Consider the following 114,788-nt stretch of genomic DNA (forward strand, 5'->3'; position numbering starts at 1 on the left):
CCCCACCCCCCCCCGACCCCCCCCACCCCCCCCCCCCTCCCCCCCCCCCCCCCCCCCCCCCCACCCCCCCCCCCCCCCCCCCCCCCCCCCCCCCGCGCTGGACAGCGTGTCCATCGGCTTTCCGCGCGGGACGTTCACCGCCATCATGGGCCCGTCCGGCTCCGGAAAATCCACGCTGCTGCAGTGTGCGGCCGGCCTGGACCGGCCCACCGAGGGGCGGGTGATGCTGGCCGGCGTCGACATCGGCCAGGAGAGCGAGAAGGAACGCACCAAGCTGCGGCGCGACCACATCGGCTTCGTGTTCCAGGCCTTCAACCTGGTCGAATCACTCACCGCGGCGCAGAACGTGGAGCTTCCGTCCCGCTTCGCCGGGCGCCGGGTCAGTCGTGAGCAGGTCGACTCCGCGCTCGCCGCGGTCGGGCTGGCGGAGCGGGCCAGCCACCGGCCCAGCGAGCTGTCCGGTGGTCAGCAGCAGCGTGTCGCGCTCGCCCGCGCCCTCGTGACGCGGCCGGACGTGCTGTTCGCGGACGAGCCCACCGGTGCCCTGGACACCACCACCTCGCGTGAAGTACTGCAGATGATGCGCCTGCTGGTCGACAAGGAGGGGCAGACCACTCTCATGGTCACCCACGACCCGATGGCCGCCGCCGTCGCCGATGTGGTCGTGTTCCTCAAGGACGGCCGCATCGCGGACCGGATCAGCCTCAGCCGTGACTCCGACGGCCGCAACGCGGCCTCGATCGCGGCGCACATGGCGAGCCTGGAGGCGTGATGCTGGTCTTCGCGAATGTCCGTGAACGCTGGACCAGCTTCCTGGCGGCCTTCGTCGCAGTGCTGGTCGGTGTAGCCCTCATCACCACCACCCTGATCATCTACGACTCCTCCCGCCCCAAGGTCCAGTCCCGGCTGTCGGCCGCTACCGCGCTCGCCATCCCCGACCAGGCGGTCAACCAGGACAAGACCCCGGAAGACCGGGTGCCGTGGAGCGCCGACGAGGCCCAGCCGCTGATCGACAAGCTGGGCGCGGTGCCGGGCGTGGCCTCCGTGGTGGTGGACCGCTCGTTCTACGCGCAGGCCTTCCTCGACGGCAAGCCGGTCGAGGACGAAGGAGCCCTGGTTGCGGGGCACGGCTGGTCGAGCGCACGGCTCGCCCCGTACAGGCTCGTCACGGGACAGGCGCCGGCCGCGGTCGACGAGGTCGTCGTGGACCGGGCGCTCGGCGTGGCCGCAGGCAAGAAGCTCACGGTCAACATCACCGAAGGGCGTACCGAGTTCCGCGTGGTCGGCACCGTCGACGGGCCGGGCTACTACTTCACCGACGACTTCGCCGCGCGGCAGGAGCCGGGCGTCGGTGCCATCGCGCTCCTCGCCGACAAGGGCGTGTCCGCCGGCGACATCAAAGCGGGGGCCAAGAGCGTCGTCGGCGACCGGGGCACCGTGGTCTCCGGCGAGGACCGCTCCGCGCTCCAGCCGGAGTACGTGGAGCACAAGCGGTTCCTCGGCACGCAGCTCATCGGAGCCATGGCGACGCTCGGTCTCTTCACCACCGTGTTCGTGGTCGCGTCCATGCTGGCCCTGGCGACCGGGCTGCGGCGCCGGGAGATCGGCCTGCTGCGCATGATCGGTGCGTCTCCGCGCCAGGTGCGCCGCATGATCCTGGGCGAGGCGGGCCTCATCGGTCTGGCGGGCGCGCTGGCCGGCTGCCTGGTGGGCATCGCTGCCGCGCCACTGCTCCGCACCATCCTGCAGCGCCTCGCCGTGACGCCGCCGGAACTCACCGTGCGGGTGGCGATGTGGCCGCTGTTCACGGCGGCCGCGATCGGTGTCGGCGTCAGTGTCCTGGGGGCCTGGTCGGCCAGCCGGATGGCCGCACGAGTGGCACCGATCGAGGCGCTGCTGGACAGCAGGGCGAACGCCCGGACAATGGGCCGCGCCCGCTGGATCGGCGGCCTGATCGTGCTCGGCCTCGGTGTGGTGCTCGCGATCGGGACGGCCACGGCCGGCGCCGACACCCGGATCAACACGGCAATCTTCGCCACCATGGTGCTCATCGTGGCGGCGGCGCTGCTCGCTCCGGTGTTCGTCGGCCCCGTCGGACGGGCCCTCACCTCGCCGTTCAAGCGGCTCGGTTCGGCCGCTCCGCTTCTGGTGCGGGCGGAGCTCCGCGCCAACTCCCGCCGGGCGGCGTCACTCGCGGCCCCGGTGATCGCGGCGGTCGGTTTCGCCGTCCTGCTCAGCGGCATGGTGGAGACGATGCGTGTGGCGTACCCGGCGGGCGACGCGCTCAAGCTCACGGGACAGGTCGTCGTGACGCCGGACAAGACCCCGGGCAACACCGACGAGGTGGTCGCCGCCAACCCGGTGGGCAAGGCCGTGCTGCCGACCCGGGCCTTCGTCCACGACAAGGACGGCACGCTCACCGTCATTGACGCGCTCGGCTCGCGCGACACGCGCTGGAACAAGCCGGGCCAGGCGGTGCTCGGCGAGAAGATGGCGGACTTCCTCGGTGTGAAGGCCGGTGACGAGCACGCGGTGAGGTTCGCCGACGGTGCCGCGGTGAAGGTGCGCATTGCCCAGGTCCTGCCGGACGACGCCGGCCGAGGCGACTTCCTGTTGTCCCGTCAGCTGGTACGCGAGCACGACCCGGCCGCGCTCACCGACGACATCTTCGTTCCGTTGAAGTCGAAGCCCACCTCGGTGGTACCCGGCACGGCCGTGCACGACGCGGTGCGGTTCGCGCTCGACGACTACGCCACCGACTCGAAGCTGACCGACAGCCTCGCCGTCATGCTGATCGTCATCGCCGTCGGCTACAGCGGGATCGCCGTGGCCAACAGCATGGCCATGACCGCGCACGGCCGGCGCCGCGACTTCGCCGTCATGAAGTCGGCCGGCGGTACGATACGGCAGCTCCTGCTGTTCTCCGTCGCCGAGACGACCCTCGTCGTCGCCGTCGGCTCGGCCCTCGGGGTCCTAGTCACCCTGGGCCCGCTGGCCGGCATGGCATCCGGGCTGTCCCAGGCGACCTCCGCGCAGGTCGGGCTGCACCTGAACCTGTCCACCATCGCCGCGGTGATCCTCGGCTCCCTAGTGCTGGCGATCGCGGCAAGCGTGGTCGTCACCTGGCGGACCATGCGTCGGGAGGCGGCGTAGAACGGCGGCGCGCGGCACACGGGCCGGGGCCCGCGCCCCGGCCTGTCGTCTCCGTACGGGCGCTCGTGGCGCCCGGCTCCTGGAAGTGGGAGCCCGATCAAGCCCGCGAGAGCGCTGTCCGCCGTGCCTGTGCCGGCCTGCTGAAACGGCGACGACACCGTGCTCGGTGGGGCGCTGGTCCGGGAGGGCCCCGGATCCCATGGTTGTGCAAAACGTTTTGGATACCTAGCTTGTGCGCCATGAGCGACAGAACGCCTCCAGCGATCGGCCGCCTCCTGGTGAGGGGCTGCGATGTGCTGAGGGTCCCGCCGGAGGGCGAGTGCGAGATTCTGCGGGCGCAGGACATCGTCGTGACGGACGGCGTCATCGAGGCGGTACGGCCGACCGGCAGCACCGGCAGCACCGGCAGCACCGGCAGCACAGGCCCGCGCGGCACCACAGGCCCGCGCGGCACCACCGGCCCGACCGGCACCACCGGCCCGACCGGCGCCTCCGGCCCGGGCCACGTGGCGGACGTGATCGACGGGCGTGGACTGCTGGCCGTACCCGGCCTGGTCAACGCGCACACGCACAGCCCCATGGTGTTGATGCGCGGCGCGGCCGAGGACGTGACGGTCGAGGGCTGGTTCAACGACCGTGTCTGGCCGATGGAGTCGAACCTCACCGCCGCAGACGTACGGATCGGGGCCCGGCTGGCCTGCGCGGAGATGATCCGCTCCGGTGTCACCACCTTCGCCGACCACTACTTCTTCCCCGAGCAGATCGCCGAGGCGGTCACCGAGACCGGCCTGCGGGCCGACATCGCGCCCACGTACTTCAGCAGCCGCGGCGAGGCAGCCCTTGAGGACACGGTGAAGTTCGCGGAAGCCTGGCACGGCCGTGCCGACGGCCGGGTCACCGTCTCGCTCGGGCCGCACGCCCCGTACACCGTCGACGACGGCGACCTGCGGACCCTCGCCGGGCACGCCCGGCGGCTCGGACTGCGCATGCACATCCACGCCGCCGAGCACCTGGAGCAGACCCGGTCCAGCCTGGAGCGGCGCGGCATCACCCCGATCCGGGTGCTGCACGAGACCGGGGTGCTCGACGCAGGCGCCCTGATCGCGCACGGCTGCGGGATCGTCGAGGACGACCTGCCGCTGCTGGCCGAGTACGCCGGCACGACCGCCGTGGCCTGCTGCCCCAAGGTCTATCTCAAGCACGCCCTGTCCCCGCTCACCCCGGTCCGCGACCTGCTCGACACCGGGGTCACGGTCGCCGTCGGCACGGACGGCGCCGCCGGTCACAACACGCTCGACGTGTGGGAGGCGCTGCGGCTGGTCGCCCTCACCCAGAAGCAGGCGGTACGGGACGCCACCTGGATGACCGTCTCCGACACCCTGCGCCTGGCCATGCGCGGCGGGGCCCGAGCCCTCGGCCTGCAGAGGGAGATCGGGGCGCTGGAGCCGGGGATGCGCGCCGACATCGTCTTGGCCGACCTGTCGGGTCTGCACTGCCGTCCGCTGCATGATCCGCGTGCCGCGCTGGTCTACAGCGCCCGCGCCAGTGACGTACGGACGGTCGTCGTCGACGGCCGCGTCCTGATGCGTGACGGCCGGCTGCTCACCGTGGACGAGCCGGCGCTGCTGGCCGAGGCCGACACCCGGGTGGCCCGGATCCTCGACACCTCCCACGGCAGGGCGGTGCAGCACTATGACCCCTGAGCCGTACGAGCGGGCGGCGGTCCGGCGCCCCGCGTCGATCAAGGACGTGGCCGCCGCGGCAGGCGTCAGCGCCACCACCGTCTCCCATGTCCTCAGCGGCAACCGGCCGGTCAACGAGCACACCGCCGCTCGGGTCCGCAGCGTCGTCAACCGGCTCGGCTACGTCCCGGCGTCGCTGGCCCGCAGCCTGCAGGCCGGCTCCACCTCGGTGATCGGCCTGCTGATACCGGACATCAGCAACACCTTCTTCGCCGAGCTGGCCAAGGGCGCCGAGGACGCCGCCCATGACCTCGGCTACGGCCTGATCCTGTGCAACACGGAGTTCGACGCCGACCGCGAGGACCGCTACCTCGGCATGATCCGCAGCCGGTTCATCGACGGCATGGTGTACGCCTCGGGGTCCCCGCCGTCCCGGCGGAGGCTGGAGGCCCTCATGGGCAAGTTCCCCATCGCGCTCGCCGACGAGGAGGTCGAGGGCCTCGAAGGCGCCCTCATCGCCACCGCCGACCACGAGGCGGGCGGGCGGCTGGTGGGGGAGCACCTCCGGTCGCTCGGCCACCGCCGGGCGCTCATGCTGACCGGTCCGCGCGCTCTGAAGAGCAGCAACGCCCGTGCCGACGGTTTCGTACGGGCCTTCCGGGGCGAGGTCGTGGAACGCGTCGGCGACTTCAAGGAGACCTCCGGATACGGCCTCGTCGCCAAGCTCCTCCAGGAGGGCGGTCTCCCCGAGGGCTGCACGGCCGTCTTCGCGGCCAACGACCTGATGGCCTTCGGCGCCCTCCTGGCGCTGAGGGAGGCGGGGCTGTCGGTGCCGGAGGACGTGTCGGTGGTCGGCTTCGACGACATCCGGGCGGCCTCGCTGGCGCATCCGCCCCTGACCACCGTCCACCAGCCGGCCTACGACGTGGGCCGCACCGCCACCGCGCAGCTCCTCCAGTACGTCACCCGGGGCGAGGTCCCGCCCGCCTCCCGGCACACCCTTCCCGTCGAACTCAAGGTCCGCGGCAGCACGGCACCCGCCGCCAGCTGACCCTCACCTGACCCAACTTCCCACGCACTGCACGGAGTTGCCGTGCCGCGCGGCAATCCCCCCTGCCCCGAAAGGCGGTTCGCCATGCCCAGAGTGCTCGTTGTCGGCGAGTCGTGGTTCACCTACACGGTCCACCAGAAAGGCTTCGACGCCTTCCACACCGCCGAGTACACCGAGGGCGGAGGCGCCTTCCTCGACGCGCTCCGCTCACGCGGCCACGACGTGACCTACGTGCCCTCGCACGAGATCCCGACCCGGGTCCCTGCCACCGCCGCCGGCTTCGACGCGTACGACGTCGTCGTCATCAGTGATGTGGGCGCCAACAGCTTCCAGCTCGCGCCCGAGACCTTCCACCACTCCGTTCCCGCACCCGACCGGTCCGAGCTGGTGCGCGGCTTCGTGGAGCGGGGCGGCGGGGTGCTGATGATCGGCGGGTATCTGACCTTCAGCGGTATCGACGCCCGTGCGCGGTGGGGGCGCTCCCCGCTCGCCGCCGCCCTGCCGGTGACGATGCTGGACCGCGACGACCGGGTGGAGCTCCCGGCCGGTGCCGTCCCCGAAGTGGTGGGCGAACACGCGGTCGTACGAGGGCTGGAGCGGTCCTGGCCCGCGCTGCTCGGCCTCAACGAGGTCGCCGCGCGGCCGGAGGCGTCGCTGCTGGCCGAGTGCGCCGGGCACCCCCTGCTCGTCGTCGGCGGCCACGGCGCGGGCAGATCGGCGGCGTTCACCTCCGACGTGGCACCGCACTGGGCGCCGCCGCCGTTCCTGGCCTGGGAGGGGTACGCCGAGCTGTGGGACCGGCTGGTGCGCTGGCTCGCGGGAGCGGAGCTGTGACGCCGGGACAGGCGACCTCGTCCGTCACCGGCACGCCCCATATCGCGGCCCGGCCGGGCGACTTCGCGCCCCTCGTCCTGATGCCGGGCGACCCGCGCCGCGCCCGGCGGATCGCCGAGACCTTCCTTCAGGACGCGCGGCAGGTCACCGACGTACGTGGCATCCTCGGCTACACCGGCAGCCACCGGGGCGTGCCGATGTCGGTGCTCGCCTCCGGCATGGGCATCCCGTCCGTGACGATCTACGCGACGGAGCTGTTCCGCCACTACGGCGTACGCAGGATCGCCCGGGTCGGCACCGCGGGCGCGATCCCGGCCTCGGTGTCCGTACGGGACGTGGTGGTCGCCTCCGCCGCGCACACCGACTCCAGCCTCAGCCGCGTCCTCGTGGACGCCGTGACCCTCTCCCTCGCCCCCTCCTACAGGCTTTTGCGCGCCGCCGCGGACGCCGCCGAGCGGGAGCTCTCCGGGTCCGAGGCCGTGCACATCGGACCGGTCTTCAGCAGCGACCACTTCTACCTGGACCGCCCCGCCCTCTTCGACGCCCTGGAGCGCCGGGGCACGCTCGCGGTCGAGATGGAGGCGGCGGGACTGTACGCCGTGGCCTGCGCGGAGGGCGGTGAGGCCCTGGCGGTGCTGACCGTGTCGGACCACCTCCGCACGGGTGACGCCCTCACGGCCGAGGAACGCGAGACGGATTTCGATCGGACGCTGCGCATCGCCGCCACCGCGCTGCTCACCGATGACTGAAGTTCCCGCGACGGCAATCAAACAGAAACCGGGTGGCGTAGCCAAAACGTTTTGCACTTTCTACTGTCAACGCAGTCGCTCACTCGGCGGCGAAATGATCAGGAGATCGATGATGAGATACGGAAGAAGCGCCGCCACCGTGGTGACGGTGACAGGGATGCTCGCGCTGGCAGCGTGTGGAGGATCGGTCGGAGATGATTCCGCTGCCGCCTCCTCCGGCAAGCCGCGGATCAAATTGGTGATCAATGGCGGGCTGGGCGACAAGTCGTTCTTCGACTCCTCCTACGCGGGCCTGCAGCGGGCCACGAAGGATCTCGGCTACCAGCTCAAGGTGGTGGAGCTCGGCTCCGACCGCACCAAGTGGGAACCCGGCTTCGAGGACGCCGCGTCGGCCGACGACTACGACATCCTCGCCGCCGGAACCTTCGACGTCACCGACTACGTCGGCAAACTCGCCCCGGAATTCCCGGACAAGAAGTTCTGGGTCTTCGACGCCCCGGTCGACTACAGCGGCAAGGACGGCTCCTGTTCCAACAAGTGCGAGAACGTCTACTCCGTCACCTTCAAGCAGAATGAGGGCGGTTATCTCGCGGGATTCCTGGCCGAGGAGCTGGTGGCCGCGAAAGCCCTCAAGGGAACCGAATCGCTGAAGAAGGTCGGCGTCATGGGCGGAGTGAAGATCCCGCTGATCGAGGACTTCGTCGTCGGCTTCAAGGCGGGGTTCCAGGCCGCCGGCGGTAAGAACTCCGACGTCCTCGTCCAATACGTGGGCGGCGACAAACCGTTCGGCGACCCGGCCAAGGGCAAGGAGATCAGCACCGCCATGTACGGCCAGGGCGCCGTGCTGGTGTGGCCGGTCGCCGGGCTGTCCGGGCTCGGCACCTTCGAGTCGGCCGTCAGCGCCAAGCGGTACGCGTTCGGTGTCGACTCCGACCAGTACCAGACCCTCACCGACCAGGCGCAGAAGAACACCGTCGTCACCTCCATCCTCAAGAACGTCGGCAACGCCCTGTACGAGGCCGCGCAGAAGGACCGGAAGGACACCCTGAAGTACGGCGCCGTCTCCACCGTCGGCCTCGCCCAGGACGCCGTCGGCTACGTGAACGACGACCACTTCAAGGAGTTGGTGCCCGAGACGATCCGTACCGAGGTCCAGGAAGCCGCCGACAAGGTGAAGTCCGGCTCCGTCACGGTGCCCAGCGCCCTCTAACCGAACGGCCGTGATGATGAACCAGCCATGGGGCAAGGACGGACCGGCCGTCGCCGCCCGCCAGGTCACCAAGACCTACGCCAACGGGGTGCGCGCCGTGCGCGCCGTGGACCTGGAGGTCCCGCCGGGCGAGATCCGGGCGGTCGTCGGTGAGAACGGCGCGGGCAAGTCCACGCTGATGAAGATGTTCTACGGCCTGGAACAGCCCAGTGCGGGCGAGATCCTGGTCGGCGGACGCCCGCGCGTACTGCGCGGCCCGGCCTCGGCGATCGCCCTGAGCGTGGGCATGGTGCACCAGAACCTCATGCTGGTGCCGTCCTTCACCGTCGCCCAGAACGTCGTCCTCGGCGTCGAGCCGGGCCGCCGCGGTCTGGTCGACCCCAAGGCGGCCGTGGAGACGACCGCCCGGCTCGCGGAGGAGTCCGGACTCACCGTCGACCCCAGGGCGCGCGTCGACGAGGTGTCGGTCGGGATGCGGCAGCGCACCGAGATCCTCAAGGCGCTCCACCGGCGGGCCCGCGTATTGATCCTCGACGAGCCGACCGCGGTGCTCACCCCGCAGGAGACCGAGGACCTGTTCGCCGCCGTGCGCCGGCTGCGCGACGGCGGGATGACCGTGCTGTTCATCTCGCACAAGCTGCGCGAGGTACGGGAGATCAGCGACCAGGTGAGCGTGATGCGCGCCGGCTTGCTGGTGGGCACGGTCGCCACCGCCGGCGCCACCGAGCGCTCCCTCGCCTCCATGATGGTCGGCCGGGACCTGGCCCTGGACGTGGACCGCACCCCTGCCCGTCCCACAAAGACCACCCTGCGGGTACGGAGCCTCCGGTACGAGGCCCCGACCGCCCAGTCCCTGCACGACCTCGATTTCGACGTCGCCGCCGGAGAGATCGCCGGCGTGGCCGGCATCGAGGGCAACGGCCAGAGCGAACTCGCCGAGATCCTCGCCGGGTTGCGCCGCCCCACCGCGGGCACGGTCCACATCGACGGCACCGACACGGCCGGTCTCGACGTGGCAGGACACCGCAGGGCCGGCATCGGCTACGTACCGGAGGACCGGCTGCACAACGGCGCCGCCCTCGACGCGTCCATCGCCGACAACCTCGTCGTCGACCGCCACGACCGACCGCCCCTCGCCCGCCACGGTGTCCTGCACCCGGGTGCCGTGCGCACCCACGCCGAGCAGCTGATCGACCAGTACGCGATCCGCACGCCCGACCCGTCGGTCCCGGTGAGCGCGCTGTCCGGCGGCAACATGCAGAAGGTGATCGTCGCCCGCGAACTCTCCGCCGGGCCACGCCTGTTGGTCGCCTCCCAGGTCACCCGCGGGGTGGACATCGGCGCCATGCGGTTCATGTACGAGCGCCTGGTCGACGCCCGCGACGCGGGCGCCGCCGTCCTGCTGATCTCCGCAGACCTGACCGAACTCCTCGCCCTCTCCGACCGGTTGCTCGTCCTCAAGGACGGCCGCCTGGTCGCCCGGTTCGACGACACGACCGGCCTCACCGAGAAGCGGGTCGGGCTCCACATGCTCGGCGTCGAGGAGCACGACCGCGACCGGCTCACGGCCGGCCTGGAACACCTCACGACGGGACCGGACGACCTCACGGCCGGTCCGGAAGACCTGGGGGAGACCCCGTGACCACCACTCCCATGACGGCGATCGAGACCGAGGACCGCCGCCAGTACCGAGCCACGCGGCACCGCGACTTCGCCGTCGACCTCAGCATGGCCCTGGCCACCGTCCTGGCCGCCCTGGCCATCGGCTTCCTCGTCATGCTCGCCACCGGCAACGACCCGGTACGGGCCTACGAGGTGATGCTCACCGGCCCACTGGAACGCTCCTTCCGTGTCGGCCGCTGGCTGGAGGACGCCACCACCCTCACCCTGCTCGGGCTGTCGGTCGCGATCCCCTTCCGCGCCCGGCAGATCAGCCTCGGCGCCGAGAGCCAGGTCTACGCCGGTGCGCTGGCGGCCGCGACCGTCGCGGTCTTCGTGCCGCTGCCGCCCGTCGTCGCCGTGATCGTGCCCATGGCCGCGGCCGCCGCCGCGGGCGCCGGAATGGGCCTGGTGCCCGGCGCGATGAAGGCCCGCCTCGGCGCCAACGAGATCGTGGCGACGCTGATGCTCAACGCCATCGTCGTCCGCGTCTACGACTACCTGGTCAACGGCCCGCTGAAGGAGTCCGGCAGCGGCGCCGTGCACTCGAAGTCCATCCAGCCCCATTCCGCCCTCACCCCGCTCAGCGACTGGTTCGGCGTCCCGATGGGCCGGGCCAACACCGGCCTCGGGGTGATGCTGCTGACCGCCGTCGCCCTGTGGCTGCTCATCACCCGCACCCCGCTCGGCTACCGCATCCGGATGACCGGGGCCAACCCCGACTTCGCGGCGTACGGCGGCATCCGCGTGCCGCGGGTCATCGAGTGGAGCTTCGTCATCGGCGGCGCCGTCGCGGGCCTGGCCGGAGCCCACCTCGTCCAGGGCGTGTACGGGCGACTGGAACCCGGGCTCGCCGGAAGCCTCGCCTTCGAAGGGATCGTGGTCGCCCTGCTGGCCAGGAACAACCCGCTGGTCGTCGTGGTCGCCGGACTCTTCTACTCCTACCTGCGCGCCGGGGGCGACATCATGGAACAGCAGACCGACGTCGGCACCGAGATCGTGGTGGTCATCCAGGCGGTCATCGTGCTGCTGGTCACCGCCCAGGCCCTGCCGAACCTGCTCAAGCGGCGGCTCGCGCGGAGGCAGGTGGGCGTCCGATGAGTTCCGTGCTCGACGTCGTCCTCAGCAGCGCCTTCCTGGCGGCCGTGCTGCGGATCGCCACGCCGTACCTGCTCGCCGCGTTCGGCGGGCTGGTCGCCGAACGCGCCGGCATCAGCAACATCGCCCTGGAGGGCCAGATGCTCTCCGCCGCCTGCACCGGTGCGCTCGTCGCCGGCTACAGCGGCTCCGTCGCCCTGGGCGCGCTGTGCGGCGTAGCGATGGCGACACTCCTGGGCCTGTTGCTCGCCGCCCTCCGCCTGGAACTGGGCGCGGACGCCATCATCGCGGGCATCGGCCTCAACCTCCTCGCCTCCGGCGGCACCGCCTACGCCGTCTACAGCCTCCTCGACGACAAGGGCGGCACCTCCGGCCTGAAGAGCGGCAGCCTGCCGGCCGTGACCCTGCCGGGTGTCGAGAACGTGCCGGTGCTCGGCGATGTGGTGAGCGGCCAGAACATGATCACCTGGCTGGCCTTCCTGGTCGCACCGTTCGTCGCCTGGCTGTTCTACCGCACCCGCTTCGGCTTCCACCTGCGCGCGGTCGGCGAGATGCCCGACGCCGCCGAGTCGGTCGGGATCGCGGTACGACGCGTCCAGTACACGGGGCTCGCCCTCAGCGGGGCCCTCGCCGGACTCGCCGGGGTATTCCTCAGCATGGGCTACGTCTCCTTCTTCGTCCGGGACATGACGGCCGGCCGCGGCTTCATCGCCCTCGCCGGGGTGTTCCTCGGCGGCCTGCGGCCCTGGGGTGTCTTCCTCGCCGCGCTAGGTTTCGGAGCGGCGGAGGCACTGGCCGTGCAGCTCGGCACCCTCGATGTACCGCCGCAGCTGGTGTCGACGATCCCGTACGTGATGACGCTGGTCGCGCTCGCCCTGTACGCCTGGAGCCGCAAGCGCCGGGGCCGTGCCGTGCCGACCGCTGCCTCACTCTGACGCCTCGGCAGCGCCCCTCCCCCCGACCACATGGCTTTCCCGCTCGTCCGCGCCTTGCCGAGCGAACGGACCGGCGAGCCATGCCCGCACGCCCGTGCGGGCCCCCTTGGAAGGACACCCATGCGCCACAGATCCCCAGCGCGCCGCAGCCGCGCGCTCCTCGCCTCCCTCGCCGCGGCCGGCCTCCTCGGCAGCCTGCCCCTCACGAACGGCTTCGCGGCGGAACCCGAGGCGGACACCTCCGCCAAGCCGCAGGACGTGCGGCTCCTCGACACGCTCACGGTCCCCGCCGGGACCACGGAGTTCGGCATGCCGTTCGGCGGGTTGTCCGGCATCGACTACGACCGGCGGTCCGGCGAGTACGTCGCCCTCAGCGACGACCGCTCGGAGAACGGCAAGGCCCGCTTCTACACCCTCCGACTGCCACTCGACGGTGCGGCCTTCGCCGGTGACAAGCCCGCCCTCGACGGCCTGACCGTGCTCGCCGACACCACCGGCGAACCCTTCGCCCCCAAGGCGGTCGACCCCGAGGCGATCCGCTGGACCCCGGGCGGCAAGAGCCTGCTGTGGACCAGCGAGGGAGCCTCTTCCGCCGGGCAGCCCGCATTCGTCCGGGAGGCGACCACCTCCGGTGGGTACGAACGCGAACTGCCGCTGCCCCAGGCGTACGCCCCCGTCCGCTCGGCCTCGGGCACACTCACCGCCGGGGTGCGCAACAACCAGGCCCTGGAAGGGCTCACCCTCTCCCCGGACGGGCGCGAGGTGGTCACCATCACCGAGAACGCCCTCGTCCAGGACGGCCCCGCGGCCGGGCTGACCGTCAAGAGCCCGTCCCGCCTGCTGTCGATGGACCGGCAGACAGGGAAGCCGGAGACCGAGCACGTCTACGAGGTCGACCCGATCTCCGACGCGCCCACCGCGCCCCTGCCCGCCCCGGTCGGCACGTACTCGGCGGACCGCGGAGTCTCCGAGATCCTCGCGATCAACGACACCGACTACCTCACCGTCGAACGCTCCTTCGCCTCCGGTGTCGGCTTCTCCATCCGCCTCTACTGGACCAGCACCATCGGAGCGACGGACGTAGGCGGCAAGGACGCCCTGTCCGGCACCGAGAAGCCCATGCCGAAGAAGCTGCTGTACGACTTCACCACCTCGGGCACCGACGCCGACAACGTCGAGGGCATCACCTGGGGGCCGCGGCTGCCCGACGGCTCCCGCTCACTCGTCCTCGTCGCCGACGACAACTTCGGCTTCAACGGCAGTGTCACGAAGTTCCACCTGCTGTCCGTCCGGCCGGATCTCCTCGCCACCCGCACCCCGGACGTCAACGATGACGGTGCTGTGGACGCCAAGGACCTGGCGGCGATCCCGACCGCCGGCGCGGCCGGAGACCTCGACGGCAACGGCCGTACGGACGCCGCCGACATCCGGTTGTGGATCTCGTACACCCGCGCCTTCCCCACGACGCAGAAGCCGCCGTCCACCGTCGACGTCCAGCTGTTGTCCTTCACGACTTCCACGGAAACCTGGAGCCGCCCGCCGGACGCGACGCCTACGGCCTGAACTGCGGCGTTGGGGGATTTCGAATCCGACGTCCTGGAAGATCCTCCGCGACTGCCGCCTGAAAGCGGACGGCATTCACACCGCTGTGCCTCGCCGGCTCGGGGGATGCTCAGTCGAGACAGAACTCGTTGCCCTCGATGTCCTGCATCCCGATGCACGAATCGTTGCCGTCATACAGGAGTCGCACGCGTACCGCGCCGAGCGCGACCAGTCGTGCACACTCAGCTTCGAGCGTGGCGAGGCGCTCTTCACCCACGAGTCCGGTGCCGACCCGCACGTCGAGATGCACCCGATTCTTGGCGACCTTGCCTTCGGGAACGCGCTGGAAGAACAGTCGAGGGCCCACACCTGAGGGATCACTGCAGGCGAACCATGAACCCTGATCCTCAGGAGGCCGGGAGCGGTCGAAATCGTCCCAAGTGGCGAACCCCTCCGGAGGCGGCGATACGACGTACCCCAACACCTCGCACCAAAAGCGAGCGACGCGCTCAGGTTCTGCACAGTCAAAGGTGACTTGGAACTGCTTGATCGATGACACGGGTGCACCTTAACAGGGGCTCTCCCGCTCATCTCCCGGTAGGGATCTGCACATTGACGGGAGGATCCGTTCGTCTGGCTACTTGTCGACCAGCGACATGTGGTGCTCGTTGTAGCGGTCTCCCTGCACCCCGACCCGACCAGCGAGTTCCTTGAGGTCTGACAGTTCGTCGGCGGAGAGCGGCAGCTGGGTGGCGCCGATGTTGTCCTCGATGCGCGGGACGCGCCGCGTTCCGGGAATCGGAACGATCCACGGATGCTGTGCAAGCAGCCCGGCGCGCGCCCCCACCCGGTCGGCCCCGGTGGGCGCGATCGAGTCGATCCGCTGGTTCGCCGAGGCGGCCGACAACGTCTTCGGCCGCGTCGCGCCGAGCGGGCCCGACGCTCTCGGTCTCAGGAGCCGCGAACCGGTCGGGGTCGTCGCGGCGATCCTGCCATGGAACTACCCCCCGAAGTCCGCTGTACGGCCGCTGGCGTCCTGAGCCTGCCTTCCGTGCCTGCATACGGTTTCCATAACCCGCACGGCATTCGACTCGCTGTCCTCGACTGGTCACTCCAGCGCGCACAGGAAATGATGGCGCGACGGCATCATGTCCTTCAATGCTCCAGCCCGGGCGGGGGCCGGGCACCCCCTCTCCAAGATCGGTGCCACCTCACATCCGGTCACACCGGCGCCTGGTCCGGTTCGGGCTCGCCGAGTCCAACAGAATGCCGTCGTGACGCACGTATCCGACCGTGCACCACCGCCTGGACGCGGGGTGCGCGGGCATGGCCCGCCGCCACCCGGTCGGTGCGTGGGAGGGGGAGACCTCGGATGGCGGCGGGGCGGGGGAGCGCGAGGTCAGTCGTCGATCGCTCGCATCGCGTCATCGGTCAGACTGGTGGCCAGCCACTGCTCCACGGCCGTGATGTGGACGGTCGCCGCAGAGGCGGCGAGCAGGGCGTCGCGTGACTGAAGCGCGCTGAGGATCTCCTCGTGGTCGTCGTGGGCGTTGTTCAGGGCGTGACTGGTCTGGCTGCCGCGGACGATGCGGACACGCTGGGTGCGGGTAGAGAGCACTTGCAGCAGCATCGACAGCACGGGGTTGCCGACCGCTTCGACGATCCTGAGGTGGAAGGCGGTGTCGTGGGCGACGAACTCCTCCACGGTGGCGACGGTCCGGGACCGGTTGAGGATGTTGCGCAGTTCCTGGAGGTCCTTCTGCTTCAGCAGCGCGGCGGCCAGCCCTGTCGCCTGCGGTTCGAGCAGTCGTCGTACCTGGAGCAACTGCAGAGCCGTGTGGCCCTGGGAGACGTCGGCGGCGAAGGAGAGGCTTTCCAGCAGGAGATGGGGCTCCAGGCTGGAGACGTACGTGCCGTCGCCCTGCCGGGTGATCAGGATCCGCATGGCCGTCAGCGCCCGGACGGCTTCGCGCAGGGAGTTCCGGGACAGGCCGAGCTGTCCGGCGAGGATCTCCTCCTTGGGCAGCCGGGAGCCGGGCGCGAGTTCACCGGCGACGATCATCGCCTTGATCTTGTCGATCGCCTCGTCCGTCAGTGCCACGAGGGTGCCTCTCTGAGTCGGGGATGTGTCGGCCGACGGCTCCGCCGGGCCCGGCTCGGGGCCGGCGGAGCCGCTTGCGGTACGGGGTTACTCCTGCTTCTCGCCGGAGGCGAACCGGGAGATGATCAAGGCGACGATGATGATGGCTCCATTGAGGAACTGGTTCCACAGCGGTGGTACACCCGCCAATGTCATGACGTTCACGACGAGTTGCAGCGTCAGCACACCGGTGAGCGCGCCGAAGATCGAGCCCTTGCCGCCGTTGAGGCTGACTCCGCCGATGACGGTCGCGGCGAAGACCTGGAAGATCCAGCCGCTGCCCTGGGTGGCGGAGATGGAGCCGTAGTGGCCGCTGTAGAGGATGCCGGCGAACGCGGCGAGGACGCTGCCGAGGATGAGGACGATCCACACGATACGGTCGACGCGGATGCCAGCGGTGCGGGCCGCCTCCGGGTTGCCGCCGATCGCGTAGAGCGCCCGGCCGTGCCGCAGCCAGGCCAGGGCGCTGCCGCCGAGGACGAACAGCACCACGCAGATCCAGATCGCGGCCGGGACACCCAGCCACGACGACTTGCCCAGGTAGGTGAAGGAGGACGGCAGTTCCACGATGGACTGGCCCTCGGAGAGGGCGACCTGGAGTCCGCGCAGCATGGTGAGCATACCGAGGGTGACGATGAAGCCGTTGAGGCGCAGCTTCAGGATCAGGAACCCGTTGACGGCCCCGATCGCCACACCCACCAGCAGACAGAGCGGCACGGCCGTCCACTCGGGCAGCAGCCCCAGGCCCGTGAACCGGGCGCCGCTCGTCGGCAGGACCAGCCACACGGCGATGACGGGCGCCACGCCGATCGTGGACTCCAGGGACAGGTCCATCCGGCCGCAGATCAGGATCAGCGCGGTGGCCAGCACCAGCAAACTCAGCTCGGTGGACTGCTGGGCCACACCGATGAGGTTGTCGGCGGTGAGGAAGGCCGGCGAGACGATGAACCCGATCAGGCCGAGGACGAAAATCGCCGGGACCAGGGACAGGTCACGGAAGCGCCCGAGGTCGACCCTGCGGCGCGTTCCGTCCGCTGCGGCAGCGGGCTCAGCCGTGCTCACTGCGGGCTCGGTGAGATCTGTGGTGGCGGACATGACTACCTTCCGTGCTCGTCTGCGCCGGTTGAGGCGGGTACGGCGGATGCGGGGGACGCGGTGGACGCGACGGCGGGGGCCGTGTCGCCGGTGACGCCCTCGATGGCGGCGACGACGGCCTCGTCCTTCCAGCCGCGGCCGAACTCGGCGACCACGCGCCCGTGGAACATGACGACCACCCGGTCACAGGCCTTCAGGTCGTCCAGTTCGTCGGAGACGATCAGCGCGGCCTTGCCACCGTCCGCTACCTGCCGGATGCGGCCCAGAAGGAACTCCTTGGACTTGACGTCGACCCCGTTGGTGGGGCGGATGGCCACCAGGACCTGCGGATCGGTGGCCAGGGCCCGGGCGACGACGACCTTCTGCTGGTTGCCGCCCGAGAGGGCGGAGACCGGGGTGGCGGCTCCCGGGGTCTTGATGTCCAGGTCCCGGATCATGCGTCCTGCGAAGGCCTTGGTGCGGGCGGGCAGCACCGTGCCGAACGGTCCGAGCTGGTCGGTGACGGTGAGCGTCGCGTTCTCCGCCACACTGCGGTTGTTCACCAGCCCCTGGAGGTGTCGGTCCTCGGGGACCAGACCGACTCCGACGGTGAGCGCGGACGGCACACTGCCGGTGCGCACGGTCCTGCCGCCGACCGTGATCCGGCCGTCCTTGGCCCGGTGCAGACCGGCGATCGCCTCACCTACCTGCACATTGCCGCTGCCAGTGGCGCCGGCGAGCCCGACGACCTCGCCGGAGCGGACCGAGAGGGAGATGTCCTCGCAGACGCCGGGCAGTGTCAGGCCGTCGATCGCCAGCAGTTCCGTGGCATGGGACCGTGAGGCCGAAGGACCGTCGACGGCGGCGGTGACCGTGGAGGCCGACTCGCCGGTCATGGCCTCCACCAGCGCGTGGTGGCCGACTTCGGCGACGGGCGCGGTCAGGATGTGGGCCGCGTCGCGGTAGACGGTGACGGTGGTGCAGAGGTCGTACACCTCTTGCAGGTGGTGGGAGATGAAGAGGAAGGCGACACCCTGACGCTGGAGGTCGCGGAGCTTGTCGAAGAGGCGGTTGATGCCGCGGGCGTCGAGCTTCGCTGTCGGCTCGTCGAGGATGATGAAGCGTGCGCCGAACGACAGGGCCCGTGCGATCTCGACGAACTGCCGCTGCTCGACGGTGAGGTCCTTGGCCCGCGCGCTCGGGTCGACGGCCACGCCGTACTCGCGGAGCAACTGCGCGGCCCGCCCGCGCAGTTGCTTCCAGCGGATGGGCTGCACCACACCGGCGCTCTGCCGGTTCAGGAAGAGGTTCTCGGCGACGGTCAGGTCACCGATGATGGTGGAACGCTGGTAAACGCAGGCCACGCGGGAGCGCCAGGCGTCGATGTCGCCGAAGGCAGGCGCCGGTTCGCCGGAGAAGCGCAGGGTGCCGGTGTCGGGTTGCTGGAGGCCGGTGAGGAGGGACACGAGCGTCGACTTGCCGGCGCCGTTGCGTCCGACCAGGGCGTGCGCCTCGCCGGGGGCAACGGTGATGCGGGCGTCGCGCAGCGCGACGGTCGCGCCGAATCGTTTGCTGATGCCGGTCGCCTCGGCCACCGGGCCCGGAGTGCCGGGGCTGGTCGCCGGGGCGGTCGCGGTGTCCGCCATGGTGTCTACCGTCCTTCGTGTACGGAGGCTGGAGCCGAGGGGTGCGGGCGGTACCCGCGCCGGCGGGGCGGGCGTCGGGGGACGGTGGCTGTGCGTCCCGCGACGCTGCGGGCAGGAAGTGCAGGCCGTCAGCCGACGTTGTTGCCCCACAGGGCCTTGTCGTCCACGTTGTCCTTGGTCACCAGCGGCGCCGACAGCTGGTCTTCCAGCCCGCCCGGGATCTCGATGATGGTGGAGTCGTGGTCGGTCTTGCCGGGCTTGAAGGTCTTGCCCTCGGCCGCGGCCCGGGCGTAGTAGACCGCGTACTTGGCGTACAGGTCGGCGGGCTGGGAGACGGTGGCGTCGATCTGGCCCTTGCGGATCGCCTCGAACTCCTGCGGGATGCCGTCGTTGGAGACGATCGAGATGTGCCCCTCCTGGCCGGCGGGCTTGAGCAGGCCCTTCTGCTCCAGCAGGGCCAGGGTGGGCTGGAGGAAGGCACCGCCGGCCTGCATGTAGATGCCGTTCAGGTCGGGGTGCTGGGCGAGCAGGCTCTGCAGCTTGGCGGAGGCCACGTCGCCCTTCCAGTCGGTGGGCAGCTCGAACACCTTGATCTTTGGGAACTTCTCCTTCATGCAGGCGGCGAAGGCCTCGGAGCGGTCCCGGCCGTTGATCGAGTCCAGGGAGCCCTGGAACTCGGCGACCTTGCCCTTCCCGCCGAGCTGCTTGCCGAGGAACTCGCAGGCCTTGGTGCCGTACGCCCGGTTGTCGGCGCGCACGACCATGTAGACCTCGCCCTTGTCGGGTCTGGTGTCGACGCTGACCACGGGGATCTTCTTCGACGCGAGGGTGTCGAGGGTGGAGGCGATGGCGCCGGTGTCCTGAGGGGCCATGACCACGGCCTTGGCGCCCGTGTTCTGGAAGACCTGTACGTTGGCGACCAGCTTGGTGACGTCGTTCTGTGAGTTGCTGAGCGGCAGCGCGTTGATTCCCTCGGACTTGATGTCCTTCTTCAGGTACTCGGCGTAGGAGTTCCAGAAGTCGGAGTCGGATCGCGGCAGGTCGATCCCGATGGCGGGCTTGTCGCCGCCCGAGGCGACCGAGGCGGTGCTTTCGCGGTTGCATGCGGTGGCGAGGGCCAGTACCGCGAGGACGGCGGTGGCGGCTGCGGCGGTGGAGCGGGTGCGAGCGAGGTTCATGGCCGTGTTCTCTCCTTAGCCAGGGCACTGGGGCCGCAGGGCAACGGTGGGGAGGGCATACCTGCCTGCGGGGGAGGGGCGAGGTCGCCGGACGGGCAGTTGCTGATCCGGCGCGGAAAACGCGCGGATCGTGCCCTGAGGGTGGGTGTGAGGGGCAGCCGAGGACCGAGGATGTGGAGGCGGAGCGACCGCACGGATGTGAGCCGAATCGGTGCGCTGGATGGTGCAACCATTCCTCCGATGTATCTCGGACGTCGAGGACGTTACGACGACGTTGCCGACGTTGACAAGAGTTCGCCGCCAGAGATTTGCCGGACATCACGCCGTAGGGCGCCGAGGTGCCGCCCCGACCTCGCGACTCCGCCCTGACACCTTCTGTGACCTGCAGAGTTTCGTTCTTCGGGCGTGACGGGCGATGCGCTGCGGCAGCTCACAATTCGACAACGGGGCCACTTGGTCCGGTGGGGACGGTGCAGGGGCGGGCCCCCAAGAGGCGTAATCCCCCTCTCGGGGTGGCCGGTGGATGTGCTGCTGGCCCTCTTCTCACCAGGGGAGGCGGTCCTGTGACACACCGTGGATTCATCGGATGGAGGAAGTCGCATATCGCCATCGTTGGCCATGCCTGACCACGACGGATCTCCCTTTTGAGCGCTTGACTGGCAAGGCCGAGCAAATACATCCGAGGAATCCATTGTCAGGTGCGACCCCCGCATCTAAGGTCACTGTGCCGTCATACATCCGATGACTGCGATACGGATGAGCGAAGGCCAGCCGGCAGGTCAGGCCCGGCGCACCACAGGCGGCCCCCTACGGCCGACCGCCACTCAGACGAAACCCCCATGGCAAGGGAGCCCCCAGTGAAACTGCTACGAGTCGGCGCCCCCGGTGAGGAGCGACCCGCAGTCCGTACCGACGACGGCCGGCTGCTGGACCTGTCCTCCGTGACCCGGGACATCGACGGCGCCTTCCTCGCCTCCGGGGGAGTGGACCGGGCCCGCGTGGCCGTCGTGGCGGGCGGACTGCCCGAACTCGACACCGAGGGCCTGCGGATCGGCGCCCCCCTCGCCCGCCCCGGCAAAATCATCTGCGTCGGGCTGAACTACCGTGACCACGCCGCCGAGACCGGCGCCGCGATCCCGCCCCGCCCCGTGGTGTTCATGAAGGACCCGGGCACGGTCGTCGGCCCCTACGACGAGGTGCTGATCCCCCGCGGCTCGGTCAAGACCGACTGGGAGGTCGAGCTGGCGGTCGTCATCGGACGGCGGGCCCGCTACCTCGACGGCCCCGAGGCCGCGCGGGCCGTGATCGCGGGCTATGCGATCAGTCATGACGTCTCGGAGCGCGAGTTCCAGCTTGAGTACTCGCCGCAGTGGGACCTGGGCAAGTCCTGCGAGACCTTCAACCCGCTCGGGCCGTGGCTGGTCTCCGCCGACGAGGTCGGCGACCCGCAGGACCTCGGCCTGCACCTGAGCGTCAACGGGGTGAAGCGGCAGGACGGCCACACCGGCGACATGATCTTCTCCGTCGACCACATCGTGGCGTACCTGAGCCAGTACATGGTCCTGGAGCCGGGTGACGTGATCAACACCGGTACGCCCGCGGGCGTGGCTCTGGGGCTTCCCGGCACTCCTTTCCTGCGCCCCGGCGACACCGTCGAGCTTTCTGTCGACGGCCTCGGCAGCCAGCGCCAGACCTTCGCCCAAGCGTGAAAGGCAGCACCACCTTGACTACCACCTCCGCCCGGATCACCGCCGTCGACACCTACGACGTCCGCTTCCCCACCTCGCGGGAACTGGACGGCTCCGACGCGATGAACCCGGATCCCGACTACTCCGCCGCCTATGTCGTGCTGCGCACGGACGCCGCCGACGGGCACGAGGGCCACGGTTTCACCTTCACCATCGGACGCGGCAATGATGTTCAGGTCGCCGCGATCGGCGCCCTGCGGCCCCACCTCTTGGGCCGTTCCGTGGAGGAGCTGTGCGCCGACCCCGGCTCGGTCAACCGCGACCTGATCGGGGACAGCCAGCTGCGCTGGCTGGGTCCCGAGAAGGGCGTGATGCACATGGCCATCGGCGCGGTCGTCAACGCCGTGTGGGACCTGGCCGCCAAGCGCGCCGGGCAGCCGCTGTGGCGGCTGCTCGCCCACGCCGACCCCGAGTGGCTGGTCTCTCAGGTCGACTTCCGCTACATCGCCGATGCCCTCACCCCTGAGGACGCCCTCCAACTGCTGCGCGAGGGCCGCACCGGGCTCGCGGAGCGCGAGGCCGTCCTGCTGGAGCGCGGCTACCCCGGCTACACCACCTCTCCGGGCTGGCTCGGCTACTCCGACGAGAAGCTCACCCGGCTGGCCAAGCAGGCCGTCGCCGACGGCTTCACCCAGATCAAGCTCAAGGTCGGCGCCGACCTCGCCGACGACGTCCGCCGCATGCGCACCGCCCGCGCCGCCGTCGGCGAGGAGATCCGCATCGCCATCGACGCCAACCAGCGCTGGAACATCGGTGAGGCGGTCGAGTGGACCAAGGCGCTCGCCGAGTTCGACCCGTACTGGATCGAGGAGCCCACCAGCCCCGACGACATCCTCGGCCACGCCGCCGTCCGCCGGGGCGTCGCCCCCGTGAAGGTCGCCACCGGCGAACACGTGCAGAACCGCATCGTCTTCAAGCAGCTCCTCCAGGCCGACGCCATCGACGTGCTCCAGATCGACGCGGCCCGGGTCGGCGGCGTCAACGAGAACCTCGCGATCCTGCTGCTCGCCGCCCAGTTCGGGGTGCCGGTGTGCCCGCACGCCGGCGGAGTGGGCTTGTGCGAGCTGGTGCAGCACCTGTCGATGTTCGACTACCTGGCGCTGACCGGCACCACCGAGAACCGCGTCATCGAGTTCGTCGACCACCTTCATGAGCACTTCACGGCGCCCGTGGTGATGCGCGACGGCCACTACACCGCACCGCTGACCCCGGGCTTCTCCGCCACCATGCACCCCGAGTCCCTCGCTGAATACCGTTACCCGGACGGCACCTTCTGGGTCGCCGACCTCGCTGGACGGGAGGAGGTGGCATGACCGGTCTGCCAGGCCTCAGGGCCGTCGTCACCGGGGGCGCCTCCGGCATCGGGCTGGCCACGGCCCACGCACTCGCGGCGCAGGGCGCGGCAGTCGCCGTGCTCGACCTCGATCCGGCCGGCGTCGGCGAACCGCTGCTCGGCCTCCAGGCCGACGTCAGCGACGACGCCTCCGTGCGCTCCGCCGTGGAACAGGCTGCCGAGCGGCTCGGCGGCCTGGACATCCTCGTGAACAACGCGGGCATCGGCGCGGTGGGCACCATCGAGGACAACCCGGACGAACAGTGGCACCGGGTGATGGACGTCAACGTCCTCGGCATCATGCGCACTACGCGCGCCGCCCTGCCCCACCTGCGCCGTTCCGTGCACGCGGCGGTCGTCAACACGTGCTCGATCGGCGCCACCGCGGGCCTGCCTCAGCGTGCCCTGTACTGCGCCAGCAAGGGTGCGGTCCTCTCACTGACGCTCGCCATGGCCGCCGACCACGTCCGCGAGGGCATCCGCGTAAACTGCGTCAACCCCGGGACCGCCGACACACCATGGGTCTCCCGGCTGCTGGACGCGGCCGACGATCCCGAGGCCGAGCGCGCGGCCCTCAATGCCCGCCAGCCCCTGGGACGCCTGGTCACCGCCGACGAGGTCGCCGCCGCCATCGTCTACCTGGCGAGTCCGGCCGCGGCGTCCGTCACCGGCACCGCGCTCGCGGTGGACGGCGGCATGCAGGGACTGCGGCTGCGCCCGGTGGACCGGTCGTGAGGACCGCCATGCTGGGCGGCAGCACGGTACCGGTCTCGGAACTGGCGCTGGGCTGTGCCGCCCTCGGCAACCTCTTCCACCCGGTCACCGACGAGGCCGCCCACGCCACGGTGGAGGCGGCCTGGGACGCCGGCATCCGCACCTTCGACACCGCGCCCCACTACGGTCTCGGCCTGTCGGAACGGCGGCTCGGCGCCGCGTTGCGCCACCGCCCACGTGACACCTACACCCTCTCCACCAAGGTCGGCCGGCTTCTCGTGCCGAATCCGGAGGGCGGCGCCGGCGACGACCTGGCCCACGGCTTCGCCGTCCCGGCCGCCCATCGCAGGGTCTGGGACTTCAGCGCCGAGGGAGTCCTGCGCTCGCTGGAGGCCAGCCTGGAACGCCTAGGTCTCGACCGCGTCGACGTAGCCCTGCTGCACGACCCCGACGACCACGCCGACCAGGCGTTGCGCGAGGCGTACCCGGCGCTGGAGCGGCTGCGCGCCGAAGGCGTGATCGGAGCGATCGGCGTCGGGATGAACCAGTCCGCCCTGCCCGCCCGGTTCCTGCGCGAGACCGACATCGACGTGGTTCTGCTGGCCGGCCGCTACACGCTCCTGGAACAGGACTCGCTCACCGAACTGCTCCCGGAGGCAGCCGCCCGTGGCCGGAGCGTGGTCATCGGCGGGGTGTTCAACTCCGGGCTGCTGACGGCCCCCCGGCCCGGCGCCACGTACGACTACGCACCTGCTCCGCAGCCGGTCCTCGACCGGGCGCTGCGGCTCCTCGCGGCCTGCGAACGCCACGGCGTGCCGCTGCGGGCCGCCGCACTGCGCTTCCCGTTCGGCCATCCCGCGGTCGCGAGCGTCCTGACCGGTGCGCGCTCCCCCCAGGAGGTGCGCGACACGGTGGAGCAGCTGCGGCGCCCCATCCCGCACGCCCTGTGGGACGAACTGCGTGCCGAGGGACTGCTGAACCCGGACACCCCCGTCCCCGTAGCCACGCCGATCGGGGAAGCCGTGCCGTCGAAGGAGCCGTCATGAGGGTCGCCCTGCACACCAAGGTCCGCGCCGACCGCATCGAGGAGTACGAGGCCGCGCACCGGGAGGTGCCCGAGGAACTCACCGCCGCGATCCGCGCCGCTGGGGTGCGGGAATGGGCGATCTGGCGCAGCGGTACGGACCTGTTCCATGTGCTGGAGGTCGAGGACTACCAGGCGATGATCGCCGAACTCGACAAGATGCCCGTCAACATCGCCTGGCAGGCCCGGATGGCCGACCTGCTCGACGTCGTCCACGACTACTCCGCGCAGGGCGCGGACGCCTCGCTCCCGGTGGTGTGGGAACTGTGACCGGACCGGAGACCGTGCCCGGCATCGTGGACGCCCACCACCATGTGTGGGACCTGTCCGTCCGCGGCCAGGACTTGATCAGCGGAGACGAACTCGCCCCGCTGCGACGCGACTTCACCCTCGCCGACCTGGCGCCGGAGGTCCGCGCGACCGGTGTCACCGCCACCGTGCCGGCGCAGACGATCACCGGGCCGGAGGAGACTCGGGGGTTCCTGCAAACCGCTCTGCGTCCGCAGCGGTAAGGCCCTCGACAACACGACCAAGATCGGCTGAACACCCCGGGGTGGCGCGCCCTGGGCCCGCCACCCCGGCTCACACGGCACCAACGCGATAGTCGTCCCACCCGTCCCAGCTGACCCTGAGGGTGATCGCCACCCCACTGAAGCGGTGACCTGCGCCCGAAGCAGGCTGTGCTCCCGCCTGAGCCTTGGGTGGGAGCACGGCGGCATCTGGCCGGGGTCGCGTCGGCTGAGGCCCCCGTCACTCAAAAAAATCGGCGGCAACCTTTTCGCCACCCGCGGCCACTGAACAGTGCAACACCGACACGCTCTTCCGAACGGATGACAATGCAAGAGACACGCCAGGCCGCGCGGCAGCGCAGGCACAGACGCCGGCTGATGGTGGGCACCACCGCTGGGCTGCTCGTCACCGGTCTTCTCGTCTGCCTGGTCATGACGATGCAATCCGACCGCAAGGAGGATGCCGGGCGGGCCCGGGCCACGACCGTCGCCGCCCTGGAGGAAACTCCCCCGCCGACACCGCCGGGGCAGAAGCCCTCCACACCCTCTCCGTCCCCCTCCTCCCCGACCCCGTCGGCCAGCGCTACGACCCCGAAGGCTTCACCGACCCCGTCGGCGTCGCCGTCATCGGCCTCCCCGCGGACGGCTCCTGCCATGTCATCCCTGGCCGGACGGATCCGGCCCAAGGGCACCTACCAGGGAGTCGCCACCGTCTACGAGGCCGGGGTCGGGGACGGCGCCTGCTCGTACGGCCCGAGCGCCGACATGATGATCGCGGCGATGAACACCACCGACTACGAGACGTCCGCGGCCTGTGGGGCCTACCTGCTCGTCCGTGCGGCGAACGGCAACTCCGTCACGGTCCGGATCACCAACGAATGCCCTCTGCCCTGTGCGCCGGGGCAACTCGACCTCAGCGAACAGGCCTTCGCCAAACTGGCCCCCATCTCGACGGGCCGGATCGCGATCACCTGGAGCCTGCTGAGCCCCGAGACGTCGGGCACGATCTCGATCCGCTACAAGGACGGGTCCAACCCCTACTGGTGCGGCATTCAGGCGATCGGCCACCGCAACCCGCTCGCTAGGCTCGAGGTCCGCACCGGCGGCGGCTGGCGCCAACTGGCGCGCACCGGCTACAACTACTTCCTCTCCCCCGACGGTAGCGGGTGCGGCGCTGCGATCAGGCTCACGGACATCTACGGAGAACGACTGACCATCAACGGGATCGCTTTGCGGCCGGAGGCGGTGCAGCCGACGGGGGTCCAGTTCGCCCGGCACTGACGCCGCCACCCACAGTGAGCCTTCTCCGAATCAGCCCTTGACCGGGGCAGCTCGACGCGGAGGGGGCGAAACACTGTGGAGCCGGGGGCGCTGTGCGGCCTCCGGGGACCCGCAGGTCGGTGTGGAGGGACCACCAGGCGGGGCCCCGGAGGGTGAGCGTGTGTCACACGGTGCTGCAGGCGGTGCCGTTGAGGCTGAAGTCGGAGGGCTTGGCGGAGGTGCCGCTGGAGGTGCCTTGGAACCCGAAGGCCGCCTGGCCGCCGGCCGCCACCTCTCCGTTGTGGGCCACGTTGCTCGCTGTGACCGCCCCTGACGACCCGGACAGGTTCGCGTTCCAGGCATTGGTGATCCGCTGCCCGGAGGGGAGGGTGAACGCGAGCTTCCAGCCGCTGATGGGAGAGGAGCCGGTGTTGGTGATGGTGACGTCGGCGGTGAAGCCGCCCTGCCAGACGTTCGTCGCGTACGCCACCTTGCAGGCCGTGGAGCCGCCGGGGCCGGGGTCACCGGAGGAGCCCGTGTTGACGGTGGAGGAGAACGAGGTCACGGCAAGGCCCGCGCCGTTCTGCCAGGGCTCGAACCCCGCCTGAACGCTCGTCAGGTACCAGTTGTTCTGCGCGAGGCCCCGGGAGACGGCCTGCCGGGCGAAGTCCATGACGTCGAAGGCCCAACTGCTGATCGCCGACCGTGCGACGAACGACAGCACGTCGTTCGAGCCGTTGTTGCCGGACCACACCTGCCACTCGCGCCCGCCTACGCTGGCGTTGCCGACGGGGGAGCCGATGGGCTGGATGGAGCCGACCTTGTTGAACCAGATCATGATCTCGGTCCGGTTCACGCCGTCGGTGCGGGGCGTGGGGTCGAGCCAGATGTCATACGCGGCGTCGTAGATCGCGTCGCTCACATAGCTGTACGAGATGCTGGAAGGTGCGGTGGAGATGGTGCTGAGCCGAGCGGGAAGCTTGGTGCCGGGCGAGCAGTTGGTGTAGTGGCAGCCGTTGTAGACGGACGGGTACGACTTCGGAGCGCCGTTCGTGGGGACGGATCCGTCGGCCTGGGTGATCCTGAACCCCGAGTCGGTGACGGCGATGCACTGGGTGGCATTGGTGCCCCAGCGGTTGTTCTGGACCACGTAGCGGCCCTGGATGGTCGTCGAATCGAAGGGCTGACAGATCGTGGTGTCGGCCTGCGCCACTGACGCTGTGGTCAGAAGCGTGGCGAGCGAGATGAGCGAGGTGAGCAGCGCGCCGAGCAGGCCACGCGCGCTGTGGGCATGGTGCGGTGAAGGACGCATGCGGATCCTCTTCAGGGGGATGGGCATCAGAGGAAGTGCTCCCGCGCCACCTTGTGCATGGGAGCGCTCCCAATCCTGGGTTCGGCAGGGACTGTAGGGATGGTTCAGGTCCATGACAAGGCTGTCGACGAGAACCTGTCGAAACGATTTCGGATACGCAGGTCAGGCACGGGCACCGAGACGCAGAGCGCCGGCACCGGGGGCGCTCCCTGGACAGGTTTGCGCGCGCCGACGCCGGGAGCGCTCCCGGCAGGTTCGCCGACGAAGGTCAGGTCGACTCGCGTACCACCAGCTCCGTACGGAGGATGACGTGACGCCAGGCCACGGCGCCCTCCTCCATCTCCTCCAGGAGCAGTCGGATCATGGCTCGCCCGATCTCCTCGATCGGCTGCCGTACCGTCGTCAGCCGCGGTTCGGTCCGCTGGGCCAGCGTGAAGTCGTCGAAGCCGATCACGGCGACATCCTCGGGCACACGGCGTCCGGCCGCCCGCAGGGCCTCCAGAGCCCCCGCGGCTGTGGTGTCCGACGCGGCGAGGACCCCGTCGATGTCCGGATGCCGTTCGATGAGCTCGGCCATGGCGCGGCGTCCGCTCTCCGCCGTGAAGTCGCTTTCGGCGACACGGGTCTGCTCGCCCTCCAGTCCCGCCTGCGCCAGGGCCTCTTCGTAGCCGCGCAGCCGGCACTGGGCGGCGTACAGGTCGAGCGGCCCGGTGATGGTCGCTATCACTCTGCGGCCCTGTCTCAGCAGGTGGGAGACGGCGCTGCGGGCTCCGCCGATGTTGTCCGCGTCGACGTAGCTGACGTACTCCTCCCCAGAGCGGCGCCCCAGCATCACGGTGGGCAACCGGGCTTCGGCGAGCATGTCCGGAAGCGGATCACCGGCGTGCACGGACATCAGCAGGACGCCGTCGACCCGACCGCCGCGCGCGTACTCGAGGAAGCGCTGCCGCTCGGCGTCCGAGCGGACCAAGGTCAGCAGCAGTTGGATGCCGGTGTCGGTCAGCGCGTCTCCGAGCGAGCGGACGATCTCGGAGAAAAAGGGCTCGGCGAACTGCCGCCAGTCCGGCTCCGTCATGACCAGGGCGACGGCGTCGGCCCGCCGCCCGGCCAGGGAACGGGCCGCGAGATTGGGCACGTAACCCAACTCCTCGATGGCCCGCTGTACGGCCCGACGCGTCGAATCCTTCACGCCTGCCGCGTTGTTGATGACGCGGGAGACCGTGCCCCGTCCCACCCGCGCGTGGGCGGCCACCTCCTCCAGCGTCGGTGTCCCCGGGCGTCGTCTGCCCATGACCACCTCCCCCCAAGAGATCACCGATCTTACCGGCCGGAGGAGATCGAGGGCATGACTTCGCCAGTGGCCTGGTTATAGGCGGTCGCCCTGCGCCCAGAGATTGGGAGCGCTCCCGTCTGCTTGGTCGTGCTGGAATCGCGCGCGAGGGCCGGGCGGCCCCCTGGTGCGGGTGGCGGCCGCCGGGCCGGGTGACCCCGTCGCCCGGTGACGGGTCGCGTACGCGGAGCGCCGGCGTGGGCTGCTCCAGGAGGTCCGCGTACGAGCCCATGGCCAGGGCGATGTCCGCCTGGGCCAGAACCGGTGGTAGGTGAAGACGGGCGCGGCGCCGCCCTTGAGGTAGGCCTCGATCTTCGAAGTGCGGGTCGTTCTTGTAGAAGGACCGTATCGAGGAGAACGTCGAGGACGCGTCGATGCTCTCGCCGTTCGGCATCCTGCCGCTCCAGCCGCTTTACGCGGCCGCCACGCCGACGTCGTTGGTGTAGTCGGCGACGGTGACGTAAGTCCGCTGTGGCACCGGGACTTGACGCGTTCCAGGTGTCGGGCTGGCCCGACCACTGGAGCGTGGAGGGAATCTGGCAGGTGCCGTCCGGGTTGATCGTGGTCTTGGACAGCGCCCACTTGACCCACTTGTCGAGGACCGCCTTCGCGGCGGCGTTCCCCGTCTGCTGGTAGTACTCGGCGACCCGCTCCATCGACCACGCCTGGAAGCCGAACCACTCTTGTGGGAGCGCTCCCATCGTGGAGGTGAAGGCGGGTGAAGGGCCGACCGAGGCTCCGGCCGCCGGCATCGACGCCTACGTGTGGGTCAAGCCGCCGGGGGAGTCGGACGGCAACAGCGCCGCCGTCCCCAACGACGAGGGCAAAGGCTTCGACCGGATGTGTGACCCGACCTACGGCGGCAACCCCCGCAACGGCAACGCCCCACTGCTCCACACGCCGCCCAGGTCGATGGTGATGGACTGCGGCAGCGACAGGCTCCAGGTCGACCAGCAGGTCTCGTAGCCCTTGTCGCTGAGTCCGTCGATGGCGTTGAACGGGCCCTCGCCGGTGTGGAAGCCGGTGGCGTACGCGTTGACCGGTGTGACGGGGTGTTCGGCGCGCAGCATCTGGGTGGGCAGCGGTGGCCTGGCGGTGTCGGGGCTCCAGGCCGCGCTGACCTCGGCGAGCCGGTTGACGATGTTGGTGTCCAGCAGGCCGTTGCGGTTGGGCGGGCAGTCGAGGATGAACGAGATGTACTTCGGTTCCAGGTCGGCCAGGTGCGAGAGGATCGCGTCCTTGCTCATGAGGCCCTCGGTCGGGGTGGTGGGGTGCCAGAACCAGCCGTTGCTGATGGTCTGTCCCTGCATTCCTGCGTAGGTGTTGCCCGTCGGCGCCGTGACGCCCAGCAGCTCCTCGAAGAAGATCGCGTCGCTGAGGAAGGGCTCCGACAGCCCGCCGATGTCGAGCATGACGCAGTCCGGTGCAGCTCCTTCACGAGTGAGCGGATGCTCTGGCAGGAGACGGCCTGCTGCCCCATCTGCCATGCGTAACCATCAGTCATGAACGTGTCGATGGCGCCGTAGTTGGTGAGCAGCTCGCGGATCTGGCCGAGGATGAAGGTCATGTGGCTGGGCTGGATGGCATCGGTGATGTCGAGCCCGGACACCTTGTGCCGGCTCTCCCATGCCTCGACGCCGAAGGTGCGGTCCCAGACCGAGAAGTACGACCCGACCTTCAGCCCTTTCGCCCGGAAGGCGTCGCAGTGCGCCTGGACGACGTCGTGCTTGTAGGAGCTGTTCGCGACGTTCTGGGTGCCGTAGGCGCTCGGCCACAGGGCGAAACCGTCATGGTGCTTGGTGGTCAGGATGCCGTAACCCATCTTGGCGGCAACCGCCGCGTCAGCCCACTGCGCGCAGTTGACGCTCGGGGGAGCGAAGAGAGTGGGGCTCTGGTTCGGTGCCGCCCATTCCTGGTTGGTGAACGTGCCCAGACTGAAGTGGTTGAACATGCCGAACCGCAGGTCGACCATCTTGCTCAGGTTGGTCTGCGTGTCTGCGGCGGCAGCCTGCGACAGCAGGCCGGAGAAGCCGGGGACGATCGGCAGCGCGGTCGCGGCGGTCGCCGCACCCGCGGCACCGAGAAACGTACGGCGAGACAGTCTTGCCGTTGGAGCCCGAGTCCGCGGTGGTGAAGCCGACCGGGCTGGTCAGGGAGTACGTGCCCCCGCGCAGGTTCACGACGATGTCCCCGGACATGCCCGAGTTCACCGCGCGCACCGCGTCGCGAGCCTTTGCGATCGTCTTGAACGCCGCTGATGTACTGGTTCCCGAATTGCTGTCACTGCCGTTGGCGGGGTCCACGTAGAAGTTGGTGTCGGCCGCGTGCGCCGCTTGTGCTGGCAGGATGACGGCTGTTGCCACCAGCAGTGTTTGCAGCAGTCCCACGATGAGCCGTGCGGGTCTCATGCTGTTGTTCTCGTTACCTTGTTGCGCAGCGCGTCGCCGGAGAGCTCCCTACGCCGCCTGCCTCCTAGTACTCCAGTCTCATTTCGCGATCTTGTCGCGGACCCGGCTGGGAACGGGTACGGCCACCGCGTGATCATCGGGGGTTGGGTGGACTCCTGAAGATCGTGCGGTGGCCGCAGGCCAAAGCGTAGACACTGTCCGCTGGTGGGCGATGTTCGAGCAGGTCATGGCCCGGATCGCGGGCCGTTCCTGCGGGTGGAACCCAGGGCTGCGGCCCGCGCCTACCTGCTCGAACAGCCATTCCTCCCCGAAAGGATCAAGAGCTCTCGCGAGTGCCCGACCGGCACGCCCGTCCCCGACATCGCTCGACCTGACACCTGCGCAGATCCGGATCGTCCAGCAGGTCGCGGAGGGCGAGAGCAGCCCTCGAACGTGGTAGCCGGCGGCCAGAGCTGCCCCATCCGGTTCCGGTGCGTGGGCTGCGACCACTTTCGCACGGACGTCTCCTACCTGCCCGACCTCCAGGCATACCTGGCCGACCTGCTGCGAAGCCGGGAGAGGCTGATGTCGACGTTCGCCGCGGACGACTGGGCGCGCAGCGAGGCGATGCCCTCGCAGGAGGAGATCCGCCGGGTGCGCCGACTGATCGACCGCGTCAAGGCCGATCTCGGCGGCCTCACGCCGGAGGAGCAGGCGCAGATCAGCGAGGCCGTCGCTGTCGTCCGCCGCAGCCGGACGACGATGCTCGGCATGCCGCGCATCGGCCTGCCCGTGTCCGACGTCCACAGCGTGGGGTCCGCATGAGCGCGGCCATGGCCGACGGCCGCCGCGCCGACAGTGAGCGTCGCCGCCGGCGGGTAAAGACCGCCCTCCAGAAAGCTGTTGCCGACGGGACAACGGTCAGCGTGAGCGGCATCGCCCGGCATGCTGGCATCGACCGCACCTTCCTCTACCGCACCGCGACCTGCTCGCGCTGATCCACGCGGCCGAACGCGAACCGCACGGATCGCCGTCTTCGGCTGGCCCGCCTGTCAGCCTGGCGTCGCTCCAAGCCGACCTTGCCAACTCCCATGCTCGCAACACCCGGCTCGTCACACAGATCTGGCGCCTGGAGCGGCGCCTGTCGGAGCTCATGGGCGAGCAGACCTGGCGCGAATCGGGACTGGGCGCGCTCGCCGACCATGAAGAACTCCAGCGCCAAGTCGTGCACCTAGTGTCCCGTGACCCGGTTCATGTCAGTTCGCGTTTGACGAGTTTCCTCACCTTCGTCTGGACGAGGCGGACCTTGGCGAGGATCTCGGTGGCGGTGGCGGTCCACGTGAAGGGTTTCGCGTTCACGTTCCAGGAGTCGATGTAGTCGCGGATCTGCTTGATCAGGACATGGACGCTGGAGAACGTCCCGCGGCGGATGGACTGCCGGGTGATGATCCCGAACCAGATCTCGATCTGGTTCAGCCAGGAGGAGCCGACGGGGGTGAAGTGGAAGTGCACGTGGGGATTCTTCGCCAGCCATGCCTTCACCTCCGGAGTGGTGTGCGTGGAGAGATTGTCCAGGACGACGTGGATCTCCTTTCCGGCATGCGGCTTCACCGCCTTCTTCAGAAAAGCCAGGAAGTTCGCCGCGTTCCGGCTCGGCTTGCACTCGCCGATCACTTCGCCGGTGGCGGTGTTCAGGGCGGCGAACAGGTTCGTGGTGCCGTGCCGGATGTAGTCGTGGGTGCGCTTCTCCGTGGCGGCGAAGGTCACCGGCAGGACCGGCTGGGTCCGGTCCAGCGCCTGGATCTGCGTCTTCTCGTCGACCGACAGGACCACCGCGCCACCGGGCGGGTCGAGGTACAGCCCGACGATGTCGGCGACCTTCTCCGCGAACGCCGGATCCTTCGAGAGTTTGAAGGTGCCCGTCCGGAAGGGCTTCAGGTTCTCCTCGCGCCACACGCGGGCGACGTAGTGGAAGGAGATCTTGATGCCCTCGGTCCGCTTCAGATACGCGGCGAGCGTGCGCGTCGACCAGTGCGTCAGGCCCGTTTCCGCGGGCGGTGTCATTCTGGTCAGCGCGATCACCCGGCCACGCGTCCGCGGCGGCACCTGTGCCTTCCCGCCGCCGCGCTCCGCTGCACGATCCCGGAGAAGCGCGACCAGGTCGCCAACCGCAAGAAACGCGGTTCGCACGGTGGCCGGCCGCCGAAGTTCGACAAGACCGAAGTGGAAGGCGCCGCGAATGGCAGCGATCGCGGACCTGGCGCTGAGCGGTTGTTCGCGCTCGTCGTGCCCTTCCTCGGCCGCCCGCTGAGTCGGCCCGCCGGCTGGTCACTGATCCGCACACGCCGGACGCGCGCAGGGAGGGGGCGTCATCCTGGCGCCGGCACCCGTCCTGGGGTGCCGCCAGTGCAGCTCCGCCCGGGGTCCTGCGCGCTCAGCGGGTCAGCGGCGAAGGCCTCGAAGGACGATGTCCTGGGTGATCTCGGACGATCGTCGTCCTTCTTCCCGGTGCACCTTGATGCAAGCGATCGCGAGCTGGAGTACCTGGGTGGCGGTGATGTCGTCCCGCAGCGCGCCCGATCGTGCTGCGCGGATGAGCGTGCGGTCGAGGACGCGTCGGATGTCCGCTGCCCCGATCTGGTGGAGCGCGGCGGTGACCTCCCAGCCACCCAGCCCGTCGAGTGCGTCGCCGAGGCCCCGGTGCGCTGCGGCTGCTTCGACCATCGAGTGGAACACCTCGTGCAGGGCCGCCATGGGCTCGAGCCGGTCGGCCCGGTCGGCCCGCGCGATGACCTCGACGATGGGGTCGGCGAGGGCGGCCTGGATGAGCTCGGTCTTGGTCTCGAAGTGTCGCCCCACGGTCCCCGTCCCCACCCCGGCGGCTCGGGCGACGTCTGCGACCGACACGGACAGCCCGTCAGCGGCGAAGAGTGCGGCTGCTGCGGTCACGATGCGCTGACGGTTCCGGACGGCGTCCGACCGTCGGCTCCGTGGAGCTGGTGCTGGATCGGTGGATGTCACGGGACTCCTTCCTAAACGGGATCGCCATCCCGTATCGTATCGAGAAGCGGGATGAGAATCCCGTTTCATTCGCTGCAAGGAGAGTAAGCGGTGCACGTCGTGGACGTCGACCGGTGTCGACCGCTGACCTCGTCCGACCCTTTTCCCAGGAGAACTGATCATGCTCGCTGCCGTGTACGAGGCCTACGGGCCGCCGGAGGTCGTCCGTGTCGCCGAGGTGCCGAAGCCGTCCCTCGGTTCGAGTGAGGTATTGGTGCGGGTGGTCGCAGCCGCTGTGACGCGTGGCGACACCCTCCAACGTGCGGCCGACTTCCCGCCGGGCACGGGGGCCGGTGGACGCCTCGCGCTCGGCGTCCGCCGCCCCCGTCGCAAGATCCTGGGGTGCGTGTTCGCCGGCGAGGTGGTCGGCGTCGGTGCGCAGGTCACCGACGTCTCCGTCGGTGACAGGGTGTGCGGCGTCAAGGGCATGGAGGCCGGCACCCACGCGCAGTACGTGGTGGCGCGGGCGTCGGCATGCGTGCCCATCCCCTCCGACGTGTCGATGCGGCAGGCTGCGGCGACGCTGTTCGGGGGGACCACCGCCGTCTACTTCCTCGAGCGCGGCGGGATCGCGGCAGGCGCGCGGGTCCTGGTCAACGGAGCCTCGGGGGAGATCGGCTTGATGGCGACCCAGATCGCTCGCGCTCGTGGTGCGTACGTCACCGGCGTCGCGAGTGCCGCGAACGCCGCGCTCGTGCGACGACTCGGTGCCAACGCTGTGGTCGACCACACCCGTGAGCCCCTGAGTGCTCACACGGAGAGGTACGACCTCGTCCTCGACACGGTGGGGAACCTCGGTGCGAGCGACGCGGACCGCTTGCTCACGAGCGGCGGCAAGCTGGTGCTTCTGCGTGCGTCGTTGGGGCAGATGCTCAGCCCCCGCCGTGCCCTGGTGACCGGGTCCTCCTTGGGGCGCAGCGACGGCGCCGCGGACCTCCTCCGTGGAGTGGCCGACGGATCGATCGAGCCGATCATCGACAGCACGATGCCCCTGGAAGACGTCGTCTCCGCCCACCGGCGAGTGGATTCACGGCACAAGGTGGGCAGCGTGCTTCTCGACATGGGCAAGGCCGCGGCCTGACGTCGTCGTGGCGTCACCTCAAGGAGGACGAAGCAGCGTTCATGTACAACGGTTCGCCACGATCTCGACGAATGGCTGACCGCGTAACGGCGACCACATGTGCCGACCAGACAGCCAACGACACGGGCGAACAGACGAGACAGGTGAGGAAGGTGAGTGGGATGACTGAGACCGCAACGGCGCGGCGTAGTTGGATCACACCCGAGCGTGAGGCCGAACTGTACATGGCCGTGCTCGACCTGCTCCGCGAGGTCGGCTACGACGCCCTCACCATGGACGCCGTCGCCGCCCGCACCCGCTCCAGCAAAGCCACGCTCTACCGCCAGTGGGGCGGCAAGGCCGAGCTGGTCGCCAAGGCCGTACGGCACGACAAGCCCGGGGCCGGCCTCGCCGAGATCGACACCGGGTCGCTCAGGGGAGACCTGCACGCCCTCACCCTGTGTTCGGACGACGCCAAGATGGAGCAGAACTCTGCGCTGATGCGGGGCTTGGCCATGGCGATCCACGGCAATCGGGATCTCCTGAAGGCGTTCCGTGAACATCTCATCGAGCCGGAGACGGCGGAGTTCCGCCGCCTGGTGCAGCGGGCGATCGACCGGGGCGAGGTCGCCGCGGACAACCCGGCGATCGAGTTCATGATCCACATGATGATCGGCTGGTTCGCCGCCCGCACGATGATCGACGAGAAGCCGCCGACGCAGGCCTCCCTCCTCTCGTACATCGACGCCCTGGTCCTCCCGGCCCTCGGCGTCCAGTAAATCCCCGTACCCGTCCATCCCCGTAGTCCTCCACGCACCTGACGTCACTGCTCACGCCGTCGGGCCGATCACCCCTGCCACCCACCGGGCTGATCACCCTGCCCAGGGCCTGCGCCGGAGCACAGACCCTCCACCCCACGACCTGACCGGGAGTACGCCAACGTGGCCACTTTCCTGTACAAACTCGGCCGACTCGCCTTCAGGCGACGCCATTTCGTCGCCCTGATATGGGTGGCCCTGCTGACGCTCGCGGGCGTCGCCGCGGCCAACGCGCCCGCTGCCGGATCCTCTTCGTTCTCGATCCCCGGCACCGAGGCGCAGAAAGCTTTCGACCTGCTGGATCAGCGTTTCCCCGGCGGCAGCGCCGACGGCGCGACCGGCCGCATCGTCTTCAAGGCGCCCGAGGGCCAGAAGATGACGGATGCCGCCAACAAGGCGACGGTCGCGAAGACCGTGGCCGCGCTCGGCGACGACTCCGAGGTCGTCTCCGTCACCGACCCCTACACGACCAACGCCGTCAGCAAGGACGGCACGGTCGCCTACACCTCCGTGACCTACGACGCCCCCTCCAGGGAGCTCAAGGACTCCACCCGGGAAGAGCTGGAGGCGGCCGGGGACGAGGCCCGGGACGCGGGGCTGACCGTCGAGGTCGGCGGCGACGCGCTGCAGGCCGAGTCCGAACCGCCGGCGGCCGGTGAGATCGTCGGCCTCGCCATCGCCGCCGTCGTCCTGGTCATGACCCTGGGCTCCCTGATCGCGGCCGGGCTCCCGCTGCTGACCGCGATCATCGGCGTCGGCATCGGCGTCTCCACCATCACCGCCCTCGCCAAGACGCTCGACCTCGGCGACACGACGTCCACCCTCTCCTCGATGATCGGGCTCGCGGTCGGCATCGACTACGCCCTGTTCATCGTCTCCCGCTACCGGAGCGAACTCGCCCAAGGCCGCGACCGCGAGGAAGCGGCCGGCCGGGCCACCGGCACCGCCGGCTCGGCCGTGGTCTTCGCGGGCCTCACGGTCGTCATCGCGCTGGCCGGACTGTCGGTGATCGGCGTGCCGATGCTGACCAAGATGGGCCTCGCGGCCTCCGGCACGGTCCTCATCGCCGTCCTCATCGCGCTGACCATGATCCCGGCGCTGCTCGGATACACGGGGCGGAGGGTCCGGCCAGAGGGGGAGAAGCGCAAGAAGTCCGTGGAGAAGAAGGCGGACAAGCCGAGCCTCGGCACCCGCTGGGCGAGCTTCGTCATCCGCCGTCCCGTCGCCGTCCTCCTCTTCGGCGTCGTCGGCCTGGGCGTCGCCGCCCTTCCGGTGAGCTCCATGGAGCTGGGTCTGCCCGACGACGGCTCGCAGCCGACGTCCACCACCCAGCGGCGCGCCTACGACCTCCTCTCGGAGGGGTTCGGCCCCGGCTTCAACGGTCCGCTGCTGATCGTCGGCGACGCCCAGGGCAGCGCCGACCCGAAGGCCGCGGCCGCCGAGCTGACCGACAAGATCAAGGGCCTGGACGATGTCGCGACGGTGACGCCCGCGACGTTCAACAAGGCCGGGGACACCTTCACCGTCACCGTGATCCCGGCCTCCAAGCCGTCCTCCACACAGACCGAGGACCTGGTGCACGCCATCCGGGACGACATCGCCTCCGAGGCGGACGCGAAGGTCCTGGTCACCGGCACCACCGCGATGAACATCGACTTCTCGCAGAAGCTCACCGACGCCCTGCTCCCCTATCTGGCGCTGGTGGTCGGCCTGGCCTTCCTGCTGCTGATCGCGGTCTTCCGTTCGATCCTGGTCCCGCTGAAGGCGGCCCTCGGCTTCCTGCTCTCCGTCCTCGCCGCGCTCGGCGCCGTCGTCGCGGTCTTCCAGTGGGGCTGGCTCGGCGGCCTGCTCGGCGTCGAGGAGAGCGGCCCGATCATGTCGATGGTGCCGATCATCATGGTCGGCGTGGTCTTCGGCCTCGCGATGGACTACGAGGTGTTCCTCGTGACCCGCATCAGGGAGGCGTACATCCACGGAGAGTCCCCGAACCAGGCCATCGTCAGCGGGTTCAAGCACAGCGCCCGGGTCGTGTCCGCCGCCGCGGTCATCATGATGGCCGTCTTCGGAGGCTTCATCTCCTCCGGCGATACCGTGATCAAGATGTTCGGCGTCGGGCTCACGGTCGCCGTCTTCTTCGACGCGTTCGTCGTCCGCATGGCGATCGTCCCGGCGGTGCTCACGCTGCTCGGCAAGAAGGCCTGGTGGCTCCCGAAGTGGCTCGACCGCGCCCTGCCGAACGTCGACGTCGAGGGCGAGAGCCTGCGCGCGCACGACCGCCCGAAGGACGGCGACGTGGACGAGGACCGGGAGCTCGTAGGGCTCTGATCCCTCCCCCGATACGAGAAGGGCGCCCCGCTGTCCTTGGGCGCCCTTCTCGTACGCCCGGTCGGGCCGGTGCCCGGAATTCGTTCGGGACGCGTGTATCGGACAGCTAGCTCCGTACTTCGCGGGTGGCTGAATCGGCTGGTTCGGGGCCTGTGAGAGTGTCTGTTGGAGTCGTGGCCGCGTTGGTGGGGTGTGACGAAGTCTTCCCGGTCCCCGCAGCCACGGACGGTGCGTCCGCGCATGGAATGCGTGGTCAGCGCCGTGGTTGAGAAGCTGGTGGTCCCGGGTAAGACGCTGCGACTGGTCGCCAAACCGGTTCACCGGGACCAGCGACGACGCGCACGCCACGGTCTCGCGTCAGCGGCGGGAGCTTGCACGGGCAACCTTGGCGGCGGCGGGCGAGGTCACGGCCTGATTGATCGTGGCGACCCGCTCGGCCCGCCGCCGAGGGGCGCCGGTCCGCATCAGCTGGATGAGCGCTCCCCCCGTCGCGCATTCGTGCGATCGCCGGCGCGGCCATGTGGGTTGAGTCCGAAGAGGACGAGGGTGAGCCAGCGGGTGCGTGCCGTCGGCGGACAGTCGGTGGGTACGGAAGAAAAGAGCAGGTAGATGTCCTCGACGCTGATGTCCGGGTGGAGATCGCCGTCGGACTGGGCAGTGCGGATGAGGTTGGCGAGGGCCATGCCGGCACGGTCCTCGTCGGCCTTGTCGTCGGGGACGGCGCCGAGCGTCTGAGTCGCCGTCTTGATGGCATGGTCGGTCGCCGCGTCCTCGATGAGGCGGGCCAGGAAGCCGGTGAGTTCGTCCCACGCACGCCCTCCCGCCGCGGCGCGCCCACAGGCGGCCTCGATGTCGTCGGCGATCCGCGCGACGAACTCCGCCATGACGGCGGCGACCAGGTCGGTCTTGGTCGGGAAGTGGCGGTACAGGGTGCCCACGGCCACCCCCGCCGCTGCGGCGATCTCGTCCATCCCCACGTCCGGGCCGTGCGCGGTCACCTGCTCACGAGCGGCGGCAAGGATCTTCTTGCGGTTGCGCACAGCATCGGCACGCAGCGTCCGACCTCCGGTCACAGCTTCTCCTCACTCAGTTCCACTTCACGCCTTGCCAAAAGATGAACCATGGTTCACGATGAAGTCGAACCATGGTTCATCTTACTTCCTGACTGACGCAAGGGGAGACACATGACCGAGAAGGTCTGGTTCATGACCGGCTGCTCACGCGGCTTCGGCCGGCTGTGGGCGGAGGCCGCGCTGAAGCGGGGTGACCGGGTCGTCGCCACGGCACGCGACGAGAGCCGGCTCAAGCCGCTGGCCGAGGCGTTCCCCGACACCGCGCTGATCCTGCCGCTGGACGTCACCCGGCGCGGCGCCGTGTTCGACGCCGTGGCCGCCGCCCACGACCACTTCGGGCGACTCGACGTGGTCGTCAACAACGCCGGTTACGCCTTGCGCGGCGCTGTCGAAGAAGTCCGGGAGGCCGATGTCCGGCAGTTGCTGGACACCAACCTGCTCGGGGCCCTGTGGGTGACGCAGGCGGCGCTGCCCATACTGCGCGAGCAGGGAAGCGGCCACGTCGTGTCGGTGTCCAGCATGGCCGGACTGGTCGGCGAGCCGACCCTCGGCCTGTACAACGCCTCCAAGTGGGCACTGGAGGGCATGATGGACGCCTTGTCGCGGGAGGCCGCCCACCTCGGCATCAAGGTGACCATCATCGAACCCGGCCCCTACGCCACCGAGTTCGCCAGCGCCGCTTCCGCCAAGGCCTCCCCCGAGATCCCCGCCTACGACGAGGCTCGCCGAGCCCTGCTCGCGGGCTTCGATCCGGCACACGTCGCCGACCCCGCCGCAACCGCGCCCGCCGTGTTCGCGGCGATCGACGCCACCGAGCCACCGCTGCGACTGGCCCTGGGCAAGGCGGTCCTGCCCAGGGTCCGCAGCCAGTACACCGCACGACTGTCCCTCTGGGACGAATGGGCCGACGTGTCCGCACGCGCCCACGGCAACCTGTAACGAGACAGGAGTAAAACGATCATGAAAGCAGCCGTATACCGCGAGAACGGGTCCCGAGGTGCTCAGCTACGAAGAGGTCGCCGACCCCGTACCCGGCGCCGACGAGGTGCTGATCCGTGTCGAGGCCATCAGCATCGAGGGCGGTGACCTGCTCAACCGGCAGAGGATCCCGCTCCCGCACAGCCCCCACATCGTCGGCTACAGCACCGCGGGCACGGTGATCGCCGTCGGCGAGCACATCACCGGTCTGCGGGTCGGCCAGCGCGTGAGTGCCTTCGGAGAGACCGGCTCGCATGCCGAACTCCGGGTGGTGCGCCCGGATCACTGCTGGGTCTGCCCGACGGTATCGACGCGGCGGCGGCGTGCGTGCCGGTCGCGTTCGGCACCGCCTACGAGGCGCTGTTCGAGCAGGCCGCGGTCACCACGGGCAGCACCGTGCTGGTGCAGGGCGTGGCGGGCGGTGTCGGTTTCGCCGCGGTGCAGCTCGCGGCGAAGGCCGGGGCGCGGGTCATCGGGACGGGGTCGAGCCGGCGGCAACTCGACGCGTTGCGCCGGCTCGGCCTGCACGACGGCATCGACTACACCACCGAAGACGTGCGCAAACGCGTCCTGGACCTCACCGACGGCGTCGGTGTCGACCTGGTCGTCGATCCCGTCGGCGGTCCGATGACCCAGGAGCTGATCCTCGCCACGCGCGAGGGCGGCACGATCGCCTTCCTCGGAGCCTCGGCCGGCCAGCCCCTGATCGACCCGGTCACGCCCGCCATGGGCGACCTCACGATGAAGGGCTTCATGCTCAGCAAGATCTTCCACACGCCTCGCGTGCGCGCCTACCTCGCTGACATCTTCCGCCGGGTCGCCGAGGGCGACCTCGAGGTGCTCGTCGACCGGACCTTCCCGCTCGCCGACGCCGCCGACGCGCACCGCTACGCCGAGCAGCGCGGCCGTCTCGGCCGGGTGGTCATGACGCCGTGACGGCCCCGTCACGCGACAACGACCTCCACAACCCGTGATCAGGAAAGAGAAGACAGCCATGACGCTGCCCATGCAGATTGAATCGCTCCGGGTCTGATGAAGGCTCGATTCCCTGAGAGGATCGAGCCATGGCACGTCCGTCCCCCTACCCTGCTGAGCTTCGTGAGCGCGCGGTGCGCATGGTCGCGGAGATCCGTCCGAACTATCCGACCGAGTGGGCCGCGATGAAGGCGGTCGCTGCGAAGCTGGGCATCGGCGCCGCAGAGACGGTGCGGACATGGGTCCGCAAGTCGCAGGTTGACTCCGGGCAGCGGCCCGGCGTCACCTCCGATGAGGCTGCGGAGATCAAGCGGCTCAAGGCCGAGAACGCCGAACTGCGACGGGCCAACGAGATCCTCAAGGCGGCCTCGGCTTTCTTCGCGGCCGAGCTCGACCGGCCGTCGAAGCGCTCGTAGCGTTCATCGACGCACACCGCCAGGTGTTCGGGGTCGAGCCGATCTGCCGAGTCCTGACCAGTCACGGACTCAAGATCGCAACGAGCACCTACTACGCCGCCAAGAACCGTACCCCCAGCGCACGTGCTGTCCGCGACGCCGAGCTGAAGACGCACATCAGCCGTGTCCACACGGACAACTTCAGCGTCTACGGGGTCCGGAAGGTCTGGAGACTCAGCCGGTCGGCTACTGGTGCGGCCTGACCCATGCGACCGTCACCCGGCACCTGCGTGATGCCATGGCCAAGATCGACGTCACGCAGCCGCAGTACTGGGTACTCAACCGCGTGAACGGCGGTCCCACAGCGCCGAGCCGCGAGGAGGTCGTCGCGCAGCTGACGCACCTTGCCGACGGGCCGCACGAAATCGCCAGGGTCGTCGACCAGTTGCTCCACCGCGAATGGCTCCGGATCGACGACGGGCAGCGCCTGCACCTCACGGATGCCGGGGAGGCCGCCAGAGCGCGGCTCCGTGAGCTGGCGACCGAGGTACGGGCCGTGGTCCACCAGGGCATCAGCGACGAAGAATACGTGGCCGCGCTTAAGGTACTGCGCAAGATGGTGGCCAATGTCGAGGGCGTCGGGGGCGCGTAGTCATCCGTTGTCGTTGCGCGCTCTTGTGACCGCCCGGGCGGGAGCGTGTGCGGCCACCCCGTGATCATCGGAGGCTGTGTGGACTCCTGAAGATCGTGCGGTGGCCGCGGGCCATAGCGTAGACCCTGACCGCTGGCGGGCGATGTTCGACCAGATCATGGCCCGGATCGCGGGGCGGTTCGGGCGGGTGGAACCGAGGGGGACCGCCCGTGCCTGTCTGCTCGGGCTGCTATCGGGTGCCGAGCGGAAGAACTGGTGGCAACTGGCAGAACAAGCCGGTCATGTCCGGCCCGGGCCGATGCAGCGCCTGCTTCGGGAAGCCCGCTGGGACGCCAATGCGATCCGCGACGATGTCCGCGCCTACGCTGCCGAACACCTCGGCGCCGACGGCGGTGTCCTGATCGTGGACGAGACCGGCTTCTTGAAGAAGGGTTCCGCCTCGGCGGGCGTGCAGCGGCAGTACACCGGCACTGCCGGACGCATCGAGAACAGCCAGGTTGGTGTATTCCTCGCCTACGCCACCCGCCGGGGACGGGCGTTGATCGACCGTCGGCTCTACCTGCCCGAGCACTCCTGGTGCACCGACCCCGAGCGTCGCCGGGCCGCCGGAATACCCGACGAGGTGACCTTCGCCACCAAGCCCTGCCTGGCCGGCGAGATGATTGCCGCCGCGCTCGACGGTGGCATCACCGCCTCCTGGGTGACCGGCGACGAAGCCTACGGCCAGGACCCGAAGTTGCGAACAGCCCTGGAGAAACGCGGCATCGGCTACGTCCTGGCGGTCGCCTGCTCGATTCGGGTCCGCATCAACAACGGCCGCACTCCCATCCGCGCGGACACCGTCGCAGGCCGCCTGCCCGCCACTGCCTGGCACCGCCAGAGCACCGGCAACGGTGTGAAAGGCCCGCGCTTTTACGACTGGGCCTGGATCCACATCGGCACCGGCAGCCACCGCCACCTCGTCATCCGCCGTAACCGATCCACCGGCGAACTCGCCTTCTACCTGTGCTGGTCACCCGCCAAAGTACCTCTGTCCGAACTAGTCCGCGTCGCCGGTGTCCGCTGGAGCGTCGAAGAATGCTTCCAGGCCGCCAAGGGCCAAGTCGGACTCGACCACTACCAGGTCAGGCACTGGACCTCATGGCACCGGCACATCACCCTCGCCATGCTTGCCCTGGCCTTCCTGACCGCCGTCGCCGCCGACGCGGCCCCGGACAAGCCCGCCGATCCACACCACCACGTCCAAAGCAATGACCCGATCAAGCTGACCGTCCCGGAGATCCGCCACCTGCTTGCCGCCGTCTTTCCCCTGCCAGCCGTGACTGCGGCCAGGCTGGTGCACTGGTCAACCTGGCGCAGACGTCACCAGGCCACAGCCCGACGCAGCCACTACCGACGAAGATCCGCCGACGGACCTGCTGGGTAAATCACGAAACCGCACTGGAGCACTAGGAGGGACCGTCGGGTCCCGGCTCGCCGAGATGCCAGATCTCGAGGAGGTCCGTCCACTGGGCCCCGGTGCCCCGGCCACGGTTCCTGGCATGGATCGGTGAGCTTCCACCACTGCCGCGTCACCGGGTCGGCCGCGATCGCGGTCATGTCGGCATCGAAGCTCGGTGTCCGCGTACGCAGGCCCAGCCGGAGCGTGAGCCGGATGCAGGTGGAGGCGGGCAGCATGACGGTGAGCAGGCTGTCGTCGATCTTCGATGCTTGGGCGAGACCGTCCTTCGTGGTCGTGCCGGTTCCGCCACAGGCTGATACCGCGGTCAGGATCCCGGTCGCCACACAGGCGGCCGGCAGCGCCGACCGCGTCCTGGGGAACGGTCTCCTGCGATCGGTGCACGGCTTCCTTGTGACCACGAGTGCTCCACTGCGTTGTGGGCGACCTGATCAGAGCGGCGGGGAAGGCGGACGAGGGGGGATTCGGCCTGCGGAAAGAAATTAGGCGCCCTATGGTGAGCCTGGTCAAGGGGATGTACGGGCACAATTTTCGGGAGTTGCGTAGCATTATTGGAGAGTTTGTGGTGGTATTCCGGATTATTGAGTACCCCGACAGGGGTGGAAGGTCGGATTCCCTCGATGCTTTCCTGTAATGAGTACGATTTATCGAGAGGATGGAGGTCTGTAGCATGTCGAGTGGCTGCGCAGCGGATCAGGTGTGCTTCAGCCACATCACCAAGGGAGGCCGGGGATGAGTGACACAGCGGCGGCGACGCCTGGCGGCGCGGAGGGGAACAACGAGTACCGCCCTGGGTATGAACTCGTCGCAGAACGGATCCTCGAGTTCATCGCCGAGTCACGCCTGACCCCTGGTGACCGACTGCCCACCGAGACCGAATTGGCCGGCCGGCTGGGCACCAGCAGAGCCGTGGTCCGCGAAGCCGTGAAGATCCTTTCCGCGCTCGGACGAATCAGGGCGCACAAGGGGCGAGGCCTCTTCGTCGCGGACGACGAGGGCATGTTGACCACGAGCCGTTGGGGAGGTTTCTTCCGGCCCACCGATCTCGATCACATCTTCTCGCTGTTCGAGTTCCGCAGGGTCCAGGAGATGGCGGCCAGCAGTCTGGCGGCGACCCGGGCCACGCCCGCCGAACTGCGGGCCATCGAAGTCGCCGTGGAGACGTGCCGCCACGGCTTCGTCCACGGGCAGGTGGAGGTGTTCGACCAGGCGGACGACGACTTCCATGCCGGGGTCGCGGCGGCCTCGCACAACACCTTCCTCGTCGACGCCGTGCGTGACGCGCGCCGGTTGCAGCGACAGTCCAGCGCGATCGGTATGCATGACGTGCTGAGTGACCATGCCGAGGCCGCGGTCGAGGAGCATGCGGCCATCTACGAGGCCATTCGGGACGGTCGGCCGGAAGCGGCGGCCCAGGCGACCGCCGTGCACCTGGACAAGACACTTGAGGACTACCGTCGTGCAATTCAACGGCGGCTGTTCGGATAGCCGGTTGGTTCAGGCCGCGCGCGCCACGACTCGGCCGCAGTCCCGGGCCTCTGCTTCCGCACACCTGATTACAGGCGTTTTCGCGGCCTCGACTGGGGAGCTGCAGCCGGCGGAACAGGTCGAGGCCGGCCTCGCGCTCGTCGGCCCAGGCATGGCGGCCCCGGAGCGTCTCGCGCTGGCAGTCGTGTGAAGGACTCGGCGCGTGCGTCGTCCGCCGAGCTGCCGACGGCGACGCGGATCCGTCTGTCCAACCTGCGCGGCACCACCGCGCTGTCCGTCGGCGCAGTCGACGTGACCGTCGGGTCCAGCGGTGCCGCTGCGGTACCAGACACCCACCGCACCGTGACCTTCGGCGGATCCGGCAAGGATCCGGGTCAAGCCCCGAACGTCCACAGCAGGTTGGTGCTCTGCTGCCACGTCCACTGCTTGGTCACGGCCCCTGCGGCGACCATGCCGCCGCCGTCGAGGACCAGTCCCGTTTCGCGGTTGGCGATCGAGTACTGGCCTTGGCCGCGGTGGGTGATCCGCCACTGTTGGGTGTTACTGCCGTCCCATGGCTTCTGTCGGGCCGCGTCACCGTTGCTGGTATAGCCCCAGCCGTCGGCGACCATGCCGTTGGTGCGGTTGACGAGCCTGTAGTAGCCGTTGCCGAGTTCGATTGCCTGCCACTGGAGATTGGCGTGGTCGATTGACTCCCACTGCTTCAGGTTCGAGCCGCTGGCGACATTGCCGCCGCTGTCCAGCGCCAGGTGATTCGTGACGTTGGTCAGGCGGAAGTACCTGGCGGGGTCGAACATCACCTTCAGCGAGGCGATGACGTCGTTGTTGCCAGTCACCCGAAGGTCGGGGGTGTTCGAGGTGAACGTCCAGGCGGTGCCGGTGAAGTTGTCGCCGGAATAGCCCGTCACCTGGTAGCCGTCGGGTACCAGGATGGAGGAGGCCGCGGCGGGCCCCAGGCCGGCGGCGGACAGCTGGGAGGAGGTGTAGCTGCCCAGCGGCAGGACGGCGCGGGCACCCTGATAGTTGACGTTCTGGAACACCATCGCGGACACCCTCACGGGCATGCCCTGGACCTCGACGCACACCACGGAGTCGTTGGCGTTCGGCGCGGTGGCCGGCACGGTGACGTTGATCTGGTCCGTGACGGTGTAGGGGAGTGAGACCGAGGGGTTGTTCATCAGATAGACGCGGCTGATCGTGTTGTCGATCGCCGGGATCTGGAGCTGGCCGTTCGTGGGCCAGGTGAAGACGTGGGCGAAGAGCTTGCCGTTCTTCTTGGTGACCTTCCCCCATGCGGGTTCGGTGGCGAACGGGCTGCCGCTGGTGCCGTGAATGCTGTCGCTGTGCGTCGACATCCATGAGGCCAGGCCGTTGAGGATCGTCTGGGTACCGGCAGTGACCGAGCCATCGCCCTTGGGGCCGATGTTCAGCAGGAGGTTGCCGTCCCGGGAGACCACCGTGACGAGCTCCTGGACGACATCCTTGACGGATCTGTACGAGTTCTCCCTCGACGCGTTGTAACCCCAGGCGCCGTTCATGGTGGCGCACCGCTCCCACGGCCGGCCCATCGGCTTGCCGGGTATCCCGAACTCCGCGACCGCGTAGTCGCCGAGACCGTGGTCCCGCTTGACCCGTTCGTTGACGATGAGGTCGGGCTTGCGGGCGATCAGCCAGTTGTAGAGGTCGACGCCGTCCGACGTCAGCCACCAGTCCTCCAGGGTGGGGCTGGAAGGCTCGGCGAACCAGTCGCCGTCGAACCACAGCAGTGCCGGGTCGTAGCGGTCCAGCAGTTCCTGAAGGTGCGCCTTCATGTCGGCGATGTAGGCGGTGCGGGCGGCCTGCGAGGACATCGTGGTGAGACCGCTCTCGTGACGGTCGGTCTGGGAGGGGTGGTTCCAGTCGAGTATCGAGTAGTACAGGCAGAACTTGATGCCACGGCTCTCGCACTCGGTCTTGAGTTGCATGAGCGGGTCCGTCTGGATGCCGCCGAAGTCGCACAAGTTGTACTGCTTGGTGCCGGTGGTGTCGGTGAAGCCCGCGACGTTGGAGTCCCACATCGCGTAGCCCTCATGGTGCTTGGAGGTGATCACGAGGTACTTCATGCCGGCGTTCTTGGCCAGTTCGGCGATGGCGGCGGCGTTGAACGCGGTCGGGTTGAAGTTCTTGGTGACCTGGGTCTGGTAGTCGGACTTGCCCCACTGCTCGCTGTCGAACGCCCATTCCCCATGACCGAGGTGCGAGTAGGACCCGAAGTGGATGAACATCCCGAACCTGGCCTGGTACCACCAGTCCATCTTCGAGGGGACGGTATACGCCTCGGCGGTGGCGGGCCACAGGACCTGCGGCAGTCCGAAGGTCGCGATTCCTCCGGCCAGGGCGGCGGCCTTCATCAGGGAGCGTCTGCTGAGGGGAGCTGAGGACATGGTGCGGCTCCATGTGTGAGGGGGAGGGAAGGCAGGGCGCTACAAGCGGAACGCCGGCCTGGGCACTCTGCTCCGCGTCGTACCAAGAGGAGACATCGGATGGATTTATATGAGTGCGGTGGTGGCCGTGTCTAGAGGTGAGACGAGAATCCCTGGCCTGAAGGACTCTGTGGGGGATTCCCCATGAGGTGGGAGGCGTAGAGGTTCGGCTACACTTGACGAGGCCACGCTATACATCGGATCTTTTGAGGGGTGTTGGCACCGGAACCGTGGCCGCGCTGGCCGGGCCGGAGAGGAAGCTCCGGCGGGCCTCGGTCGCCTCCGTCGCGGGCATACCCGGCGGGAGTGCACCGGCCCAGGGATGAGAGCCGGGGCCCCGGCCGCGCTGTGGGGCCACTCTGTGGTGATCACGTGAATTCGGTGGGGAATGGAGACGCGCTGGTGCCGGCATGGGACGAGACGGCGACGTCGCCGGTCGTCAGGCTCGAGGAACTGAAGCGGCTCGGAACGCCGGGCACGCCGCCGCCGACGCGAGCCGACGGCACCGCACCACCCTCACCGTGAAGAGCCCGGAGTCCGGTTCTGTGTGTCTTCCGACGGGCCCGGACCGGGACGGCAGGTCCGGAACGTCAGGGGCTCCTTCGGGCTTCCTTCAGGTGACTGCGTTGGGCCGGTGTCACGGCACGATGCCGCGGGCTCGTTCCGTCGTTCGTCGTCGGTCGCAGGCATTCGATGAGGTAGTCGCCGGTCTCGGGGTCTGTGGTCACGCCGTGGGTCTCGCTGCGGAATCCGGGGAAGTGGCGGTCGAACGATTCCAGGGCGGTGAGGTAGCGCAGCAGGGGGCCGTCGGGGGCGCCGACGCTCTCGCCGGGCATGAGAACGGGGATGCCGGGAGGGGTGACGGTGACCATGGCGGCGGCCACCTGGCCCGGCGCGTCGGTCAGCCGCACGCGGTGCGTGCCGCCGCGGATCAGCCGTTGATAGCACAGCTGCGGCGGGGCGACGGGTTCCGGCAACTGCCGGAAGGCGGTGTCCAGCAGGTCGACGAGGCGGGCCGAGCGCAGGTGGTCGTGCATGTTCTGGCACAGTTCGCGCAGGGTCCGGCCGGCGTAGCGCCCTGGGTGCTCGGCGACCAGCGCGGGTAGCACGCGGTCGAGGGGGGCGTCCTCGTCGTAGAGTGCCTTGAAGTCCATCAGGGCATCGAGGAGCGTGCCCCACTTGCCCTTGGTGATGCCCATGGAGAACAGCACGAGCGTGGTGTAGCTGTCGGTTTTCTCCACGACGATGTGACGGGTGGCCAGGTAGGCGGTGAGCACCCGTGCCGGGATGCCCCACTCGGCCGTCTCACCGGTCGCGTCGATGCCCGGACAGGTCAGGGTGACTTTGATCGGGTCGAGCATGCAGTAGCCGTCCGTCAGCGCGGGGAACCCGTGCCAGGAGGCGCCGGGCTCCAGGTGCCAGCAGGACGGCTCCGTGCGCAGCAGGTCGGCGGGTGCCTCGTCGAACGGCAGTCGCGCGCCGGTGCCCGGATCGGTGACCGTCTCGGGCTGCCACACGCCGAAGAACCATGGCGGCCGGTCGCCGGCCTCCTCGATACGGCGGCGGATGCGCACCACCTCCTGGCGGAACCGGACTGCCTCGGTCACGGCCTCGTCCAGCAGCCAGCGGCCCTGCGGACCGTCCATCATCGCGGTCGCCACGTCCAGCGAAGCGATCATCGGATAGAGCGGGGAGGTGGTGCCGTGCATCATCAACGCCTCGTTGAACCGGTCGTGTTCGACAGGCGCCCTGGGAGCGGGCCTGACGTGGACCATGGCGCTCTGCGAGAGCGCGGCCAGCAGCTTGTGGGTGGACTGCGTCGCGAAGACCGTCGGCCGGTCCGGGCCGGGGAAGGTGTCCGCGTCCACCGACATGCCGTACCGACCCGCGTAGAGCGGGTGAAAGCGGGCGTACGCGAACCACGCCTCGTCGAAGTGCAGCCGGGGAGTGCTGGGGGCGAACGCCCGCGCCGCCACCGAGGCGTCGTAACACAGGCCGTCGTAGGTCGAGTTGGTGAATACGGCGTACTGGGCGTCCGGCGACACGGCCTGCCCGGTCAGCGGGTTCGCCGCGATGCGGGCCGCGACCGAGTCCGCCGCGAGTTCCGCCGGAGGCAGTGGTCCGGCCAGGCCATAGCCGTTGCGAGTGGGGATCAGATAGACCGGGCGCGCGCCGGACACTACCAGCCCGTGCAGCACCGACTTGTGGCAGTTGCGGTCCACCAGCGCGATCTCGTCGCGGGTGACGCTGAAGTGGCCGACCACGCGGTTGCAGGTGGAGTCCCCGTGCAACACGAAGTAGGTGAGATCGGCGCCGAAGACCCGGGCCGCGTTGCGCTCCGCCTCGCCGATCGGGCCGGTGTGCTCGAACAGCGAGCCGAGTTCCTCGACGGAGATCGACAGGTCGCTGCGCAGCAGCCGTTCCCCGAAGTAGTCGTGGAACGCCCGGCCCGCTGGCGACTTCAGCAGGGCGACACCGCCGGAGTGGGCCGGGGTGTGCCAGGAGTACTCGTGCGCGTCGTCGAAACGGCGCAGCGCCCGGAAGAAGGGTGGCAGGACGGCTTCCCGGTACGTACGGGCGGCGGTGGTGATCCGGCCCGCGATGAAGCCGGGAGTGTCCTCCAGCGGCCACACGTACCCCACGATCAGTTCCGACACCCACAGCGGCAGGTCGCGTACGCCGTCGCCCGTCATGACCAGGAAGACCGGCAGGTCCTGGAACCGCCGGCCGATCGAGCGCAGCACCGCGGCACCCCCCGGCTCGCCGTCCTCACCCCCTCGGCCCGGAAGGTCCCAGGCGACCAGCGCGGCGGTCAGCCCCGCCTCTGTCCGTAAGACCGCTTCGGCGTCGGCCACATCGACCGCCCACCGGACGTCGAACCCCCGCGCTTCGGTCGCCTCACCGATTTCGGCCCATTGCTCCGAACCGACCCCCTCGCCCCGAGGATGCTCCCGCACCGCGACCAGAATCCTGCTGTCCGCCATGAGACCTGCCTTCCCGGCGGCCCGTACCGCCGCCCTGGCCCAGTCTCCGAGAGACCCGCCGGTCACGGAGGCGGGCGGCCGTAAACCACCCGCACGACGGAAAGACGTCGGCCCGTGCTGGTGCGGGGGCATGACAGCGACAAGCTGCGGGTGGGGCCGTGCGCCGGCGGTGCTCGCTCCAAGGCCGCCGCACGGTGGACAGGCCCGAGTGGTGCCTACGTGCGAGTCCGTGCTGGTCCGCTGCTTGTGCGGCGGCACATAAGAAGGCTGCCTCACTCCGGGCCGGCGAGGCGCGCATGGGTGTCCGTCACCACGTCGAGGTACGGGGCCGCGAGTCCTGGTTCGTTCTCGGCGATCGCCCGCCACAGGGGAGCCGCTTCCGCGATGGCGTCTCTCGCCCTGTCCCGTTGGGCGTTCGCGAGCAGCCGGGTCCTGGCGTATGCGTAGAGCGCGAAGGCGAAGTGGTCTTGGTGTGCCGCATGGTGGCGGGCGACCAGTTCGCGGCTCAGGGAAACCGACCGAGCGGTGGCGTCCAGGGCCTCTGTGTGCCGCCCGGCCTCGCTCAGCCGCAGGCCATGATGGGCGAGTGCCCAGACCAGGACCGGTTCGTCGGCCGCGGCTCCGCTCGTCGCCACCTGCTCGGACACGGCCAGTGCCTCCGCGGAGACGCCGAAGGCCTCGTCACGCGCCGACGAGCCGAGTGCCAAGAGGCGGCCGAGGTCGACCAGCATATGGGCCAGCGTTCTGGCGTGGGCGGGATCTGCGCCCGCCAGGTCGCGGGCGATGCTGACGGCCTCTCGGGCGTGCGCCAGGCCCTCGGCCGACCGGCCCCCTTCTACGAGGTGCACGCCCAGGCCGGAGCGGGCCAGGCCGCGGACGACGTCGCGTCCACCGGTGGGGGGCATGGCGTCCGCGACAGCGGCGGCCCGTCGCAGGGTCTCCTCGGCTTCTCGCCGGCCGGCGTTGTGCTGGAGGCAGCCGAGGACCCACAGCGAGTGCGCCAGCGGACCCTCGTAGGCGTCGTCCCGCCGCGCGAGGTCGTCGAGCAGTCCGGCCGCCTCCTCGGAGACGGGCAGCGCCTCGGCACGCCGTCCCGCCTCGATCAGGTACGTCGACAGGCAGGACAGGGCCGGGAGCAACTGGGGGGAAGGCCCGGCGGATCCGTCCCCGGACGGCTGTTGGAGCGCGGTGACGGCTCTGCGCATGACGCGCGCCGCGTCGTCCGGGCGGCCTGCCGCGGAGAGCTGGATGCCGAGCACGAACAGTTCGTCGCCGGACGCCGGAGCGGAGCCGGCGTCCTGCTCCCGCTCCAGCAGGCGGCCACTGAGCTGGATGGACTCCTCCAGCGTGGTCAGTGCTTCGGCCGCCTGCCCGGCCTGGGACTGCATGAGCCAGAGACCGGACAGAGCCCTGGAGAACTCGCGTGCGTACCCGTCCGCGTCCTCCTGTGCGAGACCGCGGCACAGTTCCACCGCTTCGGCCGCCGCGGCCACGGCGTCCTGCGTCCGTCCCATGTCGCTCAGACTGTGCATCCTGGCCAGCAGGGCGCTCGCCAGGGCGGACCGCGACCTGCCGGCCGGATCCGCCGTCACCGGACGGCGACGGATGCGGACCGCTTCGTCCAGCGCTGCCAGGGCCTCGTCAGGTCTCCCGAGGGTGTTGAGCCGGCGGGAGAGGTTGTTCAGAGCGCAGGCGAGGTCGTCGAGCGGGGCGTCGGGGCGCTGCCTGGCGAGCTCGCGGTACAGGCCGACCGACTCCTCGCCGGCCCGCAGGGCGTCCTCCGGGTGCTCGGTCTCCTCCAGCTGGGTGGCCAACGTGTCCAGGCTCATGGCGAGATCCGCCCTGAACGCCCCAGGTTCCGCTGCGAACAGGGGCCGGTAGAGGCCGACCGCCTCCCGGGCGGCCTCCATTGCGTCCGCCGGCCGCCCCGCGTCGTTCAGCCGGTGGGCGTAGGTGTTGAGGGAGTTGGCGAGCCGGTGCCCGAACCCGGCGGGTTCCTGCTCGACCAGGCGCCGGTAGAGGCCGACGGCCTCGGCGGCTCGTGCCAGGGCTTCGTCCGGCCGTTCCGTCTCGGCGAGGTCGATGGCGAGGGAGTGCACGCTGAGCGCGAGGTCGGCGAGGTATGCGCCGGGGCGTTCACCGGCCAGTCGGTACCGGATCTCGACGGCCTCCTCGGTCGCCTCCAGCGCGGCTTTCGGCCTGCCCGCGAGGTGCAGGCAGGTGGAGTGTGTGCCCAGGCTGCGGGCGACGCCGTTGCGAAAGGCGTCGGGGCGATGCTCGGCCAGGGACCTGTAGCAGGTGACGGCCTCCCCGCTCACCGACAGCGCCTCCTCGACGCGTCCGCACTCCATCAGCCAGATGGCCCGGTTGTTCAGGGCGGCGGCAAGTTCCGGCAGGGCGTCGGCGCCGCGTTCCGCGGCCAGGTCACGGCGGATGCCGACTTCCCTGTCCATCGCTGCCAGCGCCGCCTCGGGGCGGCCCAGCTCGCCCTCGGCCTGGGCGAGAGCACTCAGGCCGTGGGCCAAGCCGGACTGGAACTCGTGTGCATCCGGCCGCGCGAGACGCAGTTCACCGTAGATCTCCACGGCTGCCCGGGCGCGTACCAGGGCCTCTTCCCGCTTGCCCAGGGCGCGCGCGGTCAGCGACAGGTTGTGCAGGACGGCGGCAAGGTGTGGCCGGTAGGCCGCCGGATCGTCCTGCGCGAGCCGGCGGTAGAGACTGACGGCCTCGCCGGTGGCCTCGTACGCCTCCCGGGTCCGCCCCACATCACCGAGGCGGCCGGTCAGACGCCGCAGCATCAAGGCCAGGCCGGGCAGACAGGCGGCGTCCTCATGAGCCCGCTTGCGATGGACCTCGACGAGCCGCTCGGTCAGCTTCGCAGCCAGTGGGCCCAGTGCGTGTGTCGGTCGTGGCAGGCGGTCGGCCAGTTCCAGCAGGTCCTCCGGTCTGGCATCCGGCTCGTCGGCCAGCCGGTCCAACGCCGACACCAGCGGCTCCGGCCGCTCGACCTGTGTGGCGACGTCGATGGCAGGCTGCGCCAGCACGTCACGACGGCGCATGCACAGCTCTGTGAGAGGTTCGTCGAGGGCGTCGCGGTGGGCGGGGTGAGCGGCCGCCCGGGCGTAGACGGTGAGCAGTTGGGCGATCTGGGCGTCAGTGAGGCCGTGTGGCTCGCGGGCATCAGCCGTCATGCCGCCGAGCAGGTCCTGCGCCAGGCCGTGGTTCTTGATCAGCCGCTCTCCGACGAAGTACTCGGCCAGCCGGTCCGGCCGCAGGGATCCCCACGCCCTGCCGTCGCGGGGCGGGTAGAGCGCGGCGATCCAGCCAGTGAGGGCTCGGTGGCACGCTCGTCCGCGGTCTCTGAGGTAGGAGATACGGCCCAGCAGGGCTTCCGCCTGGTAGAGGGTCTCGGCGTTGCACAGGAAGGCCGCGGCGAGGGCGTCCTTGCGGGTCTCCTCGTCCTGCTCCATCAGTGGGTGCTGCTGGGCGGCGCTCGCCCAGTACTTGGACTCATGGTCGAGCAGTCGTCTTTCCACGCGCACGGCCTTGCGGCCGACAGCACCCACCGGCTTGGCCGCGGCCCCCGACCGGGTCGAGGCGGCGCGGACGGCCTCGTCCAGGAGGTCCGCCAGAGCGGTCATGTGAAGGGTGAGTGCCGTGTCCAGCCCGGGGCCGCCCAGCCGGTCGGGTCGGCGCCGCACCGCACTGGTCACCGTCGCGGCCACCTTCGGCCATGTGTGGTGCTCCTGCCCGCGCACGGTCGACAGGGCCAGGGCCAGATGCTCCACGGCAGCCCGGTAGGCCTCGGCACGGCCTTCGGGATGCGGTTCCAGCGGTGGCAGCGGGGTTTCGATCATGTCGTCGAGGAGGTCCCGGGTGGCGCTGTTCGCCCGCCGCGCGGGCTGCCACCAGTCGTCGTCGGCGGTGCGGGAGAGCAACAACACCTTGAACGTGGGGACCGCGTGGGCCACGATCATGGTGAGCAGGGCGGTCAGCTGCTCGACACGTGTCTCGGCGTAGTCGAGCACCACCAGCAGCGGAACAGCCGTGTCGCCGAGCGCTGCTACGTCCTCGGCCTTCGCGTCGCTCTTCAGCCACAGCACCGTTGAACGCTCGCTCTCCAGCCGGGCCGTCAGTTCAAGGGCCAGACGGGTCTTGCCCTGCCCTCCCGGCCCATGCACGAGACGCACGTCGAGGCCGGGCTCTGTGCACCACTGCTGCAAATCCGCGAGCAGTTCTTCACGACCGCGGAAGGGAACCACAGCGTGCTCGGCCTCCAGCAGCGCCGCAGGCGAGGCCGGTAAAGTCCGCGCTGCGAGGCGGTCCGTGGTCCTGGACGAGAGGCCCGCCCACTCCGCCGGTTCCAGTACGGTCCCCACTTCGTGCTCCGCCAGGATCCGGCGGAAGCCGTCGTGGCTGAGCAGGACGTAGGCCGGCGCCACTTCCAGCCGCGTGTGGGCGAAACCGCCGAAGTCCGTGCTGATCACCCCGGTGAGCAGCGCGTCACAGAACATGGCCGCGCCCGACAGGCCCGCCCAGGGCGAGACCGTCCGCCCGGACGAGTCGGTGCATGGAGCGACCCGTTCCGTAAGGCGCATGAGATACCGGTTGTTGACGGAGCGGTCCGCGCGGTTGACGGTTCCCTCCTCGTGCATGAGCTCCACCGCCTGCTGCTCCCGCTGGACGAGGGCCGGCAGGCCCGAAGTCTCGCAGCCGGTCTTGGGCCGGTGGGTGACGAGCCGCCCCCACCGGACGGGTGCAACCGGCCGCGGTACCCCCTCCGCATCCGGATGCTTGTCGTCGAAACGCAGGAGGGCCGCGTCGTCGCGTCCCCCGGGCGTGCCTCGCCAGACCACCGTCGCGGCGTACTGCCCGTCCTTGCCGGGACGGAAGAAGGTCGCCGCCCCGCCCACCGCCGGCACGACGTGTGCCGAGGTCAGGACGAGGCCCGGGGCGATGACGTACCCCGACCCCAGACCCTCCGGCCCGTCCACCCCGACCACCAGATCATCGTTCACCATGATGTCCCCCGTACGTGAATCGCCCGTGCCCAAGACGGGCCCGGCCCTTTGCACCCTCGTTGCGTCAGTCCTCCAAACGGCCGGACACGTCACCCGGCCCCGCAGCCGTCAGCCGCCGTCTGCGGATCAAGAGGTCCCCGTCGGGCCCCTGCGGCGTCAGCGCCACCTTCACCCGGTGCGTACGGCCCCGGGCCAGTCCCGCCTCGCCGTCACCGGAGACCACCCAGGCCCTGAAGCCCGCCTTCGCCTTGACGTCCTGGCGGAGTTCGACGGTGAATTCCAGTTCGATCGGACCAACCTGGAAAGTGATCTCCTGCCCGCTGCCACGGGCCGCAGCTTCGGTCAGCTCGTCGCGCAACGCCGCCACCGCGGCCGCCAGTTCAATTTCCATGCGCCTGTGTCTCCCCCCAAGCATGGCTGCAGACATGCCCCGGCGGCGCTCCGCCGAAGACCCTACAGACAGTACAGGCGCGGCCACGGAGAGAGAGGTGTAATCCGCTGACAGGGGGCGCGGGGCGGGGCTCGGAGCAGTACGGGGCGAACGGGGTGGTGACCGATGCATCGGGCGAGGCGGTCGACGAGTACGTAGCTGGGTGCCGTCGCAGCGATGAGTCTGCCGGCCCCCGCAGGTCTACCTCCTCAACGAGACAACCAACTCCTCGGGAGTAAGACATGGGCCTCATCCACATCGAGCTGTTCGCAACCCTCGACCTCGTCGGGCAGTCGCCCGGCGGCCCCGACGAGGACCCGGTGGGGTTCCCGTTCGGCGGCTGGCAGGCCCCCCTGCTGGACGAGGCCGCCGGGGCGCAGATCGGTGCCGCGTACGAGGGCACGGACGCCCTCCTGCTCGGCCGGCGGACGTATGACATCTTCGCCGCCTACTGGCCGCACCAGGAGGGCGGCCAGGACAACGAGATCGCCACGCTCTTCAACAGCGTCCCGAAGTACGTGGCCTCCCGCGGCAAGCCCGACCTCTCGTGGGCCGGATCCACGCAGCTCGGCCCGGATCTGGCCGGTGCGGTGCGCGAGATCCGTGACCGGCACGAGCACGTGAAGGTCGTCGGGAGCCTGAACCTGGTGCAGACCCTCCTGCGGGAGAAGCTCTTCGACCGTCTCGACCTCTGGGTGCACCCGATCGTGCTCGGCGTCGGGAAGAAGGTGTTCGACGGTGGCGCGGTGCCCACGAACGTCACACTCCTCGAACCTCCGGTGGCCGGTCCGAAGGGCACCGTGTACCTGCGCTACGGGCTCGCCGACGGCACGCCCGGGACGGGGGACATGAGCGCACCCGATCGCGGTGTCGGGCGCGACGACTGAAGCCGCTCCGCGCCCGTCGCCCTGGTTTTCGACACCTTGGTATGGTGCGCGGGTTGCACCTCTCGAAGAGTTATGGCTGCGCTCAGGGGAGAGGGGCCAGGCGACGATGCAGGCGTCAGTGGTGCCGCGTGCGGTGGCCGCGGCCATGTCGACTGCCTCATCACTCGCCCTGACCGTCGACGACGCGATCGTTCTTCATGACTCGAACAAGCTCACTCTGCGTCTGCTGCCTTGTGACGTCCTGGCCCGGGTGGCACCTGTAGCGCATCAGGTCGCACAGTTCGAAGTCGAGCTTGCTCAGCGGCTCGCCGAACCCGGGTGTCCTGTGGCGGCTCTCGAGCCTCGAGTGGAGCCACGTGTCCATGAGCGTGATGGCTTCGTGGTCACGCTATGGACCTACTACGAACCCGTGACACCTCAAGAGGTCTCACCGGCCTGCTACGCCACAGCGCTCGAGCGGCTGCATGCCGGCATGCGCAACCTCGACGTCCCGACGCCCCACTTCACGGATCGAGTCGAGCAGGCTCAACAACTCGTGGCGAACCGCGACCACACTCCCGCGCTCGCCGACGCGGACCGGGAACTGCTCGGCGACACGTTACGAAGCCTGAGACGCGTGATCGGCGAGCGCGGCGGCACCGAGCAGCTGCTGCACGGCGAGCCGCACCCGGGCAACGTGCTCGCCACGGAGAACGGGCCGCTGTTCATAGACCTTGAGACCTGTTCAAGACTTGCTGCGCGAGTGCCGGATCCTCGTGCTGGCGTTGATCACAACGTGGCGCTGGGATCGAGGCGACCAACTACCGAACGGGCGCCGGCTGGGCACAGAGTGGCTCAGTCAGATCCGAGCAGCACTCGATCGCAACGGCCTGCATACGCAGGGCTGATCGCGCACCGTCGAGGTCGTGGCCGGCTGGCTTTCGATGTCGGGATCTACCGTGACCCTGGCCTTGGCCGGTCGTGGGCGAGATCCAGTCGTAGGCGTACTACCTCCATGACGGAGAGGACCACTTGGTTTTGTCATCGGGATCCGACACCACTTGTCGCTCAGGGCCGACGCCTCGTTTCGCCGGAGGGCGATGTCTGTGAGTTCTGGCAACGCCCGGAGGCTTGCGGTGGGAGTATGGACGTGCTCTGCGGGATGAGGCTGCGATGGCGCCATCGAAGTCCAAGGTCGACTTGTACGCGGCGATCCGCCGTGATGCCCGGGCAGGGATGTCGTACCGGGCCTTGATGCGTGAGCACGGAGTCGGATTCCGTACGGTCAAAGCCGCGTTGGAGTCGGTCTGGCCGGCGCCCCGGAAGAAGCCGAGACCTCGCGGGACCCGCCTGGACCCCTACAAGCCGTTGATCGACCAGATGCTGCGGACGGATCTGGATGCGCCGCGCAAACAGCGACACACCGTCAAGCGAATCTTTGACCGGCTCCTGGACGAACACGGAGCTGATGCGGTGACCTATCCGATGGTCAGGGCCTATGTCGCCGACCGGCGCCCCCAGATCGCCCAAGAGGCGGGCCGTGGGGTGACGCACGCGTTCATTCCGCAGTCCCACCGGCCGGGGGCCGAGGCGGAGGTGGACTTCGGTGACGTGAAGGTGCGCCTGGCCGGAGAGCTGGTCACCTGCTTCGTGTTCGCGATGCGCCTGTCGTATTCGGGCAAGGCCGTGCACCGCGTCTTCGCCTCCTGCGGCCAGGAGGCGTTCCTCGAAGGCCACGTCCACGCTCTCAGCGTGCTGGGTGGCGTGCCGGTGGGCAAGATCCGCTATTGATGAGCTCGGCTATATGGAGCTGGACCGCAGGGGCGCCGAGCTGCTGTTCCAGGTCCTGACGGAGCGTGAGGAGAAGAACAGCGTCGCCATCGCCTCCAACGAATCGTTTGGAGGGTGGACGAAAACATTCACCGATCCGCGGCTCTGCGCGGCCATCGTCGACCGCCTCACCTTCGGCGGGAACATCATCGAGACCGGCACCGAATCGTACCGGCTCGCCAGCACCAGGGCGGCCCAAGCAAGGGGCACCGCCCCGAACTGATCACTTCTGGCGCACCGCCCGTGGCCGGCCTCTCGTGCAGGTTTGAGTGCGTGGTTGTGGACCTGCGAGGACGCTACTGGGGGGTAGCCGTGGGCTGCAGGTACCGGCTAGGGTCGCAGTAAGCGATCGCTTAGCCGCTTCGGTGCAGGACGGTGGGCAGCAAAGAGGCAGGGAGTCTGATGCCGGTCATTGATGCGTGGATGCAGCACCCCACACTCCGTCACTCCAACCACGAGATGTTCGAGTCGTTGCGCCGGTGGACGGGGCGGGGGCTGTTGGAGGAGCCGTTGCCGGTCAAGGCCACGGTGGCCGCGATGGCCGCGGCCGATGTCGAGATCGGGCTGTCGGCAGCCTGGTACGGGCCCGGGGGGCCGCTGATCAGCAACGATGAGGTTGCCGAGTTCGTCACCCAGTCCGACGGGCGGCTGCGCGGGGTGGCCGGCGCAGGTCTCACCCGGCCGGTCCAGGCGGTTAGGGAACTGCGCCGTGCGGTGGAGGAACTCGGTTTCGTGGCCCTGCGGATCGTGCCTTGGCTATGGCAGCTCCCGCCCACCGACCGACTGTATTACCCGCTGTACGCCGCGTGCGTCGACCTCGGCATTCCCTTCTGCACTCAGGTCGGCCACACCGGCCCGCTGCGGCCGTCCGAAACCGGCCGCCCCATCCCCTACATCGACCAGGTCGCGCTCGACTTCCCCGAGCTGACCATCGTGTGCGGGCACATCGGGTACCCGTGGACCACGGAGATGATCGCGGTGGCCGACAAGCACGCGAACGTCTACATCGACACCAGCGCCTACACTGTTCGCCGCTACCCACGCGAGCTGGTCGACTACCTTCGCGGCCGGGGCCGCCGGAAGGTGCTGTTCGGCACCAACTACCCCATGATCACACCCGGTCAGGCGCTGGAGGACCTTGGTGAACTGGGCTTGGACGAGGAGACCACCGAGTTGTTCCTGTCCGGCAACGCCCGACGAGTCTTCAGCCTTTGATCACACCTGGTCAGCTGATCTTTTTCCCGCGTCATGGCACCGGAAGTCCCGGCCGACGGTTCCCCCGAGAGATCAGGAACGCTGGGCCGTCACCATCGAGGTGGTCCGGGAGAAGCCTGACAGGGGAGGTGCCGGCTGATTTGGGCAGCGGGGGAGTTCAGCTGGCAAAGTCGGGCACTGAGTGTGCAGTCAGACGGCTCGCCTGGTTCTACAGGTCGGCTACGAGAAGCCGGTAGCCGACATCGAGTGCCTCTTGGTCGAGCAGGTCGGCATGGCGTTGGTGCCACCGGCCGGAGGACAGGTCGTCGGACAGCAGGGCCAGGCCAGGCTGGATGACTTCGTCGCTGATCTGGGCGAACATCGAGATACCGGCCCGGACCTGCGGATCGAGGTATGCCTCGGGTCGGCGCCAGAAGGCGGCGAGGAATCCGTCGGTGCAGTCGTGAGGGATGGGGACCGTCTCGATGCGGGCGCCTCCCAACAGCGTGACCAGCCGGTCGACCGCGACCGCTCGTGTGTCGTCGAACGCGGCTGCCTCCGGCAGGTACTCGTCCAGCAGCCAGAACCTGTGGTTGATGTCGGGGTCGAAGGTGAAGATGACGATCCGCTGCCGGGCGATGCGGCGGAGTTCCCCGATGCCGGCTTCCAGGTCGCTCCAGTGGTGCACGGTTAGGAGGGCCATCACCGCATCGGCCGAGTCGTCAGCAAGGGGGATCGACTCCGCGGATGCCTCCAGGGCCCGCGCGGATCCGGCCGGCCGTTGGGCGATCATCACTGCGCTGGGTTCAACAGCCAACACGGTCTCTGACGGTTCGTAGGAGCCGGTGCCGGCCCCCACATTGATCACGGTGGCGGCACCACCGAGGGCCTGATGGATCCTGGCGGCGATTCGGGGGTCCGGTCGCCGGGTGTCAGCGTAGGTCGCACCGATGCTGTTGTAAGTCGCCACACCTTGCAGTATGCCCTTCCCGCTGGCACGGAGAGAGCCCGCAGCGTTGTCAGTTCTCATCGATATTTTCGAGTTGTTTGATCGCCAACTGCTACCCGAAACCGTCGACAAACGTTGCCCGCTCCCGCTGACGAAACCAACCACTCGTCGCTTGCGGTCATGGTCGGCTACGCCGGCCAGCGTTTCCTCCATACGGGCGGAAGCCGGGGTGAGCAGGTGCGGGTGCGGCCCTCACTCGGCAATCGTCGCGCGACCGCGCCTGCCTCTCAAGAGCTGCCGTCGTCGGAGAGATCGCGCGCCCGTCCACGTGCTGACGGAGCTCGGGGCGCGTCCGGCGAGGACCCTGTGGTGCAGCTGGTTTCACGGCGACGAAGAACGCGTGCGCCGGACTGCCGCCAGGCCGCCGCGGGGCACTGAGAGATGCCGCTGTTCGGCTCCGGCGCGGCTCACGCGAGGGTCCGCGGAAGTCGCACGGTGAACGTGGTCGACCCCGGTTCGCTGTCCAGACTCACGCCCCCTCCGTGTGCATGTGCCACCGCCGCGACGGACGACAACCACCACCAGGCCGCCGGACGGGCCCAACAGAGCTGGGGCACCGTGTTCGCCGACGACTCGCGGGCTGCCCCCGACCGTGCGGACCGGTGCCTAGCCGGGTGGTGTCGGTGACGAGGACCGGTCGAGGCGTGAGCGGTGCCGTGTGTGCCCCGGGCGGCCCGCGGGCCGCTGGTCGCTCGGGGGCGGCAGATACGGTCCCGGTGCCGGGTCCGCACCGTGCAGCAGGGAGGGCCGGCCCGGCCGGCCGCGGTGCTCCGCGGCGTAACAGCGGATCAGGGGGTGCATGGTGTACGCGTGCGGGCCGTCCTCCTCCAGCAGATGCTCCCGGACGAGTGCGCCCAGAATCCGTTCCGCCTCCGCCGGGGTGCACAGCGCGTGCGCGGCGAAGTCCTCCGCCCGGAACGCGTCGGAGGGGACCGAACCCAGACAGGGGAAGACGAGCTGCGCCTCGACGGGCAGGGACGCGAACGACGTGTCCAGCAGGGCGCGGACGGAGATCGTGTCGGACGGGTCGGTACGCAGCATGTTCAGCGGCGAGCACGCGTCGAGTTGCCGGGCGGCCTCGGCCAGTCGGGCCTCGGGGCGCCGCTCCAGCCGGGCGGCGAGCACCTGGACGGCGTACGGCAGCCCCCCGCAGGCCTCCGTCAGCCGGGTGGCCGCCTCCGGTTCCGCCCGCGTCCGCGCCGGTCCGAGGAGCAGCGTGAGCAGTTCGGCGGCCTCGGGCGCGGGCAGGGCCGGCACGGTCAGCCGGTACGCGTCGTGGCGGACCACCAGACCGTCCAGGCGCCTGCGGCTCGTGACCACGGTGGCGCAGCCGCGTCCGCCGGGCAGCAGTGGCTCGACCTGCTCGGCGCCGGCGGCGTCGTCGAGCAGCAGGAGCAGACGCCGCTGCGCGACGACGGACCGCCACAGCGCGGACAGTTCGTCCCCGTCGCCCTGGGCGGGCGAGACGGAGATGCCGAGGTGGCGCAGACAGCGGGCGAGTGCGGTGGCCGGGGCGAGCGGGGCGCGCTCGGGATCGCTGCCGTGCAGGTCGACGTATAACTCGCCGTCGGGAAACTCCTCGCGGGCCCGGTGTGCCCACTGCAGGGCGAGCGCGCTCTTGCCGACGCCGGCCAGACCCTCCAGAACGACCGTGCCGGGCGGGCCGAAACGTTGCGCCAGCATGCCGTCGAGGAGGTGCAGCTCACGGGTGCGGCCGGTGAACGTGCGGCTGGCCGGGGGCAGCTGAGCCGGACGGGCCGGCCCGGGGATGCTCGGAGCGGGCTCGGCGAACGAGGTCTGACCCGCCGGACCGGCGACGGGCATGCCGGTCGCCCGGAGCAGCTCCTGATACAGCTCCTGCGAGGCCGGGCTGGGATCGAGGCCGAGTTCGTCGGCGAGCAGCCGTCGGGTGCGGTTGTAGCGGGCGACGGCCTCGGCGCCTCTGCCGCAGCGATGCAGGGCCGTCATCAGATGCCGTAACGACACCTCGTCGTAAGGACGTTCGTTGGCTACGGCCTCCAGCTCGGGCAGCAGGGTGACGTGGTGACCGGCGCGCAGTTCGGCCGCGTGGCACTCCGCCAACGCGGCGGACCGCTCGGCCGACAGGGCCTCCCGGACGGCTTCCACCCAGGGGCCGGTGAGACCGAGCAGGGGTTCGCCGTGCCACAGGCCCAGCGCGGCACGGTAGCGCTCGGCGGCGAGCAGGGGATCGGAGGTGCAGACGGCGCGGGCGGAGGCGATGAGACCGCGGAAGCGGTGCACATCGACATGGGGCGGATCCACGCGGGCCATGTAGCCCCCGGACGAGCGGACGATGGCCGGTTCTTCGGCCTCCGCCGGGAGCTTGGGCAGCAGCCGGCGGATCCGGGCGACATAGCTGTACAGGACCGCACGGCCGGTCGGTGGCAGGGCGTCGTGCCAGACGCGGTCGAGCAGCGCGTCCACCGGGATGACCCGGTTGGCGTCGATGAGGAGGACCGCCAGCACGCACTGCTGTTTCGCGGGGCCCAGACTGATCTGCCGAGGTCCCTGACGTGCGGTCATGGCTCCGAGTAGGCGGAAGTCGAGGTCTGCGGCCACAGTCGTCCTTCGTCGTGGGGGTCTGACTGGTCGGGACCACTTCGCGCCATCAGAACATGCGACCGAGCCGTCACGGTAGGTGGCACCCGCCCCAGTGCCGCGCGGAGGGTATGTGATCAGCCATTGCAGATTTGTGCCAGGTTCGTTCAAGACCGGTCGGACAGGATGTGCGGACCTACCGGGCATAGTGCAGGGCTGACGCGGCCCGCTGCCCGAAGGGATGGGGGACACCTGTGGGTACCGATCTGAACGGAACCGGCGTCGAGCCGGCCGGCCTCACCGCGGGCGAGCGCATCATCGTCGACGGAGTCGCCGAGTACTACTGGCAGAACGACGGCATGCCACACGAACGCGGCCGGGTCATCGGCTGGCTCATCATCAGCGACCCGGTCGAGCAGACCACCGCCGAACTCATAGCCCGCCTCGGCACCACCCGTGAGGCCATCGACCGCGTCGCCGACCAGCTCGTCCCCGCCCACGTGATCTTCCGCAAGGACATCCCGGGCACCGACGAGTACGCCCTCTCCATGAACGACGAGTCCTGGCCGAACGCCGTCCTCGAAGTGTTCGCCAACATCCCGGAGTTCGACCGGATTCTGTGCGACGCCCAGGAGACGCTCAAGGACGAGGACCCGGAGCGCCGAGCCCGGCTCGACCGCACCCAGCAGCTCTTCGGTTTCATCGCCCGGGAGATCCCCACCGTGCTCACGACCTATGCGGAACGGGAACAGACCGCCGCCCAGGGCACGTGATCGCGGGCGGAGACACCCGGCCCCGGCCGGTCCGCCGGCAGCCCTCACCCGAACCCGACATCGTCCTGCGCCTCGCCCGGCTCGCCCCGGGAGAGGGTGAGGGGGCCCGCCAGGACCGCGCCCGCGTCCTTTCCGCCCCGGAGCGGCAGCGCGCCGAGAGCTTCCTGCGCCCAGCCGACCGCGACGAGTACGTCCTCGCCCACTGGCTGGTGCGCCACACCCTGTCCGAGGGCACGTCCGTGCCACCCGAGGACTGGGGCTTCACCCAGGGCCGGTACGGCAAACCCCGCATCGCCGAACGCTTCGGCGACGACCGCCAGTTCAGCCTCTCCCACTCGGCAGGCGTCTGCCTCGTCGCCCTCTCCACGGGCCGCCCGGTCGGGGTGGACATCGAACGGCTCGCGGTCGCGACGGCCAACGCACCGCCGCTGCTGCGCAGTTGCCTGTCGGCTGCCGAGCTGACCACGCTGTCCGCCCTTCCGGACGAGGACCAGCATCCCGCCTTCATCCAGCTGTGGGCGCTGAAGGAAGCCCTCGCCAAGGCCATGGGCCTCGGGCTGCGTCTGCCGTTCCGCGACGTCGACTTCACCTGGCGGGACGGGGAGCCCGTACTGCGGCCGACCACCGCCGTACCCGAGCCCGAAACGTGGACGTGCCACCACCTCGACGCCCCCGCGGGTCTGCGGGCCGCGCTCTGTGTGCGCGGTCCACGTCCCGCAGTCGTACCTATCCGAGGAGTACGCGCGAGATGACCACCCTGGACGGGTTCGCACCCGCCGGTGCACCGCAGGTCGCCGCCGAGGCGCTCGGCAGCGCCGCGTTCCGCCGCCGCCACGGTGTACGCCTCGCCTATGTCAGCGGCTCGATGTACAAGGGCATCGCTTCCGCGGCCCTGGTGGCCGGTATGGGCCGGTCCGGACTGCTCGGCTACTTCGGAACCGGCGGCCTGCGCCCGGAACAGATCGACGAGGCGATCACCCGCATCCACGCAGCCGTCGGACCGGATGGACCGTACGGGATGAACCTGCTGGCCAGCCCCGAGCATCCGCGCCGCGAGGAGCGCACCATCGACCTCTTCCTCGCTCGCGGCGTACGGCGCGTGGAGGCCGCCGCCTTCCTCCAGCCCAGCGCGGCCCTCGTCCGCTACCGGCTCACCGGAGCGTACCGGCGCGACGACGGGTCCGTGGCCGTACCCAACCGCGTGCTCGGCAAGATCTCCCGGCCGGAGTCCGCCCGCGCCTTCCTCGCACCGGCCCCGCCCCACCTCGTCTCGGCGCTTGTCGACGCCGGAGCCGTGCGCCCGGCGGAGGCGGCGCTGGCACCGCACGTGCCGATGGCGGACGACCTGTGCGTCGAGGCGGACTCCGGCGGCCACACCGACCAGCGGCAGCTGATCACCCTGCTCCCGGAGATCGTCCGGCTGCGGAACATCACCGGCACCGGGCAGCAGGTGTGCGTCGGTGCCGCGGGCGGCATCGGCACCCCGGAGGCGATCGCCGCCGCCTTTGTGCTGGGCGCCGACTTCGTGCTGACCGGCAGCATCAACCAATGCACGGTGGAGGCCGGCACCGCCGACGACGTCAAGGACCTCCTCCAGACGGCCGGCGTCCAGGACACCACGATGGTCCCGGCCGGCGACATGCTGGAGATCGGCGCTCGCGCCCAGGTGCTCGGCAAGGGTCTGTTCTTCCCGGCCCGCGCGAACAAGCTGTACGAGCTGTATCGGCGCCACGACTCCCTGGACGCCATCGACGCGCCCACCCGCCGCCAGCTGCAAGAACGCTTCTTCCGGCGGAGTTTCGAGGAGATCTGGCAGGAGACCGCCGCCCACTACGCCACCCGGGACCCGGCCGAACTCGCCCGTGCGGAGGCCGACCCCAAGCACCGTATGGCGCTGGTCTTCAAGTGGTACTTCGTGCACGCCACCCGACTGGCCATGTCCGGCAGCAGTGACCGGCGGGTCGACTACCAGGTGGCCTGCGGGCCCGCCATGGGAGCGCTCAACGGCTACCTCGCCGGTAGCGAACTGGAGAACTGGCGCGCCCGCCACCCCGACCGGCTCGCCGACCTGCTGATGACCGAGGCCGCCCGGCTGCTCCGGCGCCGGCTCACCGAACTGGTCCGTGACTGAACCGGTTCTCGCCCCAGCCGCCCGGCCCCGCGCGCGGACGCGCGCCCACCTTTCCCACGGAGTGACCGTCATGACCCTTGTCCACCTCTTCCCCGGCCAGGGCGCCCACCGGCAGGGCATGGGACGCGAGCTCTTCCCCCGCTATCCCCACCTGGTCCGCCGGGCGGACACCCTGCTCGGCTACTCGATCGAGGAACTCTGCCTGAACGCCCCCGCGGACAGGCTGACCGACACCCGCTACACCCAGTGCTCGCTCTACGTCGTCGGTGCCCTCGGCTACCTGGACCTGGTCCGGGAGAGCGGCGAGGTGCCCGACTACGTCGCCGGGCACAGCCTCGGCGAGTTCGTCGCCCTGTTCGCCGCGGGCGCCTACGACTTCCTGACCGGACTGGAACTGGTCCGGCACCGCGCAGAGGCGATGGCCAAGGCCGGGCCCGGCGCGATGGCCGCCGTCATCGGACTGACCGAGGACGCGGTGCGCGACGTGCTCGCCCCCCATCCGGAGGTCGACATCGCCAACCACAACGCCCCCACCCAGATCGTCGTCTCGGGCTCCGAAGAGGCCGTGGAGGCCGCGCGCCGCACCCTCGCCGCGCACGCCGAGGCCGTGATCCCACTCAAGGTCAGCGGGGCGTTCCACTCCCGCCACATGGCGGCGGCCGCCGAGGAGTTCGGCCGGGTTCTGCGCCGCCACCGCCTCGCCCCGCTGCGCATCCCGGTCGTCGCCAACACCACCGCCCGCCCGCACATCGACGCGGCGCTCGCGCACGAACTCCAGCGGCAGCTCACCGCGCCGGTGCGCTGGACCGACACCGTGCGGTTCCTGCTCGACCTGCCGGAACCGGACCTGCGGGAGGTCGGCCCCGGCCAGGTGCTCACCGGGCTGGTCAACAAGATCCGTGACGCGGCGCCGGTCGGCGCGGAGAGGTGACCGAGGTGGCCGCAACCGAGTTCCGCATCACCGAAGAGGCGATCCGGTGCTTCGCCACCGCGAGCGGCGACGCCAACCCCCTGCACGGCGACGCCGATTACGCCGCCAGGACCTCCTTCGGCCGCCCGATCGCGCACGGCGCGCTGGTCATCCTGCACGCGCTCGCGACCCTGCCCGCCCGGCGCACACCCCGCCGGCTGACCCGGATCACCGCCCGCTTCCACGCACCCGCCTATCCCGGCCAGCCCTACCGCCGCACCGCCGAGCGCACCGAGGACGGCTTCCACGTCCGGGTCACCGACGGCAGCCGCCTCCTGCTCGATCTGGCGGTGGCCGTCGCGTCGGGCCGTACCGCCGCCGATGCCCCGGCGGACGTCCCCGGGCCCCGGCGTACGACCGCCGCCGCCACGACCGTCGAACAGGCTGATCCCGGACAGCGGCACCAGGCCGGCTGCCCGGCCGCCGCCGACGCGTGGCGCGAACTGCTCCAGGTGATCGGAGCCGAGGCTGCCGGAATCTCCGTCCGGCACGCCCTCCCGCTCGGCTGGGCCAGCTATCTGGCCGGCATGGAACTACCTGGCCGGGACGCGCTGGTGTCCGGCCTGACCGTCCAGTACGACGACTCGGTCACCGGCGACTTCGGGGCGTGGGAGGTGCGCGCCGTCGACCGGCGCTACGGCCTGGTCGACCTGACCGGCGAGCTGCCCGGACACGGCCGCGTCGACGTACGCGCCCTGGCCCGCCGCGCTGCCCCGCAGTCCGACGTGGCACGGCTGCGCGCACTGATGCCGGCCGGCGAACCCGGGAGCGGCCGCACGGCCCTGGTGGTCGGCGGCAGCCGGGGTCTCGGCGCGAGCCTCACCCAGGCCCTGGCCCTGGCCGGCTACACCGTCTACCTCGGCCACCGCCGCAGCACCGCCGAGGCCGACGGCGTCCGCACCGCCCTCGGCGCACTGGCCGACCGCGTGCACCTGCTGCCCGGTGACGCCGCCGACCCGGCCTGGGCACAGGCCGCCCGCGACCGTGTGCTCGGCGAGCACGGCCGCCTGGACGTGCTGATCCTCAACGCCTTCCCGCCGGTCACCGCACTCACCCTGGAACCGGAGACCGACGAACGCGCCGCCGGCTACCTGCACGACGCCCTGCGCCTCGCCCGCGTGCCGCTCGCCGCGCTGTTGCCCCCGCTCGCCGAGGCCGCCGGCCGGCTCGTCGCCGTCTCGACCGCCTGGGTGGACTCCCCGCCGTCCGGCTGGTCGCACTACGTCACCGCCAAGCTCGCCCTGGAAGGCCTGGTCCGGGCCACCGCCGTGGAACAACCCCGGCTGGCCTGCACCGTCGTACGGCCCGGACGGATGCCCACCGCCTTCTCGGATTCCGTTCTGGACACCGAGCCGGTCCAGGCCACGGAAGAGGTCGCGGCAGCCGTCGTCGCCCACCTCGGTTCCCCGGCCGAAGCCGGCCGGCCCACGATCCTCGACCGCTTCGAGGAACCGGCCGCGGGACAGCACCCCGAGGAGACCACCGGCAGCCTGGTCGTCGCCGCGACCTTCACCACCGACCCGCTGCACGACGACCTCGGCGCCTGGACGGCACGTCTGAACCTGGGACTCAAGCCCGTGTATGCCGACTACGGTCAGGTCTTCCAGCAACTCCTCGACCCGGCGAGCGAGATGGGCCGCAACCGGGCCGGCTGCAACCTCGTGCTGCTCCGCCCACAGGACTGGCTCGCCGACGACGCCTCTCGCACCGCCGACGACTTCGCCCGCGCCGCCGCCGGACTGTGCGGACGGTCCGCGGTACCCCTCCTGGTCCTGCTGTGCCCCGATACACCGGACACCGACCCGACGGCGACGGCACCGCTGCGCGAGCGACTGGCCGCGGCGCTGGCCCCGGTCGCGGGCGCGCACCTGCTCGACGCCGAGGAGTGGCGCGGCGGCGGACCGGCCATCGCCGCCTGCCATGACGCCCGGCGCCTGCGCATGGCGCACATCCCCTACACCACCCCCGGATACGCCGCTCTCGCCACCGCGGCGGCCCGCGCCGCGCGCGCGGCCCTCGTGCCCGCCGCCAAGGTGCTCGTGCTGGACTGCGACAACACCCTGTGGGGCGGCGTCCTCGCCGAGGACGGCCCGCACGGCGTCACCGTCGAGCCCGGCCACCGGCGACTGCAGGAGTGGGCGCTGGAGTTGCGCGCCCGCGGTGTCCTGCTCTGCCTCGCCAGCAAGAACGACCCGCAGGACGTGGCCGAGGTGCTGCAACTGCGCGAGGACATGCCGATTCGCGAGGAACACCTGACGGCACGACGCGTCAACTGGGAGCCGAAGCCCGCCAACCTCGCCGGTCTCGCCCGCGAACTCGACCTCGGGCTCGACTCGTTCGTGATGATCGACGACAACCCGGTCGAGATCGCCGCCCTGCGCGCGGCCTGCCCGCGGCTGCTCGCGCTCACCTGCCCGGCCGACCCCGCCGACCTGCCCGGCTTCGTCGACCGCGTCTGGGCCTTCGACCGGCTCCAGGTCACCGACGAGGACCGCGCCCGCGCCTCCTTCTACGAGACCGCCGGGCGGCGCCGGGAGCTGCGTGCGGCCTCGGCCACGCTGGCCGACTTCCTCCGGGACCTGGACCTGCGCGTCGAGGTCCGCGAAGCGACGGGCGACGCGCTCGCCCGGGTCGCCCAACTCACGCAGCGCACCAATCAGTTCAACATCGCGCCGCTCAGGCGGCAGGAGTCCGAGCTGCGCGCCCTGCTCGCGGACGACCCGTCCCTGCGCTGCCGCACCGTCCGGGTCGCCGACCGGTTCGGCGACTACGGCGTGGTCGGTGCCGCCCTGCTGCGCACCGCGGGCGAGACCGCCGAACTGGAGGCGTTCCTCATGAGCTGCCGGGTGCTCGGCAAGGGCGTCGAGCACGCCTTCCTGGCCCGGCTGGCCGAGGAGGTGCGCGACACGTGCGCGGTGCTGCGGACGACGTACCGCCCCACCGAACGCAACGTACCCGCACGGCGGTTCCTGGACTCGGTGGCGGGCGACCGGGCGAGGGAGCAGGACGACGGGTCGGTCGTGTACGAGATGCCGGTCGAGGCCGCCGCCGCGGTGACGTTCCGGCCGGAGACGATCGCCGAGCAACCGGAGGAGGAGCAGGCTCACCCGGTACGGCAGTCGGCCCTGCCCGGGCACGCCGCTCTGGCCGCCATCGCGGAGGAGCCGCCGGCTTCCGTCCCGGGCGACCGGGATCCGTCCGGCATCGAGCTGCCCGCGGGCGGCCGGGCGACGGCGCTCGCGCGGATCGTCGAGGTACTGTCCCGCACCCTGGGCGTACCCGCCGCCGCGCTCGGCGCCGACACCACCGTGGAGGAACTGCGGCCCTCGTCCCTGGCCGTCGTGGACGCAACGGTCGCCCTGGAGCAGTGGTACGGCGAACTGCCGGCCACCCTGTTGTACGAGCACCGCGTCCTCGGCTCGCTGGCCGACGCGCTGGCGTCCGAGGAGGGGCCCACGACCGTCGCCGCCGAAGCCGCCGAGGACCGGCCCGCGCCCGCCACCGCCGGGGCGGCCCCGGAGGCCGCGCGGGCCGCGCCGGTCGCGGTGCCGGCCGGGCAGACGGGCGAGCACGAACACGCCGTCGCCGTCATCGGTCTGGCGGGACGGTATCCGGGCGCCCGCGACACGGACGAGCTGTGGCAGAACCTGCTCGCCGGCCGGGACTGCGTCGGCGATGTCCCGCGGGAACGCTGGGACCACGAGCTCCTGCACGACCCGGAGGGCGGCCCGGGACGCACGTACTCGCGCTGGGCGGCGCTCATCGACGGCGTGGACGAGTTCGACTCCCTCTTCTTCGGCATCTCACCTGCCGAGGCCGAACTGATGGACCCTCGCCAGCGGCTCTTCCTGGAGACCGCCCACCAGGCCCTCCAGGACGCCGGCTACACCCCGGCGGGCATCGGCCGCGCCACGGGCGTGTACGTGGGCGCGATGGCCAACGACTACGGCCTGTTCAGCGCCCAGGGCGCGCTGACGGGGGAGAGCCCCTACCCGTGGGCGGAGGGCTACCAGATCGCCAACCGGGTCAGCTACCTCTTCGACTTCACCGGGCCCAGCCTGACGGTGGACACCGCCTGCTCGGCCTCCGGCACGGCCCTGGAACTGGCCTGTGGCGCGGTACGGCGCGGCGAGGTCGACGCGGCCGTGGCCGGCGGGATCAACCTGGTGCTGCATCCCGCCCGGCACCTTCAATACGCCCAGATGGGCATGCTCTCCCGCACCGGCCGCTGCCGTGCCTTCGGCGCCGGCGCGGACGGCTTCGTGCTCGGCGAAGGCGTCGGTGCCGTGGTGCTCAAGCGGCTCGACCGGGCGCTGGCCGACGGCGACCACATCCACGGAGTGATCCGCGCGGCCGTCGCCGGCTCCGACGGACGGACCAACGGTTTCACCGTGCCCAGCCCCACGGCCCAGGCCGAGCTGGTGCGCCGCGCCCACCGCGCCGCGGGCGTCGAGCCCGGTTCGATCGGATACGTGGAGGCCCACGGCTCGGGCACCGCGCTCGGCGACCCGATCGAAGTACGCGCCCTCACCGACGCGTTCGGCGGCGCAGCGGACCGCGAGGCCTGGTGCGGCATCGGCAGCATCAAGAGCAACATCGGCCACCTGGAGTCGGCCGCCGCCGTCGCGGGCCTGACCAAGGTGCTGCTCCAGCTGCGCCACCGCACGCTGGCCCCGACCCTGCACGCGGATCCGGCGAACCCGCACATCGACTTCGTCCGCACCCCGTTCCGCGTGCAGCGTACCGCCGAGCCGTGGCAGGCCCGCGGCGGCTCGCTGCGGGCCGGCCTCAGCTCATTCGGTGCCGGAGGCGTCAATGTCCACCTGGTGGTGGAGGAGGCGCCCGCCCTGCCCGCGCGGACAGAGGACCACGAAAACCCCTGCCTGATCGTCCTCTCCGGCCGGGACGAGGAGGACGTACGGGACTACACGGGCCGGTTGCGCACCGCCCTCCTCGACACCCCGGGCCACCGGATCGCCGACATCGCGTTCACCCTCCAGACCGGCCGACAGCCGCAGGACGAACGCCTGGCCTTCCCGGCCGCAGACCGCGCCGACCTGCTCACCGCACTCGAACGCATCGCCTCGGGACGCGCCGCCGAGGTGCCCGGACTGGTCCGCGGGCGGCTCGGCGAACACCAGGGCCTCGGCGACGTGTTCGGCTCCGGCCCCGAAGGCACCGCCTTCCTGCGGGAGCGGCTGCGCGCCGGGGACCCGGCCCCGGCCGCACGGCTGTGGGTGCACGGCGCGGAACTGCCCTGGGCGGAACTCGCCGGGCCCGGGTGCCGCCGGGTCCCGCTTCCGCCGACCCGGTTCGCACCCGTACGGCACTGGCTGCCGTCCCGCCTCACGGCGTCCCTGCTGCCCAGCGGGAACGCGGGCGAGGCGGCACCGGAGGGCGGGGCCCCGTCCGACACGGTGCTCTACCGGTCCACGTGGGTGCCCGCCGCTGCCGCACCGGCCGCCGGGTCCGGTGCCGGGTTGCTCCTGGTGACCGTCGGCGGCGAGCCACGGGTTGCGCCCCACGGGCTGCCGACGGGGGTGCGGGCCGTCCACGGGGCGGACGCGGACTCCGTTCCGGGGCTCCTCGATCCCGGCGCCGACCGGATCGTCGTCCTGGATCTGCGCCCTTACGGAGGACAGTCACCCTCGCTGGAGGCCGCCGCCGCGCTGCCGCTGGCCCTGGCGCGCTGGTCGGCCGAGCACGGGCGTCCCGTCGGCTGCGCGGTCGTGTGCCGGCCCGGTGAGCCGGCCGTCGTGGCGCTGGACGCGCTGGGCCGGTCGCTGGCCCTGGAGGGGGTGCCGCTGCGGCTCGGCCGGATCGAGGTCGCCGACGACGAACTCCCGCGACTGAACGACCTGCTGGCCGAGGCGCTCGGTCCGGACCGCGAGGTGAGGCGGGACGGGGAACGACGCTGGACGCCGCGGCCGGCCCCGGCACGGCAGGCCCCTTCGGAACCGTTGCGCGGTGGTGGGGTGCTGATCACCGGCGGCGCCGGCGGAGTGGGGCGGCTCATCGCCACGCACCTGGCCGAGCGACACCACGTGCCCGCCCTCGTCCTGCTGGGCCGCTCACCTTCCTCCCCGGACACCGAGCGGCTGCTGGCCGAGCTGAGGCGGCAGGGGAGCCGGGCCGACTACCTGCGGGCCGACGTCACCGACGAGGACGCGCTCGCCGCCGCCCTCGCCCGTGCCCGCGAGCTGACCGGAGGCCTGCGCGGCATCGTCCACGCGGCGGGCGTACTGGAGGACGCGCCGCTGTCCGGCAAGACCCCTGCCTCACTGCGCAGGGTCCTGGCGCCGAAGACCGACGGCACCATGCTTGTGGACCGTCTGACCGCCACCGACGAACTGGACTTCCTCCTCCTCACCTCCTCCTTCGTCGGCTGGACGGGCAACGCCGGCCAGTGCGACTACGCGGCGGCCAACCGCTTCCTCGACGCCTTCGCCGAACGGCGCGAGCAGCTGCGCCGGCGGGGCCTGCGGCACGGGCGGACGGTCTCCGCCGCCTGGCCGCTGTGGCGGGACGGAGGCATGCGCATGCCCCGGGCGGTCATCGAACTCACCGCGACCACCACCGGGTTGCGGCCCATCCCCACCACGCAGGCGTTGCGCGCGCTCGACGCGTTGCTGACCGCCGAGTCCGGCGCCTACCTGGTCGGCCACGGCGATCAGGCCCGCATCGCCGCCGCTCTCGGCGGGCGCGAGAGCACGGTCCCGAACGTGGCCGGGGAGGGAGTGCGGGAGCGGGTCGCCGCGGAGGTGCGCACCCTGCTGAAGCTGCCCGCCGACCGGCTGGGCCCGGAGGACCGGTTCGGGGACGTCGGGATGGACTCCGTCCAGACCGTCCGCCTGGTCAACCGTCTCAACGAGGTCTACGGACTCGCCCTGACACCGGTGGCGGTCTACGAACACCCCACGGTAGGAGAACTGAGCCAGTACCTGACGACCCGTGAGCGAGTGGTCGAACCGGCGCCCCCGGCCGGTGCACCGGACCTGCCGACGGCTTCCCTCGCCCCGAGCGGCGAGCCCCGACGTCCGGTGCCCACCGGCGCGGAGCCCATCGCCGTCATCGGCATGGCCGGACGCTTCCCCGGTGCGGGAGACGTCGACGAGTTCTGGGCCAACCTCGTGGCCGGACGGGACTGCGTCGGCTCCGCCGCCGGGGACACGCACGGCGAGCGGGTCGGGGGCCCGGTGCGGTCCTGGGCGGACGGGGCCGGACCGCGGGGCGGCTTCCTCGCCGACGTGGACGCCTTCGACGCGGAGTTCTTCGGCATCTCCCCGCGCGAGGCCGCCCTCATGGACCCCCAGCAGCGACTGTTCCTCCAGACGAGCTGGCACGCCATCGAGGACGCCGCACTCGACCCGCGCACCCTCGCCGGGACCCGCACGGGCGTGTACGTCGGCGTCACCCTCAGCGACTACACCGAGCGGCTCACCCGCAGCGGCGACACCGGGCACCCGCACCTCGCCACCGGAAACGTGCACAGCATCATCGCCAACCGGGTCTCGCACCAGCTCGACCTGCGCGGCCCGAGCGAGGCCGTCGACACCGCCTGCTCCAGCTCCCTGGTGGCACTGCACCACGCGGTCACGGCGCTCCGCTCCGGCGACTGCGACATGGCCCTGGCCGGAGGTGTCAACGTGCTCCTGACGCCCACCTACTTCGCGTCGCTGACGGGCGCGGGAATGCTCTCGGCGACCGGCCGCTGCCACACCTTCGACAAGGCAGCCGACGGATACGTCCGCGGGGAGGGCGGGGCCGCGGTGCTGCTCAAGCCGCTCGCCCGGGCCCTCGCCGACGGCGACCCCGTGCACGCCGTTCTGCGCGGCATCGCCGTGGGCCACGGCGGCCGGGCACACTCCCTCACCGCGCCCCGCCCGTCCGCTCAGGCCGAGGTGGTGACCGCGGCGCTCCGCGACGCCGGGGTGCCGGGCCACTCGCTGGCCTACGTCGAGACGCACGGTACCGGCACGGCCCTGGGTGACCCGATCGAGATCGAGGGACTGCGCACGGCTCTCGGCGGCGCCGGCGAACGGCCGGACGGGTGTGTCCTGGGCGCGGTCAAGGCGTCCGTCGGCCACCTGGAGTCGGCCTCCGGGCTGGCCGGGCTGATCGCCGTCGTGCAGGCGATGCGCCACCGCACACTGCCGGGCACCCCGCACGTGACGGAGGTCAACCCCCACGTCGACCTGTCCGACGGCACGCTGCGGCTCGCCACCCGCCCGGAACCCTGGGAACGACGCGACCCACAAGAGCCCCGGCGGGCCGGCGTCAGCTCCTTCGGCTTCGGCGGCACCAACGCCCACGCCGTCCTGGAAGAAGCGCCGCAGACCCCGGCCGAGCCGGTCACGGAACCCGGGCCGCAGGTCGTCACGCTCTCGGCCATGGATGACGAGCGGTTGCGCGTCTACGCGGAGCGCCTGCACCGTTTTCTCACGGACACCGACACCCCGCTGGCCGACCTCGCCCACACCTCCCGCACCGGGCGCACCCCGCAGCGCCGACGGCTGGCGCTGATCTGCCGGGACACGGCCGAACTGCGCGCGAGACTCGCCGACTTCCTCGCCGGCCGGGAGCCGGACGCACCGCTCTCGAGCCCGGTTCCGGCCGCCCTGGCCGACGCCGTACGCGCGTGGACGGCCGGCGGCACGGTGGACTGGTCGGCGCTCTTCCCGCAGGGCGGACGGCGGGTGCGGTTCCCGGTGTACCCGTTCGACACCGGCAGGCGGTACGGTCCGCCCGGTGCGGCGAGCGGCACCGGCGAGGGAGCGATCGAGCACCGTCACGACGACGCCGGCCGCCCTGGCCCCGCTACCGCCGCTGATGCGGAGGCGGTCCCCCAGGAGGCGCCCCACGGCCCTAGCCCTCAGACTCCTGTCGGTACCGACGCCCACCGGGCGGACGGGGCCGGGCCGCAGAGCGCGGGAAGCGAGGTCCGGTACGAGCCCGCGCTGCTGGTCCGCTCGTGGGAGACCGTGCGGGCGACGCCCGCCGTGCCGGACGGGCGCCGGCCGGTGTGCGTGCTGCTGCTCGGCCGCGACACCACGCTGCCGGTGACCGCCGCGCTGCCTGGCGCCGACGCGGCCGAGTGGATCGTCGTACGGGAGCTGTCGGCGCTGCCCCGGCTCGGCCCTGACGAGTACGATCTCGACCCGGACGACGGCGCGTCGGGACGTGCACTGGGCGAGCGGCTGCGCGCGGCACATCCCCGGCTGGACGCGGTGGCGGACCTGACGGACCTGGCCGGGGCACAGCGCCTGAACGGCCAGCTGGGCCGCGTGGGTCTGCTGCAGTCGCTGGTGTCCGCCGCCGACGGCCGGCCCTTGCGGCTGCTGCACCTCACCTCCGGCGCGGCCGACTCTCCCTGGCCCGCCGCCGCCCGGATGGCATGCCTCGTCCGCTCGCTCGGCGCCGAGTACTCCCACGTGTCCGCCACCACGGTCACCTGCGACACCCCCGCCGGTGACGGCGAGGCGCTGCTGCGCCTGGTCGAGAGCGAACTGGCCCTCGAGGCGGGCGAAGCGGAGGTGCGGCTGGGCGACGGCCGGCGGCTCGCCACCCGGCTCGTCCGCCTGCCGGACACGGAGCAGACGCAGGTGCGCGTCGATCCGTCCCGCACGTATCTGATCACCGGAGGCACCGGCGGGCTGGGTCTCGCGGCAGCCCGGCGACTGGCCGAACGCGGCGCCAGGCGGCTTGCGTTACTCGGCCTGCGTCCGCTGCCGCCGCGCTCCGCGTGGGACACGGACACCTCCGACGAACGCTTGGCCGGACTCCTGGAGCTGGAACGAAGGGGAGTGCGACTTGCCGTACATACAGGTGAGTTGACCGACCTGCGAGCATTCCTCGGCCGGGTGCGGAGTGAACTCGGGCCCATCGGCGGTGTCCTGCACTGCGCGGGATCCGTCGACCACCGCACCCCCGCACTCGTCCACAAGGACCCGGCCGCCGTCCGGGACACCTGGCAGCCCAAGGGAGAGGGGCTCCTGGCGCTGCTGGACGAGCTGCGCGAGGACGCACCGGAGTGGATCGTCCTGTACTCCTCGCTGTCGGCCACTGTGCCGGAGCTGGCCGTGGGGATCGCCGACTACGCCGCCGGCAACGCCGTACTGGACGCCGTGGCCGAACGGAGCGCCGGGCCCACCCGGATCCTCTCCGTCGCCTGGGGCAGCTGGTCCGGAGCCGGCATGGGCGAGGTACGCAGCCCCCGTTACACGGCGCACGGCTTCGCCCCGCACACCGTCGACCAGGGCCTGGACCTCCTGGAAACCGCCCTGGCAACGGGCCGCTCCCACTGCGTGGCGGCCGCGGTCGACCCCACCGTGTGGCCCGCACCGGCCACCCCGCCCGGAGCCGAGGAGGAACCCGTGACCGAGCAGGACCCCGGTGACGTGACACAGCCGGCTGTCGCCGCGGCCGTCGCCCGACTGCTGGCCCGCGCCCTGCTGATGCCGGTCGAGCGGGTCGGCCCGGACACGCACTTCACCCAACTCGGTGTCGACTCCATCCTGGTGGCCAACATCGTGGCCCAACTCGACGATCTCGTGGGGGAGTCGCTGTCGCCGTCCCTGGTGCTGGAGCATCCGACGTCCGCCCGGCTGGCCGCCTACCTCCTCGAACACCACGCGACGGGCACCGCCCGGTGGATCCGGGGCGAGAGCGGCTCCGAGCCTGCCCCGGCCGGCGATCCGGTCGCCACCACCGGACAACGAGGCACGGCTACCGTTCCCACGGCATCGGGTACGTCGGAGACCGGCGACCACCTCGTCGCCGTGATCGGTGCCGCCGGTCGCTATCCGGGCGCACCCGACCTGGAGCGGTTCTGGCAGTTGCTGCGGGACGGCCGGAGCGGCATCGCCGAGGTGCCCGCCTCCCGCTGGGACCACCGCCGGCTGTGGGCACCCGAGCGGGCGCCGGGCCGCAGCGTCAGCAAGTGGGGCGGATTCCTGGACGGCATCGAGGAGTTCGACCCGGAGTTCTTCGGCATCGACCCGGCCGACGCGAGCCACGTCGACCCGCTCGTACGGCTGTCGCTGGAGACGGTGGAGGAGACCCTGCGCGACGCGGGCTACTCCCGGGAGGACCTGGCCGGACGGCGGATCGCGTTCTTCATGGGATCCGGCACCAGCACCTATGGCAGCCGGGTGGCCGTCCCGCACCGCAACTCGGTGACCGGCCTCAACCAGAACTTCATCGCCGCCCACGCCGCCCACGTCTACGACCTGCGTGGACCCCACGTGACCGTCGACAGCGCCTGCTCCTCATCGCTGACCGCGCTCCAACTGGCCCTGCGCGCCCTGACCGCCGGGGACTGTGAGGCCGCGCTGGTCGGCGGCGGCGACCTGCTGCTGGACGAAACGCCCTTCCTGAAGCTCAGCGCCTCCGGGGCGCTCTCACCCGACGGTGCCTGTCATGTCTTCGACGCCACCGCCAACGGCATCGTGCTCGGCGAGGGCGTCGGGGCGGTGCTGCTGAAACCCCTCGCGCGGGCACTCGCCGACGGCGACCGGATCCACGCCGTGATCGAGGCCTGCCTGCTCAACAACGACGGCCGCACGATGGGCCTGACCACCCCCAACCCGCAGGCCCAGGAGGAGCTGGTCGCCGACACACTGGCCGCCGCCGGGGTCACCGCGGACACGGTGACGTACGTCGAGGCGCACGGCACCGGCACCATGATCGGCGACCCGATGGAGCTGCAGGCGCTGACCCGCGCCTTCCGCCGCACCACGGAGGCGGTGGGGCACTGCGCGGTGGGCAGCGTGAAGTCCAACGTCGGCCACCTGCTGATGGCCGCCGGCATGGCCGGGCTGCACAAGGTGATCCTCTCGCTCGTCCACGGGACCATTCCGCCCACCCTGCACTGCGAGCGGCCCAACCCGCGCTTCGCCTTCGACACCTCGCCGTTCCGGCCGGCGCTCTCCGCCCAGCCCTGGAGACCGGCGGGCGGCGCGGTGCGGCGGGCCGGGCTGAGCGCCTTCGGGTTCGGCGGCACCAACGCCCATGTGCTGCTGCGCGAACTGCTCCCCGAGGAACGGCTCGCGTACCGGCCCCGCCGCAACCCGCTGCCGCCCGCCGAATACCGCCGCACCCGCCACTGGCTCGACCGCCCGGGGGCACCGGAGCAGCCGCGCCCGGCACCCCGACCACTGCTCGCACTCGAACCTGAACCGGGCCTGCCCAGGGCGACCGCCTCGCCGCAGCCGGGCCCGACCGTGCCCGCAGCGCCGCCGTACCGAGAGCCGTCCACGGCTGCCGTACCGCCGTACCGAGGGCCGTCCGCGGCCGTCGTACCTCCGTTCCAGGAGCCGGCCGTCGTACCTCCGCCCGGGCCCTCCGGCCCTTCCCTCCCCGAACCCCGTCACCGGCCCGCCGACGTGGTCCGCAGGCCCATGCTGGAACTCCACGAGGAGCTGACCTGACCCATGTCGACCATGGTCGATCCCCGCTTCGAGGCCGATCAGCACCGCCTGGCCGGCCGTCACCTGGTCACCAGCGTCACCGCCCAGGACGAGATCGTGCGCGGCCACCTCGTGCACGGCACCCCCGTCCTGCCGGGCGTCTTCTTCCTGGACCTGGTCCTTCGGCTGCTGCGTCATGCCGGGGTGGACCCGGCCGCGGCCGAACTGCGCCGCTGTCTGTTCATCGCGCCCGTGGTCGCCGCGGGAGACCGGGACCGGCAGCTGCAGATCGCCGTGGACTCCCCGTCCCCGCAGGGGGTGCTGCCCGTGACCGTGCGCAGCAGACCGGTCAGCGGGGGAGTCGTGCTCGATGAGGCCTGGGAGACCAACTTCCAGGCCGAGATCCGGCTGTCCGTGCCCGAACCGGCCGGACGCGTCGACACCGACCGGCTGAAGGCCGCCGCCGACCAGGTCTGCGACGCGGACGCGCTGTACGCCTTCGCCCGCCAGGTCGACATCCACCACCGCGACTTCATGAAGGTGGACGGCACCGTCCACCGCGGCGACGGCTTCTCCCTCGGCGACGTACGGCTCGGCCCCGAGGCCCAGGAGTACCTGGACCACTTCTACATCCACCCGGTCACCCTGGACTTCTCCACCCTGGTGCCCTTCCTGCAGTTCGAGCCCGCGCAGCGGGAGCGGGCCGCGCGGCCCTTCATCCCGATCTACATCGAGTCCTTCCGCGCCCACGGCCCGCTAGGCGCCGCCGCCCAGGTGTACGTGCCGCGCCTGGAGCAGCGGGAGCTGGACGCCGAGACCGTCACCGCCGACCTTCACATCTGCCACCCCGACGGCAGCGTGGTCGCCCGGATCACCGGGTTCCGCGCCAAGCGGGTGCGCACCGCCGACCTCATCACCCGGCTCGCCGCAGGCGCCGCGGCCACCGCGCAGACGCCGCCGGTGCCGCGCCCGCTGCCGCCGGCCGAGCCGACCACCGAGGGGGAGCGCAGCCTGGAGAACGTCATCAGCGACCTGGTGGCGGAGGCGCTGGGCAGCGGCGACGCGCCGGTCGACCAGGACCGCGGGTTCTACGACCTCGGCCTGGACTCGGTGAACCTGCTGACCATTGCCGTGTCCCTGGAGAAACTGCTCGGCACCGAGCTGTATCCGACCCTGCTGTTCGAGTACCCCACCGTGAACAGTCTGGCCGCCCATCTGCGTGGCCAGGGCCACACGCTCGGCGGCACGCCCGCCCCGCAGGAACCCGCCGACCCGGCACCCGCCGTCCAGGCACCCGCCCCCCGGGCCGAGGTCACCGAGGCACACCCGCCCGAGCCCGTACCCGGCGCGGGCGAGGAGCCCATCGCCGTGATCGGTCTCGCCGGACGCTACCCGGGCGCGGCCGGCATCCGCGAGTTCTGGCAGGTGCTGCGGGACGGGCGGGACTGCGTGACCGAGGTGCCCCCCGAACGCTGGGACCACGCACCCTGGTTCGCACCCGGCCGGCACATCAGCGGCAAGACCCACGGCAAGTGGGGCGGATTCCTCGACGGCGTGGAGGACTTCGACCCCTTGTTCTTCAACATCTCACCGCGCCAGGCGGAGTTGATGGACCCGCACGAGCGGCTCTTCCTGGAGACCGCCTGGCAGACCGTCGAGGACGCCGCGTACACCCCCGAGGAACTCGGCCGGCAGACCGGGGGCGCGGTCGGCGTCTTCGCCGGCGTCATGTGGAACGACTACCAGCTCCACGCCCTGGAACAACTCGCGCGCGACAACCCGCAGATCGTCGCCTCCACCTTCTCCCTCATCACCAACCGCGTCTCCTACGCCTTCGACTTCCGCGGCCCCAGCGTCTCCCTCGACACCGCCTGCTCCTCCTCCCTGACCACCATCCACCTGGCCTGCGAGGCGATCCGGCGCGGCGAGTGCCGGGCCGCCCTCGCCGGTGGCGTCAACCTCTCCCTGCACCCGTTCAAGTACCTCCGGCTCGCCGAGAACAACCTGCTGTCCACCGACGGCCGCTGCCGCGTCTTCGGCGCCGGCGCCGACGGTTACGTGCCCGGTGAAGGCGTCGGCGCGGTGCTGCTGCGCCCGCTGGCCGAGGCCGAGGCGGCGGGGGACCACATCTACGGCGTCATCCGCGGCTCGGCCGTCCAGCACTCCGGCCGCACCAGCGGCTTCGCCGTGCCCAGCCCGGACGCGCAGGGCAGGGTGGTGCTGGAGGCGCTGCGCCGCGCCGACGTCGACGTGGAGACCATCACCAGCGTCGAGGCGCACGGCGCCGGCACCACGCTCGGCGACCAGATCGAGATCGCCTCGCTCACCAAGGCCTACCGGCGCTCCACCGACCGACGCGGCTTCTGCGCCGTCGGCTCGCTGAAGTCCAACGTCGGCCACCTCGAAGCCGCCGCGGGCATCGCCGCCCTCACCAAGGTGCTGCTGTCGATGCGGCACCGCACGATCGTGCCCACGCTGCACACCGAGCGCCTCAACCAGGAGATCCGCTTCGACGACAGTCCGTTCTACGTGGCGCGGGAACGGCGAGAGTGGCCGCAGGCCGTCGACCCCCGCACCGGACAGCCCGCTCCGCGCCGCGCCGGGATCAGCGCCTTCGGCTTCGGCGGGGCCAACGTCCACATGGTGGTGGAGGAGTACACCGGCGACCAGGGCGTACGGCCCGACGCGCCCACGGGCCCCCAGGTCGTCCCGCTGTCCGCCCGCACCCCCGAGGCGCTGCGGGCCCAGGCGGAACAGTTGCGCCGTTTCCTCACCGAGGAGCCGGAGCTGCCGTTCGGCGACGTCGCCCACACGCTGCGGACCGGCCGCCGCGCCCTGGAACACCGGCTCGCGGTGGTGGCCCGCGACACGGCCGAGCTGGTGGACCTGCTCACGGCCCACGCCGCCGGACGGGGCGACTCCGGGCGGGTCTTCACGGGCCGGGCCGGACGGGACGGCGGCGGCCGGGCGGACGGCACCGACCCGGCCCGCACCGCCGCGGCCTGGGTCCGTGGCGCTGACGTGGACTGGCCGGCGTACGCCGGACGACGGGTGTCGCTGCCGACGTATCCGTTCGAGCGGAAGCGGTGCTGGATACCGATGGACGCGGGTGTGGGTGCGGGTGCGGGTGTGCGTGCACCCGCGGCTGATCGTGCCGGCGCCGACGGTGCCGTGACGGCTGCTCCGGATTCCGTGGCCGCCGCCCAGGCTGTCGCGCCCGCCCACGCCCCCGGCACCGCGGAGCCGACGGCGCCGACAGCCGCCGACCGCAGCCCGGCCGCGGCGGCCGCGGCACCCACCGCCCCGCGCCCCACCGTGCCCGGCACTGCCCCCGCCGACTCCGGTGCCGCCCCCGCCGTACCGGACGGCCTGCTCGTCTACGAACCGGTGTGGGCACCCGGCCCCCTGGCGGGCGGCGCTCTGCCCGACGGTGTGCTGCTGGTGCTGGACGACGACCCCGGGCGGGTGGCCGAACTGCGCCGAAGGGTGGCCCGGGTGGTCGCCGTGCGCCGCGGGGCCGGCTTCGCCCGCACGGGCGCCGACGAGTTCACCGTCGACCCGGTGGCCGAACACGACCACCGGGCGGTCGCCGACGCGCTGCGCGCCGAAGGCGCCGACCCGGTGGCCGTCCTGGACCTGTGGCCCCTCGCGGCACGGCATGACCCGGCCGAGGCCCGTGACACCGCCTTCGCCCTGTCCCGCGCCTGGCTGACGTCCTGCAAGTCCCCGCTGCCGGTGCTGTACGCCTACGCGGCCGACGGGGAGGACCCCGAGCACGCGGCCGTGGGCGGCCTGGCGCGCGGAGTGCGGCGCGAACAGCCCAAGCTGGCGCTGAAGACGGTGTGGCTGGATCCGGCCCTCGGCATCGAGGATCAGTGCGGCGCGCTGCTCGGCGAGGTCGTGGCCTCGCAGGACATCGAGGTACGGGTGCGCCCCGCGGGACGCGAGGTGCTGGGCTTCCGGCGGGTGGCGGCCGCCGACGGACCGGCCGTCCCGCTCGCCCGGGACGGCGGCACCTACCTGATCACCGGGGGCGCCGGCGGCCTGGGCCGGCTGGTCGCCCGGCACCTGGCCGGACGGGCCCGGGTCAACATCGCCCTCCTCGGGCGGTCCGCGCAGGGCGCGGAGCAGTCCGCGGCGGTCGCCGAACTCGCCGCGCTGGGTGCGCGGGCCCGCTACTACTCCTGCGACGTCACCGACCGCGGCGCCGTCGCGGACACCGTCCGGGCCGTCGTGGCCGACCTCGGCCCGCTCACCGGCGTTCTGCACGCCGCCGGAGTGGTCGAGGACGGACTGCTGCTCAACAAGGACTTCGCCGGGATCCAACGGGTCACCGCGCCCAAGATCCTCGGCACGCGTTTGCTGGACGAGGCCACCCGGGACGCGCGGCTCGACTACTTCCTGCTGTTCTCCTCCACCACCTCGGTGCTCGGCACCGTCGGCACCACCGACTACACCACCGGCAACCGCTACCTCGACGCCTTCGCCCACCACCGGCAGGCGCTGCGCGCCCGCGGCGAACGCCACGGCCGCACCCTGTCTGTCAACTGGCCCCTGTGGGCGGACGGCGGCATGCGGATCAACCCCGCGGTGGAGGGGCCGGTGCTGGAGGTCAACGGCCTGGAACCACTGAGCACGGCGGACGGCCTGGCCGCGCTGGAGTTCGCCCTCCGGCACCGCGCCGCCCAACTGGCCGTGTTCCGGGGAGACGTACGACGGCTGGAGCAACGGCTCACGCTGCACCCCGCCGAGCCGCGTGTACCGCGGCCCGGGACCGACGCCGACGCGCTCTGCCGTGAACTGGCGGACCTCTTCGCGGACGTGCTGAAGGTACCGGTGGAGGATCTCGACCCGGAGGAGGACCTCGCCGACTACGGGGTGGACTCCATCGCCGCGATGCGCGTGCTGGACATCCTCGAACAGCGCTACGGCACCGCTGTCGTCCCGTCCGTCGTCGCCCGCCGCCGCACCCTGCGCGCGCTCGCCGACCACCTGGCCGACGAACTCCCGGCGCCGGCCGGACCACCGACCACCGAACCGGACGCCCTCACTCCGGAGCCGGCTCCCCCTGCTGCCGTACCGACCGCGTACGCCTCCCTCGGAGGACGGCGGTCCGCGTCCGGGCGTATCGCCGTCGTGGCCGCGGCGGTTCGCGTACCCGGTGCCTCTTCCGTCGAGGACTTCTGGCAGAACCTCGTGCGCGGCATCCACTCCGTCTCCCGCACCGCCGCCGACCGCTGGTCCCCGGCCTGGTTCGAGGGAGCCGACCCGGACGTCGTCGACGCGGCCCGCTGGGGTGGATTCATCGACGGCATCGACCGCTTCGACGCCGAGTTCTTCGGCATCAGCGAGCAGGACTCCGCATGGATGGACCCGCAGCAGCGGCTCTGCCTGGAGCTGGCGCAGGAACTGCTCGACCGGGCCGGCTACTCGCGCAAGGAACTCGCTGGTGAACGCGTCGGAGTCTTCCTCGGTGTCGGCGCCAACGACTACGTCCGCCGCAACTGCATCGGCGGCCCGCCCACCACCCCGCAACTGTTGGTCAGCGCCCTGCCCAACATGGTGGCAACCCAGATCAGTCACGTCTTCGACTTCCGCGGCCCGTCCCTGGCCGTGGACACGGCGTGCTCGTCCTCATTGGTCGCCGTGCACCAGGCCGCGCAGAGCCTGCTCGCCGGAGAGTGCGACCAGGCCGTCGCCGGCGGCTGCGAGCTGCTGCTCGACCCGTTCGTCTATCTCGGCCTCGGCCGGGCGGGCGTGCTCTCCCGGGACGGCCACAGCCGGGTGTTCGACCGGGAGGCCACCGGCACGGTACCCGGGGAGGGGCTCGGGATGGTGCTCCTCAAGACCGAGGAACAGGCCCTGCGCGACGGGGACCAGGTGCTCGCCACCCTCCTCGCCTCCGCCGTGAACAACGACGGCCGCACCCTCGGCCTGACCGCGCCCAGCCACGAGGCCCAGACGGACCTGCTGCGCACCGCGCTGCGGGCGGCCGACATCGACTCCTCCAGCATCGGCTACCTGGAGGTCAACGGCTCGGCCAGCCGGTTCGGCGACCCGATCGAGATCCACGCGGCGGCCGAGGTCTACGGCGGCCCGGGCAGTGGCACGCAGCACTGCGCCGTCGGCTCCGTGAAGTCGAATCTGGGCGCGCTCCTGCACGCGGGCGGCATCGCCTCGTTCGTGAAGACGGTGCTCGCCGTGCAGCACGGCTATCTGCCCGCGACCCTGCACTGTGCCGAGCCGCATCCCCGGCTCGGCTTCGAGCGCACCCCCTTCTACCCCGTGACGTCCGGCCGGCCCTGGCCCGCGCGGCCCGGAACGCCGCGCCGCGCGGCGGTGTCCTCCTTCGGGTTCGGCGGCACCAACTGCCATGTGCTGCTGGAGCAGGCGCCCGACGGGCACACCGCGCGCCGTGTCCCGCTCGCGCTCACCCGGTTCGACCGCCGACGCCGGTGGATCACCGCCGGCGCGGGCAGCCCCGGCAGTGATCTGCCCCCGGCCGGCGCCCCGCACCTCGACGCCTACGAGGAGCCTCCGGCGGCCGTCGCGGACCGCGGCACCGGCACCGTCACCGCTGACGAGGCGAACCGCATGGCCACGGGCGATGCCGTCCTCGACGCCGTCACCCACTACCTCGAAGAACTGGTCCGGGAACGGCTGGGCACCCCGGCCGTCCCCGGCCCGGGCGGTTTCCTCGACCTCGGGCTCACCTCCGCCGACCTGATGGCGCTCAACGACCGCATCGAGAGCGACCTCGGCTGTCCCCTCGTACCGACCGTCTTCTTCCGCTTCCCCGACGTGCCACGGCTGGCCGCACACCTGCGCGCGGAGTTCCCCGAGGAGACCACCCGCCTGGCCCCGGCCGGCCCGGCCCGGACGGCGGCGCAACCGGTCGCCGCGCCGCAGCCCGCACCGGCCCCGCCCGATCCCCGCCCGGCCGCCGACAGCGCCGTCGCCGTCATCGGCATGGCCGGACGCTTTCCCGGCGCCCGTCACACCGCCGAACTGTGGCAGCGCCTGCTGAACGGCGACGACCTCGTCACCGACGTACCGGCTGACCGCTGGGACCACCGGGCGGTGTACGACCCGCAGGGCGGCGACGGCCGTACCGACTGCCCGCGGGGCGGCTTCCTCACCGGCGCCGACCGCTTCGACGCCGCACTGTTCGGCATGTCCGCCGACGAGGCGGAGACGATGGACCCGCAGTCCCGGCTGTTGCTGGAGGTGCTGTGGGAGACCGCCGAGGACGCGGCGGTGGCCGGCCGGCTCCAGGGCTCCGACACCGGCGTGTTCGTGGGCCGCTCCTTCCGCGACTACGAGGAGGAGATGGTCCGCGCCGGCCGCGCGGAGGGCCCGTACGCGCCGATCGGCACGGCGGTCTCCATGTCCGCCAACCGGCCCTCGCACTTCTTCGACCTCACCGGCCCCAGCCTCACCGTCGACACCGCGTGCTCCGGTTCGCTCTACGCCGTCCACCTCGCGGTGAGCGCGCTGCGGCGCGGCGAGTGCCGGATGGCGTTCGCCGCCGGCACCAACCTCATCCTCACGCCCCGCCATTACACGCAGCTGTCCGCGATCGGCGCGCTGTCGCCGAGCGGCGCCTGCCACGCCTTCGACGAGCGGGCCGACGGCTATGTGCCCGCGGAAGCCGTCGCGGCCGTCCTGCTCAAGCCGCTCGCGGACGCGCTGCGGGACGGCGACCCCGTGCACGCCGTGATCCGGGGCAGCGCCGCCAACCACGGCGGCCGGGCCGGAGCCGTCACCGCGCCGAACCCGGCCCGGCAGACCGACCTCCTGCGGGCCGCCTGGAGCGACGCGGGCATCAGCCCCGACACGCTCGGCTACCTGGAGGCGCACGGCACGGGGACCAGGCTCGGCGACCCCGTGGAGATCGACGGCCTCACCGCGGCCTTCGCGGAGCACACCTCCGGCACCGGCTTCTGCGTCCTGGGCACCGCCAAGGCCCACCTCGGCCACACCGAGGCGGCAGCGGGCCTGACCGGCCTCGTCAAGGCGGTACTGACGGTCCGGCACGGCGTGCTGCCCGCCATGCCCGGCTACGGCAACGCCAACCCCTACTGCACGCTCGACGGCGGGCCGTTGCGCATCAACCGGACCACCGAGTCGTGGGAGACGGCCGCCGGGCAGCCGCGCCGGGCCGGGGTCAGCTCGTTCGGCTTCGGCGGCGCGTGCGCCCACGTCGTACTGGAGCAGGCCCCGGCGGCCCAGCGGCGCGTGGTGCCAGCCGAGGGACCGCTCGTGTTCCCGTACTCGGCCGCGGACAACGACCGGCTGCGGGAGGTGATCGCCCGTCAGCGGACCTTCGTGGCCGACTCGGAAGCGCCGCTCGCCTCGATCGCCGCGACGTTGCAGTACGGCCGCTTCCCGCTCGCCGCGCGCGCCGCCGTGGTCGCCACCGACCGTCGCTCGCTGCTGCGCGGCCTGGACGAACTGCTCGCCACCGCACTGACCGGAGACCGGGTGCGTCCCGTCGGCGTCGACCCCATGGGCTCCCCCGTACAGGCCGCCCGCCGGTGGACGGACGGCACCATCGACACCTGGCCGGGAGGCCCGGCGACAGCAGCCCCGCGCACGCCTCTCCCGACGTACCCGTTCGCCCGTGAACGCCACTGGGTGGCGGCGGCGCCGGTTTCGTCCAGCACGGCGCCGGTGACCGCCGCGGGCGCCGACGCCGCGGCCCGACCAGCACCCCTCCCCACCGCCGCGGCGTCCCCCGCGCCCGCCGCCGCGGCCGAGCAGGCCGCCGACGCCTGGCTGCGGACGAGTGCCTACGACGGCCGGCAGATCGCCTCCGCGCTGCGGCAACTCGGTGTCACCGCCGGGCGGATGCTCGACGCCGACCTGCGGGCCCGAGTGGGCGGTGATCCGCTGGCGTCGGGTGCTCTGGACGGGCTGGCCGCCGACCCCTCGTACGACCGGCTGACCCGGGTGATCGAGGGCGTGCTGCGCCGCAGCCGCGCCACCGACCCGAGCCCGTACACCGCGGGCGAGCTGGACGCGCTGCTCGCCCGGCATCCCGAACTCGCCGCCCACGTACGTCTGGTGGCCGAGTGCCTGCCGGCGCTGCCCGACGTGCTGGCCGGCCGGACCGACGCGCTGGAGCTGTATTTCTCCGGTGACAACCCGGACGTCCTCGCCGGCATCTACCGGGGCAACGCCATCGCCGACCACTACAACGAACTCGTCGCCCGCGCCGTCCACGGCTTCGTCGCCGCGCGGCTGGCCGCGGAACCCGGGCGGCCGGTGCGGATCGTCGAGGCCGGCGCGGGCACCGGCGGCACGACCGACCGCGTCCTGCAACTCCTCGCGACCCTGGGCCCGGACGCGGCACGCGTCGACTACCGCTACACCGACGTCTCGGCGTCCTTCTTCCGCGCCGCCGAGCGGGAGTTCGGCGCGCGCGGCGTGCCGCTCCGCTTCGACGTGCTGGACCTGGAGGCGGACCCGTCGGCTCAGGGCTTTGCCCCCGGCTGCGCCGACCTGGTGCTCGCGGCGAACGTCGTGCACGCCACCCGGCGGGTCTCCCGCAGCCTCGACCGGCTGCGGGGCCTGCTGGCCGACGGCGGACTGCTGGTGCTCAACGAGGTCACCTGCAACCTCGACTACCTCGCCCTGATGTTCGGCATGATCCCGGGCTGGTGGGCGTTCGAGGAACCGGCGGAACGCCTGCCCGGTGCCCCGCTGCTGGACGTCCGGCGTTGGCGCACGGCCCTGGAGGGGGCCGGATTCACGGGCGTCCGTCCGCTCGGCGCGGCCGACCTGCCCGAGGACGAACTCGACCAGTCCGTCCTGCTCGCGGCGGCCGTGGGCCCGGCACGCGCACCTGCCATCGGCGACAGCGCGGCCGGCACACCGGCGACCGGAGAGACCACGGCCGTGACACCGCACGCGGGGGAGGCCACGGTCGCCCCAGCGGCCGCCGGACACACCACGGCCGCGACCCCTGCCACCGCGCAGACCACGGCCGCCGCCCTCGACGCTCCGCCCGCCCCCGTCCCGGCCGGTTCCGCGCAAGCCGCGCTGATCGACCACCTCGCCGTCATCTTCGCCGACTTCCTCCGTGTGCCCGTCGCCGACATCGACCCCACCGCGACCTTCGACCGCTACGGCCTCGACTCGCTCGGCGCGATCCAGCTGGTGCGCAGGCTGGAGGGAGACTTCGGGCGGCTGCCCAAGGTGCTGCTGTACGAGTGCACCACCCTCGACGCCGTCGCAGGCCACCTGCGCGAGAACGCCCCCGACGCCTGCGCCCGCCTCACCGCCCCCGCACCTGCGGCGCCCACGGTCGTCCCCGCATCTGCGGCGCCCACGGTCGTCCCCGCATCTGCGGCGCCCACGGTCGTCCCCGCATCTGCGGCGCCCACGGTCGTCCCCGCACCTGCGGCGCCCACGGTCACCCACGCACCTGCGGCGCCCACCGTCGCCCCCGCACCTGCCGCGCCCACCGTCGCCCCCGCACCACAGCCGCAGCCGGGGACCGGCGGAGCGGCGGACGACGACCCCGTCGTCATCGTCGGACTGTCCGCCCGCTTCCCCGGCTCACCCGACCTGGACACGCTGTGGCGCAACCTGTACGACGGCGCCGACCTGGTCACCGAGATCCCGGCGGAGCGGTTCGACTGGCGGCGCGTCTACGGCGACCCGGTGCGCACGGCCGGCCGCACCAACAGCAAGTGGGGCGCCTTCATCGACGGCGTCGACGAGTTCGACGCCGGGTTCTTCGGCATCTCCCCGCTGGAAGCGGACCTGATGGACCCCCAGCAGCGGCTCTTCCTGCAGGCGGCCTGGGCCGCGGTGGAGGACGCCGGACACCGTCCCTCGGAACTGCGCGGCACCCGCACGGGCGTCTTCGTCGGCGCCACCTCGCACGATTACGACGGCCACCTCACGGCGGTCGGCCGCGACCGCGAGGCACACTCCAGCAGCGGCCTCGCGCACTGCATCATCGCCAACCGGGTCTCCTACCTGATGGACCTGCACGGGCCGAGCCAGTCCATCGACACCGCCTGCTCCAGCTCGCTGTTCGCCTTCCACGCTGCCGTGCGGGCCATCCGCGACGGCGACTGCGACCAGGCCATCGCCGGCGGGGTGCACCTGCTCCTCACCGAAGCGCTGTACGTGGCGCTCGGCCAGACCGGCATGCTCTCGCCCACCGGACGTTGCCGCACCTTCGACGAGTCCGCGGACGGTTTCGTACGCGGTGAGGGCGTGGCCGCCGTCCTGCTGAAGCCGCTCAGCCGGGCCCTCGCGGACGGCGACACCGTGCACGCGGTGGTCCGGGGCAGCGGCACCGGCCACGGCGGGCACGTGCAATCCCTCACCGTGCCCAGCCCGGCCGCCCAGGCCGGCCTGATCGCCTCGGTGCTGCGTCGCTCCGGCGTCGACCCGCGCACCGTGACCTACGTGGAGGCGCACGGCACCGGCACCGTGGTCGGCGACCCGATCGAGGTACGGGGGCTGCGGCTGGCTTTCGCCGAACTCACCGGCGCACGGAGCGAGGTGGCCGAACCCTGGTGCGGTCTCGGCACGATCAAGTCCAACATGGGCCACCTGGAGGCGGCGGCCGGCATCGCGGGCCTGGTGAAGGTCGTCCTCGCGATGCGGCACGGCACTCTGCCCGCGAGCGTCCACTATCGACGGCCCAACCCGCTGCTGGAGCTGGACGGCAGCCCGTTCCAAGTCGTCGGCGCCACCCGGCCCTGGGAGCGGCTGAAGGACACCACCGGACGGGACGTCCCGCGCCGGGCCGGGATCAGCTCGATGGGCTTCGGCGGCGGCAACGCCCACGTCGTGCTGGAGGAACCGCCCCGGCGCGAGGACGTCCCCCCGACTGCGCGAGGCCCCCAGCTCGTCGTGCTTTCCGCGCGCGACGAGGACCGGCTGCGGGCAGCGGCCCGCCGCCTGCGGGACCACTTGGATCACCATCAGGTTCCTTTGGCGGAGCTGGCGTTCACGCTCCAGGAAGGGCGCGACGCGATGGCGGTACGGCTCGCCCTGGTCGCCGCCGAGCAGGACACGCTGCGCGAGCAGCTGGACGCCTATCTGACCGGCCGGCCCGGTCGGTACGCCACCGGCACCGCGGTGCCGGGCGCACCACAGCCGGCCGGGCCCGTGCCGGCGGACCTGCTCGAGTGGGGCCGGGCCTGGACGGCCGGCGCAGAGATCCGCTGGTCCCTGCTGCGCGAGCCGGGCGCGACCGTGCGCCGGGTGTCCCTGCCCGCCTACCCCTTCGCCCCGGAACGCCACTGGGCCGATCCGGTGGACGGCCGTCCGGCACACCAGGAGTCGGCCCGCACGGCTCCCCCGGCGCCTGACGGAGGGCTGCAGGACGTCCTGGAGGCCCTGCAGCGCGGTGAGTTGACGGTCGACGAGGTCGACCGGCTGATGACCACGAGCGAGAACGGATCCCACGCATGAGTGCCGACTCCGACTCCCCGCACGGGAGTTCCTTCCGCCGGAGCATCCTCGCCCGGGTCGACGCGGGCGACCTCACGCCCGCCGAGGCCGTCGAACTGCTGAAGCCGGGCGGCCACCACCTCGTCCTCTTCCGCCCGCAATGGGAGCACTGTCCCGCGCAGCCAGTTCTCCGGCCCGACGAGCGGGGCCTGGCGGTGGCGGCGACCGACGCACGGTCCCTCGCCGCCGCTCCGGCCGGCGCCCTGCGCATCGCCCTCGGTCCCGCCGATGCGGCGCCCGAGGACGCCGTCCGCATCACCGACCCGGCCCGCACCTCGGCCTGGGCGGATCTGTGGTCCCGCCGCCGCGCCGCGGGAGAGCCCGTGCGCCGGGCCGTGTTCCTGATCGACGTGCCGGAGCAGGAGGCGGAGCACGCGCTGGATCCCGTCTTCGCGGCCGTGCGGGCGGTCATCGCCGACCGGCAGGGCGGCCCGCTGGACCTCGCCTGCGTGGTCGCCGGGCCCGGCCGGGACGCCGTGGCGTCCGCCCTCGGCGGGTTCTGCCAGATCGCCGGCTTCGAGGACCGCCGGGTCCGCGCCGTCGCCGTCGAGGCGCCCGCCCTGCCCGCCGGGCCGGCCGGCGCGCAGGGCGCCGTCCGGCTGGCGCTCACCGAACTGGCCCTGGCCCGGCCCGGAGCGGCCCAGGTGCGCCACGACAGCGCGGGGCGGAGCAGGCGCACGGTCCTGCCCGCCGAGGCACCGCCCGCGGACCGGCCCGTCTTCCGGCAAGGCGGCAGCTATCTGATCACCGGAGGCGCCGGCGGCATCGCCCTGCGCCTCGCCGAGCTGCTCGCCGACCGGTATGGTGCCCGGTTCGTCCTGATGGGCCGGTCCCAGCCGGGCGAGCGGCATCGCGCGGCCTGCGCCCGCATCGCCGAGCTGGGTGGAGCAGCCCGGTACGTGCGCGGCGACGTGCGCGACCTCGCCGACGTCGAGGCCGCCGTCCAGCTCGCCGTACAGGAGTTCGGCGCCCTGCACGGCGTACTGCACTCCGCGGGCATCAACAACGACACCTACGTGGTCAACAAGGACCCCCGCGACATCGACGCCGTGACCGGCCCCAAACTCGCCGGCGCCCGCAACCTCGACCTCGCCACCGCCGGTCTGCCGCTCGACTTCCTGGCGCTGTTCTCCTCCACGGCCGCCTACCTGTGCATGGCCGGGCAGAGCGACTACGCCGCGGCCAACCGGGGCCTGGGCGGGTTCGCCGCGGCCCGCGAGGCGCTGGTCGCGCAGGGCGCCCGCAGCGGCCGTACCGTGTCCGTGTGCTGGCCGCTGTGGAGCGGCGGCGGCATGGACCTGGAGGCGAGCGACAAGCGGGTCCTCCAGGAACTGCAGGGCATGGTGGCGATGCCGCCGGCGGAGGGCCTGGCCGCGCTGGAAGCGGCCGTGCGCGGCGAGGGCCCCGAATGGCTCGTCGTGTACGGCGACCGGGCCCGCGCCGAGGACTTCGTCGCCTCCCGGATGGCGGACCGGACCGACGCCGACGGGGACGGCGCCGACCGCGAACAGCCCACGGACAGCGACGACTTGACGGCCGCCGCCGAGGGATGGCTGCTGCGCCTGGTGTCGGACACGGTCCGGCTGCCCGCCGGACGGCTGCGACGCGACCAGGAGTTCTCCACCATCGGAGTGGACTCCATCCTGATCCGCAAGCTCACCACGGTCCTCGAGGACGAACTGGGCCCGCAGCCCGTCACCCTCTTCTTCGAGTACCGCAACGTCGCCGAGCTGGCTGCCCACTTGATCCGCACGCACCGCGACCGGCTGGCCCGCCTGCTCTGCGCCGCCACCCCCACTCCCGCCGCCGGCCCGGCCGTGGCTGCCGCCACGGACCCGGAACCCGGGCGCGTACCGGCGGGGGAGCCCATCGCCGTCGTCGGCCTGGCCGGGCGCTACCCGGGCGGCGAGGACCTGGAGGAGTTCTGGCGCTCCCTGTCCGAGGGCCGCGACTGCGTCGGCCCGATCCCGGCGGACCGCTGGGACCACGCCGCCTACCACGCCCCCGGACACCGCAGCCCGGGCATGGCCTACGGCGACCACGGCGGATTCCTGCGCGACGTGGCCCGCTTCGACGCCGCCTACTTCAACATCTCCCCGCGCGAGGCCGAGCGCAGCGACCCCAAGGAACGGCTGTTCCTGGAGGTCGCCGCGAGCGCCCTACAGGACGCCGGCTACTCCCGGCGCCTGCTCCACGCGCGCACCCGCGACGCGCGCGGACGCCACGCCATCGGCGTGTTCGTCGGCGTCACCGGCTCCTCGTACGGGCTGCTCGGCGTCGAGGAGTGGGGCCGGGGCAACCGGGTGATCGCGCCCGCGATGGACTTCTCGGCGGCCAACCGGCTGTCGTACTGGCTGGACGCGCACGGCCCCAGCATGGTCGTGGACACCGCCTGCTCCGCCTCGCTCACCGCGCTCCACCTGGCCTGCGAGAGCCTCAGGTCCGGGGAGAGCCGGATCGCCGTCGCCGGCGGTGTCTGCGTCAATGTCCACCCCAGCAAGTGGGTTGTCCTGTCCGAGCTGCGGATGCTCGCCCCCGGCGGGCGCTGCCAGGCCTTCGGCGCGGGCGGCGACGGGTTCGTACCCGGCGAGGGCGTCGGCGCGGTCGTCCTGAAGCCGCTGTCCGCCGCGCTCGCCGACGGCGACCCGATCCGCGGCGTGATCCGCGGCACCGCCGTCAACCACGGCGGCCGCACCAACGGCTACACCGTGCCCAGCCCGCAGGCCCAGGGCTGGGTCGTCGCCGACGCCCTGCGCGCCGCCGGCGTCGACGCCCGCGACGTCGGCTACGTGGAGGCCCACGGCACCGGCACGCCGCTCGGCGATCCCATCGAAGTGGAGGGTCTGCGCCGCGCCTTCGGCGAGTACACCGACGCCACCGGCTTCTGCGCCCTCGGCTCCGTGAAGTCCAACATCGGACACGCGGAGTCGGCGGCCGGCATCGCCGGGCTCACGAAGATCCTGCTGCAGATGGAGCACGGCACCCTCGTGCCCACCCTCCACTGCGCCGACGAGAACCCGGCGCTCGACCTCGCCCGCACCCCGTTCGTGCTGCCCCGCACGGCCCGTCCCTGGCAGCGCCCCGAGGGCGGGTCGCGGCTGGCCGCGCTCAGCTCGTTCGGGGCCGGCGGCGCCAACGCGCACGCGGTCGTGGACGAGTACGTCCCGGCACCGGACCACGAGAGCCCCGCGCCCGGCGGACCCGAACTGATCGTGCTGTCCGCCGGCAGCGAGGAGCAACTGCGGTCCGTGGCGGCGCGCCTGGCCGCCCGGCTCGAACAGCCGGACGCCGCCGCCCTGCCCCTCGCCTCCCTCGCCGTAACCCTGCAGCAGGGCCGCGACCACCTCGCCCACCGGCTCGCCCTCGTCACGCACAGCGTCACCGGCATCACCGCCGCCCTGCGCGACCATCTCGCCGGCCGCGAGGTCCCCGGCCTGCGCACCGGCCGAGCCGACCTCGCCGCCCCGGCCGAAGACAACCCCGACCGCCTGCGCCAACTGGCCCGGCACGGCTCACCCGACGAACTCGCCCGCGCCTACACGGCGGGCGCCGACATCCCCTGGGAACAGTCCGACCGCCCGGGCGTACGACGCGTGGCGCTGCCCACCTACCCGTTCGCGGGGGCACGGCACTGGATCCGGACGACCGCGAACGGGGCCGAGCGCGGGGCCGGGAATACGGCGAACGGGGCTGAGCAGGGGAGCAGGGCGACGGTGAACGGGGCCGAGCGCGGGGCCACGGCGACGGCGAACGGGGCCGAGCACAGGGCCAGGATGACGGCGAACGGGGCCGAGCAAGGGGACCCTGCGACCGTCTCCGTGGACGGAGCCACCATCGTCACCGTCCGTCTCGCTCCCACCGACCCGCTCGTCGCCGACCACCTCGTCGACGGCCGGCGGATCGTCGCGGGAGTCCTCCAGCTCGAACTCGCCCGGGCCGCCACGGCCCCACAGGCCGCCGCGGCCCTTACGGACGTGCGCTGGCGGGTGCCGCTGGAGGTCGCCGAGGACGGCACCGACGTGCGGGTGGCCCTGACCCCGTCCGCGAACGGCACGGCGTACGAAATCACCACCGGCGGCGGCGACACGCGCACCGTCCACAGCACCGGCACGGTGGTGACCGGTGGCCAGGAGCCGGTCGGTCGCCTGCCGTTGGACGCCATCCGCGCGCGCTGCCGTACGAGCGTTCCGGGCCGCGAGCTGTACGAGCGGGCAGCCGCCGCGGGACTCGACTACGGGCCCGCCTACCGCCGGGTCCGTACGCTGCTGCGCGGCGAGGGCGAGGCGCTGGTGGAGCTTGAGCCGGCCGACGCCTCGGCCGCTCCCGGCGCGCTGCCCGCCGGGCTGGTCGACAGCGCCCTGCACTCCGTGCAGGGCATCCTGCCCGAGCCCCTCGCCGCTCGCGCCCCCGTCCCGGCGACCGCCGCGGCCGTACGGCTGCTCGGCGACCCGGCGACCGCCCGGCACGCACACGCCGTGCTGGTGCGGGCGGACGACACCAGCGCACGCTGCCAGGTGGTGGTGGCCGACGACGCCGGCCGGCCGGTGCTCGTCCTGGAGGACTTCACCGTCGCGGCCCGGCCCGCTCAGGACCCGATCACCTATCTCAGCCCACGCTGGACGGCGGTCGGACCGTTGGCGCCCGGGCAGGGCGCGCGCGGGCGCGCCCTCGTGCTGTCCACCCCGGACGACTTCGGGCTGGGCGCGCGGCTCGCCCAGCGGTTCCCGGGCGCGCTGACCGCCGACCTGACGCGGCTCGACCCGGCCACCGAACTGCCGCGCCTGCTCGGCGAGGCGGGCCTCGAACCCGATGTGTACTTCCTCGGCGGGGTCGACGCCGTCCGCTACAGCCACGAAGACCTGGCCCATCTGCACCGCAGCCAGCAGTACGGCGCGATCGCCCTGTTCCATCTGGCCCGTGCCCTCGCCACGGCCCGCCCGCACGGGGCCCGGCTGACCGTGGTCACCAGCGGAGTCCAGCAGATCGACCCGGCCCGCGCGGCCGGCAACCCCTTCGCCGCCTCGCTGATCGGGCTCACCCGGTCCCTGGCCCGGGAACTGCCGTTCCTGCGGACCGGTCTGCTCGACCTCGACCCGGCCGACCTCACCGACCTCACCGGACCCTCCGCCGGCGACGGCACCGAGACGATCCTGGACGCGGTCGCCGCGGCCGCCACCACGGGCCCGGTGGCCGAGCGCGCCCTGCGCGGCGGGGTCCTCCTGGAGTGCGACCTGACCCCGGTGGAGCTGCCCGCCGTCGACGAGGAGGCCCTGCCGCTGCGCAAGGGCGGCCGTTACCTGGTGCTCGGCGGCGCGGGCGGGCTCGGCTCGGTGATCGCCCGGCACCTCGCCGAACGGTACGCGGCCCGCCTGCTGCTGGTCGGCCGCCGGCCCGCCGACGCTCTGCCCGCCGGATATCTCGACGGGCTGCGCCGGGCCGGGGCCGAGGTGCACTACGAACCGGCCGACGTGGCCGACCCGGAGGCGATGCGCCGGGTCGTGCAGACGGCCCGTACCCGCTTCGGAGGGCTCGACGGCGTCATCCACTCGGCGTTCGTCCTCGCGGACCGCACCCTGGAGCGGATGGACGAGCCGACCTTCCGCGCCGTCCTCGACCCCAAGGTGCGCGGCACGGCCGTCCTGGAACACGTCCTGGCCGACCAGGACCTGGACTTCCTCGCCCTGTTCTCCTCCGCGATCTCCCACACCGCCAACCCCGGCCAGGCCAACTACGCCGCCGGATCCACCTTCCAGGATGCCTTCGGCCGCTTCCTGGCCGCCCGGCTGGGACGCCGGGTACGGCTGTTCAACTGGGGGTTCTGGGGCGAGAGCGGCTCGGTGGCCACCGACGAGTACCGGGCGCGGATCAGCCGCTCCGGAGTCGAACCGCTCACCGACGAGCAGGGCCTGGCCGCGTTCCGCCGGGTCATGGCCGCCCCGGTCACCCAGATCACACCGATCCGGCTCGCCGCGCCGCCCACCGCAGCCGTACGGCCCCTCGCCCCGGCAAGGGGCCCGGCCCTCGCCCGCGCGGCAGGCCGGGGCGCAGCCGACGCCCTGGCCATCGACACCGCAGGGACTTTGCCGGGCCGCGCCTACGTCGACCGCGTCGAACGACTGGCACGCCTGCAGATCAGCCACGCGCTGCGCGGCCCGGCCGGGGTGCGGGCGGGGGAGTGGACCGACCCGGACCGGCTCGCCGAACGGCTGCGGGTCGCCCCCGGACAACGCCGGCTGCTGGCCGCCGCGTTGACGGCGCTGCGCCACGGCGGGCACCTCACCGCCGACGGCACCGTGACGGACACCGGCGACGACACAGACGCACTGCGCGCCGAGCTGATCGCCGCATACCCGCACAGCGCGGGCGCGCTGGAACTGATCGGCGACTGTGCCGCCGCCCTGCCCGACGTGCTGGCGGGCCGCCGCAGCGGACTGGAGGTGCTGTTCCCCGGTGGCTCCGACCACCGCGTGGCGCCGCTGTACCACGACGACCCGCGGTCGGCCTACTTCAACACCGCCTGCTCCGGCGCCGTACGGGCGGCCGTGGCCCACGTCCTGGACGCCGACCCCGCCGCCCGCGTGTCGGTACTGGAGATCGGAGCCGGCACCGGCGGCACCAGCCGCCCCGTCCTCCAGGCCCTCACGCCCTACGCCCACCGGCTGAGCTACGACTACACGGACGTCGCCACCGGCCTGGTGCGCCGGGCGGAGCAACGCCTGGGCGCCGGCCATCCGTTCGTCCGCTTCCGGGTGCTGGACATCTCCGCCGCGCCCGAGCCGCAGGGCTTCCCTGCGGGTGGCTGGGACGTGGTGCTCGCCGCGAACGTCCTGCACGCCACCCCCGACCTGCGCACCACCCTCGCCCACGCCCGCCGGCTGCTGCGCCCGGGCGGCGTTCTGGTGCTGAACGAGGCCACCCGGGTGCTCGACTCCGTGAACGTCGTCTTCGGTCTGACCGACGGCTGGTGGGCCTACCAGGACGGCGAACTCCGGCTCCCGCACTCGCCGCTGCTGCGCCCCGCCGCATGGCGGGCCGTGCTGGCCGCGACGGGATTCCGGGAGATCGACGCGTACGGCGTGCCCGGCACGCCCGAGGCGGAGTCGGGCCAGCACATCGTGATCGCCGAGCGCGACGGATGGACGGAGAGCACGATGCCGGCCGCCGCGTCGGTGCCAGGGGCGCGGAAACCCGAGAGCGTCGAGGCACGGGTCACCACGCCTGCGGCACCCGTGCCGGCCCCGGCGGACGGCAGCCACGAGCGGGCGGTCGCCTGGCTCACCGCGGCCTTCGCCGAGGCCCTGCGCATGCCGGTCACGGACCTGGATACCGCCGCACCGCTGGAGGTCTACGGCGCCGACTCGCTGATCACCATGGAGATCGCCGACCGCGTCGAGCGCGAACTCGGCGCGGTCACCGGCCCGTTGCCGTTCATCGGCGGGACCATCGACTCCGTCGCCGAGGTACTCGTGGCGCAGGGGCGGTTCACAGGTGAGGGGGCGGGCGGCGGATCACCGACGACGCCGACGGGAGGGCAGGAGCCCGTGGCCTCTCCGGCACCCAGTGGCCTCGCCGTCACCGCTGACGACCGGCGCACCGCCGTAGGACCTCCGTCGCCGGAACCCGGACACCGGCTCGACATCGCCGTCGTCGGAGTCGCGGGACGCTACCCCGGCGCCGACGACCTGGACGCGTTCTGGGAGAACCTCCGTACCGGCCGCCGCTGCCTGCGAGAGGTGCCCGAGGAGCGCTGGACGGTGTCCGAGCACCAGGACGCCCCCGGTCGGCCCCCGCACCGCTGGGGCGGCTTCGTGGACGGGGTGGACCTGTTCGACCCGCTGCCGTTTCGCATGTCGCCCCGGGAGGCGGAGCGGACGGATCCGCAGGAGCGGCTGTTCCTGCGCTCGGTGTGGGAGGCGCTGGAGGACTCCGGCAGCACCGCGGAGCGGCTGGCCGCCCAGGCAGGCCGGGCGGGCGTCGGCGTGTTCGTCGGTGTGTCCGGATCTCCGTACCAGCAGCTCGCGTTCGAACGCTGGGGACGCGGGCAACGGGAGACGCCGCCCGCCGGATCCTGGTCGGTGGCCAACCGTGTCTCGCACGTGTTCGGCTTCGGCGGGCCCAGCCTGGCCGTGGACACCGCCTGTTCCTCGTCGCTGACCGCGCTGCACCTGGCTTGCCAGGCGCTGCGTGACGGCGACTGCGCGGCGGCCGTGGCCGGCGGGGTCAGCCTGATCCTGCACCCGGCCCACCACCTTGCCCTGTCGGCCGCGACCATGCTGTCCTCCGACGGCCACAGCCGTGCCTTCAGCGCCCGGGCCGACGGATTCACCACCGGTGAGGGCGTCGGCGCGGTGATCCTCAAGCCCCTGCACGCCGCCCTCCGCGACGGCGACCGGGTGCACGGTGTGCTGCTCGCCTCCGGGGTCAACGCCAACGGGCCCGCCGGGGCTTACGCGTCACCGGACGCGACCGCGCAGGCCCGCCTGCTGCGCGGAGTCCTCGACCGGGCCGGGCTCACACCGCGCGACATCCAGTACGTGGAGGCGGCGGCGTCCGGATCCCCGCTGGCCGACCCGCTGGAGGCGGCCGCCCTCGCCGAGGTGTACGGCACGCAGGGCGGCGTCCGCGTCGGTTCCGTCAAGCCCGGCATCGGCCACCTGGAAGCGGCCTCCGGTATGGCCCAGCTGACCAAGGTGCTGCTCCAACTGCGCCACGGGCGGCTGGCCCCGACCCCGGACTGCGACCCGGTGCGTGAGGGCGTCGAGGGTCCGGGTCTGCGCCTGGTGCGCGAGGAGACCGAGTGGGCCCGGCCGGCCCAGGGCCCGCGGCGCGCCACCGTCAGTGCCTTCGGCGTCGGGGGCGCGAACGCGCACCTGATCGTCGAGGAGGCACCGCCCGTACCGACTCGCGCGGCAGACGGCGCCGGGCGGCCCCAGGTGGTCGTGGTGTCGGCGCACCGGGAAGAACGACTCCGCTGTGCCGTACGGCGGTTGCGGGACCGGCTGGCGGCCGACGGCGCCGGGGTGCCGCTGCCCGACGTGGCCCGCACCCTCCAGCTGGGCCGGGCCGCACTGCCGTACCGGCTCGCCTTCGTCGCCGAGGACACGGCGGCCGCCGTCGCCGCGCTGACCGCCCACCTCGATGGTCGTGGCGCGGAGCACGGGGTGGTCACCGGGCGGGCGTCTCGGACGCCCCAGCCCACCCCTCCCACCGATCCCGCCCCTCCCACCGACGATCCCGCCGCGCACGCGGCCGCGTGGGTCTCAGGGGCCGACGTGGACTGGACCGAGTACGACCGCGACCAGGACCGCAGGGTCGTCCCACTGCCGCACTACCCCTTCGCCGAGGAGCGTCACTGGATGCCCGACATACCGGCACCTCGCCCGCCGGCGGACACCGCGTCCGTCGCCGTCCCCGAACTCCTGCTCGACAGGGAGGCCGTCCCGGCCGTCGTCCCGCCGCCCACGGAATCCGGCGCCGCGACCGCCGCGGTCGCCCCGGTCCCGTCACGGTCCGGGCACGCGTCCGGTCCGGTCCCCGGGACCGCCGCACTACGGTCGCCGGCCGAGCCCGCGCTGCCCACCGAGCGGGTCCGCGCCGCCGTGGTGGCCGGGATCGGTGAGGTACTCGGGGTCTCCGCCCGGGACCTGGACTTCGCCGACCGGCTGAGCGACTACGGCTTCGACTCGGTGAGCGTGCTGGCCCTGGCCGCCCGGCTGGAATCGGACCTGGGCGTCCCGGTCAGCCCCACGGCCCTGTACGCGGCCCCGGACCTTGCCGGACTGGTCGACCTCCTGGCCGTCACCCCTGCCGGACCCGCGCGGACGACACCGGAAGCGGTACCGCTGTCACAGGCCGCCGTCGTGGCGGAAGCGGTGCCTCTGTCACCGGCCGCCGAGACGGAAGCCCGGCATCAGCCCCGAAGGGGCTTCGTGCCGATGGCGGGCCCAGTGGAGCCGCGCACCGGACCCGAGCCGGTCGCCATCGTCGGCATGGCCGGCGCCTTCCCCGGCAGCCCGGACCTGGAGTCCTTCTGGGCCAACCTCGTCGCGGGCCGCGATCTCGTCGGCACCGTGCCGACCGGACGGCCGGACGCGAGCACGCCGCGCGGCACCGGCGGCTTCCTCAGCGACATCGACCGGTTCGACCCCGAGTTCTTCCGCATCTCCCCCCGCGAAGCACGACTGATGGACCCCCAGCACCGGCTCTTCCTCCAGGCGGCCTGGCACGCCGTGGAGGACGCGGGCCACGATCCGCACCGGCTCGCCGGGAGCGACACCGGTGTCTTCGTCGGCGTCGCGTCCTCGGAGTACTCCCAGCTGCTGCTGTCGCGCGGGGTTTCGGTGGACGGGCAGATGGCGACCGGCAACGAGCACAGCATGCTCGCCAACCGCCTCTCCTTCCTGCTCGACCTGCACGGCCCCAGCGAGCCCGTCGACACCGCCTGCTCCAGCAGCCTGGTGGCCGTCCACCGAGCCGTCCGGGCCATCCAGGACGGCGACTGCTCGGCGGCCCTCGCCGGCGGGGTCAACCTCATCCTCAACGCCAACGGCTTCGACGCCTTCGGCAGTTCGGGGATGCTCGCCGGCGACGGACGCTGCAAGAGCTTCGACCACCGGGCCGACGGCTACGCGCGCGGCGAGGGCGTCGGCGTGCTGTTCCTGAAACCGCTCAGCCGTGCGGAGGCGGACGGCGACCCGGTCCACGCGGTGATCCTCGGCAGCGCCGTCAACCACGGTGGCCGGGCCACCTCCCTCACCGCGCCGAATCCGGCCGCGCAGTCCGCGGTGATCGGTGCGGCGCTGCGGCGGGCCGGGATCGGTTCCGACACCATCGGCTATGTCGAGGCGCACGGCACGGGAACGGCCCTCGGTGACCCCATCGAAGTGGAGGGCCTCACGCGGGCGTTCCGCGAGAACGGCTGGGACGGCTCCGGCCGCCACTGTGCTCTCGGCACGGTCAAGACCAGCGTCGGCCACCTGGAGACCGCGGCCGGCATCGCGGGCCTGATCAAGACCGTGCTCGCGCTGCGGCACCGTCTGCTCCCGCCGCTGCTGCACCTGGAACGCCCCAACCCCCTGCTGGAACTGGAGCGCAGCCCCTTCCACCTGGTGGACGCCGCCCGGCCCTGGGACCGGCGCACCGTCGACGGCCGCGAGCTGCCACGCCGCGCCGGGATCAGCTCCTTCGGCTTCGGCGGCGCCAACGCCCATGTCGTGCTGGAGGAGTACGCCGACCGCAACCCCGGCCCGGCCGTGCCCGAACCCCAACTGATCGTGCTGAGCGCTGTGGACGAGGAACGGCTCGACGAGTACGCGGCCGGCCTCCTCGCCCACGTCCAACGCGTCCTGATGCGGGGTACCGACGCCGACGTCACGCTGACCGACCTGGCCTGGACCCTCCAGACGGGCCGCCCCGAACTGTCCTGCCGGCTCGCACTGGTAGCGCCCTCCCTCCCCGAACTGGCCGCCACACTGGAGGCCGTGGCCGAGGGCAGGCCCGGCGAGACGGTCTCGCGCGGCCGTTCCGACGGCTCCGCCGACGACCTCTCCCTCGCCGACCTCGACCCGGCCCGACTGCTCGCCACCGGCACCGAAGAGGGCCTGCGCCGCCTCGGCGCCGCCTGGGTCCGTGGCGCCCGCCTGGACTGGTCGGCGCTGCACACCACCCCCCGCCGCCCCGTCCGTCTTCATCTGCCGACCTACCCCTTCGCCCGACAGCGCTACTGGCTGCCGGAGTCGGCCACGCCCGAGGCGACTACGGCCGTGCCCCAGGCGACTACGGCGGTGCCCCAGGCGACCGCGCCCGCGCCCGCGGCGACCATGGCCGCGCCCGCGCCCGCGCCGGCGGTGAGCGAGGCCCGGCGTAAGGCTTCGGCGCCGGAACGGGGCGCGGTTCCGCGGGCGGCGTCGGCGACCCCGGTCCCGGCGCCAATTCCGGATGCGACCCCACAGGGGCCCCGGCCCACTTTGCCCACCGATGGCGTCCAGGACCTGCGCGCCATCATCGCCGAAGGCGTCGGCATGCCCGCCGGCAGCCTCGACGTCGACCGGGACTTCGCCTCGTACGGCATCGACTCCATCGCGGCCCTGCGCATCATGCAGCGCGTCCAGGCCCATTTCGGCGAGGACGTCCCGATGGCCGCCATCTTCGAGTACTCCACGGTTCGCAAGCTCGCCACACATCTCGCACAGGAAGGGCTCACCGCCGGGAGTAGCCAGACACCGCAGAGAAAGCCCGGCAGCACCGCGCAGCCGCAGCCGATCCCGGTCGCCGAGCCTCCGGCCCGGCCCAAGATCTTCGAACTTGCCACTCCCGCTGACGCGGACGCGACCCCCCTCTTCGCCGTCTACGGCGGCACCGGCGAGCTGAGCTGGCTGGCCGGTCTCGACGGCCTGGGCGACGGAGCAGCCGTCCTGGGCGTCCAGGCACCCGGATTCGGCACGCGGCCGCCCGCCCCGGGCGCGTCGATCACCGAGCTCGGGGCCGAGTGTGCCGCGGCGATCCTGGAGACGCTGCCCGCCGGGCCCTTCCGGCTGGCCGCACACGCCACCGGCGGCCTCGTGGCGATGGAGACGGCCCGGGCCCTCGCCCGACAGGGCCACGAGATCGAGCGGTTGACCCTGCTCGACCCCGCCGTCCCCGGCCATGTGGCGACAGGCTCCGAGGGGGATCACCTGCGTGCTGTCGCCCTCGTCCTGGGCGAGGCCTGGGGCGCCCGGGAGTCTCTGACGGACCGGCTGCCGGCAGGCTGCACCGCCGCCGAGGCCGCTCGACTCCTGGGTCAGCTGGCGGAACCGCCCATGCCGGAGGAGAAGTTGGTCGCCTGGCTCTCGGCTGCCGCCACCTGGCACGCGTTGCTCGCCGAAGCTGCGGCTGACTACGCGCCCGCGCCGCTCACCGACCCGGCCCGCACACTGATCGTCACGGCAGCAGACGCCGAACCGGAAGGCTGGGAGCGCCTGATCGTCCCGCCGCCCGTCATGGTCGCACTTCCACACGGTGCAAGCGTGTTGAGTGACCCGGCAGTCGTCACACGACTCCGCACAGCCGATGCTCCCGAAGGGACCACCGGCCCCGAGGAGACCGAGGAGACTGAGGAGAACACGGCGACCGAAGCGGCCACGGCGACCGAAGCGGCCACGGCAACCGAAGAGTTCGACGTGACCGAAGAAGACGGCTCCGCCGAACAGGACGAAGGCGCCCACCTCGTCTCCGTCAACGGCAGCGGACGCCGCCCCGCCACCTTCTGGACCCACCACCTCTTCGGAGACGTCAGCTACTGCGTCTACCTCTCCCGTCACCTCGGCGCCGACTACCCGGTCTTCGCGCTGGAACAGGTGGACTACCAGCTCGCGTTCCGCCACTTCGACGACATCCAGCAGATGAGCGCGGTCTACCTGGCGGCGCTGCGCGGGCGCCGGCCGCGCGGGCCGTACCGGATCGGCGGATGCTCGTTCGGCGGCGTGGTCGCGTACGAGATGACCCAGCAGTTGCTGGCCGCCGGGGAGGAGGTGTCGCACCTGTATTTGGTGGACCCCCTGATGCCCGGCACCGGGGCGTGGGACGGCGTCGACGCGAGCGGTATCGACGAGGGCGAGGGGGAGAACCTGGCGTTGATGCTGATCGGGAACTCCGCCTGCCAGTTGTGGCGGGTGGACGAGCAGATCGGCGTCGAGAAGCTGCGCGGCCTCACGCTGGACGAGCAGTTCGCCTCGATGGCCGAGCACATCGTCGCCAAGTCACCCGCCACCCTGTCCCACGACCACGTGCTGAAGCTGATGCGCAGCAAGTGGGACGTGCTCCAGCTCAACGGCAAGCTCCTCGACGGCTACCAGGCGGTGCCGTTGCCGGCCCCGGTGGACGTCACCGTCTTCCACGCGCAGCGCGGCTTCTCCGCGGCCGGCAATCCGTTCGGCATGCCCGCCATCCCCCGCACCGACGGGGACACCAGCAACGGGCTCGCCGACCTGGTCCCGAAGCGCGATCTGACCGTGCATGTGATGGACGCCGACCACTTCACCATCGTGCTGGAGGAGAACCTGCAGCGGATCGCGGGCCTGCTGGGGCCCTCACTGGACGGGGAGTGAGCGATGGAATTCAGTGTGTACTTCTTCGCCGCGGACGACCGGCAGACCCCGCGCGACCGGTACCGGTTCATCCTCGATGTGGCCCGGTTCATCGACACGCGCGGCTTCCGGGCGATCTGGGTCCCCGAACGCCACTTCCAGGAGTTCGGCGGGAGCTTCCCCAACCCCTCGGTGCTGGCCGCGGCCATCGCCGCCGTCACCGAGCGGATCGAACTGCGGGCCGGCAGCGTGGTCGTACCGCATCACCACCCCGTGCGGATCGTCGAGGAGTGGGCCCTGGTCGACCAGCTCTCCGGCGGCCGGGTGGGGTTGTGCCTGGCCACCGGCTGGCACCGCGGGGACTTCGTGTTCCAGCCGGGCCACTTCGCCGACCGGCGTGAGTACACCCTCGCCGGCATCGACACGCTGCGGGCCCTGTGGCGTGGGGAGACGGTCTCCTTCCCGGGACCGGACGACGGCACGCTGCCCGTGCGCACCTTCCCCCGCCCGTATCAGCCGGAGCTGCCGTTGTGGCTGGTGCACACCTCCAACCCGGGCACCTGGCTGGAGGCCGGTCGCCGCGACCTGGGCGTCCTGACCCTGCTGGACAGCTGGGAACGGCTCGCGGACAACATCGCCGCCTACCGCAAGGCCCGTGCCGCCGCGGGACTCGACCCGGCGGCCGGCATGGTCACCGTCGGCATGCACACCTACCTCGGTGACGACGAGGGCCACGTGTGGGAACTGGTGCGCGATCCGGTACGGCGCTACCTGTCGACGTTCCTCACGCAGAAGCGGAGCGACGACAGTGCCGCCGCCATGTCCGACGCGGAGCAGGAGCAACTGGCCACGCTGGTGGCCCGGGACTTCTACGACCGGCGCTCCCTGCTCGGCACCCCGCGCAAGTGCGCCGAGGTGGTCGAGCGGCTGGCGGGCATCGGCGTGGACGAGGTGGCGTGTCTGGTCGACTTCGGGCTGCCGTTCCCAGAGGTGCTGGCCGGACTGCCACGCCTGGACGCCCTGCGCCGCGCCTGCGGAGCGTCCCCCGGGCGCACCGATCCGCCGTCGCCCGCGCGCCGGTTGGGTGGCTACTACGACCAGTGAGCCGCCGTCGGGACGCGACGGTGCCCCGCCGCTCTAGCGGGGCACCGGATCCTCGAATCAGCCGGCCTGCTCCACCAGCAGTTTCACCACCGATTCCCGGGAGGTCTGGAAGAAGAAATGGTCACCCGGTAGCACGTTGCGGGTGAATTTCCCTGACGTGTGGACCTCCCATGCCTCCAGATCGGAAATTCTGCATTCTGTGTCCGATTCCCCTCCGAATACCGACACCGGGCATTCCAGCGGGGATTCCGCATGGTATTCGTAGGTTTCCTCGACGGTCACGTCCGCGCGCATGGCGGGAACGTACACCTCCTGCATTTCCGCATCGGCCCGCAGGGCGGCCGGAACGCTGTGGCAGCGTGCGTCGAGGGCGTCCAGGAAGCGGTCCACCGGCAGGTCGTGGATGGGTGCGTAGCGGGGCGGGAGGTGCGGTGCGGGCTGTGCGCTGACGGCGAGCAGGGCGGGCAGCCGGCCGTGCTCACGGCGCAGCCGGCGGGCCACCTCGAACGCGATCAGCGCCCCGGAACTGTGCCCGAAGAGGGCGAAGTCACCGGTCAGCGCCGCGGCGCAGGCGGCGGCAGCCGGGCCGGCGAGTTCGCTCATCGACGTGGCGAGCGGCTCCCGGCGGCGCACCTCGCGGCCGGGCAGGCGCAGCATCCACAGCTCGACGTCGGCCGGCATCAGGTCCGCCAGGCCGTGGTACGCGGCGGTTCCGCTGCCGGCCCACGGCACCGCGAGAACGGTCAGCCGGGGACGGGGTCTGCGCCCGGCGCGCAGAAACCAGCGGCCGGGATCCAGCTGAAGTTGAGTCATACGGCGAAATGATAGAGCAGCTCGGTCGGGCAGCGGTCAAGCGTCCGGGAATTTCTCGTGCGGTTTGTCGGGCAACTGTTCACCGGTGTGGCGAGAATTGCGTCAGAATCGTCCGGAGGCTATTGAGCGGCCGGATCGTTGCGGCTAGTGTCGGGTTCCGTCCGAGGTTCACGAAACCCTGTGCGGTTTTCTGCCGCCGGAGGAGGAATTGCCTCATGCGCGCTCACAGCAGTGACGTCGACGTGGACCGGAACGCCCCGTCGACCCTGCACGGCCTGGCGCTGGCACAGGCCCGGCAGCGGCCGGACGCCGTCGCCGTCCGCCACGCCGGGCGCGCCACGACGTACCGGGAACTCGACGCCCGCAGCGCGGCCCTGGCCCGAGTGCTCCTCGAGCACGGCCTCGGCGCAGGCGAGCTGGTCGGGGTGTCCATGGCGCCCAGCGACCACATGGTGGTCGCCGTGCTCGCCGTGATGCGGGCCGGAGCGGCCTACGTCGCCGTCGATCCCGCCTACCCCGAGGAGCGCATCCGGTTCATCCTGGCCGACAGCGGCGCCCGTACGGTCCTGGTGGACGAGGCGTCCGCCTGGGTACCGGACCTGCTCGACCTGGCCGGCCTGCGGGCGGACCGGGCCGTCGAGCCGCACCGGCAGCCCGCGCTGCCCGAGGTGGATCACGACCAACTGCCGTACCTCATCTACACGTCCGGCTCCACCGGCCGCCCCAAGGGCGCCATGAACCGGCACTCAGGCGTCACCCTCACCATGCGCGCCCTGGCCGCCGCGATCGGCCTGGACCACACCGACCGGGTGCTCCAGGTGTCGTCGCTCAACTTCGACCTGTCCGTCATCGAGATCTTCGCCACCTTCGCGGCCGGCGGCACCGTCGTCGTACCGCGCGAGGCGGACCGTACCGATCCCGGCGCGCTGTTGGACCTGCTCGTCGCCGAGTCGGTGACCGTGTGGTCGTCGGCGCCGGCCCTGCTGCGTCCGCTCACCGACACCGCCCGGCGACGCGTCGGTACCCTGCCCGAGTCGCTGCGCACCGTGGTCCTCGCCGGCGACCGCTTCCCGCCAGCCATGGCCGCCACTCTGAGCGAACTGGGCCCTGCGGTACGGGCGTTCAACGTAGCCGGCATGACCGAGGTGTCGTGCTGCAGCACCGTGTACCCGGTGCGCAAGGAGGACGCCGAGAGGGACGCGATCCCCTGGGGGCACACCCTGCCCGGCCACACCGCCTACGTCCTCGATGAGGAGGGCCGCCCGGTAGCGCAGGGCGAGCGTGGCGAGCTGTACATCGGCGGAGCGGGCGTGGGGCAGGGCTACTGGCGGCGCCCGGAACTGACCGAGGAGCGGTTCCTGCCCGACCCGTTCGCGAAGACACCGGGCGCGACCATGTACCGCACCGGAGATCTCGCGGCCTTCAGGCCGGACGGCGGCATCGACTTCTTCGGGCGGCTGGACGGACAGGTGAAGATCCGGGGTGTCCGGGTGGAGACGGGCGAGCTGGAGGCCTCGCTGGAGCAGCATCCGGACATCCGCGAGGCCGTTGTCGTGGCCCGGCACCCCCGCGTCGGCGAGGGCTTCCTGGTCGGGTACGTGGTACCGGAGCCCGGTCGGCTGCTCACCGCGGCCCAGTGCCGCGACCACCTGGCCCGGACCGTCCCCGCCCATTCCTTGCCCGGACGGTTCTTCTTCCTCTCGGGGATTCCGCTGCTGCCGAACGGCAAGGCGGACCGCTCGGCCCTCCCCTTCCCCGAGGACCCGGCCCCGCCCGCCGCCGACGGCGCCGGACCGGACGACGCCCTGGTGAGCGCGGTGATCCGGGTCTGGGAGGAGGTCCTGGGCCGTCAGGGGATCGGCGCTCACGACGAGTTCAGCGAGATCGGCGGGCAGTCGCTCGCCGCGATGGAGATCGTCGGCCGTGTCCGCGAGGGCTGGGGAGCCGCCACCGGTCTCGCGGCCTTCCTCGACCACTCGACACCTTCGCGCTACGCGACGCACCTGCGCGCGGCCGGCGCCACGGCGCCCGAGAACTGACACAACTGTACGTCCCAACCAAGGAGAGGCATTCCCCGATGACCGCACCCACCGCCATCCCGGACGCCGAGCGGGAGATCGTCACCCGGATCGGCGCCTACTACGAGAAGGACGGCATGGCCGCGGACCGCGGCGAGGTGATCGGCTACCTGCTGATCTCCGAGCCGGCCCGGCAGCGCGCCAGCGAGATCAGCGCCAAGCTCGGGATCCCCCGGGACGCGGTCGACAAGATGTCCGACCAGCTGGTTCCGGCCGGGTTCTTCATCCGTGAGGAGGCCGAGGAGGGCGACTACTTCCTCACCCTGCAGGACGCCACCTGGCCGCGGGTCATCCAGCACACCTTCCTCAGCTGGCCGACCTTCCACCAGACCATGGCCGACGGCCTCAAGGCCCTGGAGGCCGAGGGCGCCTCCGCGCAGCGGCTCGCCCGGCTGCGGAACATGGAGAAGCTGTTCCGCTACCTCGCCGCCGAGATGCCCGCCCTCTGGCACCGCTACGAGAAGTCCGCCGCCGCTTGCTGACCGGCCCCGCAGGGCGGGCCACACGGACAAGGGGGAGTTCACCGATGCAGACACCGGCTCCGGTCACCCGTCCGGCGGTCGATCCCAGGTGGGTGCTCCGCCCGGAGCCCCGGGACACGGCCGTACTGCGGTTGCTGTGCGTGCCGTACGCCGGCGGCGGCACGGCCGTCTTCCACGGCTGGGCGGCGCGGCTGCCCGACTGGATCGACGTATGGCTGCTGCGGCTGCCCGGCCGTGAGGTACGGCTGCGGGAGGAACCCCGCACCGACCTGCTGGGCTTGGCCCGGGAGGCCGCAGCCGCCCTCGCGCCCGCCCTGCACGGTCCGTTCGCGCTGTTCGGGTACAGCCTCGGCGCCCTCATCGCCTTCGAGACCGCCCGGGGGCTGCGCCGCGCGCACGGCCTGGAACCCTCCCTGCTCACCGTGGCCGCTCGCGCCACCCCGGAAATCCCGCAGGCCGGGCACATGTCCCACCTGCTGTCCGACGACGAGTTCCTCGACGTGCTCGACCGGCGCTTCGGGGCTGTGCCTCCCCAGATCCGCCGGGATCCGGAGATGCGCGCCCTGTATCTGCCGGTGCTGCGCGGCGACATCACCATGCTGGAGACGTACCGGTACCGGGCCGAACGGCCGCTGCGGTGCGCGATCACCGCGCTGACCGGCAGCACGGACCGGGAAGCACGTGAGGAGGACATGCGCGGCTGGCGCCACCATGGCACGGCCGGCTTCACCCAGCACACCTTCCAGGGCGGTCACTTCTTCCTCCAGGAGCACCGGGACGCCCTGCTCGACCGGCTGGCTCAGGATCTGGCGCGCACGGTGGTGCCCTGACGGACCCTCTTCACCCATCAGGGGGGCGGAGGTTCCGTTTGTGTTGTGTGTTCAGTAAGTTCTGAATAGGCTGAACGGCATGGCTATCACACACGACGAAGCGGTGCGCTTCGCCGAGGACGTGGCCCTGTACTTCGAGCAGGACGCCGGACTTCCGAGGATCTCCGGACGCGTCATCGGGTGGCTGCTGATCTGCGACCCGGCCGAGCAGACGGCCGGTCAGCTTTCGGAGACCCTGGGCGCGAGCAAGGCATCGATCTCGACGTCGACCCGTCAGCTGATGCAGGCGGGTCTGGTGGAGAAGGTGTCGCTTCCCGGAGACCGGCGCACGTACTACCGGATCAACGACGAAGGCTGGGTCAACTCGGTGTTCGAGCGGCTGGCCGCTGTCACCCACATCCTCAAGGTGCTGGACAAGGGCAACGCGCTCCTCGCGCACGACCCCCCGGCCCGCCGGGCGCGGCTGGAGAACGTGGCCGACCTGTACCGATGGATGCAGAGCGAACTGCCGCCGCTGCTCGCCAGGCACCGCGAGCACCGGCATCACGATGGAGGAACGACGTGACCTTATCGGCGATCGAGACGACAGGTCTCAGTAAGCGGTATCCCGGCGGCCGCGGCGTCGCGGACCTGGATCTCACCGTGCAGCGCGGGGAGGTCTTCGGCTTCCTCGGCCCGAACGGGGCCGGGAAGACGACGACCATGAAGATGATCCTGGACCTCATCCGCCCCACCTCGGGCACCATCCGGGTCCTCGGACTCGACCCCGTCACCCAGGGTGCGGAACTACGGGCCCAGATCGGCTACCTGCCCGGCGAACTCGTCCTCGAAGGCTCGGAGAACGTGGGCGAGATGCTCGGATTCTTCGCCCAGTTACAGGGGAACGTCGACCCCGCCTGGGTGGACGAACTCGCCGGGCGGCTGGAACTCGACCGCTCCCGCAAGGTGAAGAGCCTGTCCAAGGGCAACAAGCAGAAGGTCGGCATCGTCCAGGCCTTCATGCACCGGCCCGCGCTGCTCGTCCTCGACGAGCCCACCAGCGGCCTCGACCCGCTGATGCAGCAGGTCTTCCTCGAGCTCGTCGGCGAGGCCAAGGAGGGCGGCCAGACAGTCTTCATGTCCTCGCACATCCTCAGCGAGGTCCAGGAGGTCGCCGACCGCGTCGCCATCATCAAGGACGGGCGCCTCGTCACCGTCAGCACCGTGGAGTCCCTCCAGCGGCAGGCGGTCAGCCAGGTCGAGATCCATTTCGGGGAGCCGTTCCGGACCGAGGACTTCACCGGACTGGAGCACGTCGGCGCAGTCCGGGCGGAGGACCGCATCCTGCGCTGCGTGGTCGACGGCAGCGTCGACGCCCTGGTCAAGCAGGTCGCCCGCTACCGGGTCGAGGCGCTGTTCTGTCACAAGCCCGACCTGGAAGCAATCTTCATGGACGAGTACGTCAAGGAAGGCGCCTCCGTTGTCCAGTGACCTTCCCGTCTTCGCCAAGGCGATGCGCGACCAGCGCCGCGCACTGCTGATGTGGCTGCTCGGCGTCGCCGTCGTGATGGCCATCTACACCTCCTCCTACGCGCAGGTGAAGAAACAGGGCAACGCCCTCGATTCGATCCCCTCCGGCATGGCGGGCGCCATGCACTTCGATGACCTCACCAGCGGCGCCGGCTTCCTCGAAGGCACCGTTTTCGGCCTGCTCGGACCGCTGCTGATGCTCATCTTCGCCATCTCCACCGGCACCCGGGCCATCGCCGCCCAGGAGCAGTCCGGCGTGCTCGATCTGTACCTCGCCTACCCCATCACCCGCCGGCGCCTCGGACTGGAGCGGTTCGGCGCCCTGTTCACCGCGGTGCTCGTCCTCACGCTGCTGATCGCGGTGGAGGTGGCCGGGCTGGCATCCTCCCAGGACATGCACGTGCCGGCCGGCCACGTCATCGCGGGCGCGGTCCAACTCGGGCTGTTGGCCCTGTTCTTCGGCGCCCTCGCCCTGTGCGTCGGCGGCGTCACCGGCAACCGCGCCGTCACGCTCGGCGCCACCAGCGCGGCGGCAGTCGGCTCGTACATCGTCAACGCGATCGCCTCGCAGATCGACGGACTGCACTTCCTGCAGCGCATCACGCCCTTCTACTGGGCCCAGGGCACCCGCCCGCTGCGGGACGGCTTCGACACCGTCGGCGTGATCGTCCTGCTCGCCGCCACCGCGGCCGTCCTGGCCGTCGGCATGCGGTCCTTCTCCCGCCGCGACATCAACACCTGAGCCGTGGCGCGCACGACAGCCTGACCACGCACCCCCGTTCCACCGCCCTGCCGGGGCTGGCGCGTCGGTCCGATCCCGCCTCTGCCAGGTGGGAGGCGGTGACCGCGATCGAACNGCGTGACCAAGTGGTCGATCTG

At 71.5% G+C, this 114,788-nt stretch carries 62 protein-coding genes and 10 pseudogenes; 51 read left to right on the forward strand and 21 right to left on the reverse strand.

Annotated elements, in window-relative coordinates; genetic code table 11:
- Window positions 1–97 precede the first annotated feature (97 nt).
- The 11 genes from AC067M_RS12895 (at window position 98) to AC067M_RS12945 (ending at window position 13,934) form a co-directional block, all read left to right on the forward strand.
- A complete protein-coding gene (locus AC067M_RS12895) occupies window positions 98–772 on the forward strand; it encodes an ABC transporter ATP-binding protein (protein ID WP_478697113.1) in 675 nt (224 codons plus the stop codon).
- Window positions 772–3,153 (forward strand): ABC transporter permease, encoded by a 2,382-nt coding sequence (locus AC067M_RS12900; RefSeq protein ID WP_478697050.1) that lies wholly within the window; start codon window positions 772–774, stop codon window positions 3,151–3,153. Before AC067M_RS12895 ends, AC067M_RS12900 begins: the two co-directional genes overlap by 1 nt.
- A 239-nt stretch (window positions 3,154–3,392) precedes the next feature.
- Window positions 3,393–4,856: an amidohydrolase gene (locus AC067M_RS12905; protein WP_478697051.1), complete on the forward strand. Its 1,464-nt coding sequence runs from the start codon at window positions 3,393–3,395 to the stop codon at window positions 4,854–4,856.
- Complete coding sequence (locus AC067M_RS12910) at window positions 4,846–5,886, forward strand: LacI family DNA-binding transcriptional regulator (RefSeq protein WP_478697052.1); 1,041 nt, start codon at window positions 4,846–4,848, stop codon at window positions 5,884–5,886. Before AC067M_RS12905 ends, AC067M_RS12910 begins: the two co-directional genes overlap by 11 nt.
- Before the next feature lie 84 nt (window positions 5,887–5,970).
- Complete coding sequence (locus AC067M_RS12915) at window positions 5,971–6,720, forward strand: glutamine amidotransferase (RefSeq protein WP_478697053.1); 750 nt, start codon at window positions 5,971–5,973, stop codon at window positions 6,718–6,720.
- On the forward strand, window positions 6,717–7,469 hold the full coding sequence (deoD, locus tag AC067M_RS12920; RefSeq protein WP_478697054.1) for a purine-nucleoside phosphorylase: 753 nt from the start codon (window positions 6,717–6,719) through the stop codon (window positions 7,467–7,469). Before AC067M_RS12915 ends, deoD begins: the two co-directional genes overlap by 4 nt.
- A gap of 112 nt (window positions 7,470–7,581) precedes the next feature.
- Window positions 7,582–8,679, forward strand: coding sequence for a BMP family lipoprotein (locus AC067M_RS12925; protein WP_478697055.1), 1,098 nt, complete (start codon window positions 7,582–7,584; stop codon window positions 8,677–8,679).
- A gap of 13 nt (window positions 8,680–8,692) precedes the next feature.
- A complete protein-coding gene (locus tag AC067M_RS12930) occupies window positions 8,693–10,321 on the forward strand; it encodes an ABC transporter ATP-binding protein (RefSeq protein ID WP_478697056.1) in 1,629 nt (542 codons plus the stop codon).
- A complete protein-coding gene (locus tag AC067M_RS12935; protein WP_478697057.1) occupies window positions 10,318–11,439 on the forward strand; it encodes an ABC transporter permease in 1,122 nt (373 codons plus the stop codon). Before AC067M_RS12930 ends, AC067M_RS12935 begins: the two co-directional genes overlap by 4 nt.
- Window positions 11,436–12,371 (forward strand): ABC transporter permease, encoded by a 936-nt coding sequence (locus AC067M_RS12940; protein ID WP_478697058.1) that lies wholly within the window; start codon window positions 11,436–11,438, stop codon window positions 12,369–12,371. The genes AC067M_RS12935 and AC067M_RS12940 overlap by 4 nt, the downstream gene beginning before the upstream one ends.
- A 120-nt stretch (window positions 12,372–12,491) precedes the next feature.
- Window positions 12,492–13,934, forward strand: a complete 1,443-nt coding sequence (locus AC067M_RS12945; RefSeq protein WP_478697059.1) for an esterase-like activity of phytase family protein — start codon at window positions 12,492–12,494, stop codon at window positions 13,932–13,934.
- A gap of 109 nt (window positions 13,935–14,043) precedes the next feature.
- On the opposite strand, the gene AC067M_RS12950 is transcribed toward AC067M_RS12945, so the two are convergent.
- Entirely contained in the window at window positions 14,044–14,472 is a 429-nt protein-coding gene (locus tag AC067M_RS12950; protein ID WP_478697060.1) for a VOC family protein, read from the reverse strand.
- A gap of 78 nt (window positions 14,473–14,550) precedes the next feature.
- A complete protein-coding gene (locus AC067M_RS12955) occupies window positions 14,551–14,820 on the reverse strand; it encodes a hypothetical protein (RefSeq protein ID WP_478697116.1) in 270 nt (89 codons plus the stop codon).
- On the opposite strand from AC067M_RS12955, the pseudogene AC067M_RS12960 reads away from it, so the two are divergent.
- A pseudogene (locus AC067M_RS12960) lies at window positions 14,777–14,920 on the forward strand (aldehyde dehydrogenase family protein); the annotation flags it as partial. The gene AC067M_RS12955 and the pseudogene AC067M_RS12960 sit on opposite strands and share 44 nt — an antisense overlap.
- 392 nt (window positions 14,921–15,312) lie before the next feature.
- Here AC067M_RS12960 and AC067M_RS12965 read toward each other — a convergent pair.
- From AC067M_RS12965 to AC067M_RS12980, 4 genes are all read right to left on the reverse strand, one after another.
- Window positions 15,313–16,014 (reverse strand): FadR/GntR family transcriptional regulator, encoded by a 702-nt coding sequence (locus AC067M_RS12965; protein WP_478697061.1) that lies wholly within the window; start codon window positions 16,012–16,014, stop codon window positions 15,313–15,315.
- 87 nt (window positions 16,015–16,101) lie between these two features.
- Complete coding sequence (locus AC067M_RS12970) at window positions 16,102–17,148, reverse strand: ABC transporter permease (protein ID WP_478697062.1); 1,047 nt, start codon at window positions 17,146–17,148, stop codon at window positions 16,102–16,104.
- A 2-nt stretch (window positions 17,149–17,150) separates the two neighbouring features.
- Window positions 17,151–18,773 carry a sugar ABC transporter ATP-binding protein gene (locus tag AC067M_RS12975; protein WP_478697063.1) on the reverse strand — a complete coding sequence of 541 codons (1,623 nt, stop codon included), beginning with the start codon at window positions 18,771–18,773 and terminating at the stop codon, window positions 17,151–17,153.
- A 128-nt stretch (window positions 18,774–18,901) separates the two neighbouring features.
- On the reverse strand, window positions 18,902–19,951 hold the full coding sequence (locus AC067M_RS12980) for a sugar ABC transporter substrate-binding protein (protein ID WP_478697064.1): 1,050 nt from the start codon (window positions 19,949–19,951) through the stop codon (window positions 18,902–18,904).
- Between the two features lie 857 nt (window positions 19,952–20,808).
- Between AC067M_RS12980 and AC067M_RS12985 the strand changes: the two genes are divergently transcribed.
- The 7 genes and pseudogenes from AC067M_RS12985 (at window position 20,809) to AC067M_RS13015 (ending at window position 26,620) form a co-directional block, all read left to right on the forward strand.
- On the forward strand, window positions 20,809–21,660 hold the full coding sequence (locus tag AC067M_RS12985; RefSeq protein ID WP_478697065.1) for a fumarylacetoacetate hydrolase family protein: 852 nt from the start codon (window positions 20,809–20,811) through the stop codon (window positions 21,658–21,660).
- A gap of 14 nt (window positions 21,661–21,674) precedes the next feature.
- Window positions 21,675–23,012, forward strand: coding sequence for an L-fuconate dehydratase (locus tag AC067M_RS12990; RefSeq protein ID WP_478697066.1), 1,338 nt, complete (start codon window positions 21,675–21,677; stop codon window positions 23,010–23,012).
- Window positions 23,009–23,767 carry an SDR family NAD(P)-dependent oxidoreductase gene (locus tag AC067M_RS12995; protein ID WP_478697067.1) on the forward strand — a complete coding sequence of 253 codons (759 nt, stop codon included), beginning with the start codon at window positions 23,009–23,011 and terminating at the stop codon, window positions 23,765–23,767. The genes AC067M_RS12990 and AC067M_RS12995 overlap by 4 nt, the downstream gene beginning before the upstream one ends.
- Window positions 23,764–24,792: an aldo/keto reductase gene (locus AC067M_RS13000; protein ID WP_478697068.1), complete on the forward strand. Its 1,029-nt coding sequence runs from the start codon at window positions 23,764–23,766 to the stop codon at window positions 24,790–24,792. The genes AC067M_RS12995 and AC067M_RS13000 overlap by 4 nt, the downstream gene beginning before the upstream one ends.
- Window positions 24,789–25,100, forward strand: coding sequence for an L-rhamnose mutarotase (locus AC067M_RS13005; RefSeq protein ID WP_478697069.1), 312 nt, complete (start codon window positions 24,789–24,791; stop codon window positions 25,098–25,100). The genes AC067M_RS13000 and AC067M_RS13005 overlap by 4 nt, the downstream gene beginning before the upstream one ends.
- A pseudogene (locus AC067M_RS13010) lies at window positions 25,097–25,324 on the forward strand (amidohydrolase family protein); the annotation flags it as partial. The gene AC067M_RS13005 and the pseudogene AC067M_RS13010, both read left to right, overlap by 4 nt.
- Window positions 25,325–25,993: 669 nt before the next feature.
- Window positions 25,994–26,620: an expansin EXLX1 family cellulose-binding protein gene (locus AC067M_RS13015; RefSeq protein WP_478697070.1), complete on the forward strand. Its 627-nt coding sequence runs from the start codon at window positions 25,994–25,996 to the stop codon at window positions 26,618–26,620.
- Between the two features lie 163 nt (window positions 26,621–26,783).
- Here AC067M_RS13015 and AC067M_RS13020 read toward each other — a convergent pair whose 3' ends face one another.
- From AC067M_RS13020 to AC067M_RS13035, 4 genes and pseudogenes are all read right to left on the reverse strand, one after another.
- Window positions 26,784–27,911, reverse strand: a complete 1,128-nt coding sequence (locus AC067M_RS13020) for a glycoside hydrolase family 12 protein (protein WP_478697071.1) — start codon at window positions 27,909–27,911, stop codon at window positions 26,784–26,786.
- Between the two features lie 268 nt (window positions 27,912–28,179).
- Window positions 28,180–29,202, reverse strand: coding sequence for a LacI family DNA-binding transcriptional regulator (locus AC067M_RS13025; protein ID WP_478697072.1), 1,023 nt, complete (start codon window positions 29,200–29,202; stop codon window positions 28,180–28,182).
- A 310-nt stretch (window positions 29,203–29,512) separates the two neighbouring features.
- Window positions 29,513–29,635, reverse strand: a pseudogene (locus AC067M_RS13030) (hypothetical protein); the annotation flags it as partial.
- Window positions 29,636–29,759: 124 nt separating this feature from the next.
- Window positions 29,760–29,993 (reverse strand): annotated as a pseudogene (locus tag AC067M_RS13035) (glycoside hydrolase family 48 protein); the annotation flags it as partial.
- Here AC067M_RS13035 and AC067M_RS13040 point away from each other — a divergent pair.
- Window positions 29,959–30,129, forward strand: a pseudogene (locus AC067M_RS13040) (glycoside hydrolase family 6 protein); the annotation flags it as partial. The pseudogenes AC067M_RS13035 and AC067M_RS13040 sit on opposite strands and share 35 nt — an antisense overlap.
- On the opposite strand, the pseudogene AC067M_RS13045 reads toward AC067M_RS13040, so the two are convergent.
- Window positions 30,129–31,288: pseudogene (locus AC067M_RS13045) on the reverse strand (alpha-L-fucosidase); the annotation flags it as partial. The pseudogenes AC067M_RS13040 and AC067M_RS13045 sit on opposite strands and share 1 nt — an antisense overlap.
- 835 nt (window positions 31,289–32,123) lie before the next feature.
- Between AC067M_RS13045 and AC067M_RS13050 the strand changes: the two are divergent.
- Both AC067M_RS13050 and AC067M_RS13055 read left to right on the forward strand, forming a co-directional pair.
- Window positions 32,124–32,453 carry a transposase gene (locus tag AC067M_RS13050; protein ID WP_478697073.1) on the forward strand — a complete coding sequence of 110 codons (330 nt, stop codon included), beginning with the start codon at window positions 32,124–32,126 and terminating at the stop codon, window positions 32,451–32,453.
- A complete protein-coding gene (locus tag AC067M_RS13055) occupies window positions 32,450–32,626 on the forward strand; it encodes a DUF6262 family protein (protein ID WP_478697074.1) in 177 nt (58 codons plus the stop codon). Before AC067M_RS13050 ends, AC067M_RS13055 begins: the two co-directional genes overlap by 4 nt.
- A 253-nt stretch (window positions 32,627–32,879) precedes the next feature.
- Here AC067M_RS13055 and AC067M_RS13060 read toward each other — a convergent pair whose 3' ends face one another.
- Both AC067M_RS13060 and AC067M_RS13065 read right to left on the reverse strand, forming a co-directional pair.
- Complete coding sequence (locus AC067M_RS13060; RefSeq protein ID WP_478697075.1) at window positions 32,880–33,818, reverse strand: IS630 family transposase; 939 nt, start codon at window positions 33,816–33,818, stop codon at window positions 32,880–32,882.
- A 252-nt stretch (window positions 33,819–34,070) separates the two neighbouring features.
- Window positions 34,071–34,577, reverse strand: coding sequence for a TetR/AcrR family transcriptional regulator (locus AC067M_RS13065; protein ID WP_478697076.1), 507 nt, complete (start codon window positions 34,575–34,577; stop codon window positions 34,071–34,073).
- Between the two features lie 232 nt (window positions 34,578–34,809).
- On the opposite strand from AC067M_RS13065, the gene AC067M_RS13070 reads away from it, so the two are divergent.
- The 3 genes from AC067M_RS13070 to AC067M_RS13080 all read left to right on the forward strand — a co-directional run bounded on the left by AC067M_RS13070 (window position 34,810) and on the right by AC067M_RS13080 (window position 38,891).
- On the forward strand, window positions 34,810–35,769 hold the full coding sequence (locus AC067M_RS13070; protein WP_478697077.1) for an NAD(P)-dependent alcohol dehydrogenase: 960 nt from the start codon (window positions 34,810–34,812) through the stop codon (window positions 35,767–35,769).
- 161 nt (window positions 35,770–35,930) lie between these two features.
- Entirely contained in the window at window positions 35,931–36,527 is a 597-nt protein-coding gene (locus AC067M_RS13075; RefSeq protein ID WP_478697078.1) for a TetR/AcrR family transcriptional regulator, read from the forward strand.
- Window positions 36,528–36,689: 162 nt separating this feature from the next.
- Complete coding sequence (locus AC067M_RS13080) at window positions 36,690–38,891, forward strand: MMPL family transporter (protein ID WP_478697079.1); 2,202 nt, start codon at window positions 36,690–36,692, stop codon at window positions 38,889–38,891.
- 464 nt (window positions 38,892–39,355) lie between these two features.
- On the opposite strand, the gene AC067M_RS13085 is transcribed toward AC067M_RS13080, so the two are convergent.
- Window positions 39,356–39,964, reverse strand: coding sequence for a TetR/AcrR family transcriptional regulator (locus tag AC067M_RS13085; protein ID WP_478697080.1), 609 nt, complete (start codon window positions 39,962–39,964; stop codon window positions 39,356–39,358).
- Between the two features lie 111 nt (window positions 39,965–40,075).
- On the opposite strand from AC067M_RS13085, the gene AC067M_RS13090 reads away from it, so the two are divergent.
- The 7 genes and pseudogenes from AC067M_RS13090 (at window position 40,076) to AC067M_RS13120 (ending at window position 45,911) form a co-directional block, all read left to right on the forward strand.
- The gene (locus AC067M_RS13090; RefSeq protein WP_478697081.1) at window positions 40,076–40,903 is read left to right on the forward strand and encodes an SDR family NAD(P)-dependent oxidoreductase; all 828 of its coding nucleotides are present in this window, start codon (window positions 40,076–40,078) and stop codon (window positions 40,901–40,903) included.
- Between the two features lie 106 nt (window positions 40,904–41,009).
- A pseudogene (locus AC067M_RS13095) lies at window positions 41,010–41,174 on the forward strand (alcohol dehydrogenase catalytic domain-containing protein); the annotation flags it as partial.
- A 95-nt stretch (window positions 41,175–41,269) separates the two neighbouring features.
- Complete coding sequence (locus AC067M_RS13100) at window positions 41,270–41,878, forward strand: quinone oxidoreductase family protein (RefSeq protein ID WP_478697082.1); 609 nt, start codon at window positions 41,270–41,272, stop codon at window positions 41,876–41,878.
- 128 nt (window positions 41,879–42,006) lie between these two features.
- A pseudogene (locus AC067M_RS13105) lies at window positions 42,007–42,542 on the forward strand (transposase family protein); the annotation flags it as partial.
- Entirely contained in the window at window positions 42,539–42,964 is a 426-nt protein-coding gene (locus AC067M_RS13110; RefSeq protein ID WP_478697114.1) for a MarR family winged helix-turn-helix transcriptional regulator, read from the forward strand. The pseudogene AC067M_RS13105 and the gene AC067M_RS13110, both read left to right, overlap by 4 nt.
- 142 nt (window positions 42,965–43,106) lie before the next feature.
- The gene (locus tag AC067M_RS13115) at window positions 43,107–44,390 is read left to right on the forward strand and encodes an IS701 family transposase (protein ID WP_478697083.1); all 1,284 of its coding nucleotides are present in this window, start codon (window positions 43,107–43,109) and stop codon (window positions 44,388–44,390) included.
- A gap of 765 nt (window positions 44,391–45,155) precedes the next feature.
- Complete coding sequence (locus tag AC067M_RS13120; protein WP_478697084.1) at window positions 45,156–45,911, forward strand: FadR/GntR family transcriptional regulator; 756 nt, start codon at window positions 45,156–45,158, stop codon at window positions 45,909–45,911.
- A gap of 374 nt (window positions 45,912–46,285) precedes the next feature.
- Here the strand turns inward: AC067M_RS13120 and AC067M_RS13125 are convergent, their stop codons facing one another.
- From AC067M_RS13125 to AC067M_RS13140, 4 genes are all read right to left on the reverse strand, one after another.
- The gene (locus tag AC067M_RS13125; RefSeq protein WP_478697085.1) at window positions 46,286–48,334 is read right to left on the reverse strand and encodes an alpha-L-fucosidase; all 2,049 of its coding nucleotides are present in this window, start codon (window positions 48,332–48,334) and stop codon (window positions 46,286–46,288) included.
- Window positions 48,335–48,963: 629 nt separating this feature from the next.
- Window positions 48,964–51,357: an Orn/Lys/Arg family decarboxylase gene (locus AC067M_RS13130; protein WP_478697086.1), complete on the reverse strand. Its 2,394-nt coding sequence runs from the start codon at window positions 51,355–51,357 to the stop codon at window positions 48,964–48,966.
- 272 nt (window positions 51,358–51,629) lie between these two features.
- Complete coding sequence (locus AC067M_RS13135; RefSeq protein ID WP_478697087.1) at window positions 51,630–56,378, reverse strand: tetratricopeptide repeat protein; 4,749 nt, start codon at window positions 56,376–56,378, stop codon at window positions 51,630–51,632.
- A gap of 64 nt (window positions 56,379–56,442) precedes the next feature.
- A complete protein-coding gene (locus AC067M_RS13140) occupies window positions 56,443–56,769 on the reverse strand; it encodes a trypco2 family protein (protein WP_478697088.1) in 327 nt (108 codons plus the stop codon).
- A 281-nt stretch (window positions 56,770–57,050) separates the two neighbouring features.
- Here AC067M_RS13140 and AC067M_RS13145 point away from each other — a divergent pair, with 281 nt between their 5' ends.
- The 5 genes and pseudogenes from AC067M_RS13145 to AC067M_RS13165 all read left to right on the forward strand — a co-directional run bounded on the left by AC067M_RS13145 (window position 57,051) and on the right by AC067M_RS13165 (window position 60,719).
- Entirely contained in the window at window positions 57,051–57,695 is a 645-nt protein-coding gene (locus tag AC067M_RS13145; protein ID WP_478697089.1) for a dihydrofolate reductase family protein, read from the forward strand.
- Between the two features lie 106 nt (window positions 57,696–57,801).
- A pseudogene (locus AC067M_RS13150) lies at window positions 57,802–58,582 on the forward strand (phosphotransferase).
- A 292-nt stretch (window positions 58,583–58,874) separates the two neighbouring features.
- Window positions 58,875–59,465, forward strand: a complete 591-nt coding sequence (locus AC067M_RS13155; protein ID WP_478697090.1) for a transposase — start codon at window positions 58,875–58,877, stop codon at window positions 59,463–59,465.
- Window positions 59,461–59,727, forward strand: a pseudogene (locus AC067M_RS13160) (ATP-binding protein); the annotation flags it as partial. The gene AC067M_RS13155 and the pseudogene AC067M_RS13160, both read left to right, overlap by 5 nt.
- A gap of 179 nt (window positions 59,728–59,906) precedes the next feature.
- Window positions 59,907–60,719: an amidohydrolase family protein gene (locus AC067M_RS13165; RefSeq protein ID WP_478697091.1), complete on the forward strand. Its 813-nt coding sequence runs from the start codon at window positions 59,907–59,909 to the stop codon at window positions 60,717–60,719.
- Window positions 60,720–60,927: 208 nt separating this feature from the next.
- Here the strand turns inward: AC067M_RS13165 and AC067M_RS13170 are convergent, their stop codons facing one another.
- Together AC067M_RS13170 and AC067M_RS13175 are read right to left on the reverse strand one after the other, a co-directional pair.
- The gene (locus AC067M_RS13170; RefSeq protein ID WP_478697092.1) at window positions 60,928–61,668 is read right to left on the reverse strand and encodes a class I SAM-dependent methyltransferase; all 741 of its coding nucleotides are present in this window, start codon (window positions 61,666–61,668) and stop codon (window positions 60,928–60,930) included.
- Between the two features lie 645 nt (window positions 61,669–62,313).
- Window positions 62,314–64,251, reverse strand: a complete 1,938-nt coding sequence (locus AC067M_RS13175; protein WP_478697093.1) for an AfsR/SARP family transcriptional regulator — start codon at window positions 64,249–64,251, stop codon at window positions 62,314–62,316.
- Between the two features lie 269 nt (window positions 64,252–64,520).
- On the opposite strand from AC067M_RS13175, the gene AC067M_RS13180 reads away from it, so the two are divergent.
- From AC067M_RS13180 to AC067M_RS13215, 8 genes are all read left to right on the forward strand, one after another.
- Window positions 64,521–65,039: a hypothetical protein gene (locus tag AC067M_RS13180; RefSeq protein ID WP_478697094.1), complete on the forward strand. Its 519-nt coding sequence runs from the start codon at window positions 64,521–64,523 to the stop codon at window positions 65,037–65,039.
- The gene (locus AC067M_RS13185) at window positions 65,036–65,791 is read left to right on the forward strand and encodes a 4'-phosphopantetheinyl transferase family protein (protein ID WP_478697095.1); all 756 of its coding nucleotides are present in this window, start codon (window positions 65,036–65,038) and stop codon (window positions 65,789–65,791) included. Before AC067M_RS13180 ends, AC067M_RS13185 begins: the two co-directional genes overlap by 4 nt.
- Entirely contained in the window at window positions 65,788–67,170 is a 1,383-nt protein-coding gene (locus AC067M_RS13190) for a PfaD family polyunsaturated fatty acid/polyketide biosynthesis protein (RefSeq protein WP_478697096.1), read from the forward strand. Before AC067M_RS13185 ends, AC067M_RS13190 begins: the two co-directional genes overlap by 4 nt.
- Window positions 67,171–67,240: 70 nt before the next feature.
- A complete protein-coding gene (gene fabD / locus AC067M_RS13195; RefSeq protein ID WP_478697097.1) occupies window positions 67,241–68,101 on the forward strand; it encodes an ACP S-malonyltransferase in 861 nt (286 codons plus the stop codon).
- Between the two features lie 5 nt (window positions 68,102–68,106).
- Window positions 68,107–80,568, forward strand: a complete 12,462-nt coding sequence (locus tag AC067M_RS13200) for an SDR family NAD(P)-dependent oxidoreductase (RefSeq protein WP_478697098.1) — start codon at window positions 68,107–68,109, stop codon at window positions 80,566–80,568.
- Between the two features lie 3 nt (window positions 80,569–80,571).
- A complete protein-coding gene (locus AC067M_RS13205; RefSeq protein WP_478697099.1) occupies window positions 80,572–92,988 on the forward strand; it encodes an SDR family NAD(P)-dependent oxidoreductase in 12,417 nt (4,138 codons plus the stop codon).
- On the forward strand, window positions 92,985–107,114 hold the full coding sequence (locus AC067M_RS13210) for an SDR family NAD(P)-dependent oxidoreductase (RefSeq protein ID WP_478697100.1): 14,130 nt from the start codon (window positions 92,985–92,987) through the stop codon (window positions 107,112–107,114). Before AC067M_RS13205 ends, AC067M_RS13210 begins: the two co-directional genes overlap by 4 nt.
- Window positions 107,115–107,117: 3 nt before the next feature.
- Window positions 107,118–108,197, forward strand: a complete 1,080-nt coding sequence (locus AC067M_RS13215) for a MupA/Atu3671 family FMN-dependent luciferase-like monooxygenase (protein ID WP_478697101.1) — start codon at window positions 107,118–107,120, stop codon at window positions 108,195–108,197.
- 57 nt (window positions 108,198–108,254) lie between these two features.
- On the opposite strand, the gene AC067M_RS13220 is transcribed toward AC067M_RS13215, so the two are convergent.
- Window positions 108,255–108,929 carry a thioesterase II family protein gene (locus tag AC067M_RS13220; protein WP_478697102.1) on the reverse strand — a complete coding sequence of 225 codons (675 nt, stop codon included), beginning with the start codon at window positions 108,927–108,929 and terminating at the stop codon, window positions 108,255–108,257.
- Window positions 108,930–109,225: 296 nt separating this feature from the next.
- Here AC067M_RS13220 and AC067M_RS13225 point away from each other — a divergent pair, with 296 nt between their 5' ends.
- The 6 genes from AC067M_RS13225 (at window position 109,226) to AC067M_RS13250 (ending at window position 114,651) form a co-directional block, all read left to right on the forward strand.
- Window positions 109,226–111,049 carry a non-ribosomal peptide synthetase gene (locus tag AC067M_RS13225; RefSeq protein WP_478697103.1) on the forward strand — a complete coding sequence of 608 codons (1,824 nt, stop codon included), beginning with the start codon at window positions 109,226–109,228 and terminating at the stop codon, window positions 111,047–111,049.
- Window positions 111,050–111,087: 38 nt separating this feature from the next.
- Entirely contained in the window at window positions 111,088–111,570 is a 483-nt protein-coding gene (locus tag AC067M_RS13230; RefSeq protein WP_478697104.1) for a hypothetical protein, read from the forward strand.
- Between the two features lie 44 nt (window positions 111,571–111,614).
- Entirely contained in the window at window positions 111,615–112,400 is a 786-nt protein-coding gene (locus AC067M_RS13235) for a thioesterase II family protein (RefSeq protein WP_478697105.1), read from the forward strand.
- 79 nt (window positions 112,401–112,479) lie between these two features.
- The gene (locus AC067M_RS13240; RefSeq protein ID WP_478697106.1) at window positions 112,480–112,965 is read left to right on the forward strand and encodes a GbsR/MarR family transcriptional regulator; all 486 of its coding nucleotides are present in this window, start codon (window positions 112,480–112,482) and stop codon (window positions 112,963–112,965) included.
- Window positions 112,962–113,870: an ABC transporter ATP-binding protein gene (locus AC067M_RS13245; protein ID WP_478697107.1), complete on the forward strand. Its 909-nt coding sequence runs from the start codon at window positions 112,962–112,964 to the stop codon at window positions 113,868–113,870. Before AC067M_RS13240 ends, AC067M_RS13245 begins: the two co-directional genes overlap by 4 nt.
- The gene (locus tag AC067M_RS13250) at window positions 113,860–114,651 is read left to right on the forward strand and encodes an ABC transporter permease subunit (RefSeq protein ID WP_478697108.1); all 792 of its coding nucleotides are present in this window, start codon (window positions 113,860–113,862) and stop codon (window positions 114,649–114,651) included. The genes AC067M_RS13245 and AC067M_RS13250 overlap by 11 nt, the downstream gene beginning before the upstream one ends.
- Window positions 114,652–114,788: the final 137 nt, after the last annotated feature.

Source organism: Streptomyces sp. NPDC043427, from assembly GCF_056436655.1.

Bases quoted from the DNA above. Each gene is read 5' to 3' on its own strand.
- AC067M_RS12900 (WP_478697050.1), top strand. From the start codon at position 772: ATGCTGGTCTTCGCGAATGTCCGTGAACGCTGGACCAGCTTCCTGGCG.
- AC067M_RS12905 (WP_478697051.1), top strand. From the start codon at position 3,393: ATGAGCGACAGAACGCCTCCAGCGATCGGCCGCCTCCTGGTGAGGGGC.
- AC067M_RS12910 (WP_478697052.1), top strand. From the start codon at position 4,846: ATGACCCCTGAGCCGTACGAGCGGGCGGCGGTCCGGCGCCCCGCGTCG.
- AC067M_RS12915 (WP_478697053.1), top strand. From the start codon at position 5,971: ATGCCCAGAGTGCTCGTTGTCGGCGAGTCGTGGTTCACCTACACGGTC.
- AC067M_RS12925 (WP_478697055.1), top strand. From the start codon at position 7,582: ATGAGATACGGAAGAAGCGCCGCCACCGTGGTGACGGTGACAGGGATG.
- AC067M_RS12930 (WP_478697056.1), top strand. From the start codon at position 8,693: ATGATGAACCAGCCATGGGGCAAGGACGGACCGGCCGTCGCCGCCCGC.
- AC067M_RS12940 (WP_478697058.1), top strand. From the start codon at position 11,436: ATGAGTTCCGTGCTCGACGTCGTCCTCAGCAGCGCCTTCCTGGCGGCC.
- AC067M_RS12945 (WP_478697059.1), top strand. From the start codon at position 12,492: ATGCGCCACAGATCCCCAGCGCGCCGCAGCCGCGCGCTCCTCGCCTCC.
- AC067M_RS12970 (WP_478697062.1), bottom strand. From the start codon at position 17,148: ATGTCCGCCACCACAGATCTCACCGAGCCCGCAGTGAGCACGGCTGAG.
- AC067M_RS12975 (WP_478697063.1), bottom strand. From the start codon at position 18,773: ATGGCGGACACCGCGACCGCCCCGGCGACCAGCCCCGGCACTCCGGGC.
- AC067M_RS12980 (WP_478697064.1), bottom strand. From the start codon at position 19,951: ATGAACCTCGCTCGCACCCGCTCCACCGCCGCAGCCGCCACCGCCGTC.
- AC067M_RS12995 (WP_478697067.1), top strand. From the start codon at position 23,009: ATGACCGGTCTGCCAGGCCTCAGGGCCGTCGTCACCGGGGGCGCCTCC.
- AC067M_RS13005 (WP_478697069.1), top strand. From the start codon at position 24,789: ATGAGGGTCGCCCTGCACACCAAGGTCCGCGCCGACCGCATCGAGGAG.
- AC067M_RS13015 (WP_478697070.1), top strand. From the start codon at position 25,994: ATGTCATCCCTGGCCGGACGGATCCGGCCCAAGGGCACCTACCAGGGA.
- AC067M_RS13020 (WP_478697071.1), bottom strand. From the start codon at position 27,911: ATGCGTCCTTCACCGCACCATGCCCACAGCGCGCGTGGCCTGCTCGGC.
- AC067M_RS13025 (WP_478697072.1), bottom strand. From the start codon at position 29,202: ATGGGCAGACGACGCCCGGGGACACCGACGCTGGAGGAGGTGGCCGCC.
- AC067M_RS13055 (WP_478697074.1), top strand. From the start codon at position 32,450: ATGAGCGCGGCCATGGCCGACGGCCGCCGCGCCGACAGTGAGCGTCGC.
- AC067M_RS13070 (WP_478697077.1), top strand. From the start codon at position 34,810: ATGCTCGCTGCCGTGTACGAGGCCTACGGGCCGCCGGAGGTCGTCCGT.
- AC067M_RS13075 (WP_478697078.1), top strand. From the start codon at position 35,931: ATGACTGAGACCGCAACGGCGCGGCGTAGTTGGATCACACCCGAGCGT.
- AC067M_RS13090 (WP_478697081.1), top strand. From the start codon at position 40,076: ATGACCGAGAAGGTCTGGTTCATGACCGGCTGCTCACGCGGCTTCGGC.
- AC067M_RS13115 (WP_478697083.1), top strand. From the start codon at position 43,107: ATGTTCGACCAGATCATGGCCCGGATCGCGGGGCGGTTCGGGCGGGTG.
- AC067M_RS13120 (WP_478697084.1), top strand. From the start codon at position 45,156: ATGAGTGACACAGCGGCGGCGACGCCTGGCGGCGCGGAGGGGAACAAC.
- AC067M_RS13125 (WP_478697085.1), bottom strand. From the start codon at position 48,334: ATGTCCTCAGCTCCCCTCAGCAGACGCTCCCTGATGAAGGCCGCCGCC.
- AC067M_RS13130 (WP_478697086.1), bottom strand. From the start codon at position 51,357: ATGGCGGACAGCAGGATTCTGGTCGCGGTGCGGGAGCATCCTCGGGGC.
- AC067M_RS13135 (WP_478697087.1), bottom strand. From the start codon at position 56,378: ATGGTGAACGATGATCTGGTGGTCGGGGTGGACGGGCCGGAGGGTCTG.
- AC067M_RS13140 (WP_478697088.1), bottom strand. From the start codon at position 56,769: ATGGAAATTGAACTGGCGGCCGCGGTGGCGGCGTTGCGCGACGAGCTG.
- AC067M_RS13145 (WP_478697089.1), top strand. From the start codon at position 57,051: ATGGGCCTCATCCACATCGAGCTGTTCGCAACCCTCGACCTCGTCGGG.
- AC067M_RS13165 (WP_478697091.1), top strand. From the start codon at position 59,907: ATGCCGGTCATTGATGCGTGGATGCAGCACCCCACACTCCGTCACTCC.
- AC067M_RS13175 (WP_478697093.1), bottom strand. From the start codon at position 64,251: ATGACCGCACGTCAGGGACCTCGGCAGATCAGTCTGGGCCCCGCGAAA.
- AC067M_RS13190 (WP_478697096.1), top strand. From the start codon at position 65,788: ATGACCACCCTGGACGGGTTCGCACCCGCCGGTGCACCGCAGGTCGCC.
- fabD (WP_478697097.1), top strand. From the start codon at position 67,241: ATGACCCTTGTCCACCTCTTCCCCGGCCAGGGCGCCCACCGGCAGGGC.
- AC067M_RS13205 (WP_478697099.1), top strand. From the start codon at position 80,572: ATGTCGACCATGGTCGATCCCCGCTTCGAGGCCGATCAGCACCGCCTG.
- AC067M_RS13210 (WP_478697100.1), top strand. From the start codon at position 92,985: ATGAGTGCCGACTCCGACTCCCCGCACGGGAGTTCCTTCCGCCGGAGC.
- AC067M_RS13215 (WP_478697101.1), top strand. From the start codon at position 107,118: ATGGAATTCAGTGTGTACTTCTTCGCCGCGGACGACCGGCAGACCCCG.
- AC067M_RS13225 (WP_478697103.1), top strand. From the start codon at position 109,226: ATGCGCGCTCACAGCAGTGACGTCGACGTGGACCGGAACGCCCCGTCG.
- AC067M_RS13230 (WP_478697104.1), top strand. From the start codon at position 111,088: ATGACCGCACCCACCGCCATCCCGGACGCCGAGCGGGAGATCGTCACC.
- AC067M_RS13235 (WP_478697105.1), top strand. From the start codon at position 111,615: ATGCAGACACCGGCTCCGGTCACCCGTCCGGCGGTCGATCCCAGGTGG.
- AC067M_RS13240 (WP_478697106.1), top strand. From the start codon at position 112,480: ATGGCTATCACACACGACGAAGCGGTGCGCTTCGCCGAGGACGTGGCC.